The organism is Ruegeria halocynthiae (assembly GCF_900106805.1).
Lineage (GTDB): Bacteria > Pseudomonadota > Alphaproteobacteria > Rhodobacterales > Rhodobacteraceae > Ruegeria > Ruegeria halocynthiae.
This window is the reverse complement of the sequence record NZ_FNNP01000001.1, coordinates 1,186,034-1,301,376: the sequence shown is the minus strand read 5'-3', so window position 1 is coordinate 1,301,376 and position 115,343 is coordinate 1,186,034. Positions and strand designations below refer to the sequence as shown.

Genomic DNA, 115,343 nt, shown 5'->3' with positions numbered 1-115,343 from the left:
GTCGAATACCGCAACGCGGTCGGACATGGTCAGTGCTTCGGTCTGGTCGTGGGTCACGTATACAGTTGTAATACCCAGTTCATGCGCCAGACGCGTGATTTCGAACTGCATGTGTTCGCGCAGCTGTTTGTCGAGCGCGCCCAGCGGTTCGTCCATCAAGACCAGTTCCGGCTCGAACACCAGCGCACGGGCCAGGGCGATCCGTTGTTGTTGACCGCCGGACAGTTGCGCAGGGCGTCGATTTCCGAAAGCCCCCATCTGCACCATGTCCAACGCACGCTTCACTTTGGCCTCGCGCGTGGATTTGTCCAGCTTGCGGACCTCCAGCGGGAAAGCCAGGTTTTCCGCAACGGTCATGTGTGGGAACAGAGCGTAGTTCTGAAACACCATCCCGATACCGCGTTTGTGCGGAGGGATGTTGTTGATCGGTTTGCCATCCAGCAGAATTTCGCCATGTGTGGCGGTTTCGAATCCGGCAAGCATCATCAGGCAGGTCGTTTTGCCCGATCCTGACGGACCAAGCATCGTCAGGAATTCGCCCTTTGGCATCGCCAGGTTTAAATCTTTGACGACAAGATTCTCGCCGTCATACGATTTTTGAACGCGTTGAAATTCAACAAACGCGTCTTCGATATGTGTGTCGGTCAACAAGACCCCCTGTTGCGTCAATGGATTATCCGGTTGATCCAGATTTCATTGATCTTCTCGTGCATTGAAGCCGAAGCTAACAAATGGTTGCAAGTCAGTAAAGCGAATGAGCTGTCCATAGCGTCACTTTTGCTTAGATTTGCGACAAGTTCAGGTATCTCATATGCCAGGCCAAACTCTGGTTACTGGACAGGACCGGCTTGCCGATCTGTGCTTCGATCCTTGGAATTGCATCCAGTGTCCGTAGGTTGGTACAGCTCAGAAATACCGCATCAACCGCCTTATCCGCACCCAGTCGTGATGCGGCTTCGATCACCGATTCGCTCGAGATTCGCACCACTTTGGCCTCTTCTGATTCGCCGAACGTGCCAAACACATCCATCGAGATTCCGTGTTCGAAAAACGCGCGCCGGAGAGGGGTGTTTACCTCTTCGATATAAGGTGAGAGCAGGGCGAATCTCGAGACGCCCAGATGTTCGGCACAGGCAGCGGCTGCACGCAGCGGGTTGGTTACGGTGTGAACATTGCAGGTCTGTTTGACCATCTGCTCAACCCGTTCCGACCCGATGACCGAGCTGGCCGAGGTGCAGCCATAACCCACCACGCGGTAGGGACGCGCCTTGGGCAGCAGATCGGCGGCGGCGGGCAGATCGGTTTCCATCTGCGCCAGCGTGTCGGTGTTGACCTCAGACCCGCTGGGAATACGGCTGACATAGAGGGGACTTTTATCATCGACAAAAAGAGTGCGGAACTCGGGTTCGATCGTTTCATCGGTTTGCAGAACGATCAACCCCATCGGCACCGCAGAGGCATCGTCGGGATCAAGCGTATAGGGCAAGGTGTTCATAACTCGGGGATCTCCGGTCCGATGCGGGGGCTGAGGAATTCCGGCGCACCTTCGGTGATCAGGATGTTTTCCTCATGCACGAGGATTTTGCCATTAACTGCGACACCTGGTTCGAGCGTCAGAACCATCCCGGCCTGCAATTCCGTATGGTCACCGGGAATGAGCGACGGCCATTCGGTCAGCGACATGCCCAGCCCGTGCCCAAGACGTCCGGCATCTGTGCCCACGCCGCCGTCGGTCAGGATTGTATTCATAGCGTGAAACAACTGAGAAGCCGTTGCACCGGGTCGGGCTTGATCGAATGCGGCGTCTGAAGCTTCGATCAGTCTGGCGTGTGCATCCCGGACTGCCGCGCTGGCCGGGCCGACCGACCAGTTGCGGTCGTAGTCACAGAAATACCCATCGCGGACAAGGCCGGTATCCAGCATCAGCACGTCGCCCGCGACAAGAGGGGTCGGTTTTGCAGGAGAGATCACATCGGTATATCCGCCCTGTTCGGCCCCACCGGCCAGATATGGAACCCAGTCGGCACCCTCTTCGAGGCAGAGCATCTGAAACTGACGAAACACCTGATCAATCGCCACCCCCGCCGATGCGATTTCTGGAACACGCGCAAAGGCGCGGGCTGCGATCTGGCACGCGGTCCGTATTCTGGCAACCTCGGCGTCGGATTTCACCATGCGCAGGGCGCGCAGAATGCCGTGGTCACCGGATATATGGCGGGCGCCGATGCCGGATTGCAGTCGCCTCAGGTCAGCCAGTGGCATCCGTACATGTGTCTCATGACCGTCGGGGCAGCCAATTTCGGCACCATCGGGGGTCAGTTCGGTTAGCGTGTCGGCCAGCAGGGTCACCCCGTCATCTTCGAGATCGGGTGCGCTCCAGGTGCGAATGTCATCAATCCATGTCTGCGCCATCAGCGCTGCACCGATTGAGGGGATCACGGCAACGGGTTTACCCGTGGCTGGTACGATCAGGAACCACGGCCGGGTCGGGCTTTCCCAGAACCGGGTGAGATATCCGGTGAAATAGCGCAATTCGGGCTCGGTGGTCAGCAACAGGGCCGAAAGTCCCTTTGCCTCCATCCGGTGCTGCGCACGCGCAACGCGCGCCGCGAATTCCTCTGGCGTGAAACCGGTCATGCGGGCTGCTCTGTCAGCATACAGAGCACTTTGTCATTGGCACCTATTCCCAGCTCGCTGCGGGTCGCGTCATCCAGTACAGCAGCAATTCCGGCACCACCCGAGGCACTGGTCTCCAATCCCGCCTGCGACATAACCGGAAGCTGCGCGGCCACCTCTGTATCGTCCATGGTGAGAAACAGATCGGCATCGCGGGCGAGCCCGTTCAGCGCGATCAACGAAGGTTCCTTGCAGTCCAGCCGCCCCATTATGCTGTCGGGACCATCGGCAAAAACACACTGCCCGGCTTCGATGCTGGCCTGCAGTGCCGGGGCCGAGGTCGGTTCGACAACGATGATCCGCGGTGCATCACCCCAGACAACACGCGCATAGGCGGCAACTGCGCCAGCCATGCCACCGACACCGGCCTGCAGAATGATGTGAGTTGGTGCCTCGGGGCATTGCTCGGCCGCTTCGACGGCCATCTGCAGATAACCTTCCATCAGCAAGTGAGGCAGTTCGGTGTATCCCTCCCACGAACTGTCCGAGAGCAGTGTCCAACCGTTCTGATCCGCCGCCTGACTGGCGGCTTCCATACTGGCCGCATAGTCCGAGCCAGCCCGGACCACCCGCGCGTTCTGTGCGCGCAGACGATCGGCAAAGCTTTCGGGTACGGTTTCGGCGATATAGACCACCGCGTCAGCACCGAAGACACGCGCGCCTGCGGCCATGCTCATCCCATGATTGCCCGCACTTGCCGTGACATAGGTGTACCCCTTGAGGGTGTTGCCGTCAGGTGTGTCGGACATGTCATTTGCCTGACAGGCAATGACATAAGCTGCGCCCAATGCTTTGAACGACCCGAGACCCATCCGGCCTCGCTCATCCTTGACCCAAAGTTTTGCGACAGGCGCAAGCGCTGACGCATCGGCCAGCGGCGTTGCGACAAAGTCGGGACAAAAAGAGCGATGTTGTGCCAGTCGACCTGTTTCGACCGAAGGATAAGGTGCCAGATCTGATAACTTCGAGCCATTTCGAAACGGGTTGTCGACTATTTTCATCTCTCGCTCCCTGAACTGATGCTGCGCAGTCGTGACCGAATTGCGGGAATGCTGTCAAGCTTGGCATTGCTGCGGTAGGTTCGCGACACTGAAATGATCAATTCCATCCATGCATTTCCGGATCAGATGAACGAGTGTCTTTTCAATCGTTTTGGTTGGTTGTAAGTGTTTGCGGACGTCATCGGCGCGGTTCGAAAAGAAACTGAGCTGTGATGTGCGGGCGTGATGGAATGGTAGACATATCGGACTTAAAATCCGAAGGCCTTAGTGCCGTGTGGGTTCGAGTCCCACCGCCCGCACCAGCAAGATCTCAGACCGGAAAACCCAACTGGGTTATTAGCTTCCAGATGTCTTTGTTGGCGTTTGAAAGCCGGGCTACGACATCCTCGATTTCTTTCATGGCCTTGTCGTCAACCGTGTCTTCACGGCCAAGTTTGATGTCGGTCTTGCGATCGGCAATTCGCATCAGGATGGTCTTTGGGTTGCCGCTTTCCTGATCAAAGGAATAGATGCAGTGATTGTATTTGTTCCGAATGGATGACAGGCGAGACAGCCGCTGCGTATGATCAAGGATCGGATCGCGGATTTCGGGGGGGCGGCCCTCCATCTTGGCGAGACGTTCGACCAGATCAATGCGGGCGCGCGTCGTGTTCAGGGTTAGGAAAATGATAACCGCCACGTCCTTGTTGGCCCCGGTTAGCCCCGCGATCAGGTGGATCAGCAGACTTTCAGTATTCGTCCACATGTAGTTGAGTCGACCCACCAGCAAGATGAGCCGGTCAAACCGGGTTTCGAAAGCTTCATCCAACGGACGCGCTGCGCGCTTCGTTTGGCGCGACCTCAAAATAGAAATGAGCGGCTTCGGTACGGTTGCTTACATCAATCTTGCCTGAGACATTGTGCATATGCAGTTTGACCGTGTGCTCAGTTATTCCCAGCTTTGACGCAATGCCCTTGTTGCTTTTACCCTGCGAAACCAGCCGCAGAACCTGTTTTTCCCGACGTGTCAACTTGGCATATTGCAACAGTTTTTCAGGTGACCGGGTTCTGGTCGCTGGCAGCTTTTCGACAGGTGTGCCCGGCGCGCCTGGGGTTACTGGCATACTGTCTGCCAGAAAGCAGGGCAGGTGCAGCTCTTCGTGCATCAGCAGGCGCAATATGGCACGCCAGACATCCGGGGCCACATTCATGGGCAGATACCCAATATTACCAAAGCGCATACGATCCCAACGTTCGAACAGCGTGCGTGCCGGGCTTTTTTTGCGATAGGCAAACGCCAGGCAACCTGTCTCGGCAATCCGGGAATAGTCTGCAGGCCGCGCCAGAAAATCTTCGAGCATCATCTGGTCCACGACCACTATGCGCTCTGCCGAGGTGGCGAGTTCGGCCTCAGCGAGAAAGTCATCAAGGCAATCGAACCTCGATGCGCGAACGCCGAATTCGTTTTGAACGCTTCTCAGGGTTTGGTTCGAATAGAACAGCTCTTTGCCGATAAAAATGATCGACAGCTCTTCTGGGTATTCAATTTGGTCACGGGCGTCATCTTGCAATGAAATATTCACTGATCTTCCCCCACTAATACAAACGCCGCCCTCTGAATCTTAAAACCGGGCCCAGAACTTGGGTGGCGCAAAACACTAACTTTTTAGTTCAAATAGAGCACTACTATAGCTGAAAGTACGAGTTTCGGCAACCAAAGGTCCAATTTCATGGGGTTGGTACTAGAACTATTGATCAGGTTTTGAGTCATGGATTTCAGCGTAACCTGATGAAATAGCAACGTTAATAATACTGATACTTTAGATGTGATTGTTTCATTGCCGGTTTGGCGTAAATTCGACCAAAATCTGAATTAAATCACTTTATAAACAAATATTTGCCGAAATTAATGCTTTCGGCCAGCTATGCACATCCTTCCTTCGCTGCAACGATGATCAGGCTTCAATTGGTGAAGCAGTACTGAACCTGACGTGCCCACGGACCGCGTATTTCAGCGAAATTTCCGTGGTTATGGAATCGGCTTGGCCGAGAAAGGGGGGCAAACCTAAAAGAAGATCTTCACTGCCGCGCGAGTGTTCAGTTTGTCACTCTGTGCGCAAAGCCTTTTTCAACCGCGCCAGTAACCGCTTTGTAGATGAATGGCGGTCCGGTGCTTCAGTAAAAGTGGAAGTTATTATGGTACAACGATCAACTCCTATGATTGACGTTCAAGAAGTCATCGAAGATCAGGACCCCGTGGTAGATGAACCTCAGGTCGAAGAAGAGGTTGTTGAAGCTGAAGACATCAATGCCCAACAGCAGCAACAGCAACAGCAGCAGGGCGATGACAGCAACACCAATGGTGGCGATGACAGCAACACTAATGGTGGGAATGACAGCAACACCAATGGTGGTAACGACAGCAACACCAATGGTGGTAACGACAGCAACACCAATGGTGGTAACGACTCTAATTCTCAGACCAATGGTGGCAACGACAGTAACACCAACAATGCTACGGTTGATATCGACTTTAGCGGCGGTGAATGGATTCCGCGCGACGACGACAAGGTTGACGTCGATGTTTCAGATTACGCTTCGACGCGTGATGTAATTACTGCTGGCGATGACCTGGACTATGATCCCGGCAATGACATCAATCTGGATATCTCACTTGATGGCCCAGGCAATGATTTCTCATCAATCAACAACCAGGCCGCCACACTGAACGACAATGACACCTTGAGCGGTGCCAGCGTTTCGAACGGTGGTACGTTTACCCAAAGCGGCAACGCGACGGGTGGTTCTGCCCATGCGGAAGAAGGCATTGACGCCGAAGCCGATGGCGGCGCGTCTGGCCAAGGCGGCACGAGCTACGGTGGTGACGCCGCAGGCGGTACGCACGGTAGCACCGCTCTGGCATTTGGAGGACACTCCGGAAGCGCGGACGCCAACGCAACTGGTGGCAATGGTGCCGGTTCGGGTGATGCATATAATGCGAGCCTTGGTCTAGGCCTGTCTGGTTCACATGCTGATGGTGACAGCACCGGTGGCAATGGCGGTAATGCCAACAGTACCTCGAGTGCAAACAATACCGGTAGCTCGAACGCAAGCGGAACAGGAACTGGTGGTGCAGGCGGCGACGCTGGATCGCTTGGTCTTGGTCTGGGTCTTGGTCTGTCAGGCTCGAGCGCTAGCGGCAACGCCAATGGTGGCGATCAGGCTTCCGGCGCATTGGGCGCGGGTCTTGGTTTGGCCGGTACAGATGCATCCGCACAGGGTGCAGACGCCGGAGACGGCAACGCTCAGACGAGTGGTTCGGCGGATAACGCGAGCTCTGGTAGCAATCAGGCGAACGGCGCGACCGCAGGAAGCAACCTGGGTCTGGGTCTCGCTGGTGCGGGCGCACTTGGCTACAATGATGCCGATGGCGGTAGTGGTACTGGCGGCTCCGGTTCTGGTGGTCCTGGCTCTGGTGGTGCAGGTTCTGGCGGTCCGGGTTCTGGCGGTCCAGGTTCTGGTGGCGCGGGTTCCGGTGGTGCCGGATCTGGCGGCAACGCCAATGGTGGAGACGGTATCGGTGGAAACTCCGGCACTATCGAAGAAGCCTTCCCGTTCCTGAAAGTGGTCGAGGAAGAAGAACCGGAAGCTGAAGAAGAAGCAGCTGCTGGAAACTCGAACGGTACTGGCGGCGACGGTGGTACTGGTGGTGCAGGTTCTGGCGGTACAGGTACCGGTGGTACGGGTTCTGGCGGTACGGGTACCGGTGGTACAGGTACTGGTGGTACGGGTACTGGTGGCCCAGGAGCCGGTGGAACCGGAACCGGTGGTGCAGGTGGCGGCTACGTCGATACAGATGCAAATGCACAAGGTGTTGGTGATCAAACGGCCGGTGGCCCTGACATCACGCAGACACCGGGTGACATTGACGGAACCACCAACAATACCCAGACCCCAGACGGTTCAGGTGGAGATGGCGGAAGCAACTCGACCAATGGCATGTCCACGGGTTCGGGTTCTGGTGCAGCGACTGCTGATGGTACCGCTGGTGCCGGTGGTACAACCACCCCGACGTCCAGCTCGGCCGGTAGCGGTGCGGGTTCGGCGGACGCGACCAACACAGCTGGTGACGGCGGTGCGGGTCAGGTCTGGTCGACTGCTGACACCGATGGTTCAGCCGACAGTCTTGCCGAAGCGATTGCCGGTTACGGTGGCGCAGCAAACTCGGACAACGACGCGACCTCAACCGGTACGGGTAGTGCGACTGGCACTGCGTACTCAGGTGCAGGTGGTGCCGGTGGCGCGGGAACCGCAGCAGGCGGAACCAGCGGCGCGGTCATGGGTACTGCAACCAGCGGCGATACCACGGGTGCGATGAATACCGGTGGTGAAGCATCTGGTGCATATTCCGGTGCTGGTGGTGCGGGTGGAAACGCCGGTACCTGGGGCTCGAACAACGGTGGCGACGGTATCGTCAACGGTGAGTCCTATGCATCGGCGGCTGCGGTAGTCGATACATCAGCCTTCAACCAATCGATCGTCATGGGTGCCAACGTGCTTGGTAACTCGGTCGACACGACCATGGTTGGTGGTTCGATGACCTCGACTTACTCGAGCGACGATACCGAGGTCTAAGACCAAATCTCGGGGGCCGCATTACCGGCCCCCGTTCAATGAAAATGCCGGGGCCGTGTTGTATGGCCTCGGCCCAGCAAATCCCGAACCGGAAATTTAAGCCGGCAAGGGGGTAAGGGATCATCGAAATGTCATTCGATAGTGTTACCGAAACGATTGCACACTTTATTGGAACTTTTGATCTTACGATTGAAAAAGCCCGGCTTAGGGATCAGTACGAAGAGTTCACCGCCAACCGACGCAAGGCGGAACTGGACGAGTTGGAAGATCCCGCAAAGATTCGCATTAAGACGGATCTGGAACTGGACCCGGGCAAGTATGGTCCATTGTCCTATCGGCTTGACACCCCCCCCGCCACTCTTGAACTCCCACCACCATCTGAAGGGCCGGAACTGCAGACGGTCATTGCGCTTGAGCCTCCACCTTCATCCGGCCCACCGCTGCCCGAAGTATTCACCGGCATCGCGGCGACGATAATTATCGAACAGAAACTCGAGATTGTGACGGAACTTATTGGGTCGGCAGTGACCTATACGTTCCAGAAGATATTCTTACGCGACAATGATGTTGTCGGAGAGGGCGATTTCCGCGACGTCGATCAGCTTATTGCGCAGGCCGAGGCGGCCATGCAGGTTGCGACCTCGATGCACGCATTCTCACTTCCCTCACTCATGATCGAGGACTACCTGTCGGTCGAGTATGTCGAGGAGTTGGCCGAACAGATGCTGGCGCCCATTAACGTCGAGGTTGAAGGCGCAGTTGTTTATCAGTTCCATGGCGAAGATGCGATGGGTGTGATCGTCAATGGTGAGCACGTGGACGAAGCCCCTGAGTGGGCGGACCTTCTGCCCGCTCACCATCAGCCGGACGAGGAAGAGGAAGATGAAACACCTGATGCGATGCCCGCCGAATGGGATCGTGAAGAGGGGGCCGAATTCGCAGATGGTCACACTGTAATTGCGGGTGGTAACCTTGCGATCAACGAGCTCAGCGCGACGGTGGCGTGGGTGGATGCGCCCTATATCGCGGTTGGCGGTAAATCGATCGAACTGACTATGGTCAGCCAGGTCGCCGTTGTATCAGACATGGACAAGGGTACGAATGGCGGATCGGATTCGAAAGTGGTGCACTCTTCGACGATAGAGGTCGAAGGCAAGTCAGCCCCGTGGTTGAAGCAAGGGTCGAGTGACGATGATGCTCCGACATTTGTTCATGTCGACTGGATTACCACCGACCTGATCGTTGCGAATTTCGTCAAACAAAGCATTGATGCAACGGATATCGATCATATCGACGCCGAGATTACGGCGACGACCACGCTCTATGCGTTGGGTGACAATGAACTGGTCGATGTCACGAACATCCTGCAACTCGGCAGCTACTACGACCTGATCATGATCGAAGGTGACATGATTTCAGTCGATGCGTTTATCCAGACACATGTATTGATGGATGACGATGTGATTACGGGCGGATTGCCGGGTCCCATCGACGGATCGGACGAGAACCTGATCATGAACGAGGTTTCGCTCAAGAAAGAGGGCGAAGACACACATCAGAAGATGCAGGATTCGATGGCCGAAGCGATGGCTCTGAATGAGGACGACATGGCTGCGCTGGAAGATGCGCTGATGAATGATCCGATGTTTGCAGGCATGGAGCAGATGCGTGTCCTCAAGATCGACGGATCGCTGGTACAGGTCAATGTCGCCGAGCAATCCACTGTCCTTGCGGATCAGGATGACGTTCATCTGAATGGTCCTCATGCCGATGAGACCGAGGTTCTGGCGGGCAGCAATGCTTTGCTGAATGCGGCCAACGTCACCAAGGCCGGAGTGGATTCGGTGGTCATGGCGCAGGATGGATCTTATTCCGATTTGTTGCTGCATCAGGCGAGCCTGATCGACATGCCAACAAACGAGGAAATCAGCGAGATGACCAACGAGGCGATTGCCGTCCTGATGGAAGAGGCGGGTATACCCGGCTATGACAACGGCATTGGTCCGAATGGTAACGATCTTACGCCGAGCGAAATGGCGAATTCCTCCGATGGCCTGCAGACCATGCTGGCCTGATTTTCCCTGATTTACGAGTGACCGGAAGGTTAACTAATGTCGATCGTTTTTTCGTCGCGCCGTACCCGATTTGCAAGTCCCCTAGACCGGCACGGAGGCGGAGGTCCGTTGAACTTGGAACCCCGTGATCGCGTGGCAAAGCCAAACGAGAACAACGTCTCCAACACGGCCTCCCGCCTGCGTCTGACAAGAGAGATGCAGTTGGCAGACACCGAATCCAATCCCGAGTCTGTAGATCAATCCGGTGCACCATCCGCCGAACCGGTGGCGCGTGCAGGAGAACCGGAAACACCGCCTCAGGCGGCAACAAATCCCGATGGCCCGGGGCAAAGTCAGGCAGAGCAGAAAGATCCAATGTCACAACCGCGCGCCGGCTCTCCCCTTCGGCGTGCGTCGTCGCAACCCGCGCAAGATAAGGATCCTGCGGGTGGCGACACTGGGGTGGCCGATGCCGATACCCCCGATTGTGAAACCGCCGATCAATCGACTGCGCGCATGACCCCCTCTGCGTCGTCGGACGGTGAAGACCGCATGGGCACCACGATCGAGGCCAAGGCAAACCAACCCTTGCTGCGCCCGGGGACGGGTGGTGGCGATGGCAAGGGGCCACCCCAAACTTTCCACAAACGTACCCCGCCCGAGGATTTCCAAAAAACGTTGCGCACTTCGCTTCGCGCAATCTGGCGCAATCTGGCTTTCGTGCTTGTGCTGACCTGTGCAACAAACGTCCTGATCCTGGCAATCCCGATCTACCTGTTTCAGATCAGTGACCGGGTGCTGACCAGCCGGTCGCTGGATACGCTGATCATGCTGACCGCGATTGTTGCTGGTGCGGTGATTTTCCAGTCTGCCTTCGACGCGGTCCGGCGGTTCATGCTGATGCGCACCGCAGTCGAGGTTGCGGCCCAACTTGGCGCTCCGGTTCTCAGCGCTGCTGCCCATGCGTCGCTACACGGTAACGGGCGCGAGTATCAGACCTTGGGTGATCTGCAGCAGGTGCGGGGCTTTCTGGTCTCGGGCACATTGATCTCATTCCTCGACGTGCCTTTTGCGCCTCTGTTCATTTTGATGATCTTTCTGGTGCACCCGCAGTTGGGAATGATCGTTGTGACTACCGCTCTGATCCTCATGGTCATCGCGCTTGTGAATCAAAAGATGACGGCCAAGCCATTTGCCAAGGCCAATCAGGCGCAATCACTGGCGAACCAACATCTGGATTCGATGTCGCGCAACAGTCAGATTATCAATGCATTGGCGATGATCCCCGAGGCAGTGCGCATATGGGGGCGCGACACCGCGCAATCGCTAACCTGGCAAGTCAAGGCGCAGGACCGCAATGTGATCTTCGCCGCGATCTCGCGCGCTGTGCGTCTGCTGACTCAGATTGGCATTCTGGGGTGGGGCGCATTTCTGGCCCTGCAGGGTGAGATCACAGGCGGCATGGTTATCGCGGCCTCGATCATCGCGGGACGTGCGTTTGCACCGATCGAAGGCTCGATCGAAGGTTGGAATACCTTCCTGCTGACGCGGGGCGCCTTTGCGCGGATCAAGGCTCTGTTGTCAAATTCAGCTCTGCAATACGAAAAACTGCGCCTGCCGCGGCCCGAAGGGCGGCTGGACGTAGAACGCCTTCTCTATGTCCCTGGCGGCACCAAGCGGGTCGTTCTGAACGGGATTACCTTTGCGCTGAACCCGGGTGAGACGTTGGCGATCATCGGAAATTCCGGGGCGGGTAAAACGACACTTGGTAAAACGCTGGTGGGATCGGTTCTTCCAACCTCGGGAAGTGTCCGGCTGGACCTTATGGATATCCGCAACTGGGATCCGCGCCAGTTCGGTGAAAGCATCGGATATCTGCCGCAGGACGTGCAGCTATTCCCTGGCACCATCAAGGACAATATTGGCCGGATGCGTGCCGATGCGACGGATGAGCAAATCCACGACGCCGCTGTTCTGGCTGACGTACACAATATGATCGCAACGCTGCCCCAGGGGTATGAGACTGTGGTGACTGCAGATGGTTCACCCCTTTCAGGCGGCCAAAAACAACGTATCGCGCTTGCGCGAGCCTTTTTTGGAAACCCACGGCTTGTTGTTCTGGACGAGCCGAACTCGAACCTCGACGTAGCTGGGGACAAGGCGCTGGCGCTGGCGATTGAGCAGGCCCGGGAAAGCAAGATCACGGTGGTTGTGATCACGCAAAAGCCGACGCTCTTAAGTGTTGTCGACAAGATCATGCTGCTGACTGATGGGCGCGTGGCGCTGTTTGGTCAGCGCGAACAGGTGCTGGAACAGCTCAACGGGCCGCGCCAGCAACCGCCCGAGATACAGGGCAAGGGGGACTAAGCGATGAATGAAGTGGCGCGCACCGACGATCCCGGGCTTTGGTATGCCGAGGTTCCACGCTCGATCGGCAAGTTCATCATTATAGGGCTTGTCATGCTGATTGTCTGTTTCGGCGGCTTTGGTGTCTGGTCCTTCAGTGCACCGCTGGCGGCTGCAGTTATTGCACAAGGCAGCTTTGTCGCTACCGGCCGCAATAAGATCGTGCAGCACCTGGAAGGTGGCATCATCGAAAACATTCTGGTCTCGGAAGGAGAAGCGGTTCAAGCCGGTCAAATCATGATGACGCTTGATCAGACCTCGGCAGAGGCCAATGAGCGTGAGCTATTCATACGGAAAATCCGCCTTCAGGCCATGACTGAACGGCTTTTGGCCGAGCATAGCGAACAAGAACAGCTCGTCTTCACGCCGGCGTTGATCGAGGCATCAGATGACGTCGAGGTCATGACGATTCTCGACAGCCAAAAACTGAGCTTCAATATTTCGCGTAAGACCTTGTTGAATGACATAGCGCTGCTTCAACGCAACATGGAGGCGTTGAAAATTCGGGCCTCGGGGTTCGAAGCGCAGTTATCCAGCATGGAGCGCCGATCGGACATTTTACAAGAAGAGTACGACACTAAGTATTCGCTGTTCGAGAAGGGTCTTGTGCGCAAGGGTGATCTGAACACGATCCGGCGAGTGCAAGCCGAAGCCGAAGGTCAGTTGGCGCGGCTGCGGGCTGAGACGGCCGAGATCAACCAGATGCTGCTCAAATACGAAGAACAGATACTGCGCACGCGTTCAGCCTATCGCGAAGCCGCGTTGGATGAGTTGGGAGTTATCGAAGCCGACTTTGAAAGCGTGCGTGAAAAAGCGCGTCAGGCCCGCAGCGTTCTGGACCGCGCCGTGGTTCGCGCACCGGTCACAGGTACAGTTGTTCGACTGCACCACCACACGCCCGGCGGAGTGATCGAAACCGGTGAACAGATTGCCGAGATCCTGCCCGCCGATGCGCCGCTGATCATTGAGGCGCAGATTCCACGTACCGATATCGACAGCGTTGTGACCGGGCAGATCGCAACGGTTCGGCTGGTGGCGCTGAACCAACGAACAACTCCGGTGCTTGAAGGCGAAGTGTATTACGTCTCTGCCGATTCACTGCTCGAAGATTCAGAAGGTATGCCGCAAGAGGTCTATTTGGCGCGCATCTCCCTGTCCACGGAAGAGATGGGCCGTGTGCGGGGCTTTGTGCCGACGCCCGGTATGCCAGCAGAGATCATGATTCAGACCGAAGAGCGCACCTTTGCGGCCTATATCGCCAAGCCAATAGTCGACAGTATGTCGCGCGCATTTCGGGAACATTGATGGCCTGAACGCCTACACCTTCAGATTCCTGCATGTTAGCCTTCCGAGAATTCCATTGGTGGAGGGGCCAAAATGGTTCTGACGGTCAAAGACATGATGCAGGCAGCCAACGCAGTTGTTGAGCGGATCGATTCAAAGCAAGCGAAAGAGTTGATGGGGCAGGGCGCGTTATTGTTGGATATTCGAGATGCGCCTGAACTGGAACGGACAGGTCGTGCTGTCGGTTCGCATCACATCCCGCGTGGAATGCTGGAATTTCGAGCTGATCCTGAATTGCCCTCATACGATCCGGAGTTGCGCATGGATCGGGTGATTATCCTGCATTGCGCATCAGGCGGCAGGGCGGCGCTGGCTGGAAAATTGCTAAAGGATATGGGGTATTTGCACATATACAACTTGGGCGGGTTTTCAGATTGGGTAAATGGCGGTGGCAAAGCTGTCGGGCCTATGGATAGCGGTATGTAGCAACGCAATCTGACCCAAATCAAAGTCACACATATTCCATTGCTGTAATGTAAGAGATGAAAGCCAACAAACAGGACAACTGGCCATGATACGCCTTGCAGCCATGCTTTATTCTCTGATCGCCACGGCCATTGCCGGCACGGCCGTAATCGCGGTCCTGGCCGCAGGGATGGTCACATCCATGGCCATCATCTACGCTGCGGCCGGTGGGGCGGTTGTTGCGGCTCCGGTCTCGTGGCTGGTGGCAAAACGTCTTTATCAGGGCGCTTGATTAGGCATTCAGGAAAGTTCGGACGGCAGCCTCGAACTCGCGGGGTTTCTCGGCGTGCAGCCAATGGCCAGCGCCGGGAATCTTGGCAAAGCGTGCTGCTGGGAACAGCGCACGAATTCGGTCGCGGTGTTCGGGCAGAACATAGTCAGAGGCCGCGCCAGACAGAAATAACGTAGGGCCATTCCAACTACCTCCTACGTCAGGAAAGCCCATGATTTTGGGCATCTCGCTGGCCAGAACATCCAGGTTCAGTCGCCATCTTTTGTTCTCGACATCAAGGGATTGCGTGAAAAAGCTTTGAAGTGCTTTTTCAACACCCTGTTCCGCCAGTTGGGCTTCGGCATCCGAACGGCGATCAACGCGTGACATATCGACGATGCGCATTGCGTCGATATACTTGATCTGACTATGACCGTAGGTCACGGGCGCGATGTCAGCCACTACTAGTTTGCGGATCAGTTCGCCGTGCTGCAGCGCCAGAACCATGGACGCTTTTCCGCCCATCGAATGCCCGACCACATCCGCGACTCCGCCTATGCTGTCGATCAAATCGGCCAGATCCTGGGCCAGTTGGCGGTAGCCGTGCTGATTGTCCCAAAAGCTGTAGGCGTGATTGCGCATGTCGACTGCGATCACCTGCCGTTCATCTGACAAGCGCCGTGCGATCACACCCCAGTTACGAGCCGAGCCGTATAAACCGTGCGCTATCAGCAAAGGAGGATGGTCAGTCGGGTCGCCATGGGTGATCGTGTTCAGCATGACAATGTGATACTCGCCACCGCAGGGAACAACCAGCCCCATTGTCGCCGCCCGGGCAGGCGGCTACATTGCCCCGTCAGGAGACGCCAATGTCGCAGGAAATCGATATTCAAACCCGGATCGCACAGGCCATTCTGTTGCTGCGCAAAAAGCTGGGCGTGCGCGACAAGAGCCTGACAGCCTCGGTGCGTCGCGCGAGAAGACGCTTGCCGCGAAAGATCTACAAACAGGCGATGGTGTTGGCCCAGGCCGAGCAGATGGCGGATCATCCCAGGTTGCGATTTGTGCTGGACACACCGAAACTTGAGCAGGCCTCGGATGACGTGCAGAGCCATCTTAACGCCATCAACCTTGCTGATCGACGCTGGGGTTGGTTTCTAAGTTTTCTCGGGTCGATCGCATTGGGTCTGTTGGTGCTGTCCGCTGTGGCGGTCATTATCCTGCGCTGGAGAGGCTTGATTTAGAACGTGAGAATATCGCGCCAACATACCTGAAAATCAATAAAAAACGGCGCCGGATGGGCGCCGTTTTCTGGTGTTGCTTCGAATCTGAATTACAGATCCGGATAGATCGGGAACTTCGCGCACAGATCAGCGACTTCGGCTTTGACCTTGGCCTCAACAGCACCGTTACCATCTTCACCATTGGCGGCTAGACCGTCGACAACCTCGATGATCCAATCGGCGATTTGGCGGAACTCGGTCTCGCCAAAGCCGCGGGTTGTGCCTGCAGGAGAGCCTAGGCGGATGCCGCTGGTGATTGTGGGTTTCTCGGGGTCGAACGGCACGCCGTTCTTGTTACACGTGATATGCGCCCGGCCCAGAGCCTTGTCGACGATATTGCCAGTCACACCTTTTGGACGCAGATCGACCAGAACCACATGGGTGTCGGTGCCATGGGTCACGGTGTCCAGGCCGCCTTTGATCAGTTGATCCGACAGGGCCTGCGCGTTGGTCACGACCTGCGCGATATAGTCCTTGAACTCGGGGCGCAGAGCCTCACCGAACGCCACGGCCTTGGCTGCGATCACATGCATCAGCGGACCGCCCTGAATGCCGGGGAAGATCGCCGAATTCACTTTCTTGGCGATCGCTTCATCATTGGTCAGGATCATGCCGCCACGCGGGCCGCGCAGGGTCTTGTGCGTGGTGGTCGTCGCCACATGCGCGTGTGGGAAAGGCGAGGGATGCGCACCGGCTGCGACCAGACCGGCGATATGCGCCATGTCCACATGCAGATAGGCGCCAACCATATCGGCGATTTCACGCATGCGTGCAAAGTCGATGGTGCGCGGGATGGCCGAACCACCTGCGATGATCAGCTTGGGCTGATGTTCTTTTGCCAATGCCTCGATCTGATCGTAGTCGATCAGGTTGTCCTGTTTGCGCACACCATAGTGCACGGCGTTGAACCATTTGCCCGACTGGTTCGGCGCGGCGCCATGGGTCAGATGCCCACCCGCATCCAGGCTCATGCCCAGAATGGTGTCGCCCGGTTTGATCAAGGCCTGGAAAACGCCCTGATTTGCCTGGCTTCCCGAATTTGGCTGCACATTGGCAAAGTCACACCCAAACAGGTCTTTGGCACGGTCGATGGCCAGGGTCTCGGCGATATCGACGAACTGGCAGCCGCCATAATAGCGGCGACCCGGATAGCCCTCGGCGTATTTGTTGGTCATCACCGAACCCTGCGCCTCCATCACGGCGGCAGAGACGATGTTTTCGGACGCGATAAGCTCGATCTCGTCGCGCTGGCGGCCCAGCTCAGATGTGATCGAGCCGAACAGCTCGGGGTCACGATCCGATAGGGACTGGGTGAAGAAACCGGTATCACGAAGGTTGGCGTTCATAGTGGCTCCACAGGGCTGGTGTTTATCTGGCGGATTTCCTATCGGAAACGATGAAATTCAGAAAGGCTGTAAAGCGACGAATTGGCCCGCTGTGGCGTCAAGTCTGGCGTAATGCGGAAAGGTATGTTTGTTTCGGAACCAAATGTGCAGCACTGGAAACCGCAATATCATGACCAAGAGAATCGCCTTTCTGGCCAGCGATGCCAAAGTGGCGCAAACTGCCCGCGAAACACTTGTGGCACGCTATGGACATGCAGCGCCGCGGGATGCGGATGTTGTGGTAGCGTTGGGCGGCGATGGCTTCATGCTGAATACGCTGCAAGGAGTTCAGCACCTTGATACGCCGGTTTATGGTATGAACCGCGGAACAATCGGCTTTCTGATGAACGAATATGCCGAGACCGATCTGATGGCCCGGCTTTCAGATGCTGAGGAAGAAGTCATCAACCCACTGATGATGACTGCGATGGATCAGTCTGGTCAACAACACGAAGCACTGGCAATCAACGAAGTTTCGCTGTTACGCGCGGGGCCTCAGGCCGCACGGCTCAGGATCAGTGTGGATGGGCGGGTGCGTATGTCCGAACTTGTGTGCGATGGTGCGTTGCTGGCCACGCCCGCGGGGTCGACTGCCTACAACTATTCCGCGCATGGGCCGATTGTTCCAATCGGTGCTGACGTCCTGGCGCTGACGCCTATCGCGGCGTTTCGCCCACGCAGATGGCGCGGAGCCTTACTGCCCAAAGCGGCAAAAGTCAGGTTTGATGTGATCGAAGCCGACAAACGCCCAGTCATCGTTGCCGCTGACTCCATCTCGTTTCCAGATATCGACTGGGTTGAAATTCGGTCCAAAAACACGATTCAACACCGCATATTGTTTGATCCCGGACACGGTTTGGAAGAACGGCTAATCTCTGAGCAGTTCACATAAGTTTGAGCGCATTTACCATTTTCCTGACGCTTATGTGAACCAGTTCACACGCGCTGGCTTAAGGATTTGTTAACGTCAACTTGCCCGGAGAACACGCCAAGGTGGAAGTGAGTGGCCATCTAAAGGTGTTTTCGAATGGTTGCGCAGTTTACGCGCTGGCGAGGGTGGGTGGTGCTACGCTCGTCATCAAAATCTGGGCATATTTTAGTATGCGGACCCCGGGTACAAAAACCCGGGGTCAATTTTATGTGCAAGCGCTGACCGGCTGGTGGCTCAGACCAGCGCGCCCATGCGATCCCACAATTCCGGTGCCATCTTTCCAACGCGTTCCTCAATGGCCACTGCAGCATCCACGGCCATATCCTCGCGCCAACGCCTGGCAGCAATCTGGATGTTGATCGGTTGCGGCCCGTTCGGCAATTCGGCCAGCCGCGCAGGAACGCTCGCGGCGGGCAACCCGAGGAAATTCATCGCATAGGAGTACACTGCACACCCCAAAACCTCATGAATGCCTTCGGGACCTTCAGTGTCGCGATCAGGCTTGAAGAATGGCTGCGGCAGGAACGGCGACAGGACCAGTGGATAGTCCTGCATGAACAGCGCCCATTCGCGCGCATAATGGCTGCGTTGTGCCAGTGCCTGTATCAGGTCGTGGCCGACGATCGGGGGGAACTCCTGAAAGTACACGTCGAAAATGTTACGGATGGTTTGCGACCCGGCAGCCTCGATATCGCTTTTCATCAGGGTCAGCACCTCGCCCATCAGCGTGCGATAGCCCACTCGTCCGCATTCGAACGCATTCGGCGGATTAATTTCTTCGACCAGATATCCAGCATCAATCAGCGCGTCCCGTGCGGTATCAAGCGCTTTGTCTACCTCGGGGTGCAGGGCATAACTGAACGTCTGTTTGGTGAAGGCCACCTTGATCGGCTCGCCCGGCGCCTCCCCTCGCCACGGCATCGGCACATGGAACGGATCTCTGGCGTCCGGGGCGATCAGGCTGGGCATCGATAAATGCAGATCGGCCGCGTTGCGTGTGATCAACCCCTGTACTGACATCGACTGCGCCAGAATTCCACGTTCGGCCTTTTGGCTCGGGTTCCAGGCGGGTACACGGCCAAGACCCGGTTTCACGGTAACAGCACCAGTGGCTGCCGCAGGATACCGCAGGCTGCCACCGATATCGTTGCCATGACCCAGCGCGCCAATACCAGCCATCACCGCAGCCGCAGCGCCACCAGACGATCCACCAGGTGAAATATGGCGCCCCCAGGGGTTATGCGTACGCCCATAAAGCGGGTTATCTGTATCGGCGCGGAACGAGAATTCCGGTGTGTTCGTGCGCCCGATGACCACGGCACCCGCCTTTTGCAGATTGACAACCACCGGAGCGTCATCCGGTGCTATCGCATCCCGCAAGGCAATCACGCCGTTTGTTGTGGCATGGCCTTTCTGATCGACATTCACCTTGATTGTGATCGGCACACCATGCAGAGGTCCGACGGGCGCGCCGTTTGCGCGTGTCCTGTCCAGCGCTCTGGCATGATCCAGCGCTTCGGTGCTCAGATCTTCGACCACCGCATTTAAGGCTGGGTTGACGTGATGCATCCGGTCCAGCGAGGCTTGAACTGCCTCTTCGGCGCTCAGATCACCTGCGCGGGTCAAAGCGGCCAGCTCGGTGGCACTCAGACGCCAGATGTTGCCGTTTGTCATTGTCGTCCTCCTCGCGATAGCCTGCTGCGGGCGAGGATCGATGGCAAGAGGCGATCTTAAATAGATCCGCCCCTAATCTGGCTGATGGTGGCCCGGTGCGCGAGGCAAAGCCTCGCACAGGGGCGTCAGCGCTCATTAAGGTTACTGAGCGTATCCGATACCGCGCAGTGCCGATGTGATTTCATCCAGAATGGCGGGATCATCGATCGTGGCCGGCATCTTGTATTCTTTGCCATCAGCGATCGATACCATTGTGCCGCGCAGGATTTTGCCGGAGCGTGTCTTGGGCAGGCGGTCTACGACAACAGCTTTCTTGAACGCCGCTACGGGGCCGATTTTTTCACGGACCATTCTCACGACATCCGACACAACATCGTCATGGTTTCTGTCGGCCCCGACATTGAGGCATAGGAACCCAACAGGCATCTGACCTTTAAGCTGATCCGACACGCCAATCACTGCACACTCTGCCACATCGGGGTGGGCAGCCAGCACCTCTTCCATCCCGCCGGTCGACAGACGGTGGCCAGCGACATTGATCACATCATCTGTGCGGGCCATGATGTAGAGATACCCGTCTTCGTCGATCATGCCTGCGTCGCCGGTCTCGTAATAGCCTGGAAAATGCTCAAGATAGGATTTCTTGAATCGCGCTTCGGCATTCCAAAGGGTTGGCAAAGTACCCGGCGGCAGAGGCAGTTTAACCGCGATGGCGCCCAACTCACCAGGTTTCATCGGGTGGCCACCTTCGTCCAGAATCTGAACATCATATCCTGGCATGGGCTTTGCGGGTGAGCCAAGTTTGACCGGCAGTTCCTCGATCCCAAGCGGATTGCCAGCAATTGCCCATCCGGTTTCAGTCTGCCACCAATGGTCGATCACCGGAACGTTCAGCGCATCCTGCGCCCAGATGATCGTGTCAGGGTCGGCCCGCTCACCTGCAAGGTAAATCGCACTGAGGCAAGTCAGATCGTATTTCGACATCAATTCTGCATTTGGATCTTCGCGTTTGACGGCACGAATTGCGGTCGGGGCGGTGAAGAAGCTTTTGACTTTGTGCTCGGAGATAACGCGCCAGAAGGTTCCGGCGTCCGGTGTGCCAACAGGTTTGCCCTCGAAAACAATAGTCGTGTTGCCGTGGATCAGCGGGGCGTAGCAGATATAGGAATGCCCCACGACCCAGCCGACATCCGATGCGGCCCAGAATACGTCGCCTGGGTCAACATTGTAGATGCTTTTCATCGTCCAGTTCAGCGCAACCAAATGACCTGCTGTTGGACGCACCACGCCTTTGGGGGCGCCGGTCGTTCCCGAGGTGTAGAGGATATAGGCAGGATCATCGCCGCTGACCGGCACACAATCCGCGGGCTCGGTTCCGTACTGGAAACCATGCCAATTGACATCGCGCCCCTCGACCAATTGCGCAACTTCCTGTTCACGCTGGAAGATCACGCAAAACTCGGGCTTATGGTTGGCAAAATCGATGGCGCCATCCAGCAGCGGTTTGTAATGCACGACACGACCTGGCTCCATCCCACATGAAGCGGCGATGATCGCCTTGGGTTTGGCATCGTCGATCCGCACTGCCAGTTCGTTGCTGGCAAAGCCACCGAACACCACCGAATGTACAGCCCCTAACCGGGCGCAGGCCAGCATAGCCTCCAGGGCTTCGGGGATCATCGGCATATAGATGATCACCCGATCCCCTTTCTCGATTCCTTTTGCACGGAGTGCGCCAGCCAGATTGGCGACGCGGTTGCGCAACTCAACGTAAGAGATTTCGCGTTTGGTATGCGTTATCGGGCTATCATAAATGATCGCGGTCTGTTCACCCCGGCCGTTTTCTACATGCCGGTCAACCGCGTTCCAGCACGTGTTTACTTTGGCGTCGCTGAACCATTCATAGAGAGGTGCATTGCCGTCAAACAAAGCTTTGCTGGGTTCTTGAACCCAGTCGATCCCTTTTGCGGCATCCATCCAGAATACTTCGGGGTCATTCTTCCAGCTCTCGTAGACGTCCTGATATGCCATGTTGGCTTCCTCCCAATTCCCTTGTGCAATGTGTTAGGCATCGTCGAGGTATCGGGCAAGCAATGCGGATGGCGGCGCGTCAGTTTATCGCAAAATCTTTGCAGAACCTTTCAGGTTGCTCTGCAAATTTTGCAAATCTATTGAACACAAGGAGGCATTGGGTGGGGCGAGTACGGTTTTGCAAATCTGCAAACCCTCACCTGCAAATGAACCCCATGGGTAGAATCGGCGTTGACCTCGGATCAGACGGGCATGTTCAACCGTCGACTATCCGTAATGTGCCACGGGCGTCCCCGCAATTGCCGCCATATTCAGCAAGCCCCGTGCAGTAATCGAGGGTGTCACAATATGCGCCCTGTTGCCCATGCCCATCAAAATTGGACCCACCTCAAGACCGTCGGCCTTCATCTTGAGAATGTTGCGCACGCCGCTTGCCGCATCGGCGTGGGCGAAGATCAGGACATTCGCGGTACCTTCCAGGCGCGAGTTTGGGAAAATGCGCGCGCGCAGCTCGGGATCAAGAGCCAAATCAAGGTTCATCTCACCTTCATAACCAAAGTCGCGTGGCTCGGAATCGAGTATCTCAAGCGCCGCTCGCAGTCGCTTGCCAGATCCCTCGGCCTGATTGCCGAACTGAGATTGCGAGCAGAATGCGATCTTGGCTTCCAATCCGAAACGCCGCACATGACGGGCCGCACCGATGGTCGTTTCGGCCAGTTCTTCTGGCGTAGGCAGCTGCCTGACATGTGTATCTGCAATGAATAGAGGCCCATCCTCCAGGATCATCAGCGACAGTGCGCCGTGTGGGTGCAAACCTCCAAGGCCCAGCACCTGTTCAACATAGTTGAGATGCCAGCGATATTCACCGAATGTGCCGCAGATCATGCTGTCGGCTTCACCGCGATGCACCATGATAGCTGCAATGGCGGTGTTGTTTGTGCGCATGATGGCTTTGGCCAAATCAGGGGTGACACCCCGACGCTGCATGATCTGGTGATACGAGGTCCAGTAGTCATAGTAGCGTGGATCGTCCTGAGGGTTCACGATCTGGAAATCCTGCCCCGGCCGGACAGTAAGCCCCAATCGCTCGCAACGGGCGCCGATCACATCTGGTCGTCCGATCAGGATCGGAGTTTCGGTGGTTTCCTCTAAAATAGCCTGCGTTGCACGCAATACGCGCTCATCTTCGCCCTCGGAAAAAACGATCCTGCGGGAGGCGACCGCAGCGGCTTCAAATACTGGCCGCATCAAAAGCGCAGATTTGAACACGGTCTGGTTCAGGCGTTCTTTATAGGCTTCCAGATCATCAATGGGCCGTTTTGCAACCCCGCTTTTCATGGCTGCCTGCGCAACAGATGACGAAACGACACCCACAAGGCGCGGATCAAACGGTTTGGGGATCAGATAATCTGGCCCAAAGGTCAGTTGCTCGCCCTTATAGGCGGCAGCGGCCTCGGCGCTGGTTGTCGCGCGGGCCATGTCGGCGATGCCGTCGACACAGGCAATCTGCATTTCGTCATTGATTTCGGTCGCACCGACATCCAGCGCGCCCCGGAAGATAAACGGGAAGCACAAGACGTTGTTGACCTGGTTCGGAAAATCGCTGCGGCCGGTTGCAATGATCGCATCAGGTGCAACCTCGCGCGCCGCCTGGGGCAGGATTTCCGGAGTAGGGTTGGCCAATGCGAAGATAATCGGAGTATTGGCCATCTTCTCGACCATATTGGGCTTCAGAACGTTTGGCCCGCTAAGCCCCAGAAACAGATCTGCATCCGGGATCACATCATCCAGAGTGCGCAGATCGGTTTTCTGCGCAAACTGGTCTTTGTGTGGATTCATATCTTCTGCGCGGCCTTCATAGACTAGCCCGTGGATGTCACACAGCCAGATATTTTCGCGTTTGACGCCAAGCTTCACCAACATGCCGAGGCAGGCGATCCCTGCCGCGCCACCACCGGTGGACACAACTTTGATATCCTCGAATTTCTTGCCGGCTACATGCAGGGCATTTTTCGTAGCAGCGCCAACGACGATCGCGGTCCCGTGTTGGTCGTCGTGAAAGACCGGAATGTTCATCCGTTCCCGACACAGTTTTTCGACAATAAAACAATCCGGTGCCTTAATATCTTCAAGGTTGATCGCGCCAAATGTCGGCTCCAGCGCGCAGACGATATCGGCCAGCTTCTCGGGATCAGGCTGATCCAGTTCGATATCGAAGCAGTCGATGCCCGCGAACTTTTTGAACAGAACTGCCTTGCCTTCCATCACGGGCTTGGAGGCCAGTGCGCCGATATTGCCGAGCCCCAGAACCGCCGTTCCGTTTGAGACCACGGCCACGAGGTTACCGCGCGCGGTATATTTCTCGGCATTGGCCGCATCGCTTTTGATCTCAAGGCTGGCTTCGGCCACGCCCGGAGAATACGCCCGCGCCAGATCTCGGCCATTCGCCATCGGTTTGGTTGCCTTGATCTCAAGTTTTCCGGGTTTTGGATGGGCGTGATAGTCAAGCGCAGCCTGTCGCAGGTTCGGTGTATCAGACATCGGCAATTCAACTCCGTTCCAGAATTCGTTTGATGGTTAAACTATTTTTTGTGGCTTGGCTATGTTGCGTCAGATTGCGACCCAACTATGCCCCTGTCGGGTTGATTGAACGTTGCGCACTTCTTCAACACAAGATGTATTTTCGATTGGCGTTTTGGCCTTTGTTCTGATCGGATGGGCAAGACCGAAATCGGACGAGATACAGAATGACCAGCGATCCAATCCAAACCCAGACGCGTGCCGAAATCCGACTGCCGACGCAGGAATTGCGCGACGATATTCCATTCTACACCAGAGTGCTGGGTATGAGGATGGACATGATCTATCCGGCTGATGATCCCCGGGTTGCCGTGTTTTCGGGTCACGGCCTGCGATTGCGGATCGAGAAGGATGCGCCCGAAGCGGCCGGAACGCTGTGTATTCTGACGTCAAATCCCGACGATTTTGCGAATGGCCAGCGCAGCCTGACTGCCCCGAACGGGACCCGGATCGAGATTGAAGATTTGAACCCGCCGCTGGTCATGCCGGATACGGTTCATTCCTTCGTGGTGCGCAGGCTCAAGGACCAGGCGCCGTGGATCATTGGGCGGGCCGGAATGCACTATCGTGACCTCGTACCGGACCGGTTGGGCGGGTCGATCATCGCCAGCCATATCCGCATTCCTGACGGTGGGCCGGTGCCGGACATGGTGCATTTTCACAAGGTCGGGTTTCAGCTGATTTTCTGCATCCACGGCTGGGTCGATGTAGTGTACGAGGATCAGGGCGACAAATTACGCCTGACCGCAGGCGACTGCTTTATTCAACCGCCCGAAATTCGCCACCGTGTGCTTGAAGCATCGGACAATGTGCAAGTGATCGAGATTGGGGTCCCCGCCGAGCATGTGACCGAGATCGATCATCAGATGAAGCTGCCAACCTCGCATTTTCGTCCGGATCGTGAATGGCAAGGACAGAGGTTCGTTTACAATCAGGCCAAAGATGCAGAATGGGTCCCGTTCCGATTGCCCGGTTACATTTGTCGTGACACGACCATTGCAGCGAATACCAAAGGAGTGGCTGGTGTTCAGGTTGTGCGCCGCGGTGAAGGCGATCCCAGATGGGCCAGCCATGACACCGATATCCACTTTACCTTTGTCATGAACGGTGAGCTGACCCTTGAAGGCCAAGGGCGCGAGCCATATCGGCTGGAGCAGGGAGACGCCTTCGTCATTCCGCCCGGAATGCAAACACGACTGTCCGATCCTTCACCGGATATGGAACTGCTCGAAGTTACACTGCCCGGAACCTTCAACACGATGATCGATTGGGATCAATAAGAGTCCAGTTAAAGACGTTGTGGGGCTTCAAATCCTCAGGCGCTTTCCATTAGTGTATTGTATTCTGACCAGATGATCAAAAATTGGGAATCGCCATGTCTTTGAAAGATGCAGCTTTGGCCGTACGGGAAAATGCCCACGCGCCGTATTCTAATTTCAAGGTTGGGGCGGCGATCCGGTCGGTGGCGGGCGTGGTCTATAGCGGATGCAATGTCGAAAACGTTGCTTATCCCGAAGGCACCTGCGCCGAAGCCGGAGCGATCGCGGCGATGGTCGCTGCCGGAGAAAAGGAATTGACCGAAGTCTACGTGGTCGCCAGCAGCCCGCAACCGGTGCCCCCGTGTGGCGGGTGCCGACAGAAACTGGCCGAGTTCGGCAAGGGCGAAGTGGTTGTCACTATGGCGACAGTGGATGGTCTGGAAACCAGAACCACGATTGCCGATCTTCTGCCCGGTGCATTTGATGCATCGCATATGGAGGATGTCTGACCCAATGGATGCACGCTCGATCATTGCCAAGCTTCGCCGTCAGGAGGTTCCCAAGAGCGAAGAACTGAACTGGTTCGCGCAAGGTCTGGCCGATGGCGGCGTCAGTGACGCGCAGGCAGGTGCCTTTGCCATGGCCGTCTGCATGGGTGGTCTGAACGCGCAGGGGCGGGCTGATCTGACCGTCGCCATGCGCGACAGCGGAGAGGTTTTGACCTGGGATCTGGATGGGCCGGTAATCGACAAGCATTCGACCGGTGGGGTCGGTGATTGCGTCAGTCTGCTGCTGGCGCCTGCGTTGGCGGAATGCGGAGCTTTTGTGCCGATGATCTCGGGGCGTGGTCTGGGCCATACCGGAGGTACGCTCGACAAGCTTGAGGCGATACCGGGTGTGACGACCCAGATCGGGCAGGCTCGGTTGGCGCAGGTGCTGAAGGAAACCGGAGCCGCCATTGTCGGTGCGACAGGTCAGATCGCGCCGGCGGACAAACGACTGTATGCGATTCGCGATGTGACGGCGACGGTCGAAAGCCTCGATCTGATTACCGCGTCGATCCTGTCCAAGAAGCTGGCGGCAAGTCCGGATGCGCTGGTTCTGGACGTCAAAACCGGTAGCGGCGCGTTCATGAAATCGCTCGACGATGCGCGCAGGCTAGCGCAGGCGCTGACCGAGACTGCGAACACTGCAGGGTGCCGGACATCCGCTGTGATAACGGATATGAGCCAGCCACTGGCCTCGGCGCTGGGCAATGCTCTGGAAGTGGCCGAGGTGATGAAAGCACTGACCAGTGGTCAGGATTCGGCATTGGCGGAAATCTCGGCCGAATTGGGTGGCGTTCTGATGGCGGATGCCGGAATGTACGCAACGACTGATGAGGGCAAGGTGAAAATAGCCGAAGTGATCCGCGATGGCCGCGCTGCCGATCGGTTCGGCCGCATGATGGCCGCTGTGGGTGGGCCGGTACACTTTGTCGACACATGGGCGCGGTTCCTGCCTGAGGCCAACGTGATCCAAGAGGTACAAGCACCTCAGACTGGATACGTTGCCGCCATCGATGGAGAGGCTCTGGGCCTGGCGGTTGTTGCTCTTGGCGGCGGACGTCAGGTTGAAAGTGACGAAATTGATCCGGCTGTTGGTATTTCGGACATCCTGAGACTTGGTGATAAGGTTTCGAATGGTTCTCCGTTGGCGGTTGTCCACGCAGGGCGAGAAGATGCAGCGCAACAGGCCGCTGCTGCAGTTCTGGGCGCCATAACCCTTAGCGACAAACCGGTTGAAGTGCCGCCCCAAATCCATGAAAGGATCAGCGTATGACCCGCGCTTTTCTTGTTGTTATGGATTCGGTTGGTATCGGCGGTGCACCGGATGCCGATCAGTTCTACAACGGAACCAAACCCGATACCGGTGCGAACACCGTGGCCCATATTGCGCAGGCCTGTGCCAACGGACGCGCAGAAGAGGGACGCTCGGGTCCGTTGCATTTGCCCAATCTGGACGCATTGGGGTTGGGCGCTGCGACGCGTCTGGCCTCGGGCGCAACAACGCCGGGGCTGGAGGCCGCGCCAACGGGCCGCTGGGGCTGCGCGCGCGAGCATTCGCTAGGCAAGGATACGCCGTCCGGCCACTGGGAGCTGGCTGGATTGCCGGTGCCATGGGATTGGCATTACTTTCCGGATACGACGCCTGCTTTTTCTGCAGAGCTTAGTTCAGTTGCCGCCGAAGCGGCCGGGACTGACCGAATATTGGGCAACTGCCACGCTTCTGGCACAACGATCATCGCTGATCTGGGAGAGGAGCATATGCGGAGCGGCTGGCCGATCTGCTATACCTCTGCCGACAGCGTGTTCCAGATTGCCGCGCATGAAGAGAGCTTTGGGCTCGATCGGCTGCTGGAGATGTGTCGCGCCCTAGCGCCACGCCTGCACAAGATGAAGGTGGGTCGGGTCATTGCCCGGCCGTTTGTGGGTACGCCGGAACTCGGGTTTACTCGCACCACCAACCGCAAGGATTTCGCTATTCTGCCACCAGCACCGGTACTGACCAATTGGGCACAGGATGCCGGGCGTCCAGTGCACGCGGTTGGAAAGATTGGCGACATATTCTCGATGCAGGGAATCGATACGCTAAGAAAAGGCTCTGATGCGGAGTTGGTGCTCCACCTGTCCGATCTAGTTGACGAGTCGGAGGACGGCAGTTTGACCTTTGCAAATTTCGTCGAATTTGACAGCCTGTATGGTCACCGCCGCGATATCAGCGGCTATGCCCGAGCCTTGGAATGGTTTGATCACGAGATCGGCGCTATCCTTCAAAAAATGCGCCCCGATGATCTGATGCTGTTCACCGCAGACCATGGCAACGACCCAAGCTGGAGCGGTACCGATCACACGCGTGAACAAGCCCCTGTACTGATCGCAGGACAAGGTTCAGGTGAGATTGGTCGCGTAGAATTTGCCGATATCGCCGCCAGCATCGCCCACTATTTGAATATACCGGCGCAGGGGCCGGGAAGGACTTTTCTATGAGCGTCGCCGACCTCCCCAAGATTGAACTGCATTTGCACCACGAAGGCGCAGCTCCACCTGCTTTCATACGTCAGTTGGCTCATGAGAAGCGCGTGGATCTGAGCGGGATATTCAAGCCTGACGGTTCTTACGATTTCCGCGACTTCGCCCACTTTCTCAGCGTGTACGAGACCGCTTGCGAGGTGTTGAAGACCCCAGAAGATTTCCGTCGCCTGACATTGGCCATTCTGGAGGAGAGTGCCGCGAACGGAGTGGTGTATTCTGAAACTTTCCTGAGTCCCGATTTCTGCGGTGGAGGCGATCTGCACGCATGGAAAGACTATCTGACCGCCATTCAGGATGCCGCTGACGAGGCCGAGCGCAAATTTGGAATCACTTTACGCGGTGTCGTCACATGTGTGCGCCATTTTGGCCCAGAGCAAGCCAAGCGCAGTGCCTATTGCGCGGCTGAAACCGCCGGTGACTGGATTACCGGGTTCGGCATGGGTGGCAACGAATCCATGGGAAAGCAGGGCGACTTTAAATGGGCCTTTGAATGCGCGCGCGAGGCCGGGTTGCAGTTGACCACACATGCCGGCGAGTTCGGCGGCCCCGAAAGTGTACGGGATGCTATCCGTGATCTTGGGGTCGAACGTTTGGGCCATGGTGTCCGTGCCATCGAAGATCTGGACCTTGTGCACGAGTTGGTCGACCGGGGCATCACGCTTGAGGTCTGTCCGGGCTCGAACGTGGTTCTGGGCCTGTTTCCTGATTTCGCGGCTCATCCGATAGCGAAGTTGCGCGATGCCGGCGTTAAGGTCACCGTTTCTACCGACGATCCGCCGTTTTTCCATACCACGATGCGGCGGGAATATGAGATGCTGAGTTCAGCATTTGGCTGGCAGGCTGAAGACTTTGCAGCCTTGAATGAAACGGCCCTGAACGCGGCCTTTTGCGATGAAGAGACCCGCGCGCGGGTTAAGAAAAGACTGGAGACATCATGAGCGATCACCTGACCGTCGTCGACCACCCCCTGGTGCAACACAAACTGACGCTCATGCGGGACAAGGGTACCTCGACCGCAGTATTTCGGCAGTTGCTGCGCGAAATCACGCTGTTGCTGGCCTATGAGGTCACGCGTGAGCTAAAACTGACCACCCGCCACATCGAAACCCCGATGGAAGAGATGGATGCGCCGATTCTGGCAGGCAAGAAACTGGCGCTGGTGTCGATCCTGCGGGCGGGGAACGGGATGCTGGATGGGGTTCTGGAACTGATCCCTTCGGCCCGAGTTGGCTTTGTCGGGCTCTACCGTGACGAAGAAACACTGAAACCCGTCCAGTATTACTTTAAAGCGCCCGAAGGGTTGAAGGATCGACTGGTCATCGCCGTTGACCCGATGCTGGCCACCGGCAACAGCTCGGCCGCGGCAATCGATTTGCTGAAAGAGCAGGGCGCCACCGATATCCGCTTTCTCTGCCTGCTGGCCGCCCCCGAAGGTGTGGCTCGGATGAAAGAAGCGCATCCCGATGTTAAAATCGTCACAGCGGCGCTGGATCGTGAGCTGAATTCCAAGGGCTACATCATGCCCGGGCTCGGTGATGCCGGGGACCGGATGTTCGGAACCAAATAGGCGCTATTGTCCGCAGATGTTCTGCAGCCGGACCCAATCGCGGTCCGGCAATACCTGTTCAAGAGTGCGCCCTGCCATTGGATCAGCCTCAATCAGACCCAGTACAGTCTCACCCGTGATGTCACGCGCATATGCGTAGGGGGTCGAGGGCAGGGCCGCCTGAGCAAAAATGGCCAACAGATCGTTGTCAGCAATTTCTGGACGAGGCTGGGACAGAACTTCTTCGGTGTAGGCGTCTACGATCTCGGGCGTCAATTCGCCCGTAGTCAGCAGCCGAAATGCGGCGGTTGGCCCGGTGCGGTCAAGCAGATCATCCAACGGTTTTTTTTGCACTGCCCGTGCGCGTGCGGCGATCACATAACCTGCGGCAACTGCAGGGTCTTCATGATCTTCGACCAGAGCGCGATTCAACAAAACGGTCCCGCCCGGCAGACTCAGACTGTCAGGTAGCCCTGCGGGCAGAATCATGATTTGCCGCACGCCCGTTCTCTTGGCCAGCTGGTCCAGTGACTCTTGTGCGTCTGGCGAAGAACAGGCCTTGCCAGACACCCGTTCAATCCGCTGCAGGATTGTATCGCCAATTTCCTGCCGTTTGATCTCGGGCACCACGGCAATTACGTGACGCTGCAACGCAGCGGGCAGCCAGAACAGCAGGACGGCAAGAACCGCCAGCACGACCCCGGCGACGCTGAGCCAGCGCAGCCGCCCAGGATGTGGTCTGGCCCGGTCGATGGCGCGTTGGAGGCGGTCAATAGCCTCAATCATCGTGGATTCGGATTTCGCAAGCTCAAGCGTTTCGCCTGGATCACCATCGGGATTGAATACCGCGGGATAGGTGCCGGGGTTCTGCCGCTCGAGTGCGGCCAGCGACCAATGGGTAAGCGCACTGTCATTGAAATCCGAGATCGTCAGAGTGGCTTCTCCAATCGACACCACAACCTCACGCCGTTGTTCATCGGGTGAGGGGCGCCACAGACCGGTGGCTTCGATCCGCTGGTACTGTTTGAGTGCGGTCATCAGGTAATGCTGCTCGAGTATTATTTTGCACCAAGCTTAGCATGGCAAAAACCAGCGGCGCAAACTTGTTGCGCATAGATTGTGAATTGTGCTGACTGTGCCGGGCAGAGTTCAGGTCAACACTGACAGTCCGAAGGCAGAGGCGGGGATGCAATCAACACAACCAACCCATTTGGTAGCGGCGTCTATGCTGATGGTTGCGTCGATGGCCATTATTGGTGTGATCGACAATTTTGTGATCCGGTTGGCCGAGGGCATCGGGCTCTGGCAATTTCACCTGAGCCGCTCTTTGCTGATGCTGCCGCTGATCGTTTTGCTTTCCCTGCTCGGTCTGGGAACGCTAAGGCCGCGTCGATACGGCATTGTTGCGTTGCGAAGCGTATTGATCACGATGTCGATGCTTTTCTATTTCAGCGCACTGGCGTTGATGCCCATTGCGCAGGCATTGGCGGGATTGTTTACATCGCCGATCTTTGTACTGCTGATCTCGGTATTGTTGTTGAAGCAGCGGATCGGTCCTTGGAGGATTGTGGCGGTTGTATTGGGGTTCTCCGGAATTCTGTGCGTTTTGCAACCGGATCCGACCTCATTTGAAGTCAAGACGCTGCTGCCGGTTGCAGGCGGATTCTTTTATGCGCTCGGCGCGATTGTGACACGGACACAGTGCGCGAATGAAAGTACGGTTGCGCTGCTGGCAGCGTTGGTCGTGACACTTGGGCTTGCGGGCGCGGTGGGATTGATCTGGCTGGCCTTGGTGCCTGTTGGGGGGCCTGCCGGGGCGGATGGGTTTGCCATGCGGGGTTGGGTATGGCCGATGCACGAGGTGTTGCCCTGGATTGTCGTTCAGGCCGTGGGTTCGACGGTTGCCGTCTTCATGCTGATCAAAGCCTATCAATTGGGAGAGCCCTCTTACGTCGCCGTCTTCGAGTATTCGGTTATGATCTTTGGTCCACTTTTTGCCTGGGTGGCATTTGGACAGTCGATCGGTCAGATGCAGGTGATTGGCATCGGAATGATCGCCTTTGCTGGGGTGTTGCTGGGGTCGCGGGAAAGCCGGATATCTTCGACGTCATATGAGGCCCGGTGACCGCAAGTGCAGATTCGCAGCCAGTCTGCCGTCTGTTGTACTCTTATCGTTTCCGCGCCGCACCTAAAGCCATCTCTGAGCGCCAGTTTGTTTACATATCGGCTAGATATTAAGGCAAAGCAGGCTCAAATTAGTCCTAAATGTGGCAAAACTAAGTCCCGATGGGGCACATTAGTTTGGACCTTCTGAGCAATTTATCTGAGCTATTTGAAGGTGCCAACAGGGGGGAAGGCACGTGTTAGAGTTAGTGAGTGTTTCGGGGTATTCGAAACGAGATGTCAAAGGCCCGCAGGCCTTTGCAGGAAAGGCGGCATCAGCACGCCGTGGGGGATTGCTGCACGGAACCAAGGTTTCCACGACCGGTGGCTGGAAGCGGGTGGAAAGATTGGTCGCAGGTGATCTGGTACGGACGTTGGACCATGGATTTCAAGAGTTGAGACGCGTCAGCGTTGATCGGATTGTTGTACCCGGAGACGAGCGCCGATCCGAACATCTGCCAGTTCTTGTTCCATCCCGCGCCGCCTATAACGGACGGCCCGTCTGGTTGATGCCGGAACAGGGGGTGGCTTTGGATCAGGGCAAACTCGCCGTCGGTATCGAGGGTATTTCGGTCATTCCCGCCCGATTGTTGAGTGGCGTAGGGCGTCTGAAATCCGATACGCCAGCGCAGTCATTTGATGTAACATCGTTGTTTTTTGATCAGGATGAGCTGGTGTTCATCGAAGGAGGGTTTCAGGCGTATTGCGCGTCCGGCCGCATGAGCGCCGCGCCTGTTCGAAATCGCGTGCGGTATGAAGTCGCCGACGACGAACATGCTGACCTTCTGATCGAAGCCGTTGAGAATAGAGGTGATATCTCGGCTTTGGCAAACCCATTGGCAGCGCTGCCCGCACCTATGTCGCAAGAGCCTATTTTTCCGATCCGTCCCTCCATGGGGATACGCCGACCGGGGCGGCCGGGGCGGCCCGATGTGCCTGCACTGTTTCTGCGGCCAGAATGGAAGTCGCAATGAAACTGTTGTGAGAAAGGCGCGGGCGCATAGTGACATGCGCCCGCATCACTTGGTCAGGCAGCCCGGGTTTCGGGGTTGAAGCGGCCATAGAAGCTCTGACCTTTTTCAGCCATCTCGCGCAGCAGCGGAGGGCAGGTGAAGCGCTCACCGTACGCCTCGGCCAGTTGATCGCAACGCTCGGCAGCGTAGGGCGTGCCGATGATGTCCAGCCAGCTGAGCGGGCCACCGGACCAGGGCGCAAAGCCCCAGCCTAGAATAGCGCCAACATCGCCTTCGCGGATATCTTCCAGAACGCTCTCTTCCAACGCACGGACCGCTTCCAGAACCTGCGCGAACATCAGACGTTCCTGCACTTCGATCAGATCGGGCTGGTTTGCGGCATGAGGGTATTTTACTTGCAGGCCTTTCCAGTACTCTGTGCGCTTGCCCTTTTCGTCATAGTCGAAGAACCCTGCATTGACCTTGCGACCCAGACGGCCCTGTTCCTCCATCCAGAAAATCAGATCGTCCGAGGGGCTTTCCGGATAAGCATCGCCCATAGCCGCCTTGGTGGCCCGTGCGATCTTGGCACCCAGATCGATCGAGGTCTCATCGGTCAGCTGGATCGGCCCCACCGGGAAGCCCAGCTGACGCGCCGCGTTGTCGATCAGCACAGGGCTGACGCCTTCGGCGATCATTCGGACACCTTCGTTGATGTAAGGAATGATGCAGCGGTTGGCGTAGAAGAAGCGGGCATCGTTGACCACGATCGGCGTTTTGCGGATCTGGCGTACATAGTCCAGCGCCTTGGCGACCGCACGGTCCCCGGTTTCGCGGCCCTTGATGATCTCGACCAGGAACATCTTCTCAACAGGTGAAAAGAAGTGGATGCCGATAAACTGATCCGGACGAACGCTCGCCTTGGCCAGATCCGAGATCGGCAAGGTCGAGGTGTTTGAGGCAAAGATGCAATCCTCAGGGATAATCGCCTCGACCTTCTTGGTCATTTCGGCCTTTACGCCAGGATCTTCGAACACGGCCTCGATGATCAGATCGCAGCCTTTGAGGTGCTCTAGGTCGGGGGTAGCCGTGATCTGGCCCAGCATGGTTTCTTTTTTCTCAGCCGTGACCTTGCCGCGCTTGATGCCCTTGTCCAGATAGGCCTCGGAATAGGCTTTGCCCTTGTCGGCAGCATCCTGATCACGGTCGATCAGCACAACTTCCATACCTGCCTGAGCCGACACCAGTGCAATACCGGCCCCCATCATGCCCGCACCCAGAACGCCGATCTTCTTGACCCGTTGATCGGGCACATCCTTGGGTCGCACAGCGCCTTTCTCCAGCGCTTCCTTGTTCAGGAACAGCGACCGGATCATCGCTGACGAGGATGGGTTCATCAGCACATTGGTGAACCAGCGCGCCTCGATCTTCAGCGCGGTGTCGAAGTCGACCAATGCACCTTCGTAGATCGAACTCAGCAGGGCCTTAGCCGCCGGGAAGGCGCCTTGGGTCTTGCCATTCACCATGGCGTTGGCGCCAACGAAGGTCATGAAACCAGCGGGGTGGTAGGGCGCACCACCGGGCATCTTGTAGCCCTTCGCGTCCCATGGCTTGACCAAATCGGCATCCTTGGCGTTCAGAACCCACTCTTTGGCCGCAGCGACTGGATCGTCTGACACTGCGTCGATCAGTTGTGCACCCTTGGCCTTGGCCGGGTCCATCATCTTGCCTTCCAACAAGACCGGAGCGGCGGCCATCGCACCAACCATACGGCTGTAACGCATGGTGCCGCCACCTCCGGGGAAGATGCCCAGCATGATCTCTGGCAGACCGATCTTGGATTTCGGGTTATTGGTCATGACCCGGTGGTGACAGGCCAGAGCTATCTCGGTTCCGATCCCGGCGCAGGTGCCATTGATGGCACAAGCCACCGGCTTGCCGCCCTTCTTGGACTTGGGGTCCATGCCCGCCAGTTCCAGTTTACGCAGGATGTGGTGGCCTTCCATAACAAAGTCGAACAGCGCTTGTGCTGGCTCGTCACCGGCTTCCTGACGGATCGTGGCAAGAGTGCCGAGGTCCATGCCGCCGGCGAATGAACCTTCTTTGCCGCTGGTGATGACGATGCCCTTGATCTCATCATCCGACAGGGCCTGATCGACCAGTTGGCTGACCTCTTGAAAGGCCTCGCGGGTCAGAACGTTCATGGATTTGGCCTGGGCGTCCCAGGTGATGAAGGCAACGCCGTCTGCGTCTTTGCTCAGAGTGAAATCAGTCATTGTCATCTCCAATCTGGTCAGCCGTCAGCGGGCTGCCATCCTTGCGGGTGAAAGCGAAACCGTCGGGGTCAAACTTCACCATCATGTCTAAGTCGCTGTAATAGCCGGTCTCGGTCGGGGTCCGCGTGCCCACCACCAGAAAGGTCGCAGGCGCATCGGTCTTGTTCACAAGGTGGTGGCCATTGGTGTCACCCGCAGGCCAGGCGGCGCAATCGCCGGGCTGCATTTCGTGTTCGCCATCGTCATCGATCAGCGTGCAGGTGCCACTAAGCATGATTGCGAATTCGTCCTGCTCCATGTGGTAGTGGCGCAGCGAGGACAGACCGTTGGGTTCGAGCCGCACAATGTTGACGCCAATTTGGGTCAGGCCGTTCGCATCGCCCAACGGTTGGACGTAACGGTCGTCACCTGCTTTCGCCAGTTTGCCGGGATAACCCGAACCGTTCCGAAACGGAATCTTGGAAAGATCAATTTTAGGCATCAAACACGCTCGATAATTGTCGCCGCACCCATGCCGGACGCGATGCAGAGGGTGGCCAGACCGGTTTCTTTGTCCTGACGCTCCAGCTCATCCAGAAGGGTACCAATGATCATCGCACCGGTCGCACCCAGCGGATGGCCCATCGCGATCGAACCGCCATTGACGTTGACCAACGCAGGATCGACGTCGAACGCCTGCTGGAACCGCAATACAACCGAGGCGAAGGCTTCGTTCACCTCGAACAGGTCCAGATCGCTGATCTTCATGCCGTTGTCGGCGAGAATTTTCTCGGTCACCGGCACCGGGCCGGTCAGCATGATCGTCGGATCGGTGCCAATCTTTGCGCTCGCTTTGATGCGGGCGCGGGGCTTCAGACCGTATTTCTCACCGAATTCCTTGTTCCCGATCAATACCGCAGCAGCTCCATCCACGATGCCCGAGCTGTTGCCCGCATGGTGGATGTGGTTGATCCGCTCAAGATGCGGGTACTTTATCATCGCCACCTTGTCGAAGCCCGGCATCTGCTCGCCCATCATCTGGAAGGCGGGATTCAGCGCGCCAAGCGACTGCATGTCGGTGCCCGGGCGCATGTACTCATCGCGATCCAGAATGGTCAGGCCGTTCTGATCCTTGATGGTGATGACTGATTTCTCGAACCGGTTGTCTTCCCAAGCCGCCGCAGCCCGTTTCTGCGATTCTACCGCCAGCGCGTCGGCATCATCGCGACTAAAGCCATACTCGGTCGCTATGATGTCGGCCGAGATACCCTGCGGCACAAAATAAGTGTCCATCGCCAGAGTCGGATCAACCGCGATCGCCGCACCGTCGCTGCCCATGGCAACGCGGCCCATCATCTCGACACCTCCAGCGATGTAAGCTTCGCCTGCGCCACCCTTCACCTGGTTCGCGGCGAGGTTCACGGCCTCCATGCCCGAGGCACAGAACCGGTTGATCGCCAAACCTGGGATCGACTGATCGAGATCCGAGGCCAGAACGGCCGAGCGCGCGAGACAGCCGCCTTGCTCCATCACTTGCGTGACGTTGCCCCAGATCACGTCCTCGACGGCGTGACCTTCCAGGTTGTTGCGCTCTTTCATCGCGTTCAGGGTCAGGGCGGACAGGCGCACCGAGGTTACCTCGTGCAGGCTGCCATCCTTGCGGCCCTTGCCGCGCGGGGTGCGCAGGGCGTCATAGATATAGGCTTCGGTCATGGGGTTTTCTCCTTAAGCTCGATCCGACGGGTTGCCGGGCATCAGGTCATAGGGGTGTTTCCAGCCGGGCTGTTCGCTGAGGCGCGTCAGCCAGGTGTCAATGTTGGGCCAGTCAGCACGATCAAAGCCGAAAGGTTCGGGATAATAGAGGTAGCCGCAGCAGCTGATATCGGCGTTGGTCATGCCGTCGCCAACGATCCAATCGCGGCCCTCAAGATGGGCGTTCAGCGTCTGATATGCGGCCTTGAGCCGACCCTGATTGAACGCGATCACATCCGGGTTGCGGTGCTTCTCGGGCAGAAAATTGATCAGGAAACGGGTTAGCCCGGCCATCGAACTTAGCTTGTGGTTGTCCCACAGAACCCATCTGAAAATCTCGTAATTCTCATCACGATCCTTGCCGCCGAACTTTCCGGACTTTTCGGTCACATAAGCCTGAATAGCACCGGACTGACTGGTGCGGAAATCACCGTCTACCATAACCGGAGCTTCACCCATCTCGTTCACTTCAGCGCGGTATTCAGGCGTGCGCGTCGCGCCACCGAAGAAATCGACATGGACCGGCTCCCAGTCCAGACCAGACATTTCTAAGGCAAGAGCGGCTTTGTAGCTGTTTCCACTTTCTCCGAAGCAGTGCAGTTGAATGGTCATGTGCGCGCCCCTCCCAAGGCGTATTGAATGTCCCAGCGATGATTTGCGCGCAGTTAGCGCTTTCTCGCATCCAGCTCTGAATTAAATATGCGTAGCCTATGCGTCAGGTTTTCCTCGTCGATCACGCTGTTGAAATTCTCGAACAGAAACGAGAGAGCCTCACCTTCATCCAATCCCGCCTCTCGCGCGAAACCGCGGAGTTTGCGATAGCCATCTTCGGTCATGGCGACGGGAAATCGGCGGGTCAGGCGAAATCGTTTTGGCATCTTGTCTCCTCCGTGGGTGGGCCCGGGTTATGACGCCCGAACCCACACTGAGATCAGAAGCTCGCAGCGTCCAGTGCCATTACTGTGTCCGCTCCGGTTTGAATACGTGCCAGATGCATCGCGGTCGCGGGCAGTCGGCGGGCCATGTAGAACCGACCAGTGTTGATCTTGGTCTCGTAGAACTCTTTGTCCGAGGCGCCGCCGTCCAGTGCGTCTTGTGCGGCTTTTGCCATCTGCGCCCACATCAGGCCCAGGCAGACATGGCCGAACAAGTGCATGAAGTCATACGAACCGGACAGTGCGTTGTTCGGGTTCTTCATACCTTCCTGCATGAAGTACATACCGGCGGCTTGCAGATCCTTGGATGCAGCTTTCAGCGGTTCAATGAAAGCTTTGTCAAAAGCTTCATTCTGACCTGCGTTTTCCTTGCAGAATGATTTGACCATATCGAAGAACGCCATGACGTGCTTGCCGCCATCCTGTGCCAGCTTACGACCCACCAAATCCAGTGCCTGAACACCGTTTGCGCCTTCGTAGATCATCGCGATGCGGGCATCTCGGGTGTATTGTGACATACCCCATTCTTCGATGTAGCCGTGACCGCCATAGACCTGCTGTGCCTGAACGGTCATGTCGTAACCTTCGTCCGTCAGGAAGCCTTTGATAACCGGGGTCAGCAGCGAGATCAGCCCGTCCGCGTCCTTGTCATCAGAACGGTGCGCCTTGTCGATCATGGTCGCGCCCCACAGGATGAACGCGCGCGCACCTTCGGTAAAGCTTTTCTGATCCATCAGGTTGCGGCGGATGTCGGGGTGAACGATCAGGGGATCGGCCGGGCCGTCCGGATTTTTCACACCAGTCACATCGCGACCCTGCAGGCGATCCTTGGCGTATTCAACGGCATTCTGGTACGCAGCCTCGGCCTGCGACAGGCCTTGCATACCAACACCCAAACGCGCTTCGTTCATCATGGTGAACATGGCGCGCATGCCTTTGTGTTCCTCGCCCAGCAACCAACCGGTAGCTTCGTCATAGTTCATGACGCAGGTCGAGTTGCCGTGGATGCCCATTTTCTCTTCGATCTTGCCGACTGAGACGCCATTGCGTTCGCCCGGCGTGCCGTCGTCGTTGACGATGAACTTTGGAACGATGAACAGCGATACGCCCTTGATGCCCTCGGGGCCGCCGGGGATCTTGGCCAATACCAGATGGATGATGTTGTCAGCCATGTCGTGATCGCCAGCCGAGATAAAGATCTTCTGGCCGGAAATCTTGTAGCTGCCGTCGCCTTGCGGTTCTGCCTTGGTGCGCATCAGGCCCAGATCGGTGCCGCAGTGCGGTTCGGTCAGGTTCATGGTGCCGGTCCATTCACAGCTGACCATGTTGGGCAGGTACTTGTTCTTCTGCTCTTCAGTTCCATGTGCCAGAATGGCCGAGGCCGCTCCATGGGTCAGGCCCTGATACATGACGAACGCCTGGTTCGCACCCGAGAACACCTCGCCCACGGCTGTGCCCATCACATAGGGCATGTTCTGGCCGCCATACTCTTCGGGCATGTCCAACCCGGTCCAGCCACCTTCTTTCATCTGCTCGAAGGCGTCTTTGAAGCCTGTTGGCGTATACACAATGCCGTTCTCTAACCGACACCCTTCGGTGTCACCGACCACATTCAGAGGGTGCAACACGTTGGTGGCAACCTTGCTGGCTTCTTCCAGAACCGCGCCGGTGAATTCGGATTCCAATTCATCATAGCCGGGGATGTCCGATTCCGAGACTTTCAGAACGTTGTGCAGGATGAACTGCGTGTCTTTGGTTGGCGCGTTGTAGACGGGCATGTGAAGCTCCCTTATTTCATATGTCCGGAAGGGTCGGCGAGGTTATTCAGCCGCCTTCTTTTCCTGTTTTATCGAGGCGATGACCTTCTCGCCCCAGCGCAACTGCTCTTTCAACTCGTCGATTGCCTGTGTCAGCTCTTCGCGGCGCGATTCCATGTCGGCCAGACGCTCGCACGCGATTTCATAGGTGCGCGACATCTGGGTCACTTGCTGGTCGCCCACATGGTACAAATCCAGAAGCTGGCGGATTTCTTCAAGACTGAAGCCAAAGCGCTTGCCGCGCAGGATCAGTTTCAGGCGCGCGCGGTCCCGTTTTGTGAACAACCGCTTTTGGCCGTCACGGATCGGAAACAGAAGCTCTTTGGCCTCATAAAACCGCAAGGTGCGGGGCGTGACATCATAGGTCTCGCACATTTCACGGATGGTCAGCAGATCTTCGGTCATGGTTCAAACTCTCATCACTGGCGTCATGCAAGCTGAGTTGCGCAGTCGATAGATGTTTTACAACACACAAGTGACGTTTACGTAATGCGGACGCTGCGTCACAAATAAGTTGACGTAACATCCGGTCGCGTAAACGATGGTTGCGGCAATTATCTTGCCGTAAGGGAAGGGTGTTTACTTCAACAGTTTGACCGTTTGATCTCGCAATTGTTGAAGCGCATCCATCGCCTCATCCAGCTGTGAACGCTGCTGGCGCAACTCTTCCATCTGGCGATCGGCCATCTCGATGAAGGTCGCCATCTGCGCCTGATCACCCTGATCCTCGTAGATCAAAAGCCACTGGCGAATCTCTTCCAGCGGAAATCCGAACTTGCGACCACGCAGGATCAGCTTCATCCGAGCGCATTCACGAGGCCCGTAAAACCGCGATCGGCCCTCGCGGTCGGGTTGCAGCAATTCTATATATTCGTAATAGCGCAGCGTGCGCGGAGTTACGTCGAACTCGGCGCACATCTCTTTGAATGACAAACGGTTGTCGGACATTCGGGGTCTCCTTGGCTGCAACCTAGGGCGTCGTGACGGCAAGCGCAACAGCCGGGCTTGCCCTTGGCGTAAACGCAGGCCAATAAAGGGTCAGGCAAGAAGACAGGACCCAACCCCATGGTCGATAAGACAGTATTAGCACGGCAATTCATCGAGGCGATCCCGCACGCCAAGGCGCTGGGGCTTGATCTGACGCATATCGGCGAGGGCGAGGCTGAAATTTCCATGCCGTATAACGAACAGCTGATTGGTGATCCCAGAACCGGGGTGATCCATGGCGGTGCGGTTTCAGCCATGCTGGATACATGCTGTGGTGCTGCAGTGATGAGCCACCCGTCGGCGCCTGGCGGAACGGCGACCATCGATCTCCGCATCGATTATATGCGGGCTGCTACGCCTGGGCAAAGCATCCGAACCCGCGCGACCTGCTATCACATAACGCGTAACGTGGCCTTCGTTCGTGCGACGGCGACGGATGACGATAGTGATCGACCCGTTGCAACCGCGTCGGGCGCATTCACCGTGGAGGGAAGCTGACATGGTGCGGCCTCGTCCCGAACCGATGCAGGTGGTCAAACAACGCCGTGACGCAGCGCTAAATGCGCTTGTCGAAGGCGTGCCCTATATCCGCTTCCTCAATATTTCATTTGATCGGCGCGGAGATGAACTGACCGGTGTGCTGAATTTTGACGACAAACTCATCGGAAATCCATTCCTGCCTGCCATACATGGCGGGGTGACGGCGGCTTTCCTCGAAGTGACTGCTGTTATCACGCTAAGCTGGGAGCACATGTTCCCAAGGATCGAAAGCGGTGAGATCGGGGCAGAAGATATCTTAAGCGATGAGCATATCCGCTTTCCCAAAACTATCGATTTCACAGTTGATTACTTGCGGTCCGGTCTCCCACGTGACGCCTATGCGCGCGCGTTCATCAACCGGTCGGGTCGGCGTTATGCTTCTGTCCGAGTCGAGGCATGGCAGGACAACCACGCCAAGCTTTTTGCGCAAGGAACAGGACATTTCCTGATGCCGCAGCCTTCGACGAAAGCCTAAACGTGGACGACGCAACCACGCCCATCACCCACCGGCGCGTATTGAAGATCGCACTGCCGATCGTGCTGTCCAATGCAACTGTGCCGATTCTTGGTGCGGTGGATACAGGCGTCGTCGGCCAGATGGGGCTGGCGGCTCCGATCGGGGCTGTAGGCATGGGTGCGGTGATCCTGTCGTCGATCTATTGGATTTTCGGTTTTTTGCGGATGGGCACCACAGGGCTTGCGGCACAAGCGCGGGGCGCGGGTGATACTGCGGAAACCGGGGCATTGCTGATGCGTGGTCTGCTGCTGGGCGGAACAGCGGGGCTGTTTTTTATTGCCACTCAGGTTTGGGTGTTCCTTGGGGCATTTTCACTGTCACCCGCCAGCGCCGAGGTCGAATCCCTTACACGGGCCTATCTTGAAATTCGCATCTGGGGCGCACCGGCTACAATTGCGCTGTACGCGGTGACGGGTTGGTTGATTGCGGTCGAGCGTACACGCGGGGTGTTCATCCTGCAGATCTGGATGAACGGACTGAATATCGTACTGGATTTATGGTTCGTGCTTGGCCTTGGATGGGGCGTCGAAGGCGTGGCCATCGCTACACTGATCGCCGAGTGGACAGGCCTCGCGCTGGGTCTGTGGCTCTGCGGTGATGCGTTTGGCGGTAAACAATGGCGGGACTGGCCGCGCATTTTTGATGCCAAGCGTTTACATCGGATGTTGCAGGTGAATGGCGATATCATGGTGCGCTCGGTTCTGCTGACCGGTGCCTTCACCACGTTTCTGTTTGTAGGTTCTGATCTGGGCGACGTGAATCTGGCTGCAAATCAGGTGTTATTGCAGTTCCTGGAAATCACTGCCTTTGCATTGGATGGTTTTGCCTTTTCAGCCGAGGCACTGGTTGGTGGCGCAGTCGGCGCGCGCGACCGCCAACAGGTCAGGCGCGCGTCACTAATGGCATCGCAATGGGGTGTTGGCGGGGCCATTGGACTTGGGTTGGTGTTCTATCTGGCAGGGCCCGCGCTGATTGATCTTATGTCAACGTCAGCCGATGTGCGGATAACGGCGCGCGAGTTTCTGTTCTGGGCTGCCTTGGCTCCAATTGTCGGGGTGGCAAGCTGGATGTTCGACGGCATCTACATCGGGGCCACCTGGACCCGCGATATGCGTAACGCGATGATCCAGTCGGTTGCCGTCTATGTGGTTACCTTGTTCATTCTGGTTCCGACCTTCGGAAACCATGGGCTGTGGGCGGCGCTGATGGTTCTGAACATCGCGCGGGGGCTTACTCTGGGTTGGCGGTACCCCCGGCTTGAGGCACAGATTGCCTAAAGCAGAGACAGAAGCGCCTCTGTCGGGCGTCCGATGGCGGCCTTATCATCCGAAATCGCCAGGGGTCGTTCGATAAGGATCGGGTTTTCGGCCATGGCCTGAATCAGCTCTGCTTCCGACGCGGTTTTGGTCAGGTTGAGTTCCTTGAACCGTTTTTCGCCGGTGCGCATCATTTCGATGGCCGTAAGCCCGAGTTTCGATTGTGTGTTACGCAGATCTTCGGCAGACGGTGCGTCTTCCAGATACTTCCGCACGCGCACTTCCGCGCCCTGCTCTTCGAGCAAAGCCAACCCGGCGCGGGATTTGGAACACCGTGGATTATGCCAATATTCGATCACAACCAGTCCTTTCGTTTGCTACCAACTGCCTGCGCAACAGTGTCAAACCCGTCGCGGGCCAGCAGTTTGTCCAAATCTCGTGCGATATCCGCAGCCAACGAGATGCCGCCAAATACCATTGCGGTGTAGAATTGAATGGCCGATGCACCAGCGCAGATTTTGTCATAGGCCTGCTGCGCGTTTCTGATGCCGCCGACGCCAATCAAAGGGATCTGCCTTTCTGTCAACTGGCTCAACTGCGCCAGAACACGGGTCGATTTCTCAAACAAAGGTGCGCCGGACAGACCGCCGGCCTGTTCTTTGTGCCTGCTGTGCAATCCGTCACGTGACAACGTAGTGTTTGTGGCGATCACCGCATCTACGCCGGTTTCGCGGGCAACATCCGCAATATCCTGCAATTCGGCCTCGGTCAGATCAGGCGCGATCTTCAGAAAGATCGGAATCGGGCGGGTCAGAGCGTTGCGGGTTTCGACCACTCCGCTCAGCAGCGCACTCAGTGCCGCCTTTCCCTGTAAATCGCGCAGCTTTTCGGTGTTCGGAGATGAGACATTGACCGTCGCGAAATCCAGATACTCGGCACAACGGGCCAGTACTTTGGCGAAATCACCGGGCCGGTCGTCGCTGTCTTTGTTCGCGCCCAGATTGAGGCCGATCACCGCATCTTTCGGGCGGCTGGCAAGCCGGGTGGCCATGACCTCCATACCCTCGTTGTTAAACCCGAACCGGTTGATCGCAGCGCGGTCTTCGGTCAGCCGGAACAAGCGTGGCTTTGGGTTCCCGGGCTGAGGCCGTGGCGTCACGGCACCCACCTCGACAAAGCCGAAACCAGCGCGCGACAGCGGGGTTAGAACTTCACCGTTCTTGTCGAACCCGGCGGCCAACCCAACCGGGTTTGGCAGGTCGAGCCCCGCCACCTGTGTCCTCAGCCGATCTGAAGTCACCGGTCCCGGCGATGGCGCAAGACCAGACTTTAGCGCCTTGATCGACAGCCCATGTGCGGTTTCGGGGTCAAGGCGATGCAGGGCGGCCAGCCCAAGTTTTTCGGTCAATTTCATCCGAATGAAGTTCCACCTGTTGTCGGGGCGCAGCGGATCAGCCGCGACGTTTCAACCGCTGCCTGCCGGTGAATGACGGCGCAGCGATAGACCGGATCGGTCACCATTTCGAGAAACACATGCGCGGTGGGATAGCGGGCGATAAACATCTCATCCCATATCTCATCCGAAGGGCCGATCAGTGTTGTATGAAACGTTCCGCGCCACAGGATTGATGCCCCGAGGCGCGCGATGATCGGGGCAGTCTCGACCCCGTAGTTTCGATAGGCCTGTGCACCGGTCAGATCTGCATTCGCAAGCTGGTGGTCGGTGGGGTACGCGGCTTTGGCACGGAACTTTATCAGATTGAGCATCTCGATCGGGTGATCGCGATCCAGATCCTTGAAGGCTTCGAATTGGGCACGTTCAGGATCGACAAAGGCGGTCATTCCATCTGTTCCGGAAATTGGTGCTGCTGACCATCGAATGGCAAAGCACACGACCAGATCACGTCGGCCATACGAATTTGGCGGTAGAGATGAGGGAACAGCGCACCACCGCGCGAAACTTCCCATTTCAACTCGTCACCCATGGCACCCGCGTTACAGGCCAGTAATGTAAGACCCTCGACACCTGCGAAGTGTTTGGCTGCGGTTTCAGCTGCTTGTTCACTGGTTGAGAAGTGGACGAACCCGTCGGTCACATCAATGGGAGCACCGTCCGAGGCGCCTTGCGCCTGCAAATTGGCCCATTCGTCGGCCCGGAAAATCTTGTAGATCAGCATAAGAGTCTGATGCCCCGCACCGCTGCTGGAATCAAGTCGGTTTTCCCCCTTTGACTCTTTGCGATGCAAGGCGCACGATCACGCCAAACAACTACAGGGAGTTTCATGATGTACACTCGATTGCTCGCCTCGGCCGCCATTCTGGGCATGACTGCAGGCATGGCCGCCGCCGAGTATAAACTGACCATTCTGCACACGAATGATTTCCATTCGCGCTTTGAACCGATCAACAAATACGACAGCGGTTGCAGTGACGAAGACAATACAGAAGGTAAGTGTTTTGGCGGATCGGCGCGCCTTGTGACAGCAGTAGAAGGCGCGCGTGGGCGGGCCGAGAATTCGATTTTGGTAGATGGGGGGGATCAGTTCCAAGGCTCTCTGTTCTATACCTATTACAAGGGTAAAGTTGCGGCCGAGTTTATGAACAAACTGGGTTATGACGCGATGACCGTGGGCAATCACGAGTTTGACGATGGCCCGGAAGTGTTGCGCGGCTTTATCGATTCCGTGGATTTCCCGGTGCTGATGTCGAATGCTGACATCAAGGATGAAGAGCTTCTCACCGACAAGATCAAGAAATCGACGGTGATCGAGGTTGGCGGCGAAAAGCTTGGTCTGATTGGTCTGACGCCCGAGGATACGCACGACATCGCCTCGCCCGGCCCGAACATCAGTTTCTCTGATCCGGTTCCGGCTGTTCAGGCCGAGGTGGACAAGCTAACCGGTGAAGGCGTGAACAAGATCATCGTGTTGAGCCATTCGGGTTTTGCTGTGGATCAGCGTGTGGCGCAGGAAACCACCGGTGTGGATGTTATCGTAGGCGGGCATTCCAACACCTTTCTGTCGAACACGTCCGACAAGGCCGCAGGGCCGTATCCGACAGTTGTGAATAACGTGCAAATCGTGCAGGCCTATGCCTACGGGAAATTCCTTGGCGAATTGAATGTTACCTTCGACGATGACGGTAGTGTTGTGTCGGCCGAAGGCGAGCCACTGATCATGGACAACTCCGTGACGGAGGATCAGGTTTCGCTCGATCGTATCGCCGAACTGGCCGTTCCGTTAGACGAGATTCGCAACAAAGTCGTAGCCAGCGCTGCGGATTCGATCGAAGGTGACCGATCGGTTTGCCGTGTTCAGGAATGCGAGATGGGCAACCTCGTGGCGGATGCAATGCTGGCGCGTGTCGCCGATCAGGGCGCTCAGATAGCCATAGCGAACTCGGGCGGGCTGCGCGCTTCGATCGATCCGGGTGACGTGACTATGGGTGAGGTGCTGACCGTTCTGCCATTCCAGAATACGCTGTCAACCTTCGAGATCAGCGGGCAGGGCGTGATTGACGCACTGGAAAACGGTGTAAGTCAGGTTGAAGAAGTCAAAGGTCGCTTCCCACAGGTGGCTGGAATGACCTTCACATGGGACCCCTCTGTCGCGCCGAACGAAGGCCGCGTTACCGAGATTTTGGTTGCAAAGGATGGCGGTTTTGAACCCATCGATCCGGCTGCGACCTATCTGGTCGTGACAAACAACTATGTCCGCAATGGCGGAGACGGCTACAGCGTGTTTTCGGGCGATGACAAGAACGCCTATGACTACGGCCCGGATCTGGCGGATGTCACCGCCGAGTATCTGGCCGAAAACGCGCCTTACCAGCCTTATCTGGATGGGCGCATCAAACAGAAATGATGTAATCCTGAAAAATGACGAGGCCGCCTTTTTGGGGCGGCCTTTTGCATTGTTCAATCGAAATCGTATTCTGGCCACAACGCGGGATCGAGCCCGTCCAGCATCGGTTGAATGTGGACTGCAACCTCACGCCAGCCGCCGATAGAACTGGTCGAGATTTTCTTGCGCACCTGATCGATACTGGCCGTGCGAACCTGTTTGGTGTTTTTCTCCGGGTGCATCATCCGTTCATCCCAGTCGATATCGCAGAAGGCAGCGACTTTCCGGCTGTGGGTCTTGGGGTCCGCAACCAGATCTTCATAGGTGATCGTCAGAATTCGATCACCGAATACCCCCATCCAATGTTCAAGATAACGCCGGTACAGGTTGGCCGAATGGGCAATCGCCTCAAGGTTTGACGCATAGCGCATTCCCGGCGCATCAAAACGCCTGATCCATTTCGATAGGCCAACATCCCGCGGGTCGCGCATCATGTTGATTACTCGTGCGTTAGGGAACGCCGATAAAATGAATCCAAGTCGCTGATAGTTATGCGGTATCTTATCTACAAACGCGGTAGAATCCTTGGGTATCGGAGGCATCAACCGGCGATACTCCTTTGCGAATTCAGTCGCAGCACGTGCGTCGAATTGATTGCCGCTTTCAATAGCCTGCAGCGACAGTTCACCTGCAATCGTCAGTTCTCCGCATCCCGCAATTCCCGGCACCGAGCTGAGCATCATTTCCATGAGTGTCGTACCCGAGCGAGGCTGCCCGATTACGAAAATCGGATTCGGGACATCACTCTGTATTGCTGTGACGGGTGGCGTGCCCAGAGAGAGCTGCTTGCAGATATCGTCGTATTTTGTTTCTTCGCGCGCGTTATCATATGGGTTGATGTCGTGCTGGATGGCGTTAGCACGTGCAAACTGAGGCAGCGCCGCGTTCAGACCGTCACGCATTGAGATAAGCCGCGCTTTTGCGAATTCCAGCACCGAGTCGGCATGATCTCTTTCAACAATGGCTGTATCGATCGCAGCGATAAGGTGATCCGCCTCGTCCTTGCCTGCAATCATAGACATCTTGTAGAGCGCCGCGGCACAGACCGGATTTGTCTCAAGCACCGAACCCAATATGTTCCTGGAACCCTGCTTATCCCCCGACTGGTGCAGATCCGTGGCTTTGGCAAGCGCGATCCCTTCTTTGTCGGGCGCCAGTTCGTAAGCCCGAGCAATGTCCCGAGAGCTGTGTTCTGTAAATCCCACATGCCCATAGGCGCGGGCACGTGAATATAGCAGATCAGTGTTGTCGGGGTCTTTTTCCAGTCTTTGGGTCGTATGGTCGATAATTAGCCGCCAACTCGAACCTTTGAGCTGTATTTCATCGACGACGCGGACCAGTTCCTTGTTATTCGGGAACTGCTCGAGCTTATGTTCGGCGTAAGACAGCGCGCGGTGAATTTGGCCTGTCTGCATCAGCGCATTGGCCAGATTCTCGACGAATTGCGCATCGTCTGGCTTCAGTCGCGAGGCTTCGGCGAAATACGGGATCGATTGCTTGTACCGTTGCATCTCAGTCAGAACAAAACCTGCGATGGCGTGGTAGTCGGAATCCTTGGGGAATTTTTTGACACCCAGTTGCGCCTTCTTTAGCGCCTGAGGCAACTTGCCCGCCTCCAGATCGCCCAGCGCTTTGCTTTTGAGGGGTTTTGCCGTCTGTTGTGCCATTTAAGCGCACGTCCCATGTCAGAATGAAACCAATACCGACGGTTCATTACCCAAGTGAGAAGGGTTTGCAATGGCTCTTGTTTGCAATGGTCCGGCATCGCCACCAGTCACCCGGCTTTTCTTCTGGCAACAGTCGGGGTAGATCACTGACATGGTACTGAAATTCTCCAGCCTGCCGCAACTTAATACTCATCCATTCGATACGATCATCGACGTACGCAGCCCGGCCGAGTTTGCCGAGGATCACATACCCGGCGCCATCAATTTGCCGGTACTGGATAACGAGGAACGCGCGCGGGTCGGAACGATATATGTTCAGAAAAGTCCGTTTTTGGCCCGCAAGTTGGGGGCCGCGCTGGTATTCCGCAATGCGGCTGGCCACATTGAAAATCATCTCAGCCATCATGAAGGCGACTGGAAACCCCTGATCTATTGCTGGCGGGGCGGACAGCGGTCGGGTTCCTTCACGTGGATGCTGCAACAGATCGGTTGGCGGGCCGAGGTTGTCGAAGGTGGATACCGCACCTACCGGCGGCTGGTGAAACAGTTCCTATATGACGAGGCGTTGCCGTATCGATTGATGGCGCTGGATGGTTATACGGGTACGGCCAAGACCGACCTGTTGGCGTATCTGCGGGAACGCGGTGTGCAGGTACTGGACCTTGAGAGGTTGGCCAATCACCGTGGCTCGTTGCTGGGGGAAATGCCGGGTGGGCAGCCCAGTCAAAAAGCCTTTGAATCCGCATTGGCCGCCGCTTTGAATCAATTGGACGCGGCGCGACCCGTCATAGTCGAGGCGGAATCGTCCAAGATCGGGAACCTGATCCTTCCGCCGAGCCTGTGGTTAGCTCTGTGCAAGGCGCCGCGTATCCAGATCACGGCCTCGATTGCAGCGCGAACAACATATCTGGTTTCTGCATATGACGATATTCTGTCCGATAACGAACGTCTGCGCGATCGCCTGGCGCGCCTACGGCTTCACCGCGGTCACGAGGTTGTCGACGGTTGGTTGAAGTTGATTGATGCAGGGGATAGGCGCGGGCTGACGCGGGCCCTGATGGAGCAACACTATGACCCGGCTTACGCCAAATCGCGCAAAGCTCAGCGCGCCGACGTGGTCGCACAGGTTGATGCCCCCTCACTTGACCATGTAGGACTATCGGCAACAGCAGACCGCATTGCAAAACTACTGGATCAGTTTTGAATCCGCAGCCCCGGCGTCGCGTCCAGGTGACCGATCAGAGCAGCAGGATATCCAGCGGCCCGCAGTTCTGCGCATAGTGAATCGGCATCGTCAGAGGCGACGGCGGCCAACAGACCTCCGGCAGTTTGTGGATCGAACAACAGGTCGGCCCTGCCGCCGGTCGGAAGCTCCGGGGCGATGGCGCAGTTGTCGGTGTAGATCGTTGATCGAATGCCCTGTTCGCTTAACTCGGTTGCCCCGGCCATCATCGGAACCGAGTTTAAGAAAAGGGTTGCCCCGCAGCCGGACGCTTCGCAAATGCCTTGCAAATGACCGGCCAGACCAAACCCGGTGACATCGGTCATCGCATGGGCGTTATGCAGGATTCTGGATGCTTCACCCTGTGGCAGTACCATCTGTTCAAAAGCCTCCGCGATCCAGGCCCCATCCGCCTGACCAGCCATTTCGGCCGCCATCAGGACGCCGCTGCCCAGCGGTTTTGTCAGGATCAGCGCGTCACCGGGTTTTGCTCCGCTCAACGTGATGGGCTCAGCCTCGCAGAGTCCTGTCAACGTGAAGCCGATGGTCATTTCATCTCCCATTGAGCTGTGCCCGCCTACGATCCCGGCCCCGGCATGACGCATGACGTCGCTGGCGACCCGCATGATTTCAGTCATGGTGCGCTGCTGCAATTCGGCAGACATGCGGGGTAGGATGATCGTGGCTGTCGCGGCTTGCGGGTGTGCGCCCATCGCCCAGATATCACCGAGCGCGTGAACAGCAGCAATGCGGGTCATCAAAGCGGGATCATTGGTAAAGCTGCGCAGATGATCCGAAGTCATGACCTGCTGTGTATCACCAGTCCTCAGCAGCGCCGCGTCGTCGCCGGGCAGTGGGGTGATGTCGGGCCTGTTGGGCTGTGGTAGTGCCTGCAAAGCGAATTGCAACGCCCCTCGGCCCACCTTGGCGCCGCACCCGCCGCACATGGGTTTGTCTCCCAATGCCTCATGCAGCCCCGCTGCGCGATGCCGGGGCAACGCACGCGCGGGCATACGGGGCAGATCGCGGAACTGGTTCATAAAGCGCTGGTCGATATGGTTTTTCCATTTCCACATGAGTGGCCCGCTGAACGATGTTCCCAATCGTTCGGCCAGTGCAGATTTGCCGCCCAACGATATGAGCTTCAGATAGTCCTTTTGCGGCACATAACGCCGCATTTGCCCCGCACCCAACGCTGCACGAAGGTTGTCATACAGAACCGGCGCCTCGCGTACCGCAAAGACACCGGCCTTGGGGCGCGGGTTCTCAGAGAGATGGGCACAGTCTCCGGCGGCGAAGATCGCGGGGTCGCTGGATTGTAGGTACGTGTTCACTTCGACAAAGCCGTCCTGAAGTGCAAGTCCGCTTTCCGATATCCAATCATAAGGCCGCGCACCCGCTGCTCCGGTGACAAAAGTGGCGGGTATCTGGCGACCGTCGGTTAGGTCGATCTGATCTGCTGAAACCTGCCTGATCGAAGCCTGTTCCAGAACTTCGATCCCGAGACGCGCCATGGCGCGCCGGATCGTCGCGGATGCTTTCGGTACCGTCGCGGTCAAGGCGGTTGCACTGTCAATCAGCGTGATCCGAGCGTCACGCCCTTTGGATCGCAGCGCGTGGGCCATGGCCATGGCCAGTTCAACACCGGCAACTCCACCGCCTATGACGGCGACCGAGGCGAGGCCGGATTCTGAAAGATACTTCTCCCACTGCGCGGCGAAGGCACCAAGTGGTTTGGCGGGAACGGCGTGTCCGGCGAAACCGGGCAATGCGGGCATATCGGACGTGATTCCGACATTGACCGAGGCCACATCAAACGCCACCGGCGGATGTCCGGAAACATGGATGTGACGCGTGCCCGTATCGATGCCGTCAACCGCCCCAAGGATCACACGTGCACCCGCAAATCGGGCCAACCGGATCAGATCGATGTCAAGCTCCTGCCGTTGGTAGTGACCGGCCACAAACCCCGGCAGCATTCCTGAATATGGCGCAGTGGGCCCCGGGTTGATCACAGTCACCCGTGCACCTGGCAGCGGGTTCATCCCCCATTTACGCAACAGCAGTGCATGGGTATGGCCCCCACCAATCAGAACCAGATCGCGGGTCAAAGGCAACGGAGGTGTATGCATGGGGTTCAGTTCGCGCTGTGGTCCGGGACGTCCTCGACCTGCTCGACCGCATGGGTGGCCCAAAGCTCATCTTCTCCCGCATCCGGCAGATCGCTGGGTTTTTCATGACGATGAATGTGCCATTTGGCAATGAACAGGGCCGTGATTGGGGCTGTCAGGAACAAAAACAGCGTAATCAACAATTCGTGGAGTGAGAGTTTGCCCTCAATCAAGACCGAATGTGTGATCGACGCCAGCAACACGCCCCCAACGCCCAGAGTCGTCGCCTTGGTAGGGGCGTGCAGACGGGACATCGGATCTTTGAGCTTGATCATGCCGAACGATCCGACAAAGCCGAAGATGCCCGAGATAACGAGGAAGAAGGCGATGAGCAGTTCGAAGATGGATGTCATTTCGCCCTCACTCGATAATATTGCCGCGCAGCATGAAGCGCGCATAGGCCACGGTTGAGACGAAGCCGAGCATGGCAATGATCATGGCGGCCTCAAAGAAAATCTCGCTGCCCAGTTTCAGCCCGTAAAGGATCATCAGAGCGATGGTGTTGATTACCATCGTATCCAGCGCCAGAACGCGTGTGCCCACACCGTCAGCCGTGATGATCCGCCACAGGCACATCATGATCGCCGCGCCGAAACAGGCGAATGCAAAATATATCGCATATCCGATCATTCGAAAATCTCCTTGAGACGGCGCTCGTAGCGGCGTTTGATTTCATCCCGCACCTCTTCGGGATTCGGCGCGTCAAGGCAATGAACCAGCAGGTTATGCCCCTGCGCGGACAGGTCACAACTGACGGTTCCCGGCGTCATGGTGATGGTTCCGGCCAGAACGGTGATTGCTTCAGGCGTACGTAGTTCCAGCGGAACACAGACAAAGTTGGGCTGCCGGTCGGCATCGCGTTTGAACAAGATGATCCGTGCGACCGCGATATTGGCCATCACAATGTCCCAAAGCACCACTAACATGTACTCCATGACCATTGGCCAATTGCGCAGCTTGGGGCGGTCGGGCCAATAAGGTTGCGTGATGAATGGAATGATGATCCCCAACAACAAACCGAATACCAGCGAGTTCAAAGACGGCGAATTCGCCAGCAACATCCAGACCAGCGTCAGCAGAATGGTCAGGTGTGGGTGCGGGAATATCCGGTGCAGCAGCTTTATCATTCTTCCCTCCCTAACACGGCCGAGATGTAGATGTCGGGTGTAAACAGCTGCTCGGCAGTTTTGCTGGTGTATTCCAGCGCCGGGCCTGCAAACAACGTTAGCAGAACAAGGCCAAGAACCACGCCAAAGACAGAGGTGAACGCGAGGCCCGGATGTGGCTCAGGGGCAAACAGGGCGGTGTCGGCGACCTCTTCATCTGGTTCAGTCGGTGGGCAGACCTGAGCGTCATGACATTTCCAGAATATCAGCGACCCCGCACGGGCCAGTCCCACAATGGTCACGAATGATCCGATCAATATTACCGCCCAGATCGCACTGGCATCCGGCGCCCCGCGCGACGCATCCAGAACCAGAAGCTTGCCGACAAAACCCGAGAGCGGCGGCATCCCGGCCATCGCAATTGCGCCAACAAAGAACAGGGCCGAGATCAGGCCGCTTTGCGCCATCGGCGCCGTTGGGGCAATCACACCACCGCGACGCTCCATCACCATATCGGCCACCAAAAACAGCAGCGCTGTCGCTAGGGTCGAGTGGAAAATGTAATAGAGCGCGGCAGCGATTGCGACCTCGTTAAATAGCGAAATGGCAATCAGCAGCGTGCCCATCGAGGTGATGGCGCAAAAGGCAGCCATGCGTGCAATGTGTTGCGATCCCAGGATACCAATGGCACCAACCGCAAGTGTCACCAGGGCCGCTGGCTGTAACCACGCACCTACCAGCCCTTCGGTCACGGCGACATCCGGTCCGAAGGCGAGCGTATAGACCCGCAGGATTGAATAGGCACCGACCTTGGTCATGATTGCGAACAGGGCCGCCACCGGCAGCGGTGCGTTGGCATAGCTGGCAGGCAGCCAGAAATGCAGCGGCAGCACAGCGGCTTTGATGCAGAAGACCAACAGCAGCAATACCGCACCGACACGCAGCAGGGCGGTATCTTCGGGTGGAATTTCTGCCACGCGAACCGCCAGATCGGCCATATTGAGCGTGCCGGTCACGGAATAGATCGTTCCTAAGGCAAACAGGAACAGGGTCGAGCCCAGCAGGTTGTAGGTGACGTATTGCACACCGGCTTTCAGCCGAACTGCGCCACCGCCATGGGTCATCAGGCCATAGGATGCGATCAGCAGAACTTCGAAGAACACGAACAGGTTGAACGCATCTCCGGTCAGGAAAGCTCCGCACACGCCCATGAGTTGGAAATGGAACAGCGCGTGAAAATGCTTACCCCTGTCATCCCATCCCGATCCGATGGCATAGAGGACAATGGGCAGGGCCAGCAAAGCGGTCAACAGCACCATCATCGCCGACATCCGGTCCAGCACCAACACGATGCCGAATGGAGCAGGCCAATCGCCCAGCTCATAGACTTGGATTTCCCCGGTCGTGGCTTGCGCGGTAATGGTCAACGCGATGCCCAACAGCGCCATCACACCCGCAACTGAGAAAATGCGCTGCAGGTCCAGATGGTATCGCAGGACCATGATGATGAAGGGGGCCAGGATCGCGGGCAGGACGATTGGCGCAACGATCCAGTGGTTCATGCGTCTTCTCCCGGCGCGTCCACGCTGTCGCTTGCGCTCATATCGATATGATCATCCTTCGAGGACAGATAAGCCGAAAGTGCGATCATCACGATCACTGCGGTCATCCCGAACGAGATTACGATGGCCGTAAGTACCAGCGCCTGCGGCAGAGGGTCGGTGTAGGGCACGTCCTCGTATTTGTTCAAAACGGCTGGTGCATTCAGCGCCAACCGGCCGGTGGCGAACAGGAACACGTTCACGGCATAGGTCAGCAATGACAGGCCAAGAATCACGGGGAACGTCCGTCGACGCAAGATCAGGAATATCCCGGCGGCGGTCATGACGCCTACGGCAGAGGCTACGAGCGCTTCCATCAGGCCTGCTCCTTCTCTTGTTCTTCTTCAGGAGGGTCGTCCCGCAGCGGGTTGATATCCATTGGGAATTCCTGCGCCATGCCCGGCTGCCAAGCAAAGCGCGACAAGCTGTCGAGCGCCAACATCACAGCGCCCAGTACGGCGAGGAAAACGCCTGTGTCGAACAGAATGGCGGTTGCCCATTCGAACTCTTCCAACGGGGGCCAGTGGATATAGCCGAAATCGCTGGTCAGGAACGGACGATCGTTGAACCATGCTCCCAGACCGGTGGCTGCGGCAATCAGGACGCCCCAACCGATGGTGCCATGATAATAGAACCGCTGTCGTTCGATGGCCCAGGTGTACCCGCTTGCCATGTATTGCATCAGATAGGCGATGGCCACGATCAAACCGGCGATGAAGCCGCCGCCGGGCTGGTTATGACCGCGGAAGAAGATGTAGGCGCCGACCATCAGAGCAATCGGCATCATCACCCGCGTGGCGACAACCATCATCAGCGGATGTGAGTCGCCCGACTGCGGCCAATGCGGTTTGCGGTTCAGCAGATAGCCGCGAACATTGGTGCTCAGGACCGCCTCGGTCAGGGCAAAGATGATCAATGCGGCAATGCCCAGCACGATAATCTCGCCAAAGGTATCAAAACCCCGGAAGTCGACGAGGATCACATTGACCACATTGGTGCCGCCGCCGCCTTTGTACGAGGTCGCCAAATGAAAATCCGAGATGGTCGGGAAGGCAAAGTCCCGCATCATCAGCGCATAGATCAATGCGCCCGAGCCGATCCCGGCAACAACGGAAATCGCAGCATCCCGCCAACGGCGCGGCGCGCTGCTGTCCCACGGCGTTTCGGTCGGCAAAAAGTTCAGCGACAGCAACAGCAGGATCATCGTCACCACCTCGACCGAAATCTGGGTCAGTGCCAGATCGGGGGCTGAGAGATAGTTGAAGGCCATCGAAACGATCAGGCCGACGACGCCTATCAGCACCAGTGACAGCAGACGGTTGCGGTGGAACCACATGATCGCAAGCGTTGCGCCCACCAGACAGATCCAACCAATGATTGGAATAGGCTGCGCTGGCAGAGGAATGCGCGTTTCGACGCCAATCGTACCCGTGGCGTAGGCGTAGTAACCAAGCCCGACGGTGAAGGTAATCAGGATGATCGCATAGCGGCTGATTACACCGTTGTGCAATTCATCGGTGATCCTGCGGCTGAGGCGGGTCAGGCCGCCGATGATTGCGTCGAAGATTGTTTTCGCCTCAGGGCGGGGTAGGGCATTCCAAAGGTTCTCACCGCGTTTGTGCAGCGACAACAGGAACAAGCCGCCCAGCGTCGCCACAGCAGACATATAAAGCGCTGGTGTAAAGCCGTGCCAAAGCTTTAGCGAATAATAGGGCAGCTTTTCACCCCCGATCACGGCGCTTGAAACAACGGCAACAAGCGGGCCAACAATGGCAGCCGAGTAGAGGCCGATCACAACAACCAACACCACAAGGAACGCCGGGGCCAGCCACAGGCCGACGGGTGGGTCATGTGGGTGTGCGGGATAGTCATCGCGTTCGGGGCCGAGGAAGACATGCGCGACAAAGCGGAAAGAATAGGCGGCGGAAAACAGCGCCGCCAACAGCGCCAGGCCGGGAACCAGATAATGCGAGTGCAGCCAAGTGGTGTGAACCGTCTCCTCAAGCATCATCTCTTTTGACAGGAAACCGTTCAGCGGAGGTAGGCCGGCCATCGACAGTGCAGCAATAGTGCCAATGGTAAAAGTGATTGGCATCAGATGGCGCAACCCGCCCAGCCGTTTTACATCCCGTGTGCCAGTTTCGTGATCGATTATCCCGGCAGTCATGAACAGGGCTGCCTTGAACGTGGCATGGTTGATGATGTGAAAAATGGCCGCGACGGCTGCGATCTTAGTGCCAAAGCCCAGCAACATGGTCACCAGACCAAGGTGGGAGACGGTCGAAAACGCGAGCAGAGCTTTGAGGTCATCCTTGAACAATGCGATTACGGCGCCGAGTAGCATGGTAATCAGCCCGGTTGTTGCGACGATGTAGAACCACGCATCGGTCCCCGCTAGAACCGGCCACATTCGCGCCATCAGGAACAGGCCAGCCTTCACCATCGTGGCCGAGTGCAGGTAGGCTGAAACCGGCGTCGGTGCAGCCATGGCGTGGGGCAGCCAGAAGTGAAACGGAAACTGCGCCGACTTGGTGAAACAGCCAAGCAGGATAAGGATCAACGCAGGCAAGTAATAGGGCGATGCTTGGATCAGTTCTTTGTTCTGAAGGATCACGCTGAGGTCGTAAGAGCCGACGATATTACCCAGAATCAGCATCCCGGCGATCATCGCCAATCCGCCTGAGCCGGTCACTGCCAGCGCCATGCGTGCGCCTTGACGTCCTTCGGGCAGATGCCTCCAATATCCGATCAGTAGGAATGAGCTTAGGGATGTAAGTTCCCAAAAAATAAGCAGAAGAAGGATATTATCAGATAGAACGATTCCGACCATCGCGCCCTGAAACAGCAGCAGGTAGGTATAAAACTGCCCCATCGGATCTTCACGCGATAGATAGAATCGCGCATATAGAATGATCAGAAGACCAATGCCCAGAATGAGCAGCGCGAACAGGAATCCCAACCCGTCGAGCATGAAATTCGCGTTCAGTCCCAGCCCCGGTATCCAATCGAACCGCGCCGTCACTACGTCTCCGCGCATAACGCTGGGGATGTGTATCAACAGCCCCATAAGGGCCAGGAACGTGGTCAACCCTGCCGCGGATGCCGCTGCGTTTCGTCCTGCCCGGATCAAGAGGGCTGGAAACACAGCTCCGAGAAAGGGAAGGGCCGCGATAAGGAATAGGGACAAGTGCGATACTCCGGTCTGGGCGGTCAAGCTAGTCCCGATTTTGTAAGGAAAAATCACCAACTGTCCAGCGATTGGACCATTTTTTGCCGGCGATTGCTGTCATGGCGCAGAATGTAGCACGATGACATGATCTTGAACATGTGTCGCAAACAGAGCCGCGAATTGGGGACCAGGCTATGATATGGCCTGAGAAGACAATAGGAGGCACAGAGTGGCAGAACAGGGCAACAGAACCCGCCGGTGGGTATTGCTCGGGGTAGGGGGGGCCGTAGCTGGGGGATTTGCCATACGGGAATATCGGCTGATTCCGCAGGATTATGCGGGCGACCAGATATCGGTTTCCAGTGCGCACAGGTTGGCGCAAGAAGGTGCAGTCTATCTGGTTGATATTCGAACGCCGCGCGAATGGCGGGCGACGGGCGTTGGGGACGGGGCGTATCCCATCGACATGCGCCGGGATGATTTTGTACAGGCGCTGGATCGATTGACTGGCGGAAACCGCGCCGCAGCCGTGGCGCTGATCTGTGCGCGCGGCGTGCGTTCGGCCCGGTTGAGCAACCAACTGACCGAGGCTGGATTCACACACATTATTGATGTTTCCGAAGGGATGTTGGGCTCTGCCGCGGGGCCCGGCTGGGTACGGGCTGGTCTGCCTGTCAACGACTACAATGAGGGTGCGTGATGCGTGTGAAACTCTGTTTGGCTTTGGGATTGGCGTTTGTGGGGCAGACCGTACTTGCCGCGTGCGGCGGCGAAGAGGGGATGTGTGAGACCGAGACGGGGCAGTATCAGATCGAGCTACCCGCGGCTGCAAATCCACCGCTTGTGGTATTTATGCACGGATATGGTGGCAGCGGGACAGGCACGCTCGGGAACAGGTCGATGGTCGAGCCGCTCCTCGAACGTGGCTATGCCGTGATGGCCCCGGAAGGGGCCGAGCGGAACGGGCGCCAGAGCTGGAACTTTTTCCCCGGCTGGGAAGGTCGTGACGAAGCGGCCTTTCTGACCGAGGTGGTGCAAGACGCCGCCGAGCGTTTTGGCGTTGATCCCGACCGCGTTGTGCTAAGCGGATTCTCGGCGGGCGCGTTCATGGTCTATTACCTCGCCTGTGCCGCGCCGGATACGTTCTCGGCTTATGCGCCGGTCTCGGGCGGGTTCTGGAGGCCACATCCGCAGACATGCGAAGGGCCTGTGCGCCTGTTCCACACTCATGGCTGGATTGACAATGTGGTCCCGTTGGAGGGGCGTATTCTGGGCGGTGGTCGGTTCCATCAGGGGGATATTTTTGCTGGTTTGGAAATCTGGCGGATTGCCAATGAATGTGCTGACACCAAGCCCAGCGGATTTTCGACCTCGGGCCAATTCATGCGCCGGAACTGGATGGGATGTGCCGAAGGCAGCGCGCTGGAATTTGCTCTGTTTCCGGGTGGGCATACGGTCCCGAAAGGCTGGGCCGATATGATGTTGGATTGGTACGAGGGCCTGCCCGGCGGTTGATTATTCCGCCGGTGTGACGACACCCTTGCCTTCGATCAGACGCTTGAGTTCATTGCGGTAATGCCGGGCCGAGCGGGTGATGGCGGGCTCGCTGACATCTTCACGCATACCAATCATGCGACGCGCGGTGCCTGCAGATACGCCGCTGAGCGCAGAAAGCGGAATCGCCAGCGCAAGGCTGATTGCGATCGGAGCCAGCCAGACAGACACCAGACCAGCAAGGATACCAACGGTTAATGCAACACCACTGACGGTTTCCAGTGCGTGGCACAAGATCAGTGTGCGCAAGCCATAGTTGCCTCCGTCACGTGCCTGCGGAGACCAACCCTTCTGAATGCCCAGAGTGGTGCGAAAAACTGCGATCATCTGCTGCACCATCAGGATCGGGGCGTAGAGAATCGACAAGACAACCTCGGACAGGAACGAAGTGAAGAACTTCCGCCTGCCGCCGAAATCGGAATAGCGCACACCGCTGAGGGGCAGGGCGATCACACCCAGAACCTTGGGGGCCAACAGCATCGCATACATCACCAGAATGATTAGCACATGGCGTGTTTCGGACATCTCAGGCCATTGTGGGAACAGTGGGTTGTCCGGGCTGAAATAATGCAGGACCGAGGCCTCTTTGCCTTGGCCGATCAAAGCCCACATCAGCAGGAGTGCAAACCATAGGGGCGACATCAGATAGCCGACCGCGCCGTGGAACATGTGAAAACGCGAGACCGCACGGAATCCGGTTGAGCCCAGCAGTTTCAGGTGTTGCAAGTTGCCCTGACACCAGCGGCGATCGCGCATTGCGTGGTCAATGAGTGTGGGGGGTGTTTCTTCATACGATCCACGGATGCGCGGCAAAAAGCGTACGGCCCATCCGGCGCGACGCAGCAGACCGGCTTCGACGAAATCGTGGCTCATGATCAGCTTGTCCTGACCATTGAGAGACCGCAGCTTGGGCAGACCTGCGCTAGTGGCAAACGCACGGGTCCGAATGATGGCGTTATGCCCCCAGTAGTTACCTTCTTGCCCGCACCACCGCGCAAGACCTTCGGCAAATGCGATGCCATAGACACCATTAGCAAACTGCTGCATTCGCGCAAAGACCGATTGCGCGCCGATCAGTTGCGGATAGCTCTGGATCAGACCTGCAGCTGGATCACGCGCCAGCGCATCAGTCAAACGGGTGATCGCGCGCCCGGTCATCAGGCTGTCGGCATCCAGTACCAGCATCGCATCCCAGTCGGCGCCCCAGCGGCTGACCCAATCTGCGATATTGCCGACCTTACGATCCGTGTTTTCAGGGCGGCGGCGGTAATAAAGTTCAAGTCCAGGTGCCAGCGTCGTCCGAAGCGCCTCGACGCTGGCCTGTTCCTGCGCGGCGATCTCGGGGTCGCGGGTGTCGGACAGGATGAACATGGCATAGTGATGCTGACCGCCGCGCTTCTGCAGGTCCTCAAGCATTGTGCGGGCATTGCCCAGCACGTTCCACGGCACCTCGTTATAGACCGGCGTCAGCAGCGCCACACGCAGCGGTTGCGCTCGGTCCTCACGTTTGGGCTGTTCCTGGCGTGACAGCGAGACCATGCCCAGCAGTACGGTGCAGACGGTGAAGGAAATCCAGAAGAAGTTGAACGAGATCAGCGTCAACAGGATACCTTCGACCAAATTGATTCCCGCAGCACTGAACCAATCGGACATGACCCAGAGCAGACCCAGCGTGGCCGCCATCGCCGGAGAAAAGGTCAGCGCGCGCCAGAACCCTGCAGAGGGTGGTTTGCCTTCTGCGGGTACCTGTGCGTCGCGGAATCCCTGCGCAAAGTTCTGCGCTGGCATCGCCAGTGGGGTCTCGGGCGGCATGATATGAAGATCGCGGGTCATGAAGTCCAACGGTAAAGCCAGACCTCAGAGGCTGGCTGTTTGTCTTTCAGCAATTGCGCACGCAGTTCCACGTGGGTCCGGTCAGCCGGTTCGAAAGAGAAGGCCAGCCGCAGGCCACCGGTGTCGGGATTGCGTTGCAACACGCCATCCGAGGTTTCTGCATGTGGCGAGCTGACAAAGATGGTCATTGCCTCGGGATCATCAAGCAAGTCGCTGGGTTCAAAATCGATCACGGCCAAACGGCCCTCACCAAAGGTGTTATCGCCCATCGCGGTGTTGATCACGCGTGCCATGGGGGTGCGTTGGGGTTCCTCGCCCCAGATCAGGCGATAGGACAGGTCGATCTGGCTGCCTGCGGCGTAAGGCTCCATCGGGCGCCAATAGGCGACGATGTTGTCATAAATCTCTTGATCCGCCGGGATTTCCACCAGCGTGACAGTGCCTTTGCCCCAATCGCCATTCGGCTCGACCCACAGGCCGGGGCGCTTGTGATAATTGGCCTCAAGATCGGCGTAGTCCGAGAACTCGCGTTTGCGCTGCATCAGGCCAAAGCCGCGCGGGTTCGTATCCACGAAGGACGAGATTTGCAGACGGGTTGGATTTGCCAGCGGCCGCCACAGAACCTCTCCGGCACCATTACGGATCAACAATCCGTGGCTGTCATGAACGGCGGGGCGGAAATCGTCGAACCGGCTGTGGTTGGTCTGGTCGAACAGGAACATCGACGTTCCGGGCGCGATGCCGACATGGGGCAGTTCGGTGCGCGGGAAGAGCGTCGCTTCGATATCCATCACACAATCCGCACCGGCGGTGACATTGAACTGGTAGGCACCAGTGACGCTGGGGCTGTCCATCAGCGCATGAACGACCATGTTGCGTTGGCCCGGTTTGGGGCGCTCCAGCCAGAAACGGACAAATTCGGGGAATTCCTCGCCATCCGGATCGCCAGTTTTCAGCGCCAGACCTCGGGCTGACAGGCCATAGACCTCGTGCAAGCCGATGGCGCGGAAATAGCTGGCTCCTTGCCAGACGCAGAACTCATCCGTTTCGCCGGGGCGGTGCATCTCGGTGCGCAGGCGCAGGCCCGAGAAGCCGAGCGTGTCGTCGATGGGCAGCTCGGGTACGTCGTCGGACTTGTTGAACATGGCCAGATCGAATGTAACCGGCTTTGTCATCCCGTCCTCGACGGTCGAGACCTTAACGGTGCGCGGGAAGTATAGACCCGGGGAGAAGAAATCGACGTTATAGGGCGTTTCGGTCTCGTACCACAACGCGCGGTCCAGCCGGAACCGGATCGAACGGTATTGCTGATATGTAAGGTCCTGCCATTCCTGCGGAACCATCTCACGCTCGGCATAATCGCGGCTGGCCAAATCACGGGCCATGGCGATGACGTCGTCTCGACTGAACGGAGTCTCTCCTCCTGTGGCGTATGCAGCTGGGGCGAGGGCCAACGCTGTTGATGAAGCAAGAAATGCGCGACGAGTAAAATTCATTTCTTCGATTTCCAAGGTTGAGACTTGAACCAGGCGGCCAGATAAGCCACGCCGATGATCATGGCAAAGCCAATCATGTTGGCGATGAACACACTGGCAACATCCCGCCCACTCAGGTCCAGTCCGACGCCGATAAGTCGCGCTGCTGCCATGGAAGATACGAACACCGCAAGCGATTGCTGACCCACTTTGGTAATGACGGTCAGCAGGAACTGCCAAAATTTTGCGGCTGCGCCATGGCCGGTCGCGATAAGGCGATGCCCATGTTCGCCAGCGACAACCCAACCCAGATAGGCAAGTGACAGGAAGTGCAGGTAGCGGAACAGGCCAAAATCGGTCTTATTGCGGAACTCTTTGGTGACCGGCCAAACTTTGCGGATTTCGTCAGCCAAATCGGGGGCCGCTGTATTGATCCATGTGAACACCTTCCACGAGCCGAACGGCATCGAGAAGATCAGGAACAGCGCCGCAGCCCAGATCAGGGTTTTCGACACCGGTGGCGCCGGAATCCAGCCGCGCATGAACGCAAAACCGGTAAAGAACAGCAATTGCCACCCGAATGGGTTGAAAAACCACTGACGGTCTGACCAAGGTTCGGCCGGTAGGTCCAGGTAGTCGAATTGTGCAATGAGCCAGATCGTGACCGAGGCCACGGCGACCGCCCAGAATCCGATACGATATATCCCCATGAACAGTGGCATCATCGCAAGAACCACCAGATACATCGGCAGGATGTCAAAGTAGTTCGGCACATAGGTCAGGGTAAACAGCCCAACCATCTGTGACGCCGGGTCGTTGAAGAAATGCTGTAGATTTAGGGAGGAGATATAGTTTTTCTCGAACAGCCCACTCTGGTTCAGGGCCGCCATTGTCATGGCGACAAAGAAGAACAGGCAGATATGTGCCCAGTAGACCTGCCAGATGCGAAAGCTCACGCGGGCGGTGCCCATCCACCAGCCTTTGCGCATAAACGCCCCGCCAAATGCAATTGCCGAAGCCATGCCGGAGCAGAACACGAAGATCTCGGTTGCGTCCGAGAATCCAAACCGGGCGGGAATCCATTTGGCCCAGGGATCGTTCGGGATATGGGCAATCAGAATGATGAACATCGCGATGCCGCGATAGAAATCCAGACGCGGATCGCGCGTGCGGGCAGGGGCAGCGGTCTGAGACGCCACCGGAGCAAAATCAGAAGCGGGCGATGCGGTCGCCATACGGTTTCTGTCCTTCTTGGTCTTTTTTTGTTGTTATTCGGCAGGGACGCTTTGTGCGTCGCCGCTGTCGCGTGCGGCCTCGATCAATTCGCGGCGGGCGAGGGCGTAATTGTCCTCACCCCCGGCACGTTTGGCGCGGCGGTCGTCCAGGATGCGCTCGACAGCATCCAGTCGGCCGGCGCGCAGGCCGGAATCAATGGTGATGCGTTCGAATACATCACGTTGGGCGTGGCTGCCACCCGCCAGCTGCATCCCACCCCGGGCATTTGAAAGATAATCAAAGGCTTGACCGTAAAGACCCTCTCCAAAGGCCTCAAGCCCCTTGGCGGCGGCAATGCCCGGGTCGGACATGCGGATTGGCGTGTCGCCCTGATTGCGCTGGGCGTCATTCTGAATCCGCTGCAGCATGTTGGCCGTGGCGTCCGAACGATTGTCGCCGGTCAGCGCCAGCAGATAATGCAGGTCGGCGAAGATCAAGCATCCGTCTTCGGTGCGGGCAGCGCTGAGATCGGCCAGTTCTTCCCAACGGTTGCCTACGTCGACGCCCTCAAGCTCAAGCCGCGACAAAAGCGAGGTGGCGTTCGAGATATCTCGGTAATCGTCGGTTTTGTCCTGACGGATGTGGTGATCGTAAAGCGCCATCACCTGATCGACCTGTCCCAGATCCAGATGCATCAGCGCTTTGTGCCACCAGACGTGATAGCGGAAGTTGTTGCAATGCGCCCAGGCATCCTCGCGCCCCGCCAGCCAGTCCAGACCCAGCTGCGCGTTTCCGGTCATCTCGTGCACGTGCGCCACGGCGTGCAGCCCCCAGGCGTCGTCCGAGACCATCCACAATGCCTGACGACCGGCAATCTCCGCTTTTTCGTAAGCGCCCGTTTCCTCCAGCGCGAAAGAGTGACATCCCAGCAGGTAACCGCGTCCGGCATGGTCGGGTTCGTAGGCCGGCATCACCCGCTCAATCGACCGACGCATCCCCTGCGAATCGCCCAGAACGAACCGGGTCGCATGGCTGAGTTTCATGGCCAGCGTATCCGTCGGGTGCGCCCGCAGAATCTCTTCAAATTTCTGAATGGCCTGTGAGGGAAGGTCGGCCATATACAAACCCAGTGCCTCGACATACAGCCTTTCCCGGGCTGAAACCGGCTGGCGCTCCATCGCTGTATTGGCCGCGCTCAATGCTTCGGCTGCGACTGCGATCATTTCGCGCCGACCCAGCAGAACCATGAACAGCCCTTTGACCGCATGACCCAGTGCAAAGTCCGGCTCAAGCTCCAGCACCTTGCCCAGATGTTGCGGTGTGACAGCGGCATGCGCCATGAACCCGAGGAGAACACCATCCCATGCCTCGACGCTTGCGGGCTGGTTCAGGGTGTTCATCTGTCCAAAGACGTCTTGTTTCATACTCGGGTCCAATCTGATTGCGGTATTCTACATTGTTCGATGTAGCAGAGTGTGCAGGCGGGTCGTAACAGTATCGACCCACCTCTCGAATTGGTGAAAGCTTGTGTGTGGAAAACGCGAAAAAAACCGCCGATTCAAAGGCATGTTTCAGCAACTTGCCGCCTAATCAGGCCGAGTGTTTCAATCTTCGAAGGGGTTTTTCGCGTTCAAAACGGCCTGTGTATCGGCTCCGCAGACCGGTGGCGCACTGCGATATGTTACAGGCGTGAGCGACAGATTCAGTGGATTCCCAATCAATTGAACTTCGCCAGGGGCGGCCTGCATCGTGATCTGCATCTGCCGGGCGGGAACCTGATCGGAGGCGAAAACCTGGTCCAGTGTTTGTACCGGACCAACAGGCACTTTCAGGTCTTCCAGACCTGCGATCACGCTGCGCGTGTCCAACGTTTGAACCGCTGGGCGCAGGACCGCATTTAACGCGTCCCGGTTTTCAAGTCGGGCTGGGTTGGTGGCAAATTGGGGATCGTCAGCAAGTTCTGGTTTCTCGATGAAACTACAAAACCTTCTGAATTGGCTGTCGTTTCCAACCGCAAGAATCACATGCCCGTCGCTGGTTGCATAAACTTCGTAGGGAACAATATTGGGGTGCCCATTGCCGCGTCGCTGGGGGACATTGCCTGAAGTCAGATAATTCACGCCTTCATTGATCAACCAGGCCACCTGAGAATCCACCAATGCGAGGTCAACTTGCTGACCCTCATCGGTCAGGTCACGGTGGCGAAGTGCCGCCAGAATACCGACGCAGGCATACATACCGCACATCACGTCAGCGATGCCAACGCCCACTTTCATCGGTGCCCCATCAGCATCCCCGGTCAGAGACATGATCCCGCCATAACCCTGCGCCATGAGGTCATAGCCGGGTTTCGATGCGTTGGGGCCGGTCTGCCCGTAACCTGAGATCGAACAGTAAACGAGGCTGGGGAATTCTTTGGAAATCGAGGCGTAGTCGAGCCCGTATTTAGCAAGACCTCCGGGTTTGAAATTCTCGATCAGAATATCGGCATGTGACGCCAATCGCCGGATTTCCGCCTGACCTTCCGCCGAGGCGATATCCAAGGCCACTGATTTCTTGTTGCGATTGGATGACATGAAATAGGCGCTCAGGTCCGAGCGGTTGCCCTCTGCATCCTCAACATAAGGAGGGCCCCATTGCCGCGTGTCATCACCTCCGGTCGCCGGGTTTTCGATTTTGATGACACTGGCACCCAAATCGCCCAGCAGCTGCGTACAGGTGGGTCCGGCCAGAATGCGCGACAAGTCCAATACCTTGACGCCCTTCAGCGGTCCTTCAGATGCGGCCATCATATCCTCCACGGTCAATTTCCGCAGCAATGACAGTGAATTTGTCGGCTTTCAATGCCTGATCCAGCGCAGAGCGCAATTCGTCGCGGTTCCGAACAGTGTGACCGTACCCTCCAAAGGCGCGCGCCAAGGCCGCAAAGTCGTGACGATCAAAATCCACACCGCGATTGCCCATCTGGCGCTGACGTTGCTTTAATTCGATCAGAGCCAGACTGGCGTCGACAAAAACGAGGAAAATCGGGTTGCCGCCCAACTCGGCGGCTGTCGACAGCTCTCCGGCGACCATAAGGAATCCGGCATCGCCCGAAAAGCTGATCACGGGGCGGTCAGGCTCGGCAAGTTTCAACCCGATCGCCATCGGGACCGCGCAACCCATGGTACAAAGCGCGGACGACTGGATCAGCCCACGCTCCTCCGAGCACTCCCACATTTGGCTAAGAAGAATACGGTGCGCACCGCTATCAGCAGTGGCAAGTGTCTTCGCCGGCAGCACGGTACGGGCTTCGGCAATGATTGCGGCTGGCCCCCAATCTTCGTCGGTTGGGAAGGCCTGTGTCAGCGCGTCCTTGACCTGATCCGGTTCACCATTTTGCCATGTCTTGCGTGCCGGGTTACCCTTGGCGATAGCCTCCAGAGTGGCACCTGTGTCGGCAACCAGATTGAGACCGGCCTGATGCATGTAATGATCGTTGATGACGGCCGAAATATCGATGACGCGCTTATTTTCCGTGTCCCATATCTCGCGCCAGCCGGGGCGCATTTCGATAGGGTCATAGCCTAGGCAAAATACCAGATCGGCCTGTTCGACCAATGGCACCAGATACTTGTCGGCCAGAGGCGACAGCCCCGCCCCACCTAAACACAACGGATGATCCTCGGGCACCACGCCCTTGGCTTTGTAGGTGGTGACGAAGGGAATGTCGAAATGTTCGAGGAAAGCGCGCACAACGCAACGCGAGTCATCATAGAGGACATCCAAGCCGATGATTGCCAGAGGGCGCTCAGCCTCGGCTACCCAGCGACGCGCTTTTTCAAGACATTCACCGCCGGGCGCAACAGTGGCTGGTTTGATCAACCGGCGGCGCTTTGTATTCGAAACCCGGATGTCTGCGACCGAGATAGGCACGTCAATGTGAACCGGTCCTGGGCGCGGCTGATTGGCCAGCGACACCGCCTTATCCGCGATGATATCGGCCCCGTCAGCAGTCAGCATGAACGTGCCTTTGGTGATTGAGTGATAGACCTGCGCGTGATCCATTACCTGATGGGTGTAGGTCAGCGCCTCATCCGCATCGACACATCCGGTCAGCACGATCATCGGAACGCGATCCTGCAGAGCGTTCGCAACCACGTTGATTCCATTCATTGCGCCGGGGCCAAGCGTGGCCACCAGAATAGCGGGCGCCCCATCGCGATGGTGCACGGCTTCAGCCATGAAACCGGCGGCATTTTCGTGCTTGGCCAGATGAAAGGTGATGCCGGCGCTTTCCAGCGCATCAATCAAGGTCAGAACCTCACCGCCGGGCATACCAAACGCGTGGCGGCATCCAGCCTCAAAAAGGCGTTGTGCCAACAGATCCGCAGCGCGGGGGGACAGGTCCTGCATTAATCAAGCTCCGACAAAGTTATCTTTCAGCAGATTGCGGAGGACGCGACCGGACGCAAGCAGCTTCACGTCAGTGTGACTATTTGACGGCGCTTTCCGCCACGGCTTGAAACTTTGCGTCCAGTTCAACGGCGATCTCTCGCAGCCGCTCTCCGCCTTCATCTGAATATGGGGCAAACACAAAGCTTGGGGTCTTGTATGACAGGGTCGCGGTGCCATTCTCATTCTCGGTCACGTAGAACCGAATGGGCGCCTCGATCATCGCATTGACCGAGGTTTCCAGAACCCGCACCGCATAGTCGTTGTTGAATGCGCCGATCACCAGGTTGCCCGGAATGGTGATACCACGCGCCGCGGCGGCTTTGGTCGGCCCGGCCTGCGTCACAACAATCAGGCCATTTTCCTTCACGGCTGCCTTGGTGTCACCGACCAGCTCGTCATAGCTTTTGTCGCTGGGATAAACCGCCCACCCCGAAAGTGGTTCGATGCTGTCGGCCCAGGCGGGCAGGGCCAGCAGGAATATTACAGTCCAGAACGCCTTCATCTTCTTCCCTCCCTTGGGTGATCGGGGAATTGATGGCAGAAAAGCGATGAAACCGTGCTCACAATCCTGTGGGTCCGGTAGATCGCTTTGTGCGTTTGTTCAGCAGGTAAACATCCATGATCCAGCCATGGTCAGAGCGCGCGTTGGCACGGGTATCCAGAATTTCCTGTGCAACATCCGACAACGGCCCCTTGATCAGAATCTCTTCTTTCATGCCCACATAAGCCCCCCACCAGATGTCGTAGTCTGCCATCTCGAGGCTTTGGAACGAGCATTCGCCATCCAGCATCACAGCGACTTTCGAGGCTGCATCAGGCCAACCCTCATCGCGAATTCGGCGCCCTGTGGTCACAACATAAGGGGCGCCAAGGTCATTGATTGGGATCGCATGGGCCGCTGTGAGCGCCTGCAACGCCGTTATGCCGGGCACCACGCGGACATTCGGTTGCGGCGCCAGCCGTGCAGCGATCCGCAATGAGCTGTCATAAAGCGACGGATCACCCCAGATCAGCAAAGCCACGTTTTGCGCGTCGGGGTGCGCAGAAATCGCCTCTTGCCAGCGCAAAGCGATAGTATCGTGCCATTCATCAACACCGCGCAGATAGCCATCATCGGCTCGGCGTTTTGGAATGTCGAAATAGGCAATAACCGGAGCGGTATCCGTGACCTGGGCAATGATATCTTCGCGCAACCCGGCCAGATCGGCTTTGTTCTCTCCTTTGCGCGGGATCAGGATCAGATCCGCCGCCCTGATCGCCTGCGCGCCTTGATAGGTCAGGTGGTCAGGGTTGCCGGTGCCGATCCCGATCAAGTTCAGGTCAAACATCATCGAACTCTGCCAGTGGGCCATACAAAATCAGCGCCGGGGCGGTTCCGATCTCGGCGCGCAGCTTTTCAGACAGCTCTCCGATTGTCGATCGATGCAGCGACTGATCAGGGGTCGAAACAGATTCGGCCATCAACGCGGGAGTATCCAGGGGCAGACCATGCGCGTTCAAAGCCTCTGCCAGTAAGGGAAAAGTGCGCTTGCCCATAAACACCACAGTCGTCGCGCCTGCATCAGCCAGAGCTGGAAGGTTCAGATCAGCCGGTAACTTGCCGCTGACGTCATGCCCGGTGACGAACTGAACGCGACGTGCAGTCAGGCGTCGCGTCAGGGGGATCCCAGCGGCTGCGGCTGCTGCAATGGCCGAAGGGATGCCGGGTATGATCTCATATTCGATTCCGGCGGCCTGCAGTGCGACCAATTCTTCTTCCAGACGCCCGAACAAACCTCCATCACCTGATTTCAACCGTACGACACGCTGGCCGGTCTGGGCATATTCCACCAGCAACCGGCTAACGTGATCCTGCTTGGGCGAGGGTCGTCCAGCGCGTTTGCCGACGCCAACCAGATCCGCATCGTCACGCGCATGAGACAGGATCGGGCCACTGCTTAGATCATCGAACAGCACTGCATCGGCCTTCTGCATCCGGTCTACGGCCTTGAGCGTCAGCAGCTCCGGATCACCCGGACCGGATCCGATGAAGGAGACAAATCCGGTCATGCCGAGGCCTCCGCAATCAGGTGAAAGAACGTACCTGTAACATTGCCGCGTCGCGAACCGGTCTGCGGGCCCTCGGCGCCTTCTGCATCGAACACGCGTGCCAGTGGCGCGTCTGGCTGTTCGATGATCGAGGAATAGTGAAACTCATGACCTCTCAAGGCAGCACCTGTTGCAAATCCCGGCATCGGAGACAGTAGTTCAGCCTTGCGATAACCGAGGTTGAACTTGCGCTTCTGATAAGACGTCTTCAAACCCAACAACCCTGCCATCTGATGTGAGGCGCCGTCCTTGTCGACCAAGACTTCTCCCAACGCCATGTACCCGCCGCACTCTCCATGTATGGGCCGGGTGTTTGCGTGTTTCCGCAATCCAGACAAGAAGGTATCCGCTGCTGCCAGCGTCCCGGCATGGAGCTCCGGATATCCGCCGGGTAGCCAGACCAGATCGGCGTCCGCGGAAGGAGCCTCGTCTGCCAGCGGGGAAAACGGTAAAATCTCTGCCCCCGCACTGCGCCAACCTTCTAGAAGGTGCGGATAGGTGAATGAGAACGCCTCATCCCGGGCCAGTGCAATACGTTGCGCAGGAGGTTGCGGTAGCGCGACTGACGATGGCCCATAAGGGCCTGAGGAGGCCGCCCGTTTGATCGCATCCAGATCGACATGCTCGCGCAGAAATGCTGCGTATCCGGCAATTGCGGTTTCCAAATCGGGGTGTTCGACCGCCTGAATCAGACCTAAATGACGCTCGGGCAGGGTCAGATCGCCCCGGCGCGGAAGAACTCCCAGAACAGGCAGTCCGGCACGTTCCATGCCCAGTCGGGTCAGACGCTCATGGCGCGGGCTGGCACAGCGGTTCAGGATGACACCGGCAAAGGGCAGGTCAGGGTTGTACATCCGAAACCCAAGCGCGGTCGCCGCAGCCGATTGCGCCTGACCCCCGACATCCAGAACCAGAACGACCGGCCATCCCAGGCGCAGTGCTGTCTCGGCGCTCGACCCATGGCCCAGCTCTCCGGGCTTGGCAACACCGTCGAACAAGCCCATCGACCCTTCGGCTACCACGATATCCGCACCCGCTGCCTGTGCCGAAATTGCGCCCAACAGGGGATCGCCCATCGCCCAGCTGTCCAGATTGAACGAGGCGCGCCCCGCCGCAGCCCGGTGAAATGCCGGGTCGATATAGTCCGGCCCACTCTTGAACGGTTGCACGATCAGACCGTCTTCGGCCAATGCGCGCAAAAGCCCCAGCATGACGGTGGTCTTGCCAGTGCCCGATGACGGTGCGGAAATCAGAAGGCCCGGAGGGTTAGTCATCACCATGGCTCCAACTTGACCACGGGCTATCAGCGCTTTGCGGGCGATAGCGGCGGTCGTAGGTTTTGGAATACAGGCAGCTTTCGTCGAAGCCTTCGCCTGCCAGTGCGGGGCCGACCATGATCAGTGCGGTGCGTGAGATGCTGTTGTCCAGCGCGTCTTTCAACGTGGACAGGGTCGCGCGGATGATCCGTTCGTCCGGCCAACTTGCGCGATAGACCACCGCCACCGGACAATCCAGGCCGTAGGCTGGCGTCAGATCCTCGATGACCTTGTCCAGATTGCCGATCGATAGGTGGATGGCCAGCGTTGCACCCGTCCGGGCAAAATTTTCCAATGTCTCGCCTTCGGGCATCGAGGACGCGCGCCCGGGTGTACGAGTCAGCACTACAGATTGCGCCAAACCCGGAAGCGTCAGTTCGGTTCCCAATGACGCGGCGGCTGCGGCAAAGGACGGGACACCGGGCGTGACACTGATCGGGATTCCCATTTCTTTCAGCCGTCTGATTTGCTCACCCATTGCGGACCAGACGGACAGGTCGCCGGAATGCAGCCTTGCCACGTCTTGCCCGGCTTTGTGCGCAGATTCGATCTCGGCCATGATCTGTCCCAGATCCATTGGCGCGGTGTTCACGATCCTTGCCCCTTGGGGGCAGTGGCCCAGAATTTCTTCGGGAACCAATGAGCCCGCATACAGGCACACCGGGCAGGACGCGATGATATCGCGCCCACGCAGAGTCAGCAGATCGGCAGCGCCTGGTCCGGCGCCAATGAAATGAACGGTCATGAGTGTCCTCCGATGGCGACGGCGCAGGTTGCAAGCCGGTCGTCCGAGATTTGTCTGGGTGAAATCAACCGCGCGCCGGGCCCGGCGGCAGCAAGCGCGGATGCCTCAGCCACGCTGCCCGTACCATATGTGGCACGGCTGCGAGGTGAGCAGGTGAGGGTGCGATGTCCGGCAAGATCATCTGCCGGGATGAAATGAACCGGCACAGAAATTGAATCGGCCAACGTGGTGATGGCTGTATGCCCGTCCTTATCCGCGACAGTTGCCAAAGCGTCCGGGGTTTGCCCATCCGTGGCCAATTCCAGGGCGGACCGCAGGCTGGCCAGCGTGGCAGAAGACGAAAAACCGAACCCGGCAACGATCATAGTGTGAGACCCCATTGCACCACCGGGTAGGCCGACTTCCAGCCGCGCCGGGGGCCAAGTGCCGAAGCCTGTGCCAGTTCGATGCGCAGAAGGTCTCCGCCAAGCTTGTCATGCCACTCGGCCAGAAGTGCCTCGCTTTCCAGGGTCACCGCATTTGCGATCACCCGGGTTCCGGCCGAAAGGTTCTGGTGAAGCCAATTCAGCAAATTCGCACTCAGTCCGCCACCGATGAAAACCGCATCCGGCTGATCGAGACCCACCAACGCCTCGGGGGCGGTGCCATGAATCACCTGCAACCGATCCTGTCCAAGCGCGTCCGCATTGCGACGGATACGTTCGGCCCGATCCGCGCGCGGCTCGATTGTGGTAGCGCTCAGCGTTGGATCACACATCAGCCATTCGATGCTGATTGACCCGGTTCCACCACCGATATCCCACAGATGCTCACCCCTCTGCGGAGCCAGAGCCGAGAGCGTCAGCGCGCGGATGGGGCGTTTGGTGATCTGGCCGTCAGTCTCGAAAATTTCATCTGGTTTACCCGAAGCCTTGGGAAAGGCCTGTCCCGCCCCGGCGACGTCAATCCCGACACAGACCGGGTGCTCGAACGTTCCAAGCAGGGCTTCGGTCAAAGACACGCTGCGTGCCCGCTCGCGGGGACCGCCAAGCGCCTCCATCACATGCAGGGCGCAATCGGCAAAGCCGGTCTCACCCAGATAAGTTGCAAGCTCAGCCACGGCTTTGCCATCACGCAGCAAAAGAATGGCGCGCAGGCCAGGTGCCAGATGCGGACGCAGGCGTGTCAGCGGAGCGGCGTGTAAGCCAAAGGTCAGCGTGTTCTCAAGAGGCCAGCCCAGTCGTGCAGCCGCCAGCGAAAAAGTTGACTGACCGGGCAGGGCGGCCCATTCGGCAGCGTCGAAATTGCGCGCGATAACCGACCCCGCGCCAAACCAGAACGGATCGCCAGAGGCAAGAACCACAGTGCGGCGTCGGCGCAACCCAGTCAGGATCGGCAGGCCGTCGGCAAAGGGAACCGGCCATTCAATCCGCTCGGCCTTGCTGTTCGGGATCAGAGACAGGTGACGCGGCGGACCCATGACGACCTCGGCGCGATCCAGCACTTGACGGCTTGCGGGGGACAGGCCATCCAGTCCATCTTCTCCCAAACCCAAAACGGTCAGCCACGGAGTTTCAGACATGCCCAACCTCCTGATTCTTGGTGGTACGACCGAAGCGAATGCTCTGGCAAAATCTGTCGCCGAGCAAGGTATTCCGGCCACCTATTCTTATGCCGGGCGTGTCGATACCCCCCGCCCGCAGCCCATACCGACGCGTGTGGGCGGGTTTGGTGGCGCGGAAGGGCTGGCGCGCTATGTCCGCGATCATGGGATCAGCCATGTTGTCGATGCGACCCATCCCTTTGCAGCGCAGATGAGTGGCAATGCGGTCGAAGCTTGCGCTGCGACTGCAACGTCGTTGGCCGCACTGACCCGACCTGCCTGGGTCGCGCAAGAGGGCGACAATTGGCAGCACGTACCGGATATCGACGGTGCGGTTGACGCCCTGTCCGGCCCGGCCCGGCGCGTGTTTCTGGCCGTTGGCCGGTTGCACCTTCAGGACTTCGCGGTCCAACCCCAGCATCGCTATCTGCTGCGGCTGGTGGATGAACCGGAATCCGTGCCGTTGCTGAACTGCGACGTGGTTGTTTCGCGCGGGCCGTTCAATTTTGATGAGGATCGGGCGCTGATGGAGCGACATGGTACGCAGTTGATCGTGTCCAAGAACGCGGGCGGCACCGGCGCGCGGGCCAAGTTGGACGCCGCGCGGGCATTGGGACTGCCGGTTCTGATGATCGACCGTCCGGTTCTGCCGCAGCGGACAGAATTGGCGAAGGTCGAACAGGTCTTGGATTGGTTGGCTCATACCTGATCCCTGACGGCTGTGAACCTCGGCGTGTAGACAATCGGAGAGCTGTCGCGCTCGATCACGCGAGTCAGGGAAGAGCCGACGATCACGACGGTCTGCATGTCGGCCATATCAGGCGTGGCCTCGGCCAAGGTCGAGATACGCAATGCCTCATCCGCGCGCGATACCGCGCGAGCGAATAGAATCAGGCGTTCCGGTTCGCACTCTTCACGCAGGATTTCCAACGTCTTTACAAAACCTTCCGGGCGGGACTTGGATCGGGGGTTATAGAACGCCATGGCAAAATCCGCCTGCGCGGCGAGGCGCAGACGCGTTTCAATCAGTGACCAGGGCTTCAGATTGTCGCTAAGGTTGATGGCGCAGAAATCATGTCCCAGAGGGGCCCCGGCACGAGCCGACGCTGCCAGCATTGCAGTGATCCCTGGCAGAACGTCGATGGGAATGTCGCGCCATTCGACGGGGCCGTTTTCCAGTGCCTCAAAAACGGCGGCGGCCATCGCGAAAACGCCGGGGTCACCGGATGAGACCACAACGACGCGCTTTCCTTCTGACGCCATTTGCAGTGCGTGCCGAGAGCGGTCGATCTCGACGCGGTTATCGCTGGCGTGTAGGGTCAATCCCTCGCGCTGGGCCACGCGGGCTACGTAAGGGATATACCCCACAATATCCGTTGCATCGGCCAGTGCAGCGCTTACCTCGGGTGTCACCAGCGCTTCGCTTCCCGGTCCAAGCCCTGCGATTTTGACCCAACCGTTCATGGACGCCGCCCCTGACCATGAACCAGAATGATCGAGAAATAAGGCGTGATCCCTTCACAGTTCTCAGACAGTTTGCAGACCCTCTGATTTGGCATTTGCGCGTATTCCACGATCCACGCACGGTCATAGAGGTCTGCTTTTTTCAATGCGCGTTTCACCTTGTCGAAATTGCGCCCGATCTTCATCACCACCAGCGCGTCAGTCTGCGCCATGCGCTCGGTCAGCGTGTCTTCGGGCAGTGTGCCGACTAAAACGGTCAGCACGTCATCACCCCAGGTTATGGGGTCGCCAGTCGCGGTCCAGGCGCCGGACATACCGGTAATGGCAGGTACAACTTCGACATCCGCTTTGTCGCGCAACCGATTGTAAAGATGCATGAATGACCCATAGAAGAATGGATCGCCCTCGCACAGGACAACGACATCGTCACCCTGTTCGACAAGCGACTTCAGATGGGCCGCACAGTCTTCGTAAAACACCGATAGGAGTTCGTTGTATCTTGGGTCCGTGACCGGAATTTCGGTAGTGACAGGATATTCCATCGGAAACTCGATCGCATCACCCAATATCATTCCATTGACGATCTTGCGCGCCTGGCCGCTGCGGCCGGGTTTGCGAAAAAATGCAACATGGCGTGCATTGCGCAACAGACGGTCTGCACGGACGCTCATCAGATCCGGATCACCGGGGCCGAGGCCTACGCCGAATATTTTGCCCGCGCTCATTCCGCGCGGCTCGCGATGGCGTTGATGGCGGCTACGGTAATGGCGCTGCCACCCAATCGACCCTTGACGATGCAGGAGGGTACGGGTTGCGCTTGCCACAGCGCATCCTTGGATTCGACGGCTCCGACAAAGCCGACTGGGCAGCCGATGATGGCGGCAGGGCGCGGGCAATCCGGGTCTTCCAGCATGTTCAGCAGGTGGAACAGGGCGGTGGGGGCGTTGCCGATGGCGACCACGGCGCCTTCCAACTTGGGGCGCCACAGTTCCAGCGCAGCGGCGGAACGGGTGTTGCCCATCTCGGCGGCCAGAGGGCGGACGCGTTCGTCATGCAGGGTGCAGATTACCTCGTTGTCCGCGGGCAGGCGGAACCGGGTCACGCCTTCACTGACCATGCGGGCATCGCACAGGATTGGTGCGCCAGCTTCCAGTGCAGTACGAGCGGCACGGACAAAACCGGGCGAGAAATGCACGAATTCCTCAAGCCCGACCATCCCGGCGGCGTGAATCATGCGTACGGCGACCTGCTCTTCATCAGCGTCGAAACGGGCCAGATTAGCTTCTGACCGGATAGTGGCAAAGCTTTGCTTGTAGATGGCCGCGCCGTCGGTTTCGTATTCATAGGGCATCAGGTCAGGTCCATGGTCATAAGTGTTTCAGGCGTCAGCCCGCGCTTGCTGGGCTCATCCCCCGCGCGGCCTTGTTTGACAAGATCAAATCGACCGTTGTGACCGACTAAAGTTACATCAGCAGACCCCATCCGGGCGCAGCCTTTGGAGCAACCCGAGACATGTAGGCTGCCAGCGACCCGCGGCGCCAGAGCTCGGGCGATGTCGCGGGTTGCCACGTGCGCCTGCGGACAGAGCGGAGCCCCCGGGCAGGCGTCGGTGGTCATCAAGGGATCGGTGCCATCGGTGACAAATTCGGGGGCCGGAATCCTTTCCCCGTCTTCCAGCAGGATCAGCCTCCACGGTGTGACCCGCAAGGCGGATGCGCCGCTGTTTTCGAGAAGCTCACCAAGGTGCCGCGCGGGCAGTTGTCCGAATGCAGCGCCATAGAGCGAACCCAGTGTGCAAGGGCCTGGCTGAAGCGGTGCGCCAGAATGGCCCGGAGCGCTACCTTGCCACGTGTCGGGCAGGTCAAACGCGGTGATCACACGGGCCATGCGGCGGGTTTCGGTAGTGTGGTTTTCAGCAAACCAGCGTGCCAATGCGATCAATTGGTCAATCGCGTCAACATCTGAGACCAGCCGCCCGGTTTCAGCTCCATCTGCGCGCAAGATCAGACCTTCCGCGCCAGTCTCAAGCCGGATATCCGCCGAAGCCTTTGCCAGCAAACGCTGTGGACCCGTATCGATTGCAAAGCCGAACTTGGCGGGCAGGGCGGGTAGCTCATTAAGCCGATCGGTCAATTCGCGTGCCAGACGTGCCGTCAAGTCGCCTGTCCGATAGAGAGGTGAGACCAGAATGTTGCGCCGCACTTCGATGCCGGGTTCAGCATCAAGCAGGTTTAGCGCAGCGAGCTCGGTCAGCAGGGATTGGTGATCAGCCTCGGATACGCCGCGCAGTTGCAGATTGGCGCGGTTTGTCAGGTCGATTGTGCCGTTGCCAAACCGATCGGCCAGTTTGCACAACCCCAAGGCTTGCTGAGTATCAAGTCGTGCCAGACGGGGGCGTACCCGTACGACCAGGCCGTCGCCCGACATCATTGGGCGATGCGCCCCGGGGCACCAGCCCTGGACGATGGGGGCGCTCACCCCAGCCCCTCCAGATCGGCACGGATCGAGTTCCGGCGTGTATCCCAGAGACCGGCTTCCAGCAATGCGCGGAACCGATCCTGCATGGCCTGATGAGCCTGCGGGTTGGCCTCTTGCAGGAAGGCCTCAACCTCTTCGTCGCCCAGCGTGGCATCGTGGTAAAGATCGAACAGATGTGGCGCGACCGTACCAGAGAGATGCGCGAACGAGGCCATGTGATCTAGCGTCGCCGCGATCTCGGCTGCTCCCCGGAACCCGTGTCGCCGCATTCCGGCGATCCAGCCAGGATTGGCGGCGCGTGCGTGAACGACGCGGCTGATTTCCTCGGGCAGGGTGCGCGCGCGCGGGGTCTCTGGGTTGGTGTTGTCCAGATGATAAAGCTGTGCGCGACCGCCGGTGAGGTTCTTGGCGGCAGCAAACCCGGCCTCATGCGTGGCGTAATCATTGGCCAACAGCAGGTCTGTTTCCGTCAGGTCCTGCAGGTGCACGAAGCTGTCTGCGTTGGCAACGCGTTGGGTGATACCGTCCTTGTCCTGTGCAATATGCTCGCCTTCCAACGCGAAAGAGCTGGCTTCAAGCCAGGCCTCACCGGCCTGTGCGCGCGCTTCATCTGTATAGGTCTCGGACAGGTGGGTCATGTTCAGGCCATAACTGCCAGGAGCGGGGCCAAAAACCCGTGCCGCAGGGGCTTGCCCGGCGTAAGGATTCCAGTCTTGCGCTTCATCGCGCGCTGACAGCGCCCGCACGGCCTGACCATAAAGAGCTGAGAGCGTCGGGAACACATCGCGGAACAAACCCGACACCCGTAGGGTCACGTCCAGACGCGGGCGGCTGAGCTCAGTGATCGGTAGAACTTCGATGCCCGAGACCCGCTCGGACCCTTTGTCCCAGACCGGCTTCACGCCCAGAAGGTGCAGCGCCATGGCGAATTCTTCTCCGGCTGTGCGCATCGTGGCCGAGCCCCAGAGATCAATGATTAACCCATTGGGATAATCGCCTTCCTCTTGCAGATGCCGTCGCACCAGTTCTTCGGCTAGTTTCACGCCTTGTGTATACGCAGCACGGGTCGGCACCGAGCGCGGGTCGGTGGTGTAAAGGTTCCGCCCCGTCGGCAGTACATCTGTGCGACCGCGATAGGGGGAACCGGACGGCCCGGCCTCAATCCGTTTGCCCGCCAATGCGTCGATCAAAGCGCGGCGCTCGGCATGTGCCGAAGGGGCGGGATCGAAATTGCACGTTACGTCCGGAACCCGACCAAAGATGTGCAGCCCGTCGCCAAACTGGCTTTCCTTGATGTCGCAGACAAAGCGGTCGATGCGGGTGATCGCTTCGGCGATGCAGGTGGCCTGATCGAGACCAAGATCGCGCTCCAGCCCGATGGCCCGCGCCTCATCCCGGATATCCTCCTGCAGACGGTCGCGGCGTTTCGGGTCCAAGCCGTCCGCATTCGAGAACTCATCCAGCAGCGATTCCAGCCGCACCATCCGGTCAGGCGTACCGCTTTCTTTCAGGGGCGGAGGGACATGGCCCAGCGTTACAGCTCCGATCCGGCGCTTGGCCTGCGCGGCCTCGCCGGGGTCGTTGACGATGAAGGGGTAGATCACCGGCAGTTCACCGATCAGAGCCTCGGGCCAGCATTCATGGGACAGCGCGACCGACTTACCGGGCAACCATTCCAGTGTGCCATGCGCACCGATATGAATCAGAGCATCCGCGCCGAGGCTTTTGCGCAACCAAAGGTAGAACGCAACGTAGCTGTGGCGCGGTGTGCGAGAGAGGTCGTGATAGTCGTCATCCCGCAGTTCAGGCGTTCCACGTTCGGGCTGTAGCGCGACCAGCGCCTTGCCACGACGCAGCGCAGTGAACCGGAACGCACCGTCTGCGAACGTGGGGTCGTGCTCGGGGCTGCCCCAGACGGTTTGCAGGTCGGTACGCAGTTGTTCTGGCAAGTTCGAAAGCGCAGTAAGATATTCCGCCAACGGCCAGGAAATGCGCGCATGTAAGAGCGTTTCGGCAATCGGCTCGGCCGGGGCTGTATCGTAGCCTTCATCCTGAAGGTCGCACAGAATTGCCTCGGCCGAGGCAAGAGCATCCAGACCCACCGCATGGGCCATCTGCCAGTCCTTGCCGGGATAGGTGGACAGGACCAAGGCGGGCACCTGATCAGCTTTGGGCTTTTCGCGCAGGTTCAGCCAACCGGTCACGCGGTCGATGATCGCCTCGATCCGCTCGGGCTCTGCCCGGTGGGCAAAGCGGGCGTATTCCAGATGCGGATCACGTTTGCCAGGTTCTTTGAACGAGGCGATGCCGGCAGAAATCCGACCATCCACCTCGGGCAGCACGACGTGCATGGCAAGGTCCGCAGGCGACAGCCCGCGTTCCGACTCGGCCCATGCCTTACGGCGCGAAGTGGACAGCGCGACCTGAAACACCGGCACTCCTCCAGCATCCAACGGAGACGTGCCCGATGCGCCCTTGCCGGAAAAGGACGTGGCATTGATGATCGCCGAGGGCCTCATATTCACGATGGTTTCGCGCAGCCAATCGGCGGCAGCGGGGGTTTTCAGTGAAGGCGCGTAGAGACCGACGGTTTCGAAACCACGCGCACGCAGGCAGCGGATCAAAGCCGCGATAGGGGCCGTGTCAGCCGCGGTAAGGTAGGCGCGGTAGAAGGTCACGAGGATACGTTTTGCCTCTCCAACGAACGCGTTGTCCGCCGGGATCACCCCACGATCCGGGCACCACGCACCGTAGTTAGGCAGCGTCTTCGCCCCCATCACCGGCCCCGCATAAAGCCCCGCCGCCAGCGCCACCTGCGCCAAAGCAGCCTGCGCCGCGACCTCTCCGCCAGCATCACACAGATGCGCCAGCCGCCGCAGGGTTGAGACAGGCAGGGTCGAGTAGTCGTCCAGCTTTGTATCCTCGCGCCCATCCGCAGGTAGAACGGCCAGAGCGATGCCCTTGGCCTGCGCCAGGGCCAGAACCTGCTGCAACCCATAAGACCAATAGGGAACACCGCCGATCAGACGGATCAGGATGCCCTTGGCGCCATCTAGTGTCTGTTCGATGTAAGTGTCGACCGAGAGGGGATGTTTCAACGCCGTCAGGTTTGCCAGCCGCATCGTTGGCATCCGCCCCTCGGGCCCGCCACCGCGATGCCAGCCTGCCGCGAAAGCGCCGAGGTCACTGTCCGAGAATGACAGGATCACCAAATCCGCCTGGCTCTGGCCCAGATCGGTTGGGGTCTCGGTTTCCTCTAACCCGTGGCTTTCGCGGAAGACGACGTGCATAATTTACTCGGCGGCCTCTCGCACACCCACAAGGATGTCGCGGATCGCGGCTTCTTTGATGTTGTCGTGTTCGGCAATGACCACCAGACGCGAGCGGCGCTCTTCTCCGGGTTCCCACAGGCGGTCGTATTGATGACGAACACGGGCACCGACGGCCTGCACCAGCAAGCGCATCGGTTTGCCGTGAACGGCGGCATAGCCTTTGACTCGCAAGATGTTCAGCTCGTTGGCCAGCCGTTCAATATTGGCGACCAGCGCTGCCGGATCGGTCTGTTCGGGTAACTCGACGATGATGCTTTCGAAATCGTCATGCTCGTGGTCGTGATGACCGTCATGATGCGACGGACGGGCGTCCATGTCATCTTCGGCGGCGGCTTCCAGCCCCAGCACGACGCGGACATCCACCGCACCTTCGGCGACCTCGACCACGGGCAGCGGGCGCGGCGCTTCGGCGGCGATGATTTCTTTTGCTTTGGCTACACCCTCGGGCCCGGCCAGATCAGGTTTGGTCAGCAAGATGATGTCGGCGCACGAAATCTGATCCTCGAACACTTCGGACAAAGGCGTCTCGTGGTCGATCGAATCGTCAGCCAGGCGCTGGGCGTCCACTGCTGCAACATTCGGGGCAAAGCGACCGGCGGCGACAGCCTCGGCGTCGGCCAGCGCAATCACGCCATCGACAGTAATTTTTGAGCGGATATCCGGCCAGTCGAAAGCCTTCAACAGCGGTTTGGGCAAAGCAAGGCCTGAGGTTTCGATCAGGATGTGATCAGGGCGTGGTTCAAGTGCCATCAGCGCTTCAATCGTGGGTATAAAATCATCAGCCACGGTGCAGCAGATGCAGCCATTGGCAAGCTCCATGATGTTTTCCGCCGGGCAATCGGGAATGGCGCAGGATTTCAGGATATCTCCATCGACGCCGACATCGCCGAACTCGTTGACCACAACGGCCAGACGCTTGCCCTGAGGGTTCTGCATCAAATGCTTGACCAACGTGGTCTTGCCTGATCCGAGAAAGCCGGTGATCACAGTAACGGGGAGTTTTTCGAGGTTGCTCATTTCAGGGCTCCAATCGGGGGAATGCGGGCCGCACAGTTTTTGCGGAAATGTTCGGGGCGCTCGCGCCATTTCACCAAGCCGTCTTCCGTGGCGAGGTACTTGGTTGCACCGTCGACAATGGTCTCAACGTGATCGGTTTCATTGAGATGTTCATAGACAAAGGTCCAGCGTGACAGGCCACCGCGCAGCACGATGGAACATCCTTCATCGCAATTTGACAGGCATTCGACGGCCTTTAGTGTAACGCCTTCGGGCAGATCGGCCTGTTCAAGCGCTTTGTGCAGCAATGCACCGGGCCGTTGCGCGTCATCTTCGACGGGCAACCCACGACGGCACGTGGTACAGACCAGCAACTCGACGGGTGCTGTCTCGGTCATGTCTCTCATCCCCCCAAATCCTCTTCGTGGGGGACGGGGTTTCATGCGGGCCACGTATTGCGACATGGACCCGACACCGGAACACCCCGTCCGGTTTCATCTTCGGGCGCTGGCAGGTCTCCCGGCTTGCGGATGTCAGGGCATTGCCCTGTCGGATGTCCCGCCTTCCCGGCCATTTGGCCAGTGGCTTTGGGCACCCTCTCCGGTCACGGTCGCGGGGGCGGCTGCGTTTCACGGATGACCGCTGACGCATTCCCTTTTCATCTGCTGTTGCAGACACCAACGCAAGGCTCATGCGGCACCTGCAGGCAGCTTGTCAAGCGTGTCGCGCAGTTCGGGCGAGCAGGGGGATGAAAAGCGACCTGTTCGCGTCGCTGCGCGGCATGATCCGATTGGGTGGACGTGCTGGCATGACCCACAAGTAGCAAACGGAGAGATTTGGTTCATGAAAGTTGGGTTTATCGGGCTGGGGAATGTGGGCGGCAAGCTTTCGGGTTCGCTGTTGCGCAATGGTATTGATCTGACGGTCCATGACCTGAATCCCGAATTGGTGGCCGAATTTGTAGCGCAAGGCGCCAAAGCCGCTGACGGTCCCGCCCATCTGATGCGGGATTGTGATGTGGTGATCACTTGCCTGCCATCACCTGCGGCCTCGGATGCTGTGATGCAGGAGATGCTGCCAGAGGTTAGCGCTGGTAAAATCTGGATGGAGATGTCCACAACCGACGAGGCCGAGGTCAAGCGGTTGGGCAACATGGTCATCGAGCGTGGCGGGGCGGCGGTGGATTGCCCGGTTTCGGGCGGATGCCACCGCGCTGCGACAGGCAACATATCGATTTTTGCGGGCTGCGACCGAGAAACCTTCGAACGGATATTGCCGTTTTTGACAACGATGGGGCGGCGTGTCTTGCATACAGGTGATCTCGGGTCGGCCTCGGTGCTGAAAGTGCTGACCAATTATCTGGCCACGGCCAATCTGATCACCTGCGCCGAGGCTCTGGTCACGGCCAAGGCGGCAGGAATGGATCTGGGAACAACTTACGAGGCGATCAAGATTTCCTCGGGCACGTCTTTTGTGCATGAAACCGAAAGTCAGGTCATCCTGAACGGGTCTCGCGATATCTCGTTCACTATGGATCTTGTCAAAAAGGACATCGGCCTGTTTCAGGAGGTCGCTGACCGTGCTGGCGTGCCGCTGGAAATTAACCCGGTAATGATCGGGATAGTCGAGGACGGTATCGCACGCTATGGCGATCGCGAACTTTCGCCGAACATCATCAAACGCCTCGAAGACGCCACGGGCATGACAATTCAGGCGCCGGGCTTCCCACCCGAAATGCTCGATGATGAACCGGAAGAGCCGGGTTATGAGGTGATCCCGCAAAATCGACAGAACATCAGCTAAGAACAGCTGACCCTTGGCAATGTGCCCTGCGGGCTGTAGCACCTTTAGGGAGTGAGCGTTCCGTCTTGGCTGCATCGGGCTGTTGGGTATGAAGGTAATATTTGCATATCGCATCGGCCAGAAAACAATGGGCGGTAAAGCGATGCGAGTCGATCAATTGGCCGCCATGGCCAACGCGCATTTGTCACACCGTTACACTTTCGAGGTTGCTTTAGCACCCAAGAGCGCACGGGCAAATGCGTGTCGGCGTTTTGTCGAGGGGTGCAAAGGTGCAATCGTGATTTTTCACAAAAGTGCGGCATCGAATCTGGGGCCGGAACTCAGAGCATCTTTGAAGAAGGTCGCTGCAGGAATTTGCGTGGATCATCTGGATGTAGTTGCAGGACCGTTTGAGCCCGGTTTCGTCGATGTTCACCTCGCCGCCTCGTATGAGAGCGAGCGGATGTTGTGCAAAGGATTGCCTGCGCTTGATCCAACCCCAGGTGCGCAGGTTCGGCATTTACGACATCACGCGGACCCACGCCTTGTGTCAGGGTCCGCACCGGTGAGCGGATTCAAGCTGGGATACTTTGGACTGCCCGAAAATGTGGTGCTGCCATCTGAGTTGGCGAAGGAGGCCGTTGTGCCTGGTTACAACGGCAAAGGGGATGTAAACGCGTTCATCGCACGCTTGTCAGAGGCCAATTTTCACATATGTACGCGTGATCCAAGCTCGGCTCTTACCCGTGGTATCTTGTCTTCCAAGCCATTTACAAAAGGCTTTAATGCAGCGGTGATCGGAGCAAATGTTTTGGTGAACCGGCAGGTCCATGATGCCGAGTATTATCTGGGCGCCGATTATCCCTACTTCGTCGACAGCACGGATGTTTCGGCAATCAGCGAAGGAGTTGAGCGCGCTTCCAAGGAATTTGGCGGCGCGCAATGGGGAATGGCGCAAACGCGAATGCTTGATGTGGCCCGTCAAGTTGCGCCGTCAGAGGTCATGGTCGAGTTGGACAAAATCCTGAGGCTATTCTAAACAGATCCACAATAGTCCGCAAACGGCACAGGCAAGAGTACAACTTATGGCGAACGAGACCTTTCTCATCGTGACCACGATGAAGAACGAAGGGCCTTTCATGATCGATTGGGTGGCTTACAACCGCGCAATCGGCTTTGATGACATTCTGATCTATACAAATGACTGTGCAGACGGCACCGATGTGATGGGTGACCGGATGCAGGCGCTGGGCTGGGCGCATCACGAACGCAACAGGCTCGGCCCGCGCGCGACACCGCAAGGCCGTGCATTTTCGCTGGCCCGCAGCCACCCGAGCTATTTGTCTTCGGATTGGATTATCAGCCTTGATTTGGACGAGTACATCAATGTCCGCCTACCACAAGGTGATATCCGGAGCCTGGTAGAGGCCAGCGGCGAGGCGGATGCGATCTCGATCTGTTGGCGCATGTTCGGAAATGCAGGCCTGAACGATTTTAAAGACAGCCCTGTGCCTGAGACGTTTTTTCTTGCAGCACCCGAAGACGAGTACCCTCATCATCGGGCTAAAGGATTTAAAACGCTGTTTCGCAACAATGGGAAATTCAGCCGTTTTCGTGCGCATCGTCCTCGTATTAATCCCGAAGATGTATCAAACCCCGATGCGCCTTACGAGGGGATTAAGTGGCGGGATGCGGGTGGCAACCTGTACCCTGCGGATCAGGTGAAATGGAAAGCATGGCGCGGGTTCAGCCACGAATTCGCGCGCATTCATCATTATGCCGTTCGCAGTACGGACAGTTTTCTGGTCAAGCGCGACCGAGGCCGCACTAATCATGTGGGGCAGGACCAAGGGCTGAAATACTGGCTGGTGATGAACCACAACAACGTCGAAGATCGTTCAATTCTGGAACACATGCCGGCAATGCATGAGATCAAAGCCGAAATGTTGGCAGATCCACAATTGGCGGAATTGCACCACCAGGCATGTGAATGGCACAAATCGAAAGCAGAAGAGCTGAAGGCACGGCCGGGCTGGGCTGATCTGGTCGAAGCTTTGCAAAATTCCTACGCCGGAGAAAAAACTCATGGCTGAACCCGCATCCGCCGAAGAGCGTCGTAAACAGCAAGCAAAGCAACGAGAGCGGAAAGATGCCTTGCGGCGCGAAATGCTGAAGACCATGCCGCATGGAAAGCTCAGCGTCGAAATTGGCGTCTGGCGGGGTGAGTTCTCGCAAATCCTGCTCGAAGAACTGAGCCCGTCAAAGCTGTGCCTCATTGATCCCTGGGGGGTGCAACCTGACCCGGATGGTGGTGCCTCGCTGGCCGGAGCGCGCAGTCAGGATGATATGGACCGGATCTATGACGCAGTGAAGGACAGATACAGCACCGAGATTGCGAAAGGGCAGGTTTCGCTAATTCGCGACTTTTCGATCCCTGCACTGCGCCTGTTCGAAGATCAGAGTATCGGTTTTGCCTACCTTGATGGCGACCATTCGTACCAAGGCGTGAAAGCCGACCTCGAAGCGTTGTTGCCGAAGATGATCGAAGGCGGTGTGATCATGCTGGACGATTACCACAGACGGGGTTGGTGGAAAGATGGCGTGATGCGCGCTTTCCACGAATTTCTCGGGGCGAATTCGGCTAACCTGCGTCTCAAGGCGATCAAAGGGGCGCAGGTAGCCGTTCAAAAGCTATAACCAATGATACCAAAGTTGCCAGATTTGGGGGTTACCCGTCGCATCACCGGCTGGCTGGCGATTCCGATGTCACCTTGGTTTTACAACGAGCATTTCAATGATTGATCGGATTGTTGTCTACACAACGATGAAGAACGAAGGCCCCTTCATGATCGATTGGGTGGCCTACTATCTGTCTTTGGGCGTCGATCATTTCCTTATCTACACTAATAACTGCGATGATGGCACCGACCTAATTGCGAAGCGGCTCGAGGATCTGGGTGTTGCGACCCATATCGACAATACGGTCAGGCCAGGGCAAAGCCCGCAGAACACGATGCTAAGACGTGTCAGAAGGCACCCAAGATTTATGGATGCTGACTGGACATTTTGTCTGGATGTCGACGAATACCTGAATATCCGTCTTCCAAACCCATCGTTGCACAATCTGCTTGAGAAACTGCAGGACACAGCGGCTGGTCCATTTGATGTCGCGTCCTTTGCCTGGAAGATATTCGGATGTGGTGGTGTCGAAGATTTCATCGATGCCCCGGTGACCGAACAATTCTTTCTTTGCGACACAGAACAAGGCTTTTATTCTGGTGTCGCAGGAGGACTAAAAAGCATTACGCGCAACAACGGCCTGTTTACCCGGTACGGCCCTCATCGACCCAAAGGGGTGGCGCCCGAGCGCATGGCCGAGATTCGCTGGGTCGATGGCGGAGGCCAACTCCTTGATCCCGAAGCAGTATCCTGGCGTGCCAAAGCTGGTTATCGTCATGATTTTGCGCGCCTTCATCATTATGTGACCCGTTCGATCGGGTCGTTTCTTGTTAAGCGGGACCGCGGCAAGACCAATCATATTCACGATGATCAGGCCGAAACCTATTGGCATAACATGAACGCAAATCTTGTTGAGGATCGTTCGATTCTGCCCTTGTGGAGACAGGCTCTGATCGAGAAAGAGCGTCTGATGGCAGATGATTGTCTTGCATCCCTGCATGTGCGCGCGTGTTCGTGGCACGAACGGAAAATCACCGACCTATACCAGAGACCTGACTGGAAGGAATTCCGCGAATTCCTTTATCGTTTCAGGACTGGCAGGCCCGCCCGGTAATCGGCTTCTTCAAGCTTCGGGCAGTCTATCTCATGCCAATTGTGCATAATCCTCAGGGGTCGGTTATGAGCTTGGCTACACGATAGCGGATTGTTGACGTCGCACTGGCGCATGATTTTCTGATCGTTGAGGACGCAGCTTACGCATTTTTGGCAACTTCTCCGCCCCCAATTTTCGTCACACCTGCGCCAGAAAGAACTCTCCATGTCGGAGGGTTTTCTAAGGGCGTGGCGACGGCGCTGCACTTTGGCTATCTCGTGGCTCTGTCATGGCACAGCGGAAGTAATAAACGCCGTGCCTTGAAAGGCTTAGGCAGTATGACTGCATCAGTGCAGGTGTGCCCCACTTTGTGTCACACCCGAGTACTACAGGGCTAGGTCAGTGATTTAGAATAAAATGGAGGCGAGTACCGGAATCGAACCGGTGTACACGGATTTGCAATCCGCTGCGTCACCACTCCGCCAACTCGCCTTTTTGAGCAATATCAATCACTTGCTGTGGTGTGGTGGGCGTTCTAACAGCTTTCAGGATGAAGGTCCAGAGCTTTGGGCGGGAATATTCCAGCCCCACGGCGAAATTTAGGCGCATCGTGATGAGACCTATTTGCCGCGCCCGTAACTGCGGTTTGGGCCGTTGCTGCTGGCAGGCGAATGTGGCACAAGCCTGATAGAAGAACGATAAAGAATGAGCGATCACATGACAGATTTCGCAACCCGGCGTCTCACGATGGTTGATACTCAGATCAGGCCGTCGGATGTGACTAAATTCCCTATCATTGATGCGATGCTGTCTGTGGCTCGCGAGAACTTCGTTCCCGATTCGCAGCGTGAAGCTGCCTATGTCGACGGTCAGGTCGAGTTGGGCGGCGGGCGTTTTCTTTTGGAACCGAGAACACTGGCCAAGATGTTGGACGCTGTGAATATTTCCAACGACGAGGTGGTCCTGGATATCGCCCCGGGGCTTGGTTACTCAACTGCGATTGCCGCGCGGATGGCAGAATTGGTTGTGGCGGTGGAAGCCGACGAGTCGCTGGCTGCCGAGGCTCAAACCCTTTTGATGGAAGCCGATGTGGACAATGCCATTGTTCATGAAGGCCCGTTTAAGCAGGGCGCAGTTGAGCATGGACCCTACGATGTGATCATGATTCAGGGCGGGGTCGAGCAAATGCCGAACGCGCTGGTGGATCAACTTAAGGATGGTGGTCGGATCGTGTGCCTGTTCATGGAAGGTGATCTTGGCACGGTTAGGCTTGGTCTCAAGTCCTCGGGACGGGTCTCGTGGCGGTATGCCTTCAACGCTAGCGCCTCGATTTTGCCGGCTTTTTGCGCTGAGTGTGCATTTTCGCTATAGTTTGATTTGGAAGTATTTTGACGTATTGATTACTTGAAAACAACGGCGCAAACTGCCTTGGCGCTTGCGTAATTTCGATTTGAGAGGACTTGGTCATGCACGGGACGACGACAGGAATGTTTGTCAAGGGGCTGGCTTTGGCGGCTGGCATAGCACTGAGTGCGGTGCCCGGAAAGCCGGTTTGGGCTGACAATCTGACCGATGCGTTTATCGGTGCGTACAACACCAGCGGCCTGCTTGAGCAGAACCGCGCTTTGCTGCGTGCAGCGGATGAAGATGTTGCGATTGCGCTGTCTGCGCTGCGTCCGATCATCAACTGGACGGTCCGGGTCAGCCGGAACTACACGCGTACCAATACCAGCAGTGTGCTAACGACCCGCGAACCGTCGACCTTTTTCTCGGGTCTGACGCTGAGTCAATTGATCTATGACGGTGGGGCATCCATTCTGGGCAAGCAATCGGCGCAGGAAACTGTGCTGGCCACGCGCCAATCCCTGATCGACATTGAACAGCAGGTCTTGATCCGTGCCGCTAATGCGTATCTGGGGGTTCTGCTGCAGGAAGAAACAGTCGCAATCCGTCAGAACAACGTGGAAGTGTCGGCGGAAGAACTTCGTGCCTCGCAGGACCGGTTCGAAGTTGGCGAAGTCACCCGAACTGACGTCGCTTTGTCCGAAGCGCAATTGGCCAGTTCACAAGCTGATCTGGCCGTTGCTCGCGGTAACCTGAGCATTGCGCAGGCTGAGTATGTGAATGCGGTTGGCAAGGCGCCTGGACGGACAGCGGGCCAACCTAAACTGCCCAATTTGCCGCGCTTAGAAAATGATGCGGTCAACCTGGCTCAGCGGAACCACCCGGCGATTCTGTCCGCGCAGCATCAAGTTCGCGCACTCGATCTGGTGGTGCAGCAACAGCGTGCAAATCTGGGTCCGAATGTCAGCTTGAACGCCGATGCGGGTGTTACCGAAAGCTATGATAACGACGACTATACAAACGATGCGACGGTCTCGTTGAACTTTAACCAACCTATCTATTCTGGCGGCGGTCTGGCTGCGGCGGTGCGCCGGGCCATGGCCACGCGCGATGCGTCGCGCGCAAACCTTCTGAACGTCCAGAAAAATATCACGCAAGGGGTCGCCGATCGCTATGCAGCCTTCCAGGCCGCGACTGCCAGCCTGCGGGCATCGACCGAGCGTGTTCGCGCATCGCAGGTTGCCTTCGACGGTATTCGTGAAGAAGCGACACTGGGTGCACGAACAACTTTGGATGTTCTGAATGCCCAGCAGGATCTATTGGACGCCCAATTGGCCGAGGTGGCCTCGCGGACCGAACGGTCCCGAGCTGCGTATGAGCTGCTGCAGGCGCAGGGGTTGTTGACGGCCGAACGCATGGGTCTTGCCGTACAGATCTATGACCCGACGCTGTATTATAACCTTGTGAAGAAGGCTCCGGCGAAGGTCAGCAAACAAAGCCGCGACCTGGATCGGGTGCTCAAGGCATTGCGCCGCGATTAAAGGGCATCACTACCTGTTGTGGCGCTGGCTCTGATTGGTTACAATCGGATCAAGGTTAGAGCGGTAGAAAATAATGTCAGATCGTGTTGTAAACGCCAATATTCAGGACGTTCTTTCGTCGGTCAAGCGAATGGTCGACGAAGACGCACATGACGAATCAGAGTTCATCTTCGTTCCATCGGCCCCGGCGCCTAAGCCGGGTCGGCTGGTTTTGACCGATGCGCTGCGTGTCAGCGATGAACCTCTGACCGTCAAGAAGGCTACACCGCTGAGGTTAATGCCCCAGCACAGTGCGGGCGCAAGCACACTGGAGCAGGCGGCGAATGCGCCCAGCACTCCTGCCGAGCCTATGCGCTTGCAGCCCGGCGACATTGTGCAAGCCGACGATGCCAAGGCCGAAGCGCCCAAGCGTGATCTTGCTGGAAGCCTGAGTGCAAAGATCGAGGCCCTAGAAGCCGCAATCGCACGGACCGAAGATCAGTGGGAGCCCGATGGCGAGAGCGATGACGAATACTCTGGCACAAAAACGCAGGCCGTCGAATGGCCGGTGGAAAAGAGCTCTGTACAGTCCCAAGCGACCAAAGCCGAACCCGAGTCAAGAGTTGAGCCAGAGGCGACATTCATCCGTGATCCGGCCGTGATGGCGGATCAGGCACAAAAGGTGGCTGATGTGACGATTGAGGAAGAGGAACTGCGCGAACTCGTGGCTCAAATCGTCCGGGAGGAGTTGCAGGGCGCATTGGGTGAACGGATCACTCGGAATCTTCGCAAGATGGTTCGACGAGAGATCACGCGGGCCGTGGCAGCATCGGATATTGATTGAACCTTAACCCTGCCGGGGCGTTTGCGCCATCGACAGAAGCAGATCCAGATTCATGTGCTGCTCCAGATGGTCGGCTAGGTCATCCAATACCTGTTCTACACCATCTTCATAGGCGGCTTCAGACATTACGCCCAATCCCGCCAGGTAGCTGGCGCGAAATGTGTCTGATGAGAAAATACCATGCAGATAGCTGCCCTTCACGCTCCCATTGGCGCTGGCAGCACCTTCGGGACGGCCTTCGATCTGCAACCACGCGCGGGTGCAGTCCGGGCCATCGGTGCGGCCCATATGGATTTCATAACCGCTGACCGGCTCATTGCCGGGCAGGGCGGTGGCCGAGCGCAGGGTAACCTGTTTCTCTCCGGCCATTGTGGTTGTGACATCCAATAGCCCTAAACCCTCGACCGTTCCGGGGCGGCCATCGACCCCACCTGGGTCCGAAATGGTTTTGCCCAGCATTTGATAGCCGCCACACAGGCCAAGCACATGGCCGCCGCGGCGTACATGGGCATATAGGTCGATGTCCCAGCCCTGTGCCCGGAAATAGGCCAGATCGCCGATCGTGGACTTGCTGCCGGGCAGCAGCACCAGATCTGCATCTCCGGGCAGGGGACGGCCTGCAGGTATGATTTCGACCGTAATGCCGGGTTCAGCGGAAAGAGGGTCGAGGTCGTCGAAATTAGCCATACGCTCCAGCTGTGGCACGACGATCTTGTACTCACCTCCGGAGTGAGAGCGAATGTCCATCATATCTTCGGCCGGAAGCTTCCATGCGTCATGGAACCAGGGCACCACTCCAACGCAGGGCCAGCCGGTCCGCGTGGCAATATCGTCGCGCCCTTCATCGAATAGGGACGCATCGCCCTTGAACCGGTTAATGGCAAACCCCCGGATCATCGCCAGGTCCTCAGTGCCCAAGACAGCCTGAGTGCCGACGATCTGTGCTATGACGCCGCCGCGGTGGATATCGCCAACCAGAATAACAGGGATATCCGCGGCACAGGCAAAACCCATATTGGCAATGTCACCCTTGCGCAGATTGGTCTCGGCGGGGCTGCCGGCGCCTTCGATCAGGACCAGATCGGCATCGTTGCAAAGCCGTCCAAAGCTTTCCAAAGCCGCCCCCAACAGCTTGGATTTATCTTTGCGATAATCGCCTGCTTTCATGGTGCCTGCTCGCTGGCCCTGGAGGATGATCTGCGCGCCTGTATCGGTCTCGGGTTTCAGCAAGACTGGGTTCATGTCGGTATGCGTCGGTCGTTTCGCGGCCCGGGCCTGCAAGGCTTGTGCGCGACCGATCTCGCCGCCGTTTTTGGTGACTGCGGCATTGTTCGACATGTTCTGTGGCTTGAACGGAGCGACCCTCAGCCCGCGTCGCGTGTAGGCACGGGCCAGCCCGGCCACCAGCACCGATTTTCCGACATTGCTGCCGGTGCCCTGAATCATGATGGACCGCACCATGGCCTGTCTCCTATGTTGATGTGCAACTGACCTGATTTAAGGGCAAAGGAAAAGCCCCTTATGAACACACCTGCGCATCTTTTGCTTGGTGCTGCCGCCTTTGCGCGTCCAGCCCGGGGCGCAGCCTTGTGCGCTGCGCTCATTGGTTCACTGATGCCCGACCTGTCATTGTATCTGATGGTCGGAGTATCGCTGTTTGTTCTGAATATCCCCGAGCAGGTGGTATTCGATCAGCTTTATTTCTCTCCGGCTTGGCAAACCGTTTTTGCGATCGATAACTCGTTCATTCTGTGGGGGATGGTGCTTGGGCTCGGGCTGTGGCGCGGATGGCGCCTGTTGACGATCGGCGCGTCGGCAGGGCTTTTGCATCTTGCGATGGATTTCTGTCTGCACGCAGGTGATGGCCGCCCGCAGTTCTGGCCGTTCAGCTCATGGGTCTTTCACAGTCCAGTCAGCTATTGGGACAGCGCACATCACGCGATGTGGGTCGCGCCGATCTCGATGGCCGTTTGTGGGGTGGCCTATGTGACCCTATGGCGACGTGGAATGTCAGTTGCGGCAAAGCTTTTCTTTGCACTGATATTGGTTGCCGAGCTCTGGGTCGCGCTGCAATGGGTGCTGTATTTCTGACCCGAACATGCTGGCAAAAGAAAAACGCGCCCAGTGTCAGGGCGCGTTTTTTCAATCGGAAGCCGGGATCAATCAGGCCGCTTCGGCCTGCTGAGCCGCATTCCGGCGTTCGCTTTCTTCGCGTGACAAGGCAACCGATGTCCGTACACCGCGACCAACGAATTCCATCAATCCGCCGACAACCCGCTCATTGGGGTCAATGCCAGCGCATGACAAAACCTCGCGCCCATCGCGTGAGCGGGCCCAACGGGCGATTTGTTCCGGTCCGTTGCCATACTTCTTGTCGTCAGCGATGGCATCATCCAGTGCAGCCAGTACTACGGCTGCGAAAAGTTTACGTGCACGATTGCCTTGTTCGTTGTTAAAGGCAGTGCCGTCAACGAAATCTCTCATCTCGTTTTTCCTGTTTTTCTTGCTCTTGCAATTTTCGGCGTGACGGTCCTTATGACCTATTACATGCGATTCGGATACAGCTAAATTGCATAACTACGTTGCGTCAATTGCATGGCTCGCTGCGGGTGCAGCACAAGGTTTCGTTGTCTTGTCAGGTGTGGTCACGCCAGATATAGGGTCGACAACTGACGCATCAACCGTTTGTGAAGGATTTAAGTCATGCCCAAGATAAATGGGAACGAAATTCGCCCCGGCAATGTGCTTGAGCATAACGGCGGGCTGTGGGCGGCTGTGAAGGTAGATCACGTAAAGCCCGGCAAAGGCGGGGCTTTTGCACAGGTCGAACTGCGCAACCTGCGCAATGGCTCGAAACTGAACGAGCGGTTTCGCTCGGCCGACAAGGTGGAACGTGTACGCCTGGAGCAGAAGGATCAGCAGTTCCTGTACGAATCCGACGGCATGTTGGTGTTCATGGATTCCGAGACATACGAACAGATCGAACTGCCCTCGGTCCTGTTGGGTGAACGCCGCCCGTTTCTGCAGGATGGCATGACCATACTGGTCGAATTTTATGAAAGCGAGGCGTTGAACGCGACGCTTCCACAGAAAGTCACCTGCAAGATCGTCGAGACCGAGCCGGTCGTGAAGGGTCAGACCGCAGCGAACTCGTTCAAACCTGCGATTCTGGACAATGGCGTCAAAGTCATGGTTCCGCCCTTCGTCGGGCAGGATGAGATGATCGTGGTGAATACCGATACCATGGACTACTCCGAACGCGCCTGATGTGCTGACGTCGGTGTCATAGAAGGGTCGCTCTGCGGCCCTTTTTACGTTTGCTTGCGATAGCGTTCGGGGTGGTCTCCGAACAGTTCCAACATCAGCTCGTATTTGATGCGGTTGGCACTGACCTGTCTGTAGAACGTAATCAGGAATGCTGTGGGCCCCTGAATGCGTCCAAGCCCACTTATGGCGGCAACAACCGTGCCGACATCGGTTTTCCCCTGCAGCACCAGCCAGCCGCCCAGCATCAGAACCCCTACGGTTCCTGCGCCATTGATGACGCTCAGCAGGAATTTGGCCGAGAGTTTCCAGATGAACATCTTGCGGCGCGTCTCGAATATCTCATCGAACTGCTTCTCAATTTCTTGCGAGGCTGCCTCGATATCTGCGAGGGTCAGACGGTCGGTCGCGTTACGCAGGATGCGAACACGCTCGGCCACGAAGATGTTCACCTTACGTTGTGAGGCCAGCACGATAACGATTTGCGGTACGATCATGGAAAGTGCGATCATTCCCAACCCGGGTTGGGTCGACGAGATATAGCCGATCACGCTGATCAATGTCCCGATCTGCACAACGGGGTCCGAAAATGCGCCGCCGGCGAATTTCCCAAGCTCCTCTGCCTCGGCGGATATGGCAGTTGTCATTGTACCCGAGCGGAGGTCTTGCCCCTCTTCGGAGATGTCGATGGCGCGAACCAGCAGCCGCCCCCGGATCAGGCGAATAGTGTCCTCACCCAGCGTTCCGGCGCGATACCCGAGGACCCACTTCAATGTCAGGCTCAGCAGGACAACACCCATCATCCCGGCGCCCAGCAGTAGCAGCTTCTCAACCTCGATGCTGCCAGATGTCAGATGATTGATGATGTCGCGCTGAAACTCCAGCGGCACCGCAGCCAGCGCGGCCACCGCCAATGACAGTAGGATGAGAACGATTTGCCGTCCGGCGCTGACACGCCAGATCGCGGAATAGAGGCGAAACATACAGGTACCCCGTTAGGCCTATTGACGTCAGTGATACCGCGCGGCCTGACAGGTTCAAATACATAAACGGTTTCAGGCAGTACGGCGTACCGGTTTGGCCACAAAATCAGCCTGGCAGCTTTAGTGTCGCGTCACCGGCCAACATATCATCACCTGCGCGGTCCAGACGCAGATACGCTATGGCCTTGCCACCGGATTGGGTAAACAGCACCCCAGCGGGCTTGCCGCCCGACTGAATTTCGGTCCCGACCGGGGCGGCGCCAGTGACCTCGACGATCCGCAAACCCTTTCGCAGCTGTGTCTTGTGCTTCATCCGGGCAGTGATTTCCTGCCCGACATAACAGCCTTTTTTGAAGTCGAGACCATTGAGCGCCTCGAACCCGGCCTCAAGAATATAGCTGTCGGGGGTCAACTCGATACCTGTTTCGGGGATGCAATGACGGACACGGATCGCATCCCAATCGGTGCCATCATCACTCTCGGGCGCTGTGGAATAGGTGCGCCACCCAAGATCGCGATGGCGAGGATCGGGCATGGCACCTTCCGGCACCGTACTGGTGCCGCGTTGTATGTTCAGATCAGTATCCTCGATGGCTACATCTGCGCGCAGCTTGTACATGGTCAGGCGTTTGGCAAGCCCATCGGCCAGGTCTTCGGCCACATCCAGCAGTACCGACTCACCATCCCGTTTGAGAAAGAAATCGGCCAGATACTTTCCTTGCGGCGTCAGAAGGGCAGCGTAGACCAGCCCGTCGTCCAGTCGCTGTACGTCGTTTGTGATCAGCCCCTGCAGAAAGCTGTCTGAATCCTTGCCGGTCAGGCGCAGAATGCGGCGATTGGGCATGGGTTGATCCTCGTCATTTCATCTGGCCTCGTGATATAGGAGATCGCGCTACCATGACCAGAGGGTTTCAGACGTGTCCGCCCCGATCAGCATTGTGATTCCAACACTGAACGCAGGTCATATCCTACCCGCAACGTTGCACGCGTTGATGGAGGGGCTGAATCAGGGCCTGATCCGCGAGTTGATTGTGAGTGATGGAGGCTCGGATGATCCAACACTTGAGATGGCCAATGAGACCGGCGCCCGGATCGTCACCGGCCTTCCATCCCGCGGCGGGCAATTGCGGAGAGGGTGCGATGTGGCCTCGGGGGTTTGGCTGCTGATCCTGCACGCCGACACAGTGTTGCAACCGGGCTGGAGTGCCGTGGTGTCGGAGCATCTGAATTCAGACCGTCCAGCAGCTTTTCGGTTGCGGTTTCGTGCCAGCGGATTTGGTGCGCGGTGGGTGGCCGGTTGGGCCAATCTGCGCAGCCGTGCGTTTGGCCTGCCTTACGGAGATCAGGGGTTGCTGGTGCGCCGGACGGACTACATCAGTGCGGGCGGTTATCCGGATCAACCCTTGATGGAGGATGTCGCACTGATCCGAGCGTTGCCGCGCCCGGTTCTGTTACGGGCGGATGCGGTTACGAGTGCGGAACGCTATATCCATCAGGGCTGGTTTCGACGGGGTGCGCGGAATCTGTGGACCCTGACGCGGTATTTTCTTGGGGCTGATCCACGTCAGTTGGCGCAGGCGTATCGGCGTTGAACGCGGTACGCAGTTCGACAATGGATTTGCCAAGGCGGAAAGGCGCAGCGAAACTTACAAGGCACAGGGCGATGATCTGCAACACCAGAATATGTGCGTTGGCCTGTAGGTACTCCCACTCATCTTTGAGCTTGCCGACCTGTTCGATCAAATCGTCGTAACTCTGGGCAAGGATCAGGTAGTCCCCGGCGATGGCAGGGACTTTGCGACGCATGTTGTCGATGGCCACCTGCGTGGTCTCATCCAGAGAAGTGAACACCAGGAACTGTTCGATGCTGAACGCATCGGCCTTGGCGGCCATGCCGCGCGCTTCCTCCATGTCGTCTTGCGACGCGCGACCGAACAGAAAGTGCAACCCTTGCAGAGGTGCTACTTCATTCGTGACGGCGATAAACAAAGGTAAATCGGCATTGCTGGCGGTTGATGCCGACAGGAATTCGACCTTTTCGCACAATACGGCCGTATCTGGATCATACGCCGGATCACAGAACCGTAGCCGGAAGCGTGCCGCATCGCGGTCGAAGGCCAGCGTGGCTGCATAAGCCACGTCAATTTGTCGGTCCAACCGTGAACTGTCCGAGGTATAGAGCCCGGCCAACACCGCCACCAGGGCACCTAATCCACCCAGCACGACCCAGACCAGATCTGCCAGTTTCCATGCCCGATGTCCCGCAGGCTTGCGAAACAGGAAGCCGGTGCCGATCAGGCCGATCAGAAAGAACAGGAGCAGCAGTGGCAATTGGTTTTCAGCAATGAATGTCATGAGCCGGAGTGTACGGCCTGTGCACCATCTGACAACAGGGCTCACGCGCAGTTGTATCTGATGACAGATCGGTGACGGCGATTACGAGCCTGAGCTTTGGCCAAATTTTCGGAATAGCTTCGTCCGGTCGAAGGCCTGCTCAAGTTCCTCTGTGCGTTCTTTCACGCTGTCCCACAGACGCTCCTGCATTTCAGCGATCACGCATTCCAGCAGCACCAGAAGCGAGGCCATGGAATCCCAGGCCGATGGCACCGCAATGCGCGCGGCGAAGGTGTGTTTCGCCAGCCGATGAATGGGCGAGCGCCACTGATCCGTCAGCAGAACAACCTCGGCCTTCCGTTCGTGGCAAAGCTGTCCGATCAGCAGGGTGGTGTTCTCATACCGCCGCACATCCAGCGCAACCAGCACATCACCTTCGCGTATCTCGAGCAGGTCGTGGGTCCATGATGCGGCGTCCGAGAGCAGCTTTACATCCGGGCGTATCATTTGCAGGTGCAGGTACAGATATTGTGCCAGCGCGCCGGTAATGCGTCCGCCGGTGACAAAAATGCGTCGCTCGGGGTCACACAGCAGGCGGCAGAAGCTGTCGAACTCCTCCGGGTCAATCTCATCAATGGTGCGACGCTGGTTCTCCAACGCCTGCCGCGAGTACCGGTTCAGAATGTGTTCTTCGGGCAGGTCGTTTTGCCAGACATCACGCTTGGCGACGGGCCCCGAGATCATCTCTTTGACTTCGCTGCGGATCGCGGCCTGAAATTGCGGGTAGCCACCAAATCCCGTTTTCTGCAGCATTCGGGCAACCGTCGTGGTCGAGACCGAGGCGGCGCTGGCCAGTTCGGTTATGCTGCCCAGACCAGCCATTGGGTATTCGTCCAACAGTACATTGACCAACTGTCGTTCCGATGGCGTCATCTTTTCACGATGCGCAAGGAGCCTTTCTGTTACTCGCACGGAATACTCCATTGTTTGTTGCAGGCCATCTGCGTGTAATTTTTGACATTCAAATTGAATGTGGAGAATCTTTTACAGGAAAATTATTGACAGGTTAAGGTTGGGTGTAGAAATTTTTCCTCATGGAATCACATGACAGCCTCAAATCGTACGGACATCCGGATTTCGGAACGGTGGTTCATACACTTGAACCGGCGGATAATCCGTCGGTCATCGTTGTGTGTGAACATGCATCGCGCCGAATCCCCGAGGGGTTGGGGGATATGGGCCTAAGCCAGGATGCTCGGCGCAGCCATATCGCCTGGGACCCGGGTGCGTTGCCGGTGGCTCAGGCAATCGCGCGCGGGATGTCAGCGGCCATGGTATATGGCGGTGTGTCGCGGCTGGTTTACGATTGCAATCGTCCACCCGAGGCCAGCGATGCGATGCCTGTCAAAAGCGAGGATTTCGTCATCCCGGGCAACACGCACCTGACTGACAGAGAGCGTAAGACGCGGATCGATAAGGTTTATTCGCCCTTTCGCTCCGCGCTGACGGGAATACTGGAACGCTATCGGGACACGCTTGAACTGATGGTGACAATCCACAGTTTCACGCCGGTGTACCGGGGTCAGAACCGATCGGTCGAACTGGGCCTGTTGCATGGCAAGGATGATCGCTTTGCACTGGGTATGATGAATACAGCGGCCCCGGACCTGGCACTGATTACACGCCTGAATGAGCCCTATTCAGCGGCCGACGGGGTGGCGCACACGCTGGATCTTCACGCAGCTCCGCGTGGATTGCTGAACGTCATGATCGAGATCCGCAACGATCTGATCCAGACGCACGAAGAACAGCAGGCGATGGCGGGCACTTTGGTGCCGTGGATGGGTAGAACGCGGAACACCATCCGGGGCGCAGCGTCATGAAGTTGATGGCCGCATATGTACGCATCGTGGATGCGATAAACTACCGGATCGGACGGGTCATGATGTGGGGCCTGTTCGTGATGATGGCAGTTTTGCTTTGGTCTTCGATCTCGAAGACGTTCTTTCTGCCCTCGCTGTGGACGCTGGAAATGGCGCAGTTTGCCATGGTGACATATTACATCATGGGTGGGCCGTACTCGATCCAGTTGGGATCGAACGTGCGGATGGACCTGTTCTATCATAACTGGAGCCCGCGCCGAAAAGCGTGGTTTGATGCGTTCACAGTATTGCTGTTGATCCTTTATTTGGGCGTGTTGTTCTATGGTGGGCTCGGGTCCACTGCGTATAGCCTTGGCTATTGGGGCGATGAGCCTGTCACCTATTTCGCGGGCCTGCTGACCGGCAACGAAGAGGTCGGGCGCCTGGAACGGTCATCCACCGCATGGCGGCCCTATATCTGGCCGGTCAAGGCGATGATGGTGTTCGGCTTCTTCCTGATGCTGCTGCAGGCGATATCAGAGTTTTTCAAAGACATTGCGCGGATCAACGGGCAAGAGATCGGGGCAGGGCGCGCATGAGCCAGGAATTTATTGCCATCTTCATGTTCGCCTCGATGATGCTGATGCTGTTCACCGGGCAGCGCGTCTTTGGTGCCATCGGGGCGGTCGCGGCCATCGCGGCGCTGGCGCTGTGGGGGACGGGCGGGCAGGACATTCCGTTCTCGGCGGCGATGAAGCTGATGAAATGGTACCCTCTGCTGACGCTGCCGATGTTCATCTTCATGGGCTATGTCCTCAGCGAAAGCCGCTTGGCTGACGATCTCTATCGCATGTTCCACGTCTGGATGGGGCCGGTAAACGGAGGCCTTGCCATTGGCACAATCGGACTGATGGTCCTGGTTTCAGCCATGAACGGGCTCAGCGTGGCAGGTATGGCCATCGGGGCGACGATCGCGCTGCCTGAGCTGTTGCGGCGCGGATATGACAAAACCATGGTAACGGGGGTCATTCAGGCGGGGTCGAGCCTTGGCATCCTTGTGCCGCCATCGGTTGTTCTGGTTCTTTATGCTATGATCGCGCGGCAACCCGTGGGTCAGCTGTGGCTGGCCGGGATTGTACCGGGGCTGCTGATGGCGTCCCTGTTCATCCTATACATCTGGATAAGATGTCGGCTTCAGCCGCATCTGGGCCCTGCAATGGAAGATGCGCATAAGGTGCCACGCGCCGAGAAACTGCGCCTGCTTGGAGCAGGGGCGCTGCCGCTGATCATCTTTGCGTCCATGATGCTTCCGTTTGTGAACGGCTGGACATCGCTGGTTGAAAGCTCGGCAATCGGGGCGTTGGCGGCACTGGTGGCGTCGATCCTCAAGCGTCGTATGACGTGGAAGATTTTCGAAGACTGCACCAAGCAGACGCTGGCCATTTCGTGCATGTTCATGTGGATCATCCTTGCAGCGCTGGGCTTTGGCGCGGTGTTTGATGGGCTGGGCGCGGTGAAAGCCATCGAAAATCTGTTCACCGACCAGTTGGGTCTGTCGCCCTGGCTGATCCTGATCCTGATGCAACTCAGCTTTATCGTTATGGGTACGTTCCTGGATGACACGGCCATGCTGGTCATCGTGGCGCCGTTGTATGTACCCTTGGTCGGTGCGTTGGGGTTCGATTTGATCTGGTACGGCGTGCTGTATACGATCACCACCCAGATCGCGTATATGACGCCGCCCTTTGGCTATAACCTGTTCTTGATGCGGGCAATGGCACCACCCGAGATCAGCCTTAAGGATATCTATCGCTCGATCGTGCCCTTTGTCGGGGTGATGCTTCTGGCGCTCGCGATTATCATGATTTTCCCCGAGATCGCCCTGTGGCTGCCCGGGTATGTTTACGGAAATTAACAAGAAGGCCCGGCAAACGGGCACTCAAACTTTAACGGAGAGGAAATTGACATGACGACAAGACGGAAGTTTCTGAAAACCGCAGGAGTCGGGGTTGCGGCTGCGCCTCTGGCTACGCCCGCACTGGCGCAAAGCACGATCACCTGGCGGATGCAGACCTATGCCGGTCCCGCACTGGCCGAGCATGTGATTGACCCGGCCATCAAGATGTTCAATCAGATTGCCGGTGATCGGATGCAGATCGAGCTGTTCTATGCCGATCAGCTTGTTCCCACCGGAGAACTGTTCCGCGCCATGCAGAAAGGCACCATTGATGCGGTTCAGTCAGACGATGACTCGATGGCCTCGCCCACCGAAGTTACTGTGTTCGGCGGCTACTTCCCGTTCGCTTCGCGATACTCGCTGGACGTGCCGGTGCTGTTTAACCAGTGGGGTCTGAACGAAATCTGGGATGAGGAATATTCGAAGGTCGGTGTCAAGCACATCAGCGCCGGTGCATGGGACCCATGCCACTTTGCCACCAAGGATCCGATTAACTCGCTGGAAGATATGAAAGGCAAACGCATCTTTACATTCCCAACGGCGGGTCGGTTCCTCAGCCAGTTTGGCGTGGTGCCGGTATCACTGCCATGGGAGGATATCGAGGTCGCGGTTCAGACTGGCGAACTTGATGGCATCGCCTGGTCGGGCATCACCGAGGACTACACAGTCGGTTGGGCGGATGTGACCAATTACTTCCTGACCAACAACATCTCGGGTGCCTGGGCGGGTCACTTCTTTGCCAATATGGATCGCTGGAACGAACTGCCTGAGGACTTGCAAACCCTGTTCAAGGTGTGCTGTGACCAGTCACATTATTATCGCCAGTGGTGGTATTGGGGTGGTGAGGCCAATCTGCGGGTCAACGGTACCAAGATGCAGCTGACGACTATCCCGGATGAGGAATGGGCAACCGTCGAGCAGGCGGCTGTAAAGTTCTGGGATGAAGTTGCGGCGGAATCCGAAACCAAAGCGAAGGTTGTAGATATCTTCAAACGCTATAACGCCGAAATGCTCAAGGCCGGACGGCCTTATCGTTACGGCTGATGAAACAGAACCGGCCCGTTTGACAGCGGGCCGGTCACCATGTGGATTAAGAATTTTCATCGAAAATTCTCGCGCAGCGCAGAGGTAATTTATGCTGACATTCGAGCATCTTAAGTCGCAGGTTTCTGCCGGGGAAATTGACACTGTGTTGGTGTGCATGGTCGATATGCAGGGCCGATTGATGGGCAAGCGGTTTCATGCGGGTCATTTTTTGGCGGGCGCGTGGGAAGAGACGCATTGCTGCAATTATCTGCTGGCGACGGATCTCGAGATGGGAACGCCGGATGGCTATGCCTCAACCAGTTGGGAGCGGGGCTATGGTGATTATGTGATGAAGCCAGATCTGAGTACTCTGCGCCCGGTGCCGTGGCTTGAGGGCACGGCAATGGTGATGTGTGATGTGCTGGATCATCACACCCATGAAGAGGTGCCGCACGCGCCACGCTCGATTCTAAAGCGTCAGGTGAATCGTCTGAAGGCGATGGGTTATGACGCAATGTGCGCGACCGAACTGGAGTTCTTTCTGTTCGAGAAAAGCTTTGATCAGATTCGCAAAGAGGGTTTCCGCGAACTGGAGCCGATCTCGGGCTATAACGAGGACTATCACATCCTTCAGACCACCAAGGAAGAACATGTGATGCGCCCGATCCGCAACCATCTGTGGAACGCGGGCATACCGGTTGAGAACTCGAAAGGTGAGGCCGAGACCGGTCAGGAAGAACTGAACATCAAATATGCGTCGGCGATGGACACGGCCGAATATCACTCGATAGCGAAAAACGCAGTGAAAGAGATCGCTTGGCAGCATGGCCATGCGGTGACCTTTCTGCCGAAATGGCATCATGAGAAAGTGGGTAGTTCCAGTCATGTGCATCAGTCGCTTTGGGCGGATGGGGTACCGGTCTTTTTCGACGAAAAAGATCCACTGGGTATGTCGGATGTGATGAAAAGCTATATGGCTGGCCTGCTGAAATACGCTGCCGATTACACCTGTTTCATGGCGCCGTATATCAACAGCTACAAACGGTTCATGAAGGGCACTTTTGCGCCGACACGGATCATCTGGTCGGTGGACAATCGCACCGCAGGATTTCGCCTGTGTGGCGATGGCACCAAGGCGATCCGGGTGGAATGCCGGATTCCGGGTTCGGACATGAACCCTTATCTGGCAATGGCAGGGATGCTGGCTGCGGGAATTGCCGGCATCGAGGAGGAGTTGGAGTTGCAGCCGCCGAGCCAAGGCGATGTGTATCAGGGAGAAACGGGAATGATCCCTGGTAATCTGAGCGCGGCGCGGCATGCGCTGCATGGCTCGGCCATGTTGCGCACAGCCATGGGGAATGAGGTGGTGGATCACTACGTACGTGCAGCTGAAGTGGAGATCGAGGAGTTCGAACGCGTGGTGACCGATTGGGAAATTGCCCGCGGATTTGAGCGGGCTTAGAAGGCAGGAGCGAGGGGCCAGCCCCTCGCGCTCCCCGAGATATTTTTGGCCAGATGAAGCAGGGGATCTGCTTTCTGTCGAGATGGAGTAGATATGGGGCAGATGTTGAAATGTGTCTCGCCGATTGATGGGTCGGTTTTTGCGGCGCGCGAGGCGATGTCGCTGGAGGTGGCGTTTGACGCCGCCAGACGCGCGCGGGTGGCACAGGCAGAGTGGGCGGCGCGGCCTTTGCAGGAGCGTATCGATCTTGTGATGGCAGGTGTTGCTGCTGTGGGCGCGATGAATGATGAGATTGTGCCGGAACTGGCGCATATGATGGGCCGCCCCGTGCGCTATGGCGGTGAGTTTGGCGGCTTCAACGAGCGCGCCAGCCATATGGCCGAGATCGCCGAGACGTCTCTGGCGGATATCGCGGTGGGTGAGGATGAGACATTCCGGCGCTATATCAAGCGCATCCCACATGGGGTGGTCTTTGTGGTGGCCCCCTGGAATTACCCCTACATGACGGCGATCAACACGGTGGCCCCGGCGCTGATTGCGGGCAATTCGGTGGTTCTGAAACATGCAACGCAGACTTTGCTGGTGGGCGAGCGTATGGTGCAGGCCTTTCAGACGGCTGGTGTGCCTGAGGGCGTGTTCCAGAACGTATTCTTGAGCCATGATGTGACCAACGATCTGATTGCAGGCAATGCGTTCGACTTCGTGAACTTCACTGGCTCGGTTGGCGGAGGTCGGGCGATGGAACACGCAGCGGCGGGCACGTTCACCGGCGTTGGCACCGAACTGGGCGGCAAGGACCCGGGCTATGTAATGGAGGATGCCGATCTGGACGCAGCCGTTGATACTCTGATCGATGGGGCGATGTTCAACTCGGGCCAGTGCTGCTGCGGGATTGAGCGGATCTACGTGCATGAAAGCCTCTATGATGATTTCGTTGCCAAGGCGGTGGAAATCGTGAAGGGGTACAAGCTGGGTAATCCGTTGGATGCCGCGACGACGATTGGCCCAATGGCCAATGCACGCTTTGCCGATGAGGTGCGTGCGCAGATTGCCGAGGCGGTTGCTGCGGGTGCTGTAACCCATATCGACACTTTCGATGAGGATGATGGCAATGCCTACCTGACGCCTCAGATCCTGACGAATGTCACCCACGACATGCGTGTAATGCGAGATGAGAGCTTTGGCCCGGTGGTGGGAATCATGAAAGTGTCCTCGGATGAGGAAGCCATCGCACTGATGAATGATAGCGAATTTGGCCTGACCGCCAGCCTCTGGACCCGAGATGCGGATCGGGCGGCCCGCGTGGGAGATCAGATCGAAACCGGTACGGTTTTCATGAACCGGGCCGACTATCTGGACCCCGGTCTTTGCTGGACCGGCTGCAAGAACACCGGGCGCGGTGGCGGATTGTCCGTCATTGGCTACCACAACCTGACACGTCCCAAATCCTATCACCTGAAAAAGGTCACGGGCTGAGGACGAACGGCCTGCTCTGGACTGACCCCTCTCCAGAGCAGGCCCCAAGACACAAAGGAAAGCTGACATGTCAATCGTAGGAAACTGGTCATATCCGACCGCAATCAAATTCGGCGTCGGACGTATCCGGGAACTGCCCGAGGCCTGTGCGGCGGCGGGGATGAAGCGGCCACTTCTAGTTACGGACAAGGGGTTGGCCGATCTGCCGATCACCTCTGCCGCGCTGGATATACTTGAGGCCGCGGGTCTGGGTCGGGGTTTGTTTTCCGACGTGGACCCAAACCCTAACGAAAAGAACCTCGATGCCGGTGTTGCGGCCTATAACGCGGGTGGTCATGACGGGGTGATCGCGTTTGGTGGCGGCTCGGGGCTGGATCTGGGCAAGATGGTCGCCTTCATGTGCGGTCAAACGCGCTCTGTTTGGGACTTTGAAGATATCGGTGACTGGTGGACCCGTGCTGATGCGGATGCCATTGCACCGATCATTGCGGTGCCCACGACCGCCGGTACCGGGTCCGAGGTCGGGCGTGCCAGTGTCATCACCAACTCGGAAAGCCATGCCAAGAAGATCATCTTCCACCCCAAGGTGCTGCCCTCGGTGGTGATCTGCGATCCGGAACTGACCGTGGGAATGCCCAAATTCATTACCGCAGGCACCGGACTGGATGCGTTCGCCCATTGTGTCGAGGCGTTCTCCAGCCCGCATTACCACCCCATGTCGCAGGGCATCGCGCTGGAAGGGATGCGCCTGGTCAAAGACTACCTTCCGCGTGCCTATTCCGATGGGTCTGACATTGAGGCCCGCGCACAGATGATGAGCGCCGCTGCCATGGGTGCAACTGCTTTCCAGAAGGGCCTCGGCGCGATCCATGCGATGAGCCACCCCGTAGGCGCGGTATTCAACACCCATCACGGCACTACGAATGCGGTCTGCATGCCTGCCGTGCTGGACTTTAACGCTCCCGCCATTGCCGATCGCTTCCAGCAGGCGGCAGCCTATCTGGGCATCGACGGTGGCTTCGACGGGTTCCGCACCTTTGTGCAAGAATTCAATGACTCGCTGGGCATTCCTCGCAAGCTCTCTGATCTGGGTGTGACCGAGGCGTCGATTCCCGAACTGGTCAAGGGAGCCATCCTCGATCCGTCCTGCGGTGGCAATCCGATCGAACTGACCGAAGACAACCTGACCGTACTGTTCAAAGCCGCATTGTAACAGGCTTGCAGATCCCATCCCTCACCTCTCATACTGATCAGAGGTGAGGGAGGTTTTCATGACTAAAGAGATTGTCCTGATCCATGGGGCCTTTGCCGGGCCGTGGTGTATGGAAGGTTACGCTGATTTCTTCCGCGGGCGTGGCTGGACGGTCCATACGCCTGCGCTGCGCTATCATGGCGGGGACCCGAAGGCCGAGCCTGACCCGGGGCTGACGGACACCAGCGTGACGGATTATACCGACGACATTGCGGCGTTCGTTCAGGGGCTGGACAGCAAGCCGGTACTGCTGGGTCATGCCATCGCGGGCGTTGTGGCGCAGCAGGTGGCTGCGCGTGGGTTGGCCAGCGCGATTGTCCTGATCAACCCAAACGCGCCGTGGGGCACGTTGCCCGAAACCGACGACGAACGCGCCGTGCCACGCGCTTTGATGGAGGGCGGGGCGTTCTGGAAACAGCCCATGCGGGTTGATTTCGATCTGATGGCCCCGTTTGCGCTGAACAAAATGCCCGAGGCGCAGCAGCATGAGGTGTTCGACCAGCTGGGCGCAGAAAGCGGGCGGGTGATGTTCGAGATGTTCTTCTGGATGTTCGACGACCACCACGCGATGAAGGTTGATATCGACAAGGTGGACTGCCCGGTGCTGATCGTGTCAGGCACCGAGGAACGAGCCGTGAACCCCAACACCTGCCGCGCGTTGGCGAAGCTTTACGGAGACCGCGCGACGTTTATGGCGGTCGAGAACCACGCGCATTTTCTGTTCATGGAACCCGGCTGGGAAGGACCTGCCGGGCAGATTGTGGAATGGTTGGAACAAAAGCTGGGGTAGGATGGGGTTGCACCCCATCACTCCTGTTTTGCCGTGATGGGTTAGAAACCCATCCTACTTGTTCAACTGAAATGTGCTCTGCGGTTTCCAGCTGAGTGACCCATCATCGTTGCGATGACATCGCAGCAGCCGTTCCTCGCGCGTGCTGATGGTTGAGGTGACGGTATTGTCGCCGGTCAGCAGGATGAACGAGTCTGGCGAATAGGCCATGCCTTTGTAGTAGCAGAACCGCGTCTCGGCCCCGTCCGGAATTGGCGATGCGGTGCTGATCATCTGCTGCGCGGGGGCTGCCGAGGCCAGCAGGGTCAGGGCCAGCCCGAGGGTTAGTGTTTTCATGTCGTCCTCCCGTTCGGAAATGTGTTGTTGGTCAATTGGGTCTTGGACGCTCGGAACCTCAAATGTCGTTCTTGGATGACGGATTGAGGGTAAGTGTGAACGGGATCAACGGGTTAGGCAAGGGGGTTGCGGTGTGCCGGGCTGAAGCCTGGCCTACGGGGTGGGGAGGTGTCGCGCGTTATCCACCCAATGCATGATGCGAGGCATCACGCACGCGCCCGGGCCGCCCTATGTGTGCGCGGGATTTGGTCAAACAGGGTGAGTGTTTGCAACCCATCTCATGCGAGAGATTTTATGGGTGCGAGAACCCATCCCACGCTTGCTAAGAAGCATGAGAGAAGTCAGCTTCAAAGCTTTTAGCCAGTTGATCGACCAATTGCTGAAATCCAGCGACGATCTGCCAGGCAAAATGATTGTGGTAGATAACTTTTCTTGGGTCTTTGTTTCTTGCTTCAAATGCCACAATCGAAGGCTCGTCAACCGAGAACAGGTTCATTGCTTGCTCCTGCATGAAGTGATGTTTCATACAGTTCGAAAGAGTGTCAACAAGCCTGATAAACTCGAAACTCTTGCCGGCTAGATTCTCGGAACCCCACATATAGCGCCTCGCCGTATGCGCTTCGGGCTTAGTGACCTTAGGGTTTAGCAGCGCTCCTACACTATCATACTTGATCGATAGGGAGCCGTTCTCTTTCCTACCCCCTAACTTTTCAACACAAAGTATCTGCAAATGCACGTCTAGGAATCTTCGGATGGAAGAAATCAGGTTTGATGAGATAAAGTTGTGCTCAGCAAAACCTAAAGTAAGATTACGATTGACGCTTCTATCTCCTTTGATGAGGCGATCTAGATCACATGAGAAATCTTTGGGATCAAAGAATCCCGCCATCAACAAGAGTTCTGCGCTGGGTTGCTCTTTGTGCTTTTCGTAGAGGTCCGTAGCTGCTTTTCGCTGCTCCGAAAGTTGATACATCTTAGCGAGTTGGAGGTGAATGTACTTCACTCTGCTAAGCTGTGTAATTCCATTGTATCCGCGCCATAGTTTACTGCTGTACACACCGGGCACTTGAACATTAAAGTCCTGTCTGCGGATTCCGGAGTCGTAGTTGGCCTCGGCAACGATCTCCGGATTCACCGTAATTCCTCAAACATCCAACTCCTCCACAAACCGCGCGTTCTCCTGAATGTACTGGAACCGCAGTTCGGGTTTTTTGCCCATCAGGCGCTCGACAAGATCGCCGGTCTCGCCGGGCTCGTCCTCGTCGATGGTAACACGGATCAGTTTGCGGGATGCCGGGTCCATCGTGGTCTCTTTCAGGTCCTTGGCGTCCATTTCGCCCAGACCCTTGAAGCGCGAGACGTCGATCTTGCCCTTGCCGCCCAGACCTTTTTCCATCCACGCGTCACGCTCGGCCTCGTCCAGACAATAGACGCGTTTGGCGCCTTGGGTCAGGCGGTAGAGGGGCGGGCAGGCGAGGTAGAGGTGGCCCGCGTCGATCATGGGCCGCATCTGGGTGAAGAAGAACGTCATCAGCAGTGCTGCGATATGCGCGCCGTCCACATCCGCGTCGGTCATGATGATGATCTTGTCATAGCGCAGGTCGTCAACGTTGAAGCGGGTGCCAAGGCCCACGCCTAACGCTTGGGTCAGATCGTTGATCTCGGCATTGGTGCCCAACTTGGAACTGGCCGCGCCCAGCACGTTCAGGATCTTGCCGCGCAGGGGCAAAAGGGCCTGTGTTTTGCGGTTGCGGCCCATCTTGGCGGATCCGCCCGCCGAGTCGCCCTCGACGATGAATAATTCCGTGCCGTCCCGTGTTGAACTACTACAGTCCACCAACTTGCCGGGGAGACGAAGTTTCTTAGTGGCGGACTTGCGTTGTGTTTCCTTCTCGGCCCGCCGGCGCAGACGTTCCTCGGACCTCAAAATGAGGAAGTCGAGGATCGCACCGGCGGATTTGTTGTCCGCGGCCAGCCAGTTGTCGAAATGGTCGCGGACCGAGTTTTCGACCAGCCGCTGTGCCTCGACCGTGGCCAGACGGTCTTTGGTCTGGCCGACGAATTCCGGTTCCGAGATGAAGCACGACACCAGCGCGCAGCCACCGGTGATCAGATCATCACGGGTGATTTGCGCGGCCTTCTTGTTGTTGATCAGTTCTCCGTAAGCCTTGATGCCTTTGAGGACGGCGGCCCAGAACCCGGCCACATGGGTGCCGCCTTCGGGTGTGGGAACGGTGTTACAGTAGGACTGGATGAACCCGTCGCGCGAAGGCGTCCAGTTGATCGCCCATTCGACCTTGCCGGGGGCGTTGAATTTTTCCTGAAAGTCTACTGTGCCCGCAAAGGGCTGCTCGGCATAGGTGGACGAGCCGTTCATCGTTTCCTTTAGGTAATCGGACAGACCGCCGGGGAAGTGGAAGGTGGCCTCGGTCGGGGTTTCGCCGTCGTCGATGTGGGACTTCCAGCGGATTTCGACGCCCGAGAACAGGTAAGCCTTGGAGCGGATGGATTTGAACAGGCGGGCGGGTTTGAACTTGTGGTGGCCGAAAATATCGGGATCGGCGTGGAAGGTCACCATTGTGCCGCGCCGGTTGGGGGCTGCGCCGACCTTTTCGACCGGCCCCAGCGGAACACCACGAGAGAAGCGTTGCTCAAATAGCTGCTTGTCACGAGCCACCTGAACGACCATCGAATCCGACAGAGCGTTGACAACGGATGCACCAACCCCGTGCAAACCGCCCGAGGTCTGATAGGCTTTGCCCGAGAATTTGCCACCCGCATGAAGGGTGCACAGGATGACTTCCAGCGCGGATTTGTCAGGGAACTTTGGGTGCGGGTCAATTGGGATGCCGCGCCCGTTGTCGCGCACGGTCAGGGCGTAATCGGCATGCAACTCCACCTCGATCCGGTTGGCATGGCCCGCCACGGCCTCGTCCATCGAGTTGTCGAGGATTTCGGCGACCATATGGTGCAAAGCACGCTCATCCGTGCCGCCGATATACATGCCGGGGCGTTTGCGAACCGGTTCCAGGCCTTCAAGCACCTCAATCGATGAGGCGTCATAGGTATTGGTCGCTTCTGGCGTCAACAGGTCGTCGGGCATGGGCGCTGCTCTTTTTTATATGTTTTGTGCATTATGGCAGTGAGTGGGGAGTTCGGAAAGAGCCTATGCGGCTTCACCTGAAGCATACAGCCAGAAATACGGCCTTATGTGACCTTTTACATGGATCGGGATTGCTGAGACGGTTACTGTGACTGAGATGAAAAACTCGGGAAACGATCGGAAACTAGCCGCAATTTTGGCCGCAGATGTCGTTGGGTATTCCAACCTGATGAGCGAGGATGAGGCCGGAACGTTCAAGGCGTTATCGGTACTTTTGCGCGATTCTATACGCCCAATGATCGAGCGGCATGGTGGTAGCATCGTCAAATTGATGGGCGATGGGTTGCTGGCTGAGTTTGCCAGCGCAACCGATGCGGTCACATGCGCTTCAGAATGGCAGTCTGCCGCCACGGATGGGAACAGCTTTCAGTTTCGGATTGGCGTAAATCTGGGTGATATTATCCATCGCAACGGCGATATATTCGGAAATAGTGTCAATATTGCAGCCCGGCTCGAAGCTCTGGCTGATCCGGGGGGAATCTGTGTGTCCGCCTCTGTCCGTGACCAGATTGCGAGAAGCAGCGATCTGCGTTTTGTTGATCTCGGCCCGCAGAAGGTTAAGAATTTGAACGAGCCAGTACAGGTGTTTTCGGTTTTGCCTGGAAATGCGGAACGCGTTGCGCGGCCCCGGGCAGAGCCTGTCGCTCCGGTACTCGCCCCGCTGGACAAGCCGTCGATTGCGGTGCTGCCCTTCGACAACATGTCCGAAGATGGCGATCAGGACTATCTGGCGGATGGAATAACAGAAGATCTGATCACGGCATTATCACGCATTCGATGGTTCTATGTGATCGCGCGCAACAGTACGTTTACCTACAAAGGAAAAGCAGTCGACGTCAAAGCCGTCTCGCGTGAACTGGGTGTGCGCTACGTCCTTGAAGGCAGTATTCGCTGCGCAGGCGGTCGGGTGCGTGTAACGGCGCAATTGATCGATGCATCGGATGGTCACCATGTATGGGCAGAACGGTATGACCGGCAACTCGAGGATATCTTCGAGTTGCAGGACGAAATGACCCAAACGATAATCGGTGCCGTAGAGCCGGAGATTTCCGCAGTAGAGCGTGCGCGTGTCGCAGGAAAGTCACCCGACAGTCTGGACGCGTGGGAATCCTTTCAGCGCGGGGTATTTCACATGTGGTCGTATTCGCAGGATGACCACGATGCTGCACTGTCATTCCTGACGCGAGCCAGTGAACTAGATCCGGGTTTTGCGCCAGCTCACGCCTACAGAGCTTATGTGCATTACCAGAGTGTTGTCATGCATTGGGTCAAGACTGACGAGATGCAGGTCGAGCTGGACGCCGGGTTGGAGGCGGGGCATAAGGCGCTTGCGGCTGACTCACGTGATGCGGTTGCCTATTTCGGCATTGGACGCATCTACATGATGAAAGGGCGGACAGAGGATGCGATTGCGGCGCTGGAATCGGCGATCGAACTCAATCCCAGTTTTGCGCAGGCCTATCACGGGCTGGGTATGGCCCTGTGTCTGGCCGGACGATTTGATGAGGCACATAAAGCCAATGCCATGTGTGAACGGTTAAGCCCACGTGACCCGATTATCTGGGCATCGCTGGTGGTACAGGCTCTTACATTTTTGTTGTCACGAGATTACGATAATGCGCTGATTTGGGCGCAGAAAACGCGTCGGCATCCCAACGCCGTCGGTTATTGGCCACATGCTGTACTTGCCGCGACGTTGGCGCAACTTGGGCAGATTGAGTATGCCAAACAAGAATTGGCCTTGGCCCTGCAAGAAGTTCCAACCTTGTCGATCAGTGAGCTTCACAGCGCCTACCCGACCACGGACGAAGGTGGGTTGCTCCCTTATCTGGAAGGGCTGAGACTTGCCGGGCTGCCTGAATAGGCGAAGCCATTATCGGATAGGAATGATATGATGAGTTGGATCAGAACGGTGCCGTTCAACGAGGCAACAGGAAAGCTGAAGAAGCTTTATGAACGGGTGACTGGCCCGGATAACAATGTCGACAACATCATGATGGCACATTCGTTGCGTCCGCATTCGATGGAAGCCCACATGGCGGTTTACAAGAACGTTCTGCATCACTCGGCCAATACGGTGCCCAAGTGGTTTCTGGAAGTGCTCGGCGTTTGGGTCAGCGCGTTGAACCGATGCGGCTATTGTGTCGAACATCACTTCGCCGGACTGCAACGGCTGTTGCAGGATGAAGCACGCGGAAATGAGATACGTGCCGCGATTGAGGCGCGTGATCCGGCTTCGGCCCCATTGGACGCGGCGCAGGTGGCAGCGATGGGTTACGCGCGTAAGCTAACCGAGGCGCCAGGTGATCTGATCGAGGCAGATGTTTCCGCTCTGCGGGAGGCGGGTTGGGAGGATGGAGAGATCCTCGAGATCAACCAGGTGTGTTCGTATTTCTCCTATGCCAACAGAACGGTACTGGGGCTGGGATGTTCGACCGAGGGGGATGTTTTGGGGTTGTCGCCGAACAATTCCGACAATCCCGGCGATTGGGGGCATCGGTAAGGGTAGAGTGAGGGGCTTTCTCCGCCGCCATTGGCTCTCGAACCAATGGGCAAGTAATGCCTGCTCTTCGGGATCTTATAGCCAGTCAAAGACTGGATCAGGGCGGTTCGTGGGAAGTGATCGCTGTGCTGGATAACGGCGGATTGGACGAAATATCGCATCATAATTGCGGGAAAACATAAGTCAGTTTGACACCAATCAATGCGCGGGCCGAGGTCATTTGCTAGAGGTTTCCAAAGACAGTGAAGCCGAGGAGAACAAGCATGGACGCCACGCCCGAGACAGCCCGGAAATCGCCTCAGATCAAAACGGTAACTCCCTCAAAGCCAGATAGCTCAGCACCCAGCCCTGAAAAAATCCGGCAGGCCTTTGAGAGCGGCCGATACCCCTATGGCCGCAAGTTGGCACGTAAGGAATACGAGGCGCAGAAGGCCGAGTTGCAGACTGAGTTGCTGAAGGTGCAATTGTGGGGGCAGGAAACCGGGCAGCGGTTTGTATTGTTGTTCGAGGGCCGTGATGCCGCAGGGAAAGGCGGTACGATCAAGAGGTTCATGGAGCATCTGAACCCGCGTCAGGCGCGTGTTGTGGCGTTGAACAAACCGACCGGTGAA

General features: G+C 57.6%; 106 protein-coding genes, 2 tRNA genes, 1 pseudogene and 1 riboswitch (2 of these 110 running past the window's edge). Of the genes and pseudogenes, 47 read left to right on the top strand and 62 right to left on the bottom strand.

Annotated elements, in window-relative coordinates; all coding sequences use genetic code 11:
- The 4 genes from BLU89_RS06570 to BLU89_RS06555 form a co-directional block, all read right to left on the bottom strand.
- Positions 1-648: the 5' portion of an ABC transporter ATP-binding protein gene (locus BLU89_RS06570; protein ID WP_074736447.1), read on the bottom strand. 453 nt of this gene lie to the left of the window's left edge; the window shows 648 of its 1,101 coding nt (coding positions 1-648); the start codon lies at positions 646-648; the stop codon falls past the left edge of the window.
- 133 nt (positions 649-781) lie between these two features.
- On the bottom strand, positions 782-1,495 hold the full coding sequence (locus BLU89_RS06565) for a maleate cis-trans isomerase family protein (protein WP_074735423.1): 714 nt from the start codon (positions 1,493-1,495) through the stop codon (positions 782-784).
- Positions 1,492-2,637 (bottom strand): M24 family metallopeptidase, encoded by a 1,146-nt coding sequence (locus BLU89_RS06560; RefSeq protein WP_074735421.1) that lies wholly within the window; start codon positions 2,635-2,637, stop codon positions 1,492-1,494. Before BLU89_RS06560 ends, BLU89_RS06565 begins: the two co-directional genes overlap by 4 nt.
- Complete coding sequence (locus BLU89_RS06555) at positions 2,634-3,677, bottom strand: pyridoxal-phosphate dependent enzyme (protein ID WP_074735420.1); 1,044 nt, start codon at positions 3,675-3,677, stop codon at positions 2,634-2,636. Before BLU89_RS06555 ends, BLU89_RS06560 begins: the two co-directional genes overlap by 4 nt.
- Before the next feature lie 216 nt (positions 3,678-3,893).
- Here BLU89_RS06555 and BLU89_RS06550 point away from each other — a divergent pair.
- Positions 3,894-3,979 (top strand) — tRNA-Leu (locus tag BLU89_RS06550).
- An 8-nt stretch (positions 3,980-3,987) separates the two neighbouring features.
- Here the strand turns inward: BLU89_RS06550 and BLU89_RS06545 are convergent.
- Complete coding sequence (locus BLU89_RS06545; protein ID WP_074735418.1) at positions 3,988-4,485, bottom strand: hypothetical protein; 498 nt, start codon at positions 4,483-4,485, stop codon at positions 3,988-3,990.
- Positions 4,478-5,239 (bottom strand): helix-turn-helix transcriptional regulator, encoded by a 762-nt coding sequence (locus BLU89_RS06540; protein ID WP_074735417.1) that lies wholly within the window; start codon positions 5,237-5,239, stop codon positions 4,478-4,480. Before BLU89_RS06540 ends, BLU89_RS06545 begins: the two co-directional genes overlap by 8 nt.
- Before the next feature lie 634 nt (positions 5,240-5,873).
- Here BLU89_RS06540 and BLU89_RS06535 point away from each other — a divergent pair.
- The 6 genes from BLU89_RS06535 (at position 5,874) to BLU89_RS06510 (ending at position 14,792) form a co-directional block, all read left to right on the top strand.
- Entirely contained in the window at positions 5,874-8,291 is a 2,418-nt protein-coding gene (locus tag BLU89_RS06535) for a beta strand repeat-containing protein (RefSeq protein ID WP_245709668.1), read from the top strand.
- A gap of 128 nt (positions 8,292-8,419) precedes the next feature.
- Positions 8,420-10,366, top strand: a complete 1,947-nt coding sequence (locus BLU89_RS06530) for a type I secretion protein (RefSeq protein ID WP_074735414.1) — start codon at positions 8,420-8,422, stop codon at positions 10,364-10,366.
- Positions 10,367-10,402: 36 nt separating this feature from the next.
- Positions 10,403-12,712 carry a type I secretion system permease/ATPase gene (locus BLU89_RS06525; protein WP_074735413.1) on the top strand — a complete coding sequence of 770 codons (2,310 nt, stop codon included), beginning with the start codon at positions 10,403-10,405 and terminating at the stop codon, positions 12,710-12,712.
- Positions 12,713-12,715: 3 nt separating this feature from the next.
- Positions 12,716-14,056 carry an HlyD family type I secretion periplasmic adaptor subunit gene (locus BLU89_RS06520; RefSeq protein ID WP_074735411.1) on the top strand — a complete coding sequence of 447 codons (1,341 nt, stop codon included), beginning with the start codon at positions 12,716-12,718 and terminating at the stop codon, positions 14,054-14,056.
- A 72-nt stretch (positions 14,057-14,128) separates the two neighbouring features.
- A complete protein-coding gene (locus tag BLU89_RS06515; protein ID WP_074735410.1) occupies positions 14,129-14,521 on the top strand; it encodes a rhodanese-like domain-containing protein in 393 nt (130 codons plus the stop codon).
- Positions 14,522-14,606: 85 nt separating this feature from the next.
- Positions 14,607-14,792: a hypothetical protein gene (locus tag BLU89_RS06510; protein ID WP_074735408.1), complete on the top strand. Its 186-nt coding sequence runs from the start codon at positions 14,607-14,609 to the stop codon at positions 14,790-14,792.
- Here BLU89_RS06510 and BLU89_RS06505 read toward each other — a convergent pair whose 3' ends face one another.
- Entirely contained in the window at positions 14,793-15,593 is an 801-nt protein-coding gene (locus BLU89_RS06505; protein WP_074735407.1) for an alpha/beta fold hydrolase, read from the bottom strand.
- Between the two features lie 47 nt (positions 15,594-15,640).
- On the opposite strand from BLU89_RS06505, the gene BLU89_RS06500 reads away from it, so the two are divergent.
- Positions 15,641-16,015 carry a hypothetical protein gene (locus tag BLU89_RS06500; protein WP_074735405.1) on the top strand — a complete coding sequence of 125 codons (375 nt, stop codon included), beginning with the start codon at positions 15,641-15,643 and terminating at the stop codon, positions 16,013-16,015.
- A gap of 89 nt (positions 16,016-16,104) precedes the next feature.
- Here BLU89_RS06500 and glyA read toward each other — a convergent pair whose 3' ends face one another.
- On the bottom strand, positions 16,105-17,400 hold the full coding sequence (glyA, locus tag BLU89_RS06495) for a serine hydroxymethyltransferase (protein ID WP_074735404.1): 1,296 nt from the start codon (positions 17,398-17,400) through the stop codon (positions 16,105-16,107).
- A gap of 169 nt (positions 17,401-17,569) precedes the next feature.
- On the opposite strand from glyA, the gene BLU89_RS06490 reads away from it, so the two are divergent.
- Positions 17,570-18,331: an NAD kinase gene (locus tag BLU89_RS06490; protein ID WP_074736445.1), complete on the top strand. Its 762-nt coding sequence runs from the start codon at positions 17,570-17,572 to the stop codon at positions 18,329-18,331.
- A 273-nt stretch (positions 18,332-18,604) separates the two neighbouring features.
- Here BLU89_RS06490 and BLU89_RS06485 read toward each other — a convergent pair whose 3' ends face one another.
- From BLU89_RS06485 to BLU89_RS06475, 3 genes are all read right to left on the bottom strand, one after another.
- Positions 18,605-20,044 carry an amidase family protein gene (locus BLU89_RS06485; RefSeq protein WP_074735402.1) on the bottom strand — a complete coding sequence of 480 codons (1,440 nt, stop codon included), beginning with the start codon at positions 20,042-20,044 and terminating at the stop codon, positions 18,605-18,607.
- Positions 20,045-20,185: 141 nt separating this feature from the next.
- Positions 20,186-22,075 (bottom strand): propionate-CoA ligase PrpE, encoded by a 1,890-nt coding sequence (prpE, locus tag BLU89_RS06480; RefSeq protein ID WP_074735401.1) that lies wholly within the window; start codon positions 22,073-22,075, stop codon positions 20,186-20,188.
- Positions 22,076-22,342: 267 nt separating this feature from the next.
- Positions 22,343-24,616 carry an NADP-dependent malic enzyme gene (locus tag BLU89_RS06475; RefSeq protein WP_074735399.1) on the bottom strand — a complete coding sequence of 758 codons (2,274 nt, stop codon included), beginning with the start codon at positions 24,614-24,616 and terminating at the stop codon, positions 22,343-22,345.
- Positions 24,617-24,822: 206 nt separating this feature from the next.
- Between BLU89_RS06475 and BLU89_RS06470 the strand changes: the two genes are divergently transcribed.
- From BLU89_RS06470 to upp, 6 genes are all read left to right on the top strand, one after another.
- Positions 24,823-25,935 (top strand): cupin domain-containing protein, encoded by a 1,113-nt coding sequence (locus BLU89_RS06470; RefSeq protein ID WP_074735397.1) that lies wholly within the window; start codon positions 24,823-24,825, stop codon positions 25,933-25,935.
- A 95-nt stretch (positions 25,936-26,030) separates the two neighbouring features.
- Entirely contained in the window at positions 26,031-26,423 is a 393-nt protein-coding gene (locus BLU89_RS06465) for a cytidine deaminase (protein WP_074735396.1), read from the top strand.
- A 4-nt stretch (positions 26,424-26,427) separates the two neighbouring features.
- Positions 26,428-27,735 carry a thymidine phosphorylase gene (locus BLU89_RS06460; RefSeq protein ID WP_074735394.1) on the top strand — a complete coding sequence of 436 codons (1,308 nt, stop codon included), beginning with the start codon at positions 26,428-26,430 and terminating at the stop codon, positions 27,733-27,735.
- Positions 27,732-28,943 (top strand): phosphopentomutase, encoded by a 1,212-nt coding sequence (locus BLU89_RS06455; protein WP_074735393.1) that lies wholly within the window; start codon positions 27,732-27,734, stop codon positions 28,941-28,943. The genes BLU89_RS06460 and BLU89_RS06455 overlap by 4 nt, the downstream gene beginning before the upstream one ends.
- Positions 28,940-29,926, top strand: a complete 987-nt coding sequence (locus tag BLU89_RS06450) for an adenosine deaminase (RefSeq protein WP_074735391.1) — start codon at positions 28,940-28,942, stop codon at positions 29,924-29,926. Before BLU89_RS06455 ends, BLU89_RS06450 begins: the two co-directional genes overlap by 4 nt.
- Entirely contained in the window at positions 29,923-30,555 is a 633-nt protein-coding gene (upp, locus tag BLU89_RS06445) for a uracil phosphoribosyltransferase (RefSeq protein WP_074735390.1), read from the top strand. Before BLU89_RS06450 ends, upp begins: the two co-directional genes overlap by 4 nt.
- A 3-nt stretch (positions 30,556-30,558) precedes the next feature.
- Here upp and BLU89_RS06440 read toward each other — a convergent pair whose 3' ends face one another.
- Positions 30,559-31,572: a hypothetical protein gene (locus BLU89_RS06440; protein ID WP_074735388.1), complete on the bottom strand. Its 1,014-nt coding sequence runs from the start codon at positions 31,570-31,572 to the stop codon at positions 30,559-30,561.
- A gap of 148 nt (positions 31,573-31,720) precedes the next feature.
- Here BLU89_RS06440 and BLU89_RS06435 point away from each other — a divergent pair, with 148 nt between their 5' ends.
- Positions 31,721-32,659 carry a DMT family transporter gene (locus BLU89_RS06435; RefSeq protein ID WP_074735386.1) on the top strand — a complete coding sequence of 313 codons (939 nt, stop codon included), beginning with the start codon at positions 31,721-31,723 and terminating at the stop codon, positions 32,657-32,659.
- A 235-nt stretch (positions 32,660-32,894) separates the two neighbouring features.
- The gene (locus BLU89_RS06430; RefSeq protein WP_245709667.1) at positions 32,895-33,671 is read left to right on the top strand and encodes a Hint domain-containing protein; all 777 of its coding nucleotides are present in this window, start codon (positions 32,895-32,897) and stop codon (positions 33,669-33,671) included.
- Positions 33,672-33,724: 53 nt separating this feature from the next.
- Here BLU89_RS06430 and BLU89_RS06425 read toward each other — a convergent pair whose 3' ends face one another.
- The 8 genes from BLU89_RS06425 to BLU89_RS06390 all read right to left on the bottom strand — a co-directional run bounded on the left by BLU89_RS06425 (position 33,725) and on the right by BLU89_RS06390 (position 41,357).
- Positions 33,725-35,926, bottom strand: coding sequence for a 3-hydroxyacyl-CoA dehydrogenase NAD-binding domain-containing protein (locus BLU89_RS06425; protein ID WP_074735383.1), 2,202 nt, complete (start codon positions 35,924-35,926; stop codon positions 33,725-33,727).
- Positions 35,919-36,407 carry a cupin domain-containing protein gene (locus BLU89_RS06420; protein ID WP_074735382.1) on the bottom strand — a complete coding sequence of 163 codons (489 nt, stop codon included), beginning with the start codon at positions 36,405-36,407 and terminating at the stop codon, positions 35,919-35,921. Before BLU89_RS06420 ends, BLU89_RS06425 begins: the two co-directional genes overlap by 8 nt.
- The gene (locus tag BLU89_RS06415; RefSeq protein WP_074735380.1) at positions 36,407-37,618 is read right to left on the bottom strand and encodes an acetyl-CoA C-acetyltransferase; all 1,212 of its coding nucleotides are present in this window, start codon (positions 37,616-37,618) and stop codon (positions 36,407-36,409) included. Before BLU89_RS06415 ends, BLU89_RS06420 begins: the two co-directional genes overlap by 1 nt.
- A 12-nt stretch (positions 37,619-37,630) precedes the next feature.
- Positions 37,631-38,269, bottom strand: a complete 639-nt coding sequence (locus BLU89_RS06410; protein ID WP_074735379.1) for a glutathione S-transferase family protein — start codon at positions 38,267-38,269, stop codon at positions 37,631-37,633.
- 53 nt (positions 38,270-38,322) lie between these two features.
- The gene (locus tag BLU89_RS06405) at positions 38,323-38,535 is read right to left on the bottom strand and encodes a hypothetical protein (RefSeq protein WP_074735377.1); all 213 of its coding nucleotides are present in this window, start codon (positions 38,533-38,535) and stop codon (positions 38,323-38,325) included.
- A gap of 53 nt (positions 38,536-38,588) precedes the next feature.
- The gene (locus BLU89_RS06400; RefSeq protein ID WP_074735376.1) at positions 38,589-40,370 is read right to left on the bottom strand and encodes an acyl-CoA dehydrogenase C-terminal domain-containing protein; all 1,782 of its coding nucleotides are present in this window, start codon (positions 40,368-40,370) and stop codon (positions 38,589-38,591) included.
- Positions 40,371-40,412: 42 nt separating this feature from the next.
- Positions 40,413-40,814, bottom strand: coding sequence for a MerR family transcriptional regulator (locus BLU89_RS06395; RefSeq protein WP_074735374.1), 402 nt, complete (start codon positions 40,812-40,814; stop codon positions 40,413-40,415).
- A 174-nt stretch (positions 40,815-40,988) separates the two neighbouring features.
- A complete protein-coding gene (locus BLU89_RS06390) occupies positions 40,989-41,357 on the bottom strand; it encodes a MerR family transcriptional regulator (RefSeq protein ID WP_074735373.1) in 369 nt (122 codons plus the stop codon).
- A gap of 117 nt (positions 41,358-41,474) precedes the next feature.
- Between BLU89_RS06390 and BLU89_RS06385 the strand changes: the two genes are divergently transcribed.
- Genes BLU89_RS06385 through BLU89_RS06375 form a run of 3 tightly spaced genes read left to right on the top strand, consistent with a single transcriptional unit; the run spans position 41,475 to position 43,730 of the window.
- On the top strand, positions 41,475-41,894 hold the full coding sequence (locus BLU89_RS06385; RefSeq protein ID WP_074735371.1) for a PaaI family thioesterase: 420 nt from the start codon (positions 41,475-41,477) through the stop codon (positions 41,892-41,894).
- A 1-nt stretch (position 41,895) separates the two neighbouring features.
- Positions 41,896-42,411, top strand: coding sequence for a PaaI family thioesterase (locus BLU89_RS06380; RefSeq protein ID WP_074735370.1), 516 nt, complete (start codon positions 41,896-41,898; stop codon positions 42,409-42,411).
- 2 nt (positions 42,412-42,413) lie between these two features.
- Complete coding sequence (locus BLU89_RS06375; protein WP_074735368.1) at positions 42,414-43,730, top strand: MATE family efflux transporter; 1,317 nt, start codon at positions 42,414-42,416, stop codon at positions 43,728-43,730.
- Here the strand turns inward: BLU89_RS06375 and arsC are convergent.
- The 4 genes from arsC to BLU89_RS06355 are packed head-to-tail and all read right to left on the bottom strand — an operon-like array spanning position 43,727 to position 45,886.
- Positions 43,727-44,068: an arsenate reductase (glutaredoxin) gene (gene arsC, locus BLU89_RS06370; RefSeq protein WP_074735367.1), complete on the bottom strand. Its 342-nt coding sequence runs from the start codon at positions 44,066-44,068 to the stop codon at positions 43,727-43,729. The two genes, BLU89_RS06375 and arsC, sit on opposite strands and share 4 nt — an antisense overlap.
- On the bottom strand, positions 44,065-45,123 hold the full coding sequence (locus tag BLU89_RS06365) for a quinone-dependent dihydroorotate dehydrogenase (protein WP_074735365.1): 1,059 nt from the start codon (positions 45,121-45,123) through the stop codon (positions 44,065-44,067). The genes arsC and BLU89_RS06365 overlap by 4 nt, the downstream gene beginning before the upstream one ends.
- Entirely contained in the window at positions 45,120-45,551 is a 432-nt protein-coding gene (locus BLU89_RS06360; protein WP_074735364.1) for a DUF1330 domain-containing protein, read from the bottom strand. The genes BLU89_RS06365 and BLU89_RS06360 overlap by 4 nt, the downstream gene beginning before the upstream one ends.
- Positions 45,548-45,886, bottom strand: coding sequence for a DUF952 domain-containing protein (locus BLU89_RS06355; protein ID WP_074735362.1), 339 nt, complete (start codon positions 45,884-45,886; stop codon positions 45,548-45,550). Before BLU89_RS06355 ends, BLU89_RS06360 begins: the two co-directional genes overlap by 4 nt.
- Positions 45,887-45,994: 108 nt before the next feature.
- Here BLU89_RS06355 and BLU89_RS06350 point away from each other — a divergent pair, with 108 nt between their 5' ends.
- Positions 45,995-47,572, top strand: coding sequence for a bifunctional metallophosphatase/5'-nucleotidase (locus tag BLU89_RS06350; protein WP_074735361.1), 1,578 nt, complete (start codon positions 45,995-45,997; stop codon positions 47,570-47,572).
- A 53-nt stretch (positions 47,573-47,625) separates the two neighbouring features.
- On the opposite strand, the gene BLU89_RS06345 is transcribed toward BLU89_RS06350, so the two are convergent.
- A complete protein-coding gene (locus BLU89_RS06345) occupies positions 47,626-49,278 on the bottom strand; it encodes a tetratricopeptide repeat-containing sulfotransferase family protein (protein WP_074735359.1) in 1,653 nt (550 codons plus the stop codon).
- A 151-nt stretch (positions 49,279-49,429) separates the two neighbouring features.
- On the opposite strand from BLU89_RS06345, the gene mnmH reads away from it, so the two are divergent.
- Complete coding sequence (gene mnmH / locus BLU89_RS06340) at positions 49,430-50,482, top strand: tRNA 2-selenouridine(34) synthase MnmH (protein WP_074735358.1); 1,053 nt, start codon at positions 49,430-49,432, stop codon at positions 50,480-50,482.
- Here mnmH and selD read toward each other — a convergent pair.
- From selD to BLU89_RS06305, 7 genes are read right to left on the bottom strand one after another with little or no spacing between them, the layout of a single operon-like run.
- A complete protein-coding gene (gene selD, locus BLU89_RS06335; RefSeq protein WP_074735356.1) occupies positions 50,473-52,632 on the bottom strand; it encodes a selenide, water dikinase SelD in 2,160 nt (719 codons plus the stop codon). The two genes, mnmH and selD, sit on opposite strands and share 10 nt — an antisense overlap.
- A gap of 5 nt (positions 52,633-52,637) precedes the next feature.
- Positions 52,638-53,024 (bottom strand): Na+/H+ antiporter subunit G, encoded by a 387-nt coding sequence (locus tag BLU89_RS06330; RefSeq protein WP_074735354.1) that lies wholly within the window; start codon positions 53,022-53,024, stop codon positions 52,638-52,640.
- A 7-nt stretch (positions 53,025-53,031) separates the two neighbouring features.
- Positions 53,032-53,301, bottom strand: coding sequence for a K+/H+ antiporter subunit F (locus BLU89_RS06325; RefSeq protein WP_074735352.1), 270 nt, complete (start codon positions 53,299-53,301; stop codon positions 53,032-53,034).
- On the bottom strand, positions 53,298-53,795 hold the full coding sequence (locus BLU89_RS06320; protein WP_074736443.1) for a Na+/H+ antiporter subunit E: 498 nt from the start codon (positions 53,793-53,795) through the stop codon (positions 53,298-53,300). The genes BLU89_RS06325 and BLU89_RS06320 overlap by 4 nt, the downstream gene beginning before the upstream one ends.
- The gene (locus BLU89_RS06315; protein ID WP_074735351.1) at positions 53,795-55,339 is read right to left on the bottom strand and encodes a monovalent cation/H+ antiporter subunit D; all 1,545 of its coding nucleotides are present in this window, start codon (positions 55,337-55,339) and stop codon (positions 53,795-53,797) included. Before BLU89_RS06315 ends, BLU89_RS06320 begins: the two co-directional genes overlap by 1 nt.
- Positions 55,336-55,695, bottom strand: a complete 360-nt coding sequence (locus BLU89_RS06310) for a Na+/H+ antiporter subunit C (protein ID WP_074735349.1) — start codon at positions 55,693-55,695, stop codon at positions 55,336-55,338. Before BLU89_RS06310 ends, BLU89_RS06315 begins: the two co-directional genes overlap by 4 nt.
- Positions 55,695-58,565, bottom strand: a complete 2,871-nt coding sequence (locus tag BLU89_RS06305; protein ID WP_074736441.1) for a monovalent cation/H+ antiporter subunit A — start codon at positions 58,563-58,565, stop codon at positions 55,695-55,697. The genes BLU89_RS06310 and BLU89_RS06305 overlap by 1 nt, the downstream gene beginning before the upstream one ends.
- A 211-nt stretch (positions 58,566-58,776) precedes the next feature.
- On the opposite strand from BLU89_RS06305, the gene BLU89_RS06300 reads away from it, so the two are divergent.
- Positions 58,777-59,247, top strand: coding sequence for a rhodanese-like domain-containing protein (locus tag BLU89_RS06300; RefSeq protein ID WP_074735348.1), 471 nt, complete (start codon positions 58,777-58,779; stop codon positions 59,245-59,247).
- Entirely contained in the window at positions 59,247-60,062 is an 816-nt protein-coding gene (locus BLU89_RS06295; protein ID WP_074735346.1) for a CE1 family esterase, read from the top strand. The genes BLU89_RS06300 and BLU89_RS06295 overlap by 1 nt, the downstream gene beginning before the upstream one ends.
- On the opposite strand, the gene mdoH is transcribed toward BLU89_RS06295, so the two are convergent.
- The 13 genes from mdoH to cbiE form a co-directional block, all read right to left on the bottom strand.
- Positions 60,063-61,934, bottom strand: coding sequence for a glucans biosynthesis glucosyltransferase MdoH (gene mdoH / locus BLU89_RS06290; RefSeq protein WP_074735345.1), 1,872 nt, complete (start codon positions 61,932-61,934; stop codon positions 60,063-60,065).
- Positions 61,931-63,430 (bottom strand): OpgD/OpgG family glucan biosynthesis protein, encoded by a 1,500-nt coding sequence (locus BLU89_RS06285; RefSeq protein ID WP_074735343.1) that lies wholly within the window; start codon positions 63,428-63,430, stop codon positions 61,931-61,933. The genes mdoH and BLU89_RS06285 overlap by 4 nt, the downstream gene beginning before the upstream one ends.
- A complete protein-coding gene (locus BLU89_RS06280; RefSeq protein ID WP_074735342.1) occupies positions 63,427-64,644 on the bottom strand; it encodes an OpgC family protein in 1,218 nt (405 codons plus the stop codon). The genes BLU89_RS06285 and BLU89_RS06280 overlap by 4 nt, the downstream gene beginning before the upstream one ends.
- Positions 64,645-64,677: 33 nt before the next feature.
- Positions 64,678-66,048 (bottom strand): tetratricopeptide repeat protein, encoded by a 1,371-nt coding sequence (locus BLU89_RS06275; RefSeq protein WP_074735340.1) that lies wholly within the window; start codon positions 66,046-66,048, stop codon positions 64,678-64,680.
- Between the two features lie 180 nt (positions 66,049-66,228).
- A complete protein-coding gene (locus tag BLU89_RS06270; RefSeq protein WP_074735339.1) occupies positions 66,229-67,413 on the bottom strand; it encodes a CaiB/BaiF CoA transferase family protein in 1,185 nt (394 codons plus the stop codon).
- Entirely contained in the window at positions 67,400-69,019 is a 1,620-nt protein-coding gene (locus BLU89_RS06265) for a thiamine pyrophosphate-binding protein (RefSeq protein ID WP_074735337.1), read from the bottom strand. The genes BLU89_RS06270 and BLU89_RS06265 overlap by 14 nt, the downstream gene beginning before the upstream one ends.
- 79 nt (positions 69,020-69,098) lie before the next feature.
- The gene (locus BLU89_RS06260; RefSeq protein WP_074735336.1) at positions 69,099-69,563 is read right to left on the bottom strand and encodes a DUF302 domain-containing protein; all 465 of its coding nucleotides are present in this window, start codon (positions 69,561-69,563) and stop codon (positions 69,099-69,101) included.
- Positions 69,564-69,621: 58 nt separating this feature from the next.
- Positions 69,622-70,389 carry a precorrin-6A synthase (deacetylating) gene (gene cobF / locus BLU89_RS06255; protein WP_074736439.1) on the bottom strand — a complete coding sequence of 256 codons (768 nt, stop codon included), beginning with the start codon at positions 70,387-70,389 and terminating at the stop codon, positions 69,622-69,624.
- A complete protein-coding gene (cobA, locus tag BLU89_RS06250) occupies positions 70,382-71,110 on the bottom strand; it encodes a uroporphyrinogen-III C-methyltransferase (protein WP_074735334.1) in 729 nt (242 codons plus the stop codon). Before cobA ends, cobF begins: the two co-directional genes overlap by 8 nt.
- On the bottom strand, positions 71,107-72,429 hold the full coding sequence (locus BLU89_RS06245) for a cobyrinic acid a,c-diamide synthase CobB (RefSeq protein ID WP_074735333.1): 1,323 nt from the start codon (positions 72,427-72,429) through the stop codon (positions 71,107-71,109). Before BLU89_RS06245 ends, cobA begins: the two co-directional genes overlap by 4 nt.
- Positions 72,416-73,210 (bottom strand): precorrin-4 C(11)-methyltransferase, encoded by a 795-nt coding sequence (gene cobM, locus BLU89_RS06240; protein WP_074735331.1) that lies wholly within the window; start codon positions 73,208-73,210, stop codon positions 72,416-72,418. The genes BLU89_RS06245 and cobM overlap by 14 nt, the downstream gene beginning before the upstream one ends.
- A complete protein-coding gene (locus BLU89_RS06235) occupies positions 73,207-73,575 on the bottom strand; it encodes a cobalamin biosynthesis protein (RefSeq protein ID WP_074735330.1) in 369 nt (122 codons plus the stop codon). The genes cobM and BLU89_RS06235 overlap by 4 nt, the downstream gene beginning before the upstream one ends.
- Complete coding sequence (gene cbiE, locus BLU89_RS06230) at positions 73,572-74,771, bottom strand: precorrin-6y C5,15-methyltransferase (decarboxylating) subunit CbiE (RefSeq protein WP_074735329.1); 1,200 nt, start codon at positions 74,769-74,771, stop codon at positions 73,572-73,574. The genes BLU89_RS06235 and cbiE overlap by 4 nt, the downstream gene beginning before the upstream one ends.
- Here cbiE and BLU89_RS06225 point away from each other — a divergent pair.
- Positions 74,770-75,501 carry a cobalt-precorrin-6A reductase gene (locus tag BLU89_RS06225; protein WP_074735328.1) on the top strand — a complete coding sequence of 244 codons (732 nt, stop codon included), beginning with the start codon at positions 74,770-74,772 and terminating at the stop codon, positions 75,499-75,501. The two genes, cbiE and BLU89_RS06225, sit on opposite strands and share 2 nt — an antisense overlap.
- Here the strand turns inward: BLU89_RS06225 and cobJ are convergent.
- Genes cobJ through BLU89_RS06190 form a run of 7 tightly spaced genes read right to left on the bottom strand, consistent with a single transcriptional unit; the run spans position 75,492 to position 83,460 of the window.
- The gene (cobJ, locus tag BLU89_RS06220; protein ID WP_074735326.1) at positions 75,492-76,256 is read right to left on the bottom strand and encodes a precorrin-3B C(17)-methyltransferase; all 765 of its coding nucleotides are present in this window, start codon (positions 76,254-76,256) and stop codon (positions 75,492-75,494) included. The genes BLU89_RS06225 and cobJ overlap by 10 nt on opposite strands.
- The gene (locus BLU89_RS06215; RefSeq protein WP_074735325.1) at positions 76,253-76,981 is read right to left on the bottom strand and encodes a precorrin-2 C(20)-methyltransferase; all 729 of its coding nucleotides are present in this window, start codon (positions 76,979-76,981) and stop codon (positions 76,253-76,255) included. The genes cobJ and BLU89_RS06215 overlap by 4 nt, the downstream gene beginning before the upstream one ends.
- Positions 76,978-77,607 carry a precorrin-8X methylmutase gene (locus BLU89_RS06210; RefSeq protein ID WP_074735323.1) on the bottom strand — a complete coding sequence of 210 codons (630 nt, stop codon included), beginning with the start codon at positions 77,605-77,607 and terminating at the stop codon, positions 76,978-76,980. Before BLU89_RS06210 ends, BLU89_RS06215 begins: the two co-directional genes overlap by 4 nt.
- Positions 77,607-78,734, bottom strand: a complete 1,128-nt coding sequence (locus tag BLU89_RS06205) for a cobalamin biosynthesis protein CobG (RefSeq protein WP_083347681.1) — start codon at positions 78,732-78,734, stop codon at positions 77,607-77,609. The genes BLU89_RS06210 and BLU89_RS06205 overlap by 1 nt, the downstream gene beginning before the upstream one ends.
- A complete protein-coding gene (gene cobN / locus BLU89_RS06200) occupies positions 78,731-82,024 on the bottom strand; it encodes a cobaltochelatase subunit CobN (protein WP_074735320.1) in 3,294 nt (1,097 codons plus the stop codon). Before cobN ends, BLU89_RS06205 begins: the two co-directional genes overlap by 4 nt.
- Positions 82,025-82,027: 3 nt before the next feature.
- Entirely contained in the window at positions 82,028-83,083 is a 1,056-nt protein-coding gene (gene cobW, locus BLU89_RS06195; protein WP_074735318.1) for a cobalamin biosynthesis protein CobW, read from the bottom strand.
- Positions 83,080-83,460, bottom strand: a complete 381-nt coding sequence (locus BLU89_RS06190) for a DUF1636 family protein (protein WP_074735317.1) — start codon at positions 83,458-83,460, stop codon at positions 83,080-83,082. The genes cobW and BLU89_RS06190 overlap by 4 nt, the downstream gene beginning before the upstream one ends.
- 94 nt (positions 83,461-83,554) lie before the next feature.
- Positions 83,555-83,759: riboswitch (cobalamin riboswitch) on the bottom strand.
- Between the two features lie 146 nt (positions 83,760-83,905).
- Here BLU89_RS06190 and BLU89_RS06185 point away from each other — a divergent pair.
- The 5 genes from BLU89_RS06185 to BLU89_RS06165 all read left to right on the top strand — a co-directional run bounded on the left by BLU89_RS06185 (position 83,906) and on the right by BLU89_RS06165 (position 88,637).
- The gene (locus tag BLU89_RS06185) at positions 83,906-84,865 is read left to right on the top strand and encodes an NAD(P)-dependent oxidoreductase (RefSeq protein WP_074735315.1); all 960 of its coding nucleotides are present in this window, start codon (positions 83,906-83,908) and stop codon (positions 84,863-84,865) included.
- An 88-nt stretch (positions 84,866-84,953) separates the two neighbouring features.
- Complete coding sequence (locus BLU89_RS06180) at positions 84,954-85,883, top strand: hypothetical protein (RefSeq protein ID WP_074735314.1); 930 nt, start codon at positions 84,954-84,956, stop codon at positions 85,881-85,883.
- A 46-nt stretch (positions 85,884-85,929) separates the two neighbouring features.
- Positions 85,930-86,937, top strand: coding sequence for a glycosyltransferase family 2 protein (locus BLU89_RS06175; RefSeq protein WP_083347680.1), 1,008 nt, complete (start codon positions 85,930-85,932; stop codon positions 86,935-86,937).
- Positions 86,930-87,541 (top strand): class I SAM-dependent methyltransferase, encoded by a 612-nt coding sequence (locus tag BLU89_RS06170; protein WP_074735312.1) that lies wholly within the window; start codon positions 86,930-86,932, stop codon positions 87,539-87,541. The genes BLU89_RS06175 and BLU89_RS06170 overlap by 8 nt, the downstream gene beginning before the upstream one ends.
- Before the next feature lie 97 nt (positions 87,542-87,638).
- Positions 87,639-88,637: a glycosyltransferase family 2 protein gene (locus tag BLU89_RS06165; protein WP_074735311.1), complete on the top strand. Its 999-nt coding sequence runs from the start codon at positions 87,639-87,641 to the stop codon at positions 88,635-88,637.
- A gap of 397 nt (positions 88,638-89,034) precedes the next feature.
- On the opposite strand, the gene BLU89_RS06160 is transcribed toward BLU89_RS06165, so the two are convergent.
- Positions 89,035-89,108: transfer RNA gene (locus tag BLU89_RS06160), tRNA-Cys, on the bottom strand.
- A gap of 225 nt (positions 89,109-89,333) precedes the next feature.
- On the opposite strand from BLU89_RS06160, the gene BLU89_RS06150 reads away from it, so the two are divergent.
- The 3 genes from BLU89_RS06150 (at position 89,334) to BLU89_RS06140 (ending at position 92,324) form a co-directional block, all read left to right on the top strand.
- A complete protein-coding gene (locus BLU89_RS06150) occupies positions 89,334-89,987 on the top strand; it encodes a protein-L-isoaspartate O-methyltransferase family protein (protein ID WP_074736435.1) in 654 nt (217 codons plus the stop codon).
- 95 nt (positions 89,988-90,082) lie between these two features.
- Entirely contained in the window at positions 90,083-91,501 is a 1,419-nt protein-coding gene (locus BLU89_RS06145; RefSeq protein ID WP_074735307.1) for a TolC family outer membrane protein, read from the top strand.
- Between the two features lie 73 nt (positions 91,502-91,574).
- Complete coding sequence (locus BLU89_RS06140) at positions 91,575-92,324, top strand: hypothetical protein (protein WP_074735305.1); 750 nt, start codon at positions 91,575-91,577, stop codon at positions 92,322-92,324.
- Between the two features lie 3 nt (positions 92,325-92,327).
- Here the strand turns inward: BLU89_RS06140 and BLU89_RS06135 are convergent, their stop codons facing one another.
- The gene (locus BLU89_RS06135) at positions 92,328-93,785 is read right to left on the bottom strand and encodes a cobyric acid synthase (RefSeq protein WP_074735304.1); all 1,458 of its coding nucleotides are present in this window, start codon (positions 93,783-93,785) and stop codon (positions 92,328-92,330) included.
- 60 nt (positions 93,786-93,845) lie between these two features.
- Here BLU89_RS06135 and BLU89_RS06130 point away from each other — a divergent pair, with 60 nt between their 5' ends.
- Positions 93,846-94,415 (top strand): cobalamin biosynthesis protein CobQ, encoded by a 570-nt coding sequence (locus tag BLU89_RS06130; protein WP_074735302.1) that lies wholly within the window; start codon positions 93,846-93,848, stop codon positions 94,413-94,415.
- Positions 94,416-94,487: 72 nt separating this feature from the next.
- Here the strand turns inward: BLU89_RS06130 and BLU89_RS06125 are convergent, their stop codons facing one another.
- The gene (locus tag BLU89_RS06125; protein ID WP_008757056.1) at positions 94,488-94,808 is read right to left on the bottom strand and encodes a DUF6280 family protein; all 321 of its coding nucleotides are present in this window, start codon (positions 94,806-94,808) and stop codon (positions 94,488-94,490) included.
- Between the two features lie 219 nt (positions 94,809-95,027).
- On the opposite strand from BLU89_RS06125, the gene efp reads away from it, so the two are divergent.
- Entirely contained in the window at positions 95,028-95,591 is a 564-nt protein-coding gene (efp, locus tag BLU89_RS06120) for an elongation factor P (RefSeq protein WP_074735300.1), read from the top strand.
- A gap of 44 nt (positions 95,592-95,635) precedes the next feature.
- Here the strand turns inward: efp and BLU89_RS06115 are convergent, their stop codons facing one another.
- Both BLU89_RS06115 and ygfZ read right to left on the bottom strand, forming a co-directional pair.
- Positions 95,636-96,571 (bottom strand): ABC transporter transmembrane domain-containing protein, encoded by a 936-nt coding sequence (locus BLU89_RS06115; RefSeq protein ID WP_074735298.1) that lies wholly within the window; start codon positions 96,569-96,571, stop codon positions 95,636-95,638.
- A 106-nt stretch (positions 96,572-96,677) separates the two neighbouring features.
- Positions 96,678-97,415: a CAF17-like 4Fe-4S cluster assembly/insertion protein YgfZ gene (ygfZ, locus tag BLU89_RS06110; RefSeq protein WP_074735296.1), complete on the bottom strand. Its 738-nt coding sequence runs from the start codon at positions 97,413-97,415 to the stop codon at positions 96,678-96,680.
- Between the two features lie 73 nt (positions 97,416-97,488).
- On the opposite strand from ygfZ, the gene BLU89_RS06105 reads away from it, so the two are divergent.
- A complete protein-coding gene (locus BLU89_RS06105; RefSeq protein ID WP_074735295.1) occupies positions 97,489-98,163 on the top strand; it encodes a TIGR04283 family arsenosugar biosynthesis glycosyltransferase in 675 nt (224 codons plus the stop codon).
- Positions 98,164-98,170: 7 nt separating this feature from the next.
- Here BLU89_RS06105 and BLU89_RS06100 read toward each other — a convergent pair.
- Together BLU89_RS06100 and BLU89_RS06095 are read right to left on the bottom strand one after the other, a co-directional pair.
- A pseudogene (locus tag BLU89_RS06100) lies at positions 98,171-98,926 on the bottom strand (hypothetical protein); the annotation flags it as partial.
- 81 nt (positions 98,927-99,007) lie between these two features.
- Positions 99,008-99,877 carry a MurR/RpiR family transcriptional regulator gene (locus tag BLU89_RS06095; protein WP_245709665.1) on the bottom strand — a complete coding sequence of 290 codons (870 nt, stop codon included), beginning with the start codon at positions 99,875-99,877 and terminating at the stop codon, positions 99,008-99,010.
- Between the two features lie 122 nt (positions 99,878-99,999).
- Between BLU89_RS06095 and BLU89_RS06090 the strand changes: the two genes are divergently transcribed.
- The 8 genes from BLU89_RS06090 to BLU89_RS06055 all read left to right on the top strand — a co-directional run bounded on the left by BLU89_RS06090 (position 100,000) and on the right by BLU89_RS06055 (position 108,730).
- Positions 100,000-100,788, top strand: coding sequence for an N-formylglutamate amidohydrolase (locus BLU89_RS06090; protein WP_083347679.1), 789 nt, complete (start codon positions 100,000-100,002; stop codon positions 100,786-100,788).
- On the top strand, positions 100,785-101,366 hold the full coding sequence (locus tag BLU89_RS06085; protein WP_074735291.1) for a TRAP transporter small permease subunit: 582 nt from the start codon (positions 100,785-100,787) through the stop codon (positions 101,364-101,366). Before BLU89_RS06090 ends, BLU89_RS06085 begins: the two co-directional genes overlap by 4 nt.
- Positions 101,363-102,682 carry a TRAP transporter large permease gene (locus BLU89_RS06080; protein ID WP_074735289.1) on the top strand — a complete coding sequence of 440 codons (1,320 nt, stop codon included), beginning with the start codon at positions 101,363-101,365 and terminating at the stop codon, positions 102,680-102,682. The genes BLU89_RS06085 and BLU89_RS06080 overlap by 4 nt, the downstream gene beginning before the upstream one ends.
- A gap of 51 nt (positions 102,683-102,733) precedes the next feature.
- On the top strand, positions 102,734-103,768 hold the full coding sequence (locus tag BLU89_RS06075; protein ID WP_074735287.1) for a TRAP transporter substrate-binding protein: 1,035 nt from the start codon (positions 102,734-102,736) through the stop codon (positions 103,766-103,768).
- A gap of 91 nt (positions 103,769-103,859) precedes the next feature.
- The gene (locus tag BLU89_RS06070; protein ID WP_074735285.1) at positions 103,860-105,212 is read left to right on the top strand and encodes a glutamine synthetase family protein; all 1,353 of its coding nucleotides are present in this window, start codon (positions 103,860-103,862) and stop codon (positions 105,210-105,212) included.
- 93 nt (positions 105,213-105,305) lie between these two features.
- Entirely contained in the window at positions 105,306-106,688 is a 1,383-nt protein-coding gene (locus BLU89_RS06065) for an aldehyde dehydrogenase family protein (RefSeq protein WP_074735283.1), read from the top strand.
- 67 nt (positions 106,689-106,755) lie between these two features.
- Complete coding sequence (locus BLU89_RS06060) at positions 106,756-107,901, top strand: iron-containing alcohol dehydrogenase (protein WP_074735281.1); 1,146 nt, start codon at positions 106,756-106,758, stop codon at positions 107,899-107,901.
- Between the two features lie 58 nt (positions 107,902-107,959).
- Complete coding sequence (locus BLU89_RS06055; RefSeq protein WP_074735279.1) at positions 107,960-108,730, top strand: alpha/beta hydrolase; 771 nt, start codon at positions 107,960-107,962, stop codon at positions 108,728-108,730.
- Positions 108,731-108,784: 54 nt separating this feature from the next.
- Here BLU89_RS06055 and BLU89_RS06050 read toward each other — a convergent pair whose 3' ends face one another.
- The 3 genes from BLU89_RS06050 to parE form a co-directional block, all read right to left on the bottom strand.
- Positions 108,785-109,066: a hypothetical protein gene (locus BLU89_RS06050; RefSeq protein WP_074735277.1), complete on the bottom strand. Its 282-nt coding sequence runs from the start codon at positions 109,064-109,066 to the stop codon at positions 108,785-108,787.
- A gap of 322 nt (positions 109,067-109,388) precedes the next feature.
- Complete coding sequence (locus BLU89_RS06045) at positions 109,389-110,201, bottom strand: hypothetical protein (RefSeq protein WP_074735275.1); 813 nt, start codon at positions 110,199-110,201, stop codon at positions 109,389-109,391.
- A gap of 9 nt (positions 110,202-110,210) precedes the next feature.
- Complete coding sequence (gene parE / locus BLU89_RS06040; protein WP_074735273.1) at positions 110,211-112,169, bottom strand: DNA topoisomerase IV subunit B; 1,959 nt, start codon at positions 112,167-112,169, stop codon at positions 110,211-110,213.
- Between the two features lie 157 nt (positions 112,170-112,326).
- On the opposite strand from parE, the gene BLU89_RS06035 reads away from it, so the two are divergent.
- The 3 genes from BLU89_RS06035 to ppk2 all read left to right on the top strand — a co-directional run.
- Entirely contained in the window at positions 112,327-114,093 is a 1,767-nt protein-coding gene (locus BLU89_RS06035) for an adenylate/guanylate cyclase domain-containing protein (RefSeq protein ID WP_074735271.1), read from the top strand.
- 30 nt (positions 114,094-114,123) lie between these two features.
- Positions 114,124-114,732 (top strand): carboxymuconolactone decarboxylase family protein, encoded by a 609-nt coding sequence (locus BLU89_RS06030; RefSeq protein ID WP_074736431.1) that lies wholly within the window; start codon positions 114,124-114,126, stop codon positions 114,730-114,732.
- A gap of 263 nt (positions 114,733-114,995) precedes the next feature.
- Positions 114,996-115,343: the start of a polyphosphate kinase 2 gene (gene ppk2 / locus BLU89_RS06025; protein ID WP_074735270.1), read on the top strand. The gene runs 582 nt beyond the window's last position; the window shows 348 of its 930 coding nt (coding positions 1-348); the start codon lies at positions 114,996-114,998; its stop codon lies beyond the right edge, outside the window.

Bases quoted from the DNA above. Each gene is read 5' to 3' on its own strand.
- BLU89_RS06565 (WP_074735423.1), bottom strand. From the start codon at position 1,495: ATGAACACCTTGCCCTATACGCTTGATCCCGACGATGCCTCTGCGGTG.
- BLU89_RS06560 (WP_074735421.1), bottom strand. From the start codon at position 2,637: ATGACCGGTTTCACGCCAGAGGAATTCGCGGCGCGCGTTGCGCGTGCG.
- BLU89_RS06555 (WP_074735420.1), bottom strand. From the start codon at position 3,677: ATGAAAATAGTCGACAACCCGTTTCGAAATGGCTCGAAGTTATCAGAT.
- BLU89_RS06535 (WP_245709668.1), top strand. From the start codon at position 5,874: ATGATTGACGTTCAAGAAGTCATCGAAGATCAGGACCCCGTGGTAGAT.
- BLU89_RS06530 (WP_074735414.1), top strand. From the start codon at position 8,420: ATGTCATTCGATAGTGTTACCGAAACGATTGCACACTTTATTGGAACT.
- BLU89_RS06525 (WP_074735413.1), top strand. From the start codon at position 10,403: ATGTCGATCGTTTTTTCGTCGCGCCGTACCCGATTTGCAAGTCCCCTA.
- BLU89_RS06520 (WP_074735411.1), top strand. From the start codon at position 12,716: ATGAATGAAGTGGCGCGCACCGACGATCCCGGGCTTTGGTATGCCGAG.
- BLU89_RS06515 (WP_074735410.1), top strand. From the start codon at position 14,129: ATGGTTCTGACGGTCAAAGACATGATGCAGGCAGCCAACGCAGTTGTT.
- BLU89_RS06510 (WP_074735408.1), top strand. From the start codon at position 14,607: ATGATACGCCTTGCAGCCATGCTTTATTCTCTGATCGCCACGGCCATT.
- BLU89_RS06505 (WP_074735407.1), bottom strand. From the start codon at position 15,593: ATGGGGCTGGTTGTTCCCTGCGGTGGCGAGTATCACATTGTCATGCTG.
- BLU89_RS06500 (WP_074735405.1), top strand. From the start codon at position 15,641: ATGTCGCAGGAAATCGATATTCAAACCCGGATCGCACAGGCCATTCTG.
- glyA (WP_074735404.1), bottom strand. From the start codon at position 17,400: ATGAACGCCAACCTTCGTGATACCGGTTTCTTCACCCAGTCCCTATCG.
- BLU89_RS06490 (WP_074736445.1), top strand. From the start codon at position 17,570: ATGACCAAGAGAATCGCCTTTCTGGCCAGCGATGCCAAAGTGGCGCAA.
- BLU89_RS06485 (WP_074735402.1), bottom strand. From the start codon at position 20,044: ATGACAAACGGCAACATCTGGCGTCTGAGTGCCACCGAGCTGGCCGCT.
- prpE (WP_074735401.1), bottom strand. From the start codon at position 22,075: ATGGCATATCAGGACGTCTACGAGAGCTGGAAGAATGACCCCGAAGTA.
- BLU89_RS06475 (WP_074735399.1), bottom strand. From the start codon at position 24,616: ATGTCTGATACACCGAACCTGCGACAGGCTGCGCTTGACTATCACGCC.
- BLU89_RS06470 (WP_074735397.1), top strand. From the start codon at position 24,823: ATGACCAGCGATCCAATCCAAACCCAGACGCGTGCCGAAATCCGACTG.
- BLU89_RS06465 (WP_074735396.1), top strand. From the start codon at position 26,031: ATGTCTTTGAAAGATGCAGCTTTGGCCGTACGGGAAAATGCCCACGCG.
- BLU89_RS06460 (WP_074735394.1), top strand. From the start codon at position 26,428: ATGGATGCACGCTCGATCATTGCCAAGCTTCGCCGTCAGGAGGTTCCC.
- BLU89_RS06455 (WP_074735393.1), top strand. From the start codon at position 27,732: ATGACCCGCGCTTTTCTTGTTGTTATGGATTCGGTTGGTATCGGCGGT.
- BLU89_RS06450 (WP_074735391.1), top strand. From the start codon at position 28,940: ATGAGCGTCGCCGACCTCCCCAAGATTGAACTGCATTTGCACCACGAA.
- upp (WP_074735390.1), top strand. From the start codon at position 29,923: ATGAGCGATCACCTGACCGTCGTCGACCACCCCCTGGTGCAACACAAA.
- BLU89_RS06440 (WP_074735388.1), bottom strand. From the start codon at position 31,572: ATGACCGCACTCAAACAGTACCAGCGGATCGAAGCCACCGGTCTGTGG.
- BLU89_RS06435 (WP_074735386.1), top strand. From the start codon at position 31,721: ATGCAATCAACACAACCAACCCATTTGGTAGCGGCGTCTATGCTGATG.
- BLU89_RS06425 (WP_074735383.1), bottom strand. From the start codon at position 35,926: ATGACTGATTTCACTCTGAGCAAAGACGCAGACGGCGTTGCCTTCATC.
- BLU89_RS06420 (WP_074735382.1), bottom strand. From the start codon at position 36,407: ATGCCTAAAATTGATCTTTCCAAGATTCCGTTTCGGAACGGTTCGGGT.
- BLU89_RS06415 (WP_074735380.1), bottom strand. From the start codon at position 37,618: ATGACCGAAGCCTATATCTATGACGCCCTGCGCACCCCGCGCGGCAAG.
- BLU89_RS06410 (WP_074735379.1), bottom strand. From the start codon at position 38,269: ATGACCATTCAACTGCACTGCTTCGGAGAAAGTGGAAACAGCTACAAA.
- BLU89_RS06405 (WP_074735377.1), bottom strand. From the start codon at position 38,535: ATGCCAAAACGATTTCGCCTGACCCGCCGATTTCCCGTCGCCATGACC.
- BLU89_RS06400 (WP_074735376.1), bottom strand. From the start codon at position 40,370: ATGCCCGTCTACAACGCGCCAACCAAAGACACGCAGTTCATCCTGCAC.
- BLU89_RS06395 (WP_074735374.1), bottom strand. From the start codon at position 40,814: ATGACCGAAGATCTGCTGACCATCCGTGAAATGTGCGAGACCTATGAT.
- BLU89_RS06390 (WP_074735373.1), bottom strand. From the start codon at position 41,357: ATGTCCGACAACCGTTTGTCATTCAAAGAGATGTGCGCCGAGTTCGAC.
- BLU89_RS06385 (WP_074735371.1), top strand. From the start codon at position 41,475: ATGGTCGATAAGACAGTATTAGCACGGCAATTCATCGAGGCGATCCCG.
- BLU89_RS06380 (WP_074735370.1), top strand. From the start codon at position 41,896: ATGGTGCGGCCTCGTCCCGAACCGATGCAGGTGGTCAAACAACGCCGT.
- BLU89_RS06365 (WP_074735365.1), bottom strand. From the start codon at position 45,123: ATGAAATTGACCGAAAAACTTGGGCTGGCCGCCCTGCATCGCCTTGAC.
- BLU89_RS06360 (WP_074735364.1), bottom strand. From the start codon at position 45,551: ATGACCGCCTTTGTCGATCCTGAACGTGCCCAATTCGAAGCCTTCAAG.
- BLU89_RS06355 (WP_074735362.1), bottom strand. From the start codon at position 45,886: ATGCTGATCTACAAGATTTTCCGGGCCGACGAATGGGCCAATTTGCAG.
- BLU89_RS06350 (WP_074735361.1), top strand. From the start codon at position 45,995: ATGTACACTCGATTGCTCGCCTCGGCCGCCATTCTGGGCATGACTGCA.
- BLU89_RS06345 (WP_074735359.1), bottom strand. From the start codon at position 49,278: ATGGCACAACAGACGGCAAAACCCCTCAAAAGCAAAGCGCTGGGCGAT.
- mnmH (WP_074735358.1), top strand. From the start codon at position 49,430: ATGGTACTGAAATTCTCCAGCCTGCCGCAACTTAATACTCATCCATTC.
- selD (WP_074735356.1), bottom strand. From the start codon at position 52,632: ATGCATACACCTCCGTTGCCTTTGACCCGCGATCTGGTTCTGATTGGT.
- BLU89_RS06330 (WP_074735354.1), bottom strand. From the start codon at position 53,024: ATGACATCCATCTTCGAACTGCTCATCGCCTTCTTCCTCGTTATCTCG.
- BLU89_RS06325 (WP_074735352.1), bottom strand. From the start codon at position 53,301: ATGATCGGATATGCGATATATTTTGCATTCGCCTGTTTCGGCGCGGCG.
- BLU89_RS06315 (WP_074735351.1), bottom strand. From the start codon at position 55,339: ATGAACCACTGGATCGTTGCGCCAATCGTCCTGCCCGCGATCCTGGCC.
- BLU89_RS06310 (WP_074735349.1), bottom strand. From the start codon at position 55,695: ATGGAAGCGCTCGTAGCCTCTGCCGTAGGCGTCATGACCGCCGCCGGG.
- BLU89_RS06295 (WP_074735346.1), top strand. From the start codon at position 59,247: ATGCGTGTGAAACTCTGTTTGGCTTTGGGATTGGCGTTTGTGGGGCAG.
- mdoH (WP_074735345.1), bottom strand. From the start codon at position 61,934: ATGACCCGCGATCTTCATATCATGCCGCCCGAGACCCCACTGGCGATG.
- BLU89_RS06285 (WP_074735343.1), bottom strand. From the start codon at position 63,430: ATGAATTTTACTCGTCGCGCATTTCTTGCTTCATCAACAGCGTTGGCC.
- BLU89_RS06280 (WP_074735342.1), bottom strand. From the start codon at position 64,644: ATGGCGACCGCATCGCCCGCTTCTGATTTTGCTCCGGTGGCGTCTCAG.
- BLU89_RS06275 (WP_074735340.1), bottom strand. From the start codon at position 66,048: ATGAAACAAGACGTCTTTGGACAGATGAACACCCTGAACCAGCCCGCA.
- BLU89_RS06270 (WP_074735339.1), bottom strand. From the start codon at position 67,413: ATGGCCGCATCTGAAGGACCGCTGAAGGGCGTCAAGGTATTGGACTTG.
- BLU89_RS06265 (WP_074735337.1), bottom strand. From the start codon at position 69,019: ATGCAGGACCTGTCCCCCCGCGCTGCGGATCTGTTGGCACAACGCCTT.
- BLU89_RS06260 (WP_074735336.1), bottom strand. From the start codon at position 69,563: ATGAAGGCGTTCTGGACTGTAATATTCCTGCTGGCCCTGCCCGCCTGG.
- cobF (WP_074736439.1), bottom strand. From the start codon at position 70,389: ATGTTTGACCTGAACTTGATCGGGATCGGCACCGGCAACCCTGACCAC.
- cobA (WP_074735334.1), bottom strand. From the start codon at position 71,110: ATGACCGGATTTGTCTCCTTCATCGGATCCGGTCCGGGTGATCCGGAG.
- BLU89_RS06245 (WP_074735333.1), bottom strand. From the start codon at position 72,429: ATGGTGATGACTAACCCTCCGGGCCTTCTGATTTCCGCACCGTCATCG.
- cobM (WP_074735331.1), bottom strand. From the start codon at position 73,210: ATGACCGTTCATTTCATTGGCGCCGGACCAGGCGCTGCCGATCTGCTG.
- BLU89_RS06235 (WP_074735330.1), bottom strand. From the start codon at position 73,575: ATGATCGTTGCCGGGTTCGGTTTTTCGTCTTCTGCCACGCTGGCCAGC.
- BLU89_RS06225 (WP_074735328.1), top strand. From the start codon at position 74,770: ATGCCCAACCTCCTGATTCTTGGTGGTACGACCGAAGCGAATGCTCTG.
- cbiE (WP_074735329.1), bottom strand. From the start codon at position 74,771: ATGTCTGAAACTCCGTGGCTGACCGTTTTGGGTTTGGGAGAAGATGGA.
- cobJ (WP_074735326.1), bottom strand. From the start codon at position 76,256: ATGAACGGTTGGGTCAAAATCGCAGGGCTTGGACCGGGAAGCGAAGCG.
- BLU89_RS06215 (WP_074735325.1), bottom strand. From the start codon at position 76,981: ATGAGCGCGGGCAAAATATTCGGCGTAGGCCTCGGCCCCGGTGATCCG.
- BLU89_RS06210 (WP_074735323.1), bottom strand. From the start codon at position 77,607: ATGCCCTATGAATACGAAACCGACGGCGCGGCCATCTACAAGCAAAGC.
- cobN (WP_074735320.1), bottom strand. From the start codon at position 82,024: ATGCACGTCGTCTTCCGCGAAAGCCACGGGTTAGAGGAAACCGAGACC.
- cobW (WP_074735318.1), bottom strand. From the start codon at position 83,083: ATGAGCAACCTCGAAAAACTCCCCGTTACTGTGATCACCGGCTTTCTC.
- BLU89_RS06190 (WP_074735317.1), bottom strand. From the start codon at position 83,460: ATGACCGAGACAGCACCCGTCGAGTTGCTGGTCTGTACCACGTGCCGT.
- BLU89_RS06185 (WP_074735315.1), top strand. From the start codon at position 83,906: ATGAAAGTTGGGTTTATCGGGCTGGGGAATGTGGGCGGCAAGCTTTCG.
- BLU89_RS06180 (WP_074735314.1), top strand. From the start codon at position 84,954: ATGAAGGTAATATTTGCATATCGCATCGGCCAGAAAACAATGGGCGGT.
- BLU89_RS06175 (WP_083347680.1), top strand. From the start codon at position 85,930: ATGGCGAACGAGACCTTTCTCATCGTGACCACGATGAAGAACGAAGGG.
- BLU89_RS06170 (WP_074735312.1), top strand. From the start codon at position 86,930: ATGGCTGAACCCGCATCCGCCGAAGAGCGTCGTAAACAGCAAGCAAAG.
- BLU89_RS06165 (WP_074735311.1), top strand. From the start codon at position 87,639: ATGATTGATCGGATTGTTGTCTACACAACGATGAAGAACGAAGGCCCC.
- BLU89_RS06150 (WP_074736435.1), top strand. From the start codon at position 89,334: ATGACAGATTTCGCAACCCGGCGTCTCACGATGGTTGATACTCAGATC.
- BLU89_RS06145 (WP_074735307.1), top strand. From the start codon at position 90,083: ATGCACGGGACGACGACAGGAATGTTTGTCAAGGGGCTGGCTTTGGCG.
- BLU89_RS06140 (WP_074735305.1), top strand. From the start codon at position 91,575: ATGTCAGATCGTGTTGTAAACGCCAATATTCAGGACGTTCTTTCGTCG.
- BLU89_RS06135 (WP_074735304.1), bottom strand. From the start codon at position 93,785: ATGGTGCGGTCCATCATGATTCAGGGCACCGGCAGCAATGTCGGAAAA.
- BLU89_RS06130 (WP_074735302.1), top strand. From the start codon at position 93,846: ATGAACACACCTGCGCATCTTTTGCTTGGTGCTGCCGCCTTTGCGCGT.
- BLU89_RS06125 (WP_008757056.1), bottom strand. From the start codon at position 94,808: ATGAGAGATTTCGTTGACGGCACTGCCTTTAACAACGAACAAGGCAAT.
- efp (WP_074735300.1), top strand. From the start codon at position 95,028: ATGCCCAAGATAAATGGGAACGAAATTCGCCCCGGCAATGTGCTTGAG.
- BLU89_RS06115 (WP_074735298.1), bottom strand. From the start codon at position 96,571: ATGTTTCGCCTCTATTCCGCGATCTGGCGTGTCAGCGCCGGACGGCAA.
- ygfZ (WP_074735296.1), bottom strand. From the start codon at position 97,415: ATGCCCAATCGCCGCATTCTGCGCCTGACCGGCAAGGATTCAGACAGC.
- BLU89_RS06090 (WP_083347679.1), top strand. From the start codon at position 100,000: ATGGAATCACATGACAGCCTCAAATCGTACGGACATCCGGATTTCGGA.
- BLU89_RS06085 (WP_074735291.1), top strand. From the start codon at position 100,785: ATGAAGTTGATGGCCGCATATGTACGCATCGTGGATGCGATAAACTAC.
- BLU89_RS06080 (WP_074735289.1), top strand. From the start codon at position 101,363: ATGAGCCAGGAATTTATTGCCATCTTCATGTTCGCCTCGATGATGCTG.
- BLU89_RS06075 (WP_074735287.1), top strand. From the start codon at position 102,734: ATGACGACAAGACGGAAGTTTCTGAAAACCGCAGGAGTCGGGGTTGCG.
- BLU89_RS06070 (WP_074735285.1), top strand. From the start codon at position 103,860: ATGCTGACATTCGAGCATCTTAAGTCGCAGGTTTCTGCCGGGGAAATT.
- BLU89_RS06065 (WP_074735283.1), top strand. From the start codon at position 105,306: ATGGGGCAGATGTTGAAATGTGTCTCGCCGATTGATGGGTCGGTTTTT.
- BLU89_RS06060 (WP_074735281.1), top strand. From the start codon at position 106,756: ATGTCAATCGTAGGAAACTGGTCATATCCGACCGCAATCAAATTCGGC.
- BLU89_RS06055 (WP_074735279.1), top strand. From the start codon at position 107,960: ATGACTAAAGAGATTGTCCTGATCCATGGGGCCTTTGCCGGGCCGTGG.
- BLU89_RS06050 (WP_074735277.1), bottom strand. From the start codon at position 109,066: ATGAAAACACTAACCCTCGGGCTGGCCCTGACCCTGCTGGCCTCGGCA.
- parE (WP_074735273.1), bottom strand. From the start codon at position 112,169: ATGCCCGACGACCTGTTGACGCCAGAAGCGACCAATACCTATGACGCC.
- BLU89_RS06035 (WP_074735271.1), top strand. From the start codon at position 112,327: ATGAAAAACTCGGGAAACGATCGGAAACTAGCCGCAATTTTGGCCGCA.
- BLU89_RS06030 (WP_074736431.1), top strand. From the start codon at position 114,124: ATGAGTTGGATCAGAACGGTGCCGTTCAACGAGGCAACAGGAAAGCTG.